Source organism: Synechocystis sp. FACHB-908 (genome assembly GCF_014698595.1).
Classification (GTDB): domain Bacteria; phylum Cyanobacteriota; class Cyanobacteriia; order Cyanobacteriales; family Microcystaceae; genus Synechocystis.
Window position 1 is genome coordinate 1 of sequence record NZ_JACJTH010000004.1, and the last position, 83,903, is coordinate 83,903.

Sequence of the window (83,903 nt, forward strand, 5' to 3'; positions counted from 1 at the left end):
TTTATATATCTTGGAAGCCTCAGTTATTTTTCCTCCAGCTTCTATATAAGCTACTACCCTTTGCCTTAAATCTAAACTGTAAGCCATTGTTTAAACCTGTTCATTTTGTACACTCCATAATTTTACATTAAATTCTCTCATCGTTAATTGAAATGACTATATCTTGAATCCGCCCCAGGATAACAAACCACAACTGCAACGGGGAAGCACTATTTTCCGCCTTGGCGATCGGGTTATGCAACTAAAAAATGATTATCATCGGGAAGTTTTTAATGGTGATCAGGGTACTATCACTGCCATTGAAAGGGAAGAACAAATATTGACTATTACTTATGATGACCGTCCCGTAGATTACGATTTTGCTGATTTAAACGAAATTGATTTGGCTTGGGCTATTAGCATTCATAAAAGCCAGGGTTCCGAATATCCAGTGGTGATTTTGCCGTTGTATATGCAACATTTTCTGCTATTAAGCCGTAATCTTTTTTACACTGGTTTAACCCGGGCCAAACGGTTAGCATTAGTAATCGGTTCCCAAAAGGCGATCGGTTATGCTGTCCGACAACAGAAAGAGCGTTATCGCTACACTAGGCTTGCCGATAGATTAGTCATTTCTCCATAATATTGGTAATTATATAACAATGCTAATCACTCAACTATAGGTCAACAGCGATTTACACTTTCTTTCTGAAGACTGTGGGACTGGTTGAGCTTTTCCAGATACGGCTAAAGAATATTGAGATGAATATTAATTACCCTCAAAACCATAAATTCCCAAACGAATAGTGAATGACCCAGATTTTGTTTTTCCACCGCATTAATCTGGTCTTTAATAGATTGTAAATTAAAGGGTTTAATTTTCCTGCCAGTGTAAAGACCTACTCCTACCGGCACATAACGGGAAGCGGTATAAATGCCGGAGTTATTAACTGCTTGCTGTACTTCAGCCGGGCTAGAACGATAAATCTGCACAACTACTTCGTCAACTATTCCTTGTTTAACCCACCTTAGCCAATCTTGGTTATATTCATTTAAAGAGAACTGATAGGGATTAGGGGAAAGACTTAGTTCAAATTCTGGATTTTTAGTCTTAATATGTTCATGCACTTTAGTGGTGAGGGCAGTTAAACTACGGCGATAATCCCCAAATTGCCTGGGCACAGCCCAATGGTCATCCAGTTGAATACCAGCAAGGGATTTTTCTTTAAGAATGTCATCAATGTGGGCAAGGATATAAGCTTCCACTTCGGGGTTGCTAGGATCTAACCAGACCATGGGAACGCCATGATTTTCAATAACTTGTTCACCGTTAGCCATGGTTAATAACCAATCTGGATTGTTTTTGGCAACAGGGTCAAATTGGGGCAACATCAACCCATATTCAAACCAAGCATAGGGTTTTAAACCCTGACGGCGGGATTCCCTAGCCATGGAACCAACGGCATTGGGAAATGGCAATTTGGGAATTAAATCTCCCCGTTGTCGTGTGGGATAAAGTTGCCCCCGCAAGCCATAAACGCTGAAATAAACTCGGTCGTAGTCTGATTTGGAAATGTGATGCAGGGTTTCATCCAGTAGGGTGCTGTAGGTTAACCCCATGGTGCCCACATCGGTAAGCCACACCCCTTTCATCTTGTCCGTTTCTTTAGCAGTCCGAGTCGGGGCACGGTGACAGGCCGCTAATAGCAAGATAATACCCACAAATAAAGCCGGCCATTTGAGCGATTTGAGTAATTTTTTCATCTAGGCGATCGCCATAACGGGATAGACTGCACGACTTGACATAGTTCCGAGAACTCCAAGGAAAACATGGGGCTTTCTCAAATGGGATACGGCCATGGGCATAACTGAATTAGCTCTTGCCGGTTGGTTGCAAAGCCACCGGTAATTTTCCTAAATCACCAGTTTTTTCTATCTCCTCAACAAAAAGGTAGAACAAACGCTTTTCCACCTGCTGTTGTTCAAGCAATAGCTCCAACTCCGAAGGTCCAGGGGTTGGCAATGGTAATGTTTCTTGCGAAGCATCGACTTTTTGAATCTGAGATGGTGGTTCATTGCCATCTTCTGAGTCATGAACGCCATTGACAATGATGATGCCCTCATTGATGGTGGTATTGTTTACTGGGCTTGAAGTTGGGGTTGCTTCTGGAAGAGCCGGTGTATCCTGGGGAATATTTGCCGGGGGGTGTGAAGATGCTTGTTCGTTAGGGGGGCTAGGACTAGCCACTGAATCAGGTACTGGCGCTGGTTTTGCTGGCACCTTCGGGGGAACCACATACTCCATAACGCCCGTGGTCATCACCTCCCGCTCATATAACCCTAACAGAGCTAAGGCTTCACTGAAATCAGTTATATCGGCCAAACTCATAGTCATCCTCCAGCAAATTATCATCATCAGCGCCGGGTTCCAGCAACTCCTGCTGTTGCTCATCGTGCATTTGGGTCAGGGTCATGCGGGCCCGTTGGAAAAAGCGATTGACTTTCTCCTTATGGCTTTCGTCGTAGGAGCGTTGGGTGTCTTTCCCCAGGGGGAATGATATGCCCATAGCTACAGAAGCGGCACTGGTGATGGCAGAAATGCCTACAAAAAATAGACTAATGCCCAATTGATCCCATTGACCCGTGGCAAACTTAGTCTGAAAACTGTTGACCCCCAAACTAACCAGTTCCAGACCATTGCGGACTTCCACTGTCGGTTCACCGCCCCCCAGTCCCCAAAAAGGACGAACTTCAACAAAAGTTTTGCCATATTGTTGGGGAGCCATCTGTTTCAGGAACATCAGATCATTACCTAAAGTTTGACGCTCCAGCTTAAAATCTTGCAGTTGCTGCCCTAACTGTTGGAGTTGGTCTTGCTGCTCCGCCTGGATGCGATTCGCCCTAACGCAGAGGGGTAATTGTTCTATGGGCACTGTCATGGGCTGGGATTGACTGCTGAAAGTGCCATATAAACGAACGTAACGAGACTGGAAAGCTTTTTCTTCCATTGCATTACGGCGGGGCATAGCTTCCAATTCCTGCCGTCCCTCTTCACACTTGGCAATATCCGGGTGCAGATTGGTCTCTGCAAACTGCAAATTTTGCTGTTTAGCCTCCACAATATTGTCCAACGCATCACCAGCCGCTACCTGGGCCAAAGCTGATTGGTTGTTGATCACCTCCATGCCTATGCCTGTGGTAACCGTTTGCAATATGTTCAGGGGAATGAGACCAAAGACCAGGGCGGCGATCGCCAATTTCCAGCGACCTTTATGACCATGGGCCACAGCGGTGGATAAAGCATTACTGGCGGCAAGAACTGGTATGGAGAGGAGTACTGCCATGCCCAGGGCTGGTAAAAAGGTGAGGGATTTAAAGGCAAAGAAGAAAACCGGCAGGTTACCCACCGTATCAATCCAGTTGCTAGTGGTCATCACCACCGCAGTGGCTTTGGCTGACTTTTTCAAATCAGGGGTGACGTGGTAATGCCCATGGAGGGAATCGGGATGAACATAGGTAAAGCCTGGCACCAGCTTCTGCAACTGCTCAATTTTGCCTCGGAAAGTCTGGGCGTGGTCCTGCTCCTGCTGCAAAATGTCAGGATTACGAGCTTTCTCCACTAAATCAGGGCGGTTCGTTTTCAGCCATTGGATCAAGTCCCGCACCTGCTGGCGATCGCCGTCAGTGATCAGAATGGCATCGGTGTTGATGGTCATATAAATGTAGAGTTAAGTTACTAATAAAGTCTCGGGGATTCAAGCGGTGCGGTGACTCCACCTGCAATGGGGACAAATATAAAATTGTCACATGGTCTATGTCAGTCCCCCCAAGTCCCAAATTAGGGGGATGTCCACATGGAAAAAAAGGGAATAATACGATTATTCGATTCAGATAACTGCAGGGAAAAGATATTCCAAAGCAAGAAAGATAATTTCCCTTTGATATTAGCTTTAAGACCGTAATTCAGTTTTTGTCATAATGTTTTCTAGCTCATCTAAATAGCGGCGATTATTCCGTCCGAAGGCAATGTCAAAATTATTCATAATTAACAGAGCCACGGCCAAATCACTTTCATAGTAGCCAGCGTAAAGCACATAAAATAGCATCCCCACCAAATGGTCAATGGTTATAGTATCTTGAATGATTTCCGCTTTACTAGGGGGAGGAGAGGTGTAAACAACGCCCAGGCCACCGGTATTTGCTGCCTTAAAAAATAGGGTAGCTAGGAAATCATCAAAATCGCTGATTTGATCACAAATAACCGTGGGAGTAGATTCATTTTTAACAAAATAATCCCTCACCTGGGCATCAAGCACTGCATAATTAAAATTATTGAAACCTTCATCTACTTCTTTAAGAATGTCCCAAATTTCTGGAGATACATCAAAAATGATACTTAATAATTTTAAATGCCAAGAGTAAAAATTCTGCTCGCTTTCTGCTAATCGCTGTAGGCATTCTTTGGCTTTGTCTGTTACCTTGATTTCCTTACCAAGGAGACTAGAAAGCTTAGATTCAATCAATGCTTTGAAATCAGTCATAGTGTCTGTTTATTTGCTTACTTACCACCTTTGCATTAAAGCAATTGAGTGGAAAACAGTTTTTCTATAGAGGAGAAAATGGATAGCTCCCCCTCCCCTTATGGATTTATTGCTTGAGCAAGCAGAGGGAAAATTGCCGAATCCATTTTTTGGGAATCAAACCATTTTGACCAGTAAGGAGATGTCTGCGTATGGAAAATGGCAAAGAAAAGCTATTTTCATATTTCAGTAGGCGATCGCCATGGTCAAAGACCGTAGTAATTCCCGGAGTGGCATCAGCAAGCTGCTTGAGGAGCTGTAAACACCGAGAAGTTTGGTGGTAATCAAGGTCAGAAAGCAATAATGCACTCCCTGGAGCCATATTGTTCATCAAAAATTGCATGTTCTGCTTAAACGCGCCTAAATTAGCTCTATAAATCTCATTCAGACAGTTTTGAATAATAATTAGTTGACTATTTTGAATATTCCATTGAGCTGGGAAAAGGGCATGGTGTTGAGCTAAATTTAAAGGATGCCCTTCATATTTGTAAGTAATATTAGGAGCTAGATCCGCCATTAGCCTCGCAGTTATTTGACACGCGGAGCGCCATTGATGAACATTAAGGTCATAGGAAATTGCTTTTAAAGAAGAGGCAAATTGTAATTTTTGACGATAGGTTGCTAAAGCGGCTGCTTCCGGCATAGGCCCAGAACCCAATAATGTGACCTGTAAATTGCGTTGGCGGAGTAAATGAGCAACGTGATGGTGCTGGCTTGCTAAGGACAAATTATGATGAGTTTGTTGAACATAGTAGGGGTAATAAGTGAGCAAGTAAGCTGCTTGAATTTGGGGCTGTCCATAGTCAACCTGAACGTTATTGGTGCGGTAGCGTTGGCGAAGTTCTTTAACGGCTGGTTGCAATCCAGATAAAAAACTAGGCATGCAACGGGAATTTTGGCCATAGGAATCCATCACTATAGGCAATAGCGCGTCGTACATATTTATTTTTAAATCAGTGGAGAATTATTGAATAAAGCGGAAGGTTAAATTAATGCGAGGCTCAACAAATTTCTTGGTTTTAGGGACTTGGTGAAGCCAATATTCTTGAGTGGTGCCCAACATCAGCAATATTGAGCCAGAAGTTAATATCAGCTCGACTTTTTCAATGGTGGGATCTGTTTTGTGTTTGAGGAGAAAGCGACGGGTGCCCCCAAAACTAACCGAAGCAATGGGATAGTTTTTTTTCAGTTCTGGTTCATCGTCAGCGTGCCAACTGACTCCATCCGTCCCGGTGCGGTAAAAATTCAATAGTACAGAATTAAAAGTTGCCTTTGCTAGGGTCTCTGCTTTGGTCTTGATTGTTTGCAATAGCGGTATCCATGGTGTTGGTTCCATGGCAATGCCAGAGTAGGTGTAACTCCGCTCCGGGTCACCATACCAAGCAGTCAAGCGGGGTAGAGGTTGGGATTTGCCAAAAAGAATAATCGAATCTTGTTGCCAACAAATTTCTTTTTCTAGTCGATCATAGTAACGAGAAGCTTCAACATCGCTGAAGATAGAGTGATAAAGTTGTAAATGGCCATCGGAGATAATGATTTCTTCGGGAGAGCCATTGGGATAAATATCAAAAAGGCTGAGTTGTTTAATCAAAATCTTTTACCCTCGTCGCCACAACTTTAAGTTATCACTGCAATAGAAAAAGCCTTTTCCAAAAGCTCCATCGGTCCGTAAATTGTCAGAGAAGCCCATATTTCCGTTATCTTAAAACCTGTAGATGAAGTTCTTCGGGGTGTCCATTGCTAAAAAAGCTCGTCATCGCAGAGGAAAACCAGGCCCAATCTTGGCTTTCACTGATATACCAGTAACCATCAAATTCGGGTTCCTGGCGGCGAAAGCTCAAGTGCAAACCTGGAAATTTCTGGGCACTAAAAATCAACTGAAACTTAGCTCCGTCACTAGGTTCAATGCCCAAGCGTGTCTTAGCTAATTGGGTTAAAACAATATTGGTGCCCGCCACAAAGGGTTCTGCCATGACTCCCAAATTAGGGGCATCAAAGGCCCAAGTGCGGCCGACCCAGTAGGGCTCAATGGTGAACAAGCTATTGTTGATGCAAGTAGTCATTTTGTCTTTTCCAATTCTATTGATTCGACAATTATTTTTATATCTCACTGTTAGAAATTAGTTTTTCCACTGACTTCTTAGCTGTGAAAAATCAATGTTTTCTAGTTGGTTATAGGGAATGCGGTGGAGTTCAGTAAATCCTTCATCTTTGCTGGGAGGGGATTGTTCTAGGGCGATGGCATAGGTCTCAATCACATCTTCGGGAACCTGTCGCAGTCTATTTTTATTCCTTTGGTAGCAAACTTCCAATGGCGTTTGTAAATACCAACCAATAATCTTCAAGTCATCCAATTTTTTTAAGCTGCCCAATAATTCCGAGCGCCAAGCTTTTTCGGCATTAGTAGCATCATAAATAATCTGTTTTCCAGCGGCGATCGCCTGGGTAATTTGAGTAGAAATCTCGTTATTGATTAAGGCCCAAACTCCCTGGGTTGCGGCATCTCCAAATAAATCCTCCCTAATTTGGTCGGTGGAAATTATCTGGCTTTGGGGTATGGCTTGATGGAGATGGGCGGCCAGGGTGGATTTGCCACTGGCTGGGCAACCGATTAGAACGTGAAAAACAGATGTCATTATTGCGGCATTGCTTTGTTATTTGTTGATAGCCCGCACTTGAATGTAGAGTTTTTCGGGATGGCCGCCAGGGAAAAAGTGCAGGGTGGCAGGGCATAACCAACCCCGATCGCCAAAGTCCAGGTCTTGATAATCATTGCCGGCGTCCACTACTTTATACCAGTAGCCTCCATATTCTGGCTCTTGCCGCTCGAAACAGGCGTGGTAACTTGGAAAGCCTTCGGCACTGAAGATTAGCTCGAATTGACTGCCTTGTTCTGTCTCCAATGCCAGTTCCCGCTTGACAATGGCGCTCAAAATGGCGTCAGCTCCGGAAACAAAGGGTTCCCCTAATAGACCCACTTCGGCCGCATCAAACGCCCAGGTGCTTCCGGTCCAATAGGGGTTAATGGTGAAAATACTATTCATGTTTGTCGGCTTCTCCGTGAAAAATTGCGAGTTCTGGTGAACGAATTATTATGGCTGGTTTCCAGCCCAGGAAGAATGGAGCTTTTTTCGTAGGGCTTGCAGGCGGGCTTTTTGTCGCCGCACTTTTTTGGGAGCCCCTGGACTCTTTTTTTGCTCCTGTTTTTGAGATTGCCAGTGTTTTAGTTGCATGGTGGATGACTTAACTCAACATCTATTTTTTAGCATGGCAGTAGAAAACCTATTTTCCCGTAGGCTAAATTATTAATTCAATTCATATTTTTGTAATACTAATTGTTATCGTAGCTAGTTTCCAATCAATTAATTTCTCCTACGAGTGGAGACTAAAAAATGATGAACTTGCTCAAATTGAGCTAACAGATATGTTTCCAATCAATTAATTTCTCCTACGAGTGGAGACTTAGTAAAACGCCCCCATGGCCACCGCTATGGGGGTTATTTCAGTTTCCAATCAATTAATTTCTCCTACGAGTGGAGACTGGACGAAGCCCAGGCGTACCGGTACGACGCCACGGAGTGTTTCCAATCAATTAATTTCTCCTACGAGTGGAGACAACTGATTTATTAATTGCTGCTGGCTGTTTTGTTGCTGTTTCCAATCAATTAATTTCTCCTGCGAGTGGAGACAACAACGGTTTAACAAAAGAATGGTATGAAGGCAATTTTCCAAAGTTGTTTCCAATCAATTAATTTCTCCTACGAGTGGAGACTGAAGACGAAGAGCCCTTGGAGCACGACTGGAACTGTTTCCAATCAATTAATTTCTCCTACGAGTGGAGACGCAATTTCTTTAGGAGTCTCAATTCTCGAGGAATCAGGTCAGTTTCCAATCAATTAATTTCTCCTACGAGTGGAGACCTCCCAGGGTTTTTCTTGGAACTGACTAGACAACTCTTGATAGTTTCCAATCAATTAATTTCTCCTACGAGTGGAGACACCTGCAACGACGGTTGATCGGATAGTGACTAGCTTGGTGTTTCCAATCAATTAATTTCTCCTACGAGTGGAGACATCAATTAATTATCGAGGTCGCTATGAGCTACATCGGTTTCCAATCAATTAATTTCTCCTACGAGTGGAGACGTTACGCGACATCGCCCAAGAGTTTGGATGCCTGATCTAGTTTCCAATCAATTAATTTCTCCTACGAGTGGAGACCTCAAGCTTTGTTGCTACAGTCTTCTGACCACCGGAGGTCTTGAATGTTTCCAATCAATTAATTTCTCCTACGAGTGGAGACTCCTTTATGGAAGAAGATGTAATTGGTGCATCTAAAACTGTTTCCAATCAATTAATTTCTCCTACGAGTGGAGACCTTCCCATGGTGAAGTCGTTGAAAAAAAAGTAGTTCAGAGTTTCCAATCAATTAATTTCTCCTACGAGTGGAGACGCTCGTGAGTCCGTAGAAGCCAATAAGCTTTTGGTTGAAAGTTTCCAATCAATTAATTTCTCCTACGAGTGGAGACTCCTGATTATTCTTTTGTTACGCTAGAAAAAGATAAGGTTTCCAATCAATTAATTTCTCCTACGAGTGGAGACCTGTTAAAAAATTACCCAGAGTTACCATACTTTAGGTTTCCAATCAATTAATTTCTCCTACGAGTGGAGACATCATGAGTTTTATGTTGAGAAAGCGAAAGAAGCGAAGCGTTTCCAATCAATTAATTTCTCCTACGAGTGGAGACCGCAATCTAAAAAGCGGACTAGAGGCTGCACAAGTAGGAGGTTTCCAATCAATTAATTTCTCCTACGAGTGGAGACGAGACTAGTGGAGTAAATGTGGAGAAGTTGTTGGATTTGTTTCCAATCAATTAATTTCTCCTACGAGTGGAGACCGTTGTTGTTCATTTACTTATAAACCTTGCAATTGTTGTTTCCAATCAATTAATTTCTCCTACGAGTGGAGACACGATATGTAATTAAACCAAGATCTTTAAGATTAGTATTGTTTCCAATCAATTAATTTCTCCTACGAGTGGAGACTAAACAAAAAAGACTTACTGAGTTATGCCAAAAAAGTTTCCAATCAATTAATTTCTCCTACGAGTGGAGACAACCAAAATGAGTTAATCTATCACGCATATTAATTTAATCAGTTTCCAATCAATTAATTTCTCCTACGAGTGGAGACAGGTATAATTCACCATCAACATGTTCATGAATCCCAGTTTCCAATCAATTAATTTCTCCTACGAGTGGAGACAATTGTCAAGGAAATGACTAACTAACAATGGAGAAAGTTTCCAATCAATTAATTTCTCCTACGAGTGGAGACAAAAAGAGGAATGGAAACTAACCAAAACTTTCTAAGTTTCCAATCAATTAATTTCTCCTACGAGTGGAGACTTTTTATCATTTAGCTGATGCTAAAAAGTATATCGATGTTTCCAATCAATTAATTTCTCCTACGAGTGGAGACGGCTTAGTTGCAGCATAACCACAACCAAGCACTAACGTTTCCAATCAATTAATTTCTCCTACGAGTGGAGACATCACCACGAAATCCACTTGGTCTTCACCAGAGTAGAGTTTCCAATCAATTAATTTCTCCTACGAGTGGAGACTGTTCTAATCCATCAACAAGAAGATAGCACTAATGAGGTTTCCAATCAATTAATTTCTCCTACGAGTGGAGACGGGATATTCTGGTATAACACTAGGCAACAACACTTGTTTCCAATCAATTAATTTCTCCTACGAGTGGAGACAAGAAAGACTACCCCGAAGGATAGCCTAATATCTTTGTTTCCAATCAATTAATTTCTCCTACGAGTGGAGACTGTCGTTAAACTATGGCGTCACTAGCCCCCGCAATCTAAGTTTCCAATCAATTAATTTCTCCTACGAGTGGAGACTAATAGTAATGACAGGCAGTGCGCTAACACTCCTGTGTTTCCAATCAATTAATTTCTCCTACGAGTGGAGACACTACTAAGCTCGACAATTGATAAAAATCACTCAGGTTTCCAATCAATTAATTTCTCCTACGAGTGGAGACTTAGCTTCCTTCAGGAACTCTGTCAGCTGTGGCGCTGTTTCCAATCAATTAATTTCTCCTACGAGTGGAGACACCATTCCTAATCTAAAGGTCAACGCCCACCTAAAGGTTTCCAATCAATTAATTTCTCCTACGAGTGGAGACTGCCCCCATTTTAAAGCCTTACGGGACAAGGCATCCAATCCTCATTTGCGAGGCTCAGCAAAAATTGACCATAATCGGAAAAGCTCAACGCAAAAATAGCGGCTGAAATCCTTATACAGTAAGCCATCGAGGCTCCCAACGAAAAACGGACATTACAGCGATTTTCCATCAGCCTCGCAATGGTACACCAATAATCAGCATAGATTTTAGACAATGACTGAGCCAGGGGGCTTAGTGAGTGGTGGTTCCCCCCAAATATCAACCTGGGTGAGGGTATGCCCAGACAAAGGATAAAAACGCAAACTATCTTCCTCTGATTGATAAATTTTGCGGAGACGTTTTTGCAATTCATTAAACTTAGACTTAGACAATGTACATTCAAATACAGAATATTGCACCCTTTGGCCATAACCTTCTAATAAATCGGCCATCTTTTTACGACGGCGATCATCAGGAATATCGTAGGCAATAACATAGAGAAACATCAATTAGCGAATTAAAAAAGGAGAATAACTATTAGAAGGAGAATAAATAAAAGCCTTATATTTTTTTACTTGATCGATTAGACAATGCCAGCGGGGAAAATCACCCTGGTCAAAGGACAAAAATTCCTCCATTCTGCCCACAAAAGCCCCCAGCCATTTTCTTCTACCGGAGCTATTGAGAAAACAACCACCATTTTGGAAGACAAAATCCTCCCCTACATCGATCAAACGACGATTTATCATATACAAAACCAAAGAATCCACTATAGGGACTCGAAACTCCTCAATTAGATCCGAAGCCAAGGCCGCATGACGTTCTGAACCTTGATGTAAACAAGCTTGATAGGGGTCTAACCCCTGCAATTCAATCAAAGTTAGTAAATGATTCCAAAGCACCTGATAGCCAAAACTAAGCATGGCATTAACCGGATTACCAGGGGGACGACGGGAACGACCAAAAAAGATAAAGTTAGAATTTTCGATGCAATCCGCCCAAGCTTGAAAATAAAGATTAGCCGCAGTGCCTTCATAGCCCAACAGTTGTTCTAACTTGTCAGCTTTCACTGTTAACTCCACAAAGTGCTTTAGCCCATCGATCGCCAACTGAAGAGAAGGGGTGGGGTGCTTGCGGTGTTGGCGTTGGAGAAAAACTCGAGCATTTTTTATTTTCGCCGCCACAATGGTACGGGCGGTAATTAACCGTTGTTGCCAGCCAAGCTCCTGCTGATATCGGCTCAGATGACGATAACCCCGTTCAATGGCAATAATCCGGCCGTAGCAAAAACCCATGCGGGAAAGATACAGAATAGGAATATTGCGACTCAGGCAAGCGTGGATCGCCTGGGTAGTGACCTGGGCCTTGCCAAAAATCAATACCTGTTCCAAAAAAGGCAGTTGCACCTCCGCCAAAATCCGATCCTGACGCTTCACCAACAGAAACTCCTTTCTTAGGGAAACATAACAGTCAGATTGGGAAACATAGAGAGTTTTCACCAGCGGTCCGGCCTTTGGGTAGGTTGATGGGAAGTTTGAGGAGTAATACCGACATTTGGATTAGCATTAGTGGGTAGACCATGGGGATTAGTCCCCTGGAGCAACCACCGCACCACAACATCACCAAAAACACTGAGCATGAAAGTCGAACAGGCCACCAACAGGGTATTGATAATCACCGCCGCCAAACCCAAAGGGGCAATAAGCAAAATCACCAAAGTGATCAGACCATTGGCAATGGCCAAGACAAGATTGCGGGCAAAGAGAAGTCGGGAAGGGGAATACATGCTACGGGCCACAGTGAGGAAAGTTGCCGAAATTTTAACTCCCCCAACCACAAAAATAGTATGAAGTTTTTTAAACACAAATATTAAGAAAAGCTAAAATTTGTTCTTTTCCTTGGGAAGTCCGCTAGGCTAACGGAATCAAAGTTGCTTAATGGCTTTGAACTGAAATCTGCAATTCCGAGACCAAAAGGAAATCCGCCTGTGTCTGAAGTTTACTGGCAAGCAAAAATTTGGGGGCTACTCCACGACCCCGCCCTCAAAGCTTTACATAACAACTCTGGCAGAGGAGGAGAGGGAGCTTGGCAGTCCTTGGGCTGTATGCAAAACTGGGTGTCACCCAAATCCAGCACAGAAAAAAAAGACGGTGAACTGAGCAATAGTTGGCTTGACCATATTGGTTTATCCGATCTAATCGCTTCCGCCAGCGATCGGGGAGCCATTCACTATATTGGTACGCCCATAGACTATGACGGCAAAGGGCTCGAACTTTCCCATCTCCTATCCGGGGCTAAGTTGCCATTAAAACTAGCAAATCATAGCGAAATTATTGGCCAAGGTAATCGCCGTACTTATTTAGAGCAAAAAGAATTAGAACTGATCCAGCAAATGCCAGCGGAATTTCTCCATGGTACAGACAAAGCCCAGGAATGCTTTTGGTGGTTATGGCGATGTTTGCCCGAAGCAGTGGCCGAACAATTTGGCCCAGAGAGCTTGTTAATGCCAGCGGAAACCCGTTTGCCCGATGCTTCCATTTGGAGCCATGGCAGTATGACAGCCGCCTTAGCCGGAGCATTGGCGGGCTATGACACCAACATTGAAGATATTGCCAAAGGAGCAAGAAATACACCCAAATCCCAAGCTTATCTGGCCGTATTCACCTTTAGCCCCATTCAAGAACTAATTAAAGCCAGCCGTAAAATCAAAGACTTTTGGGCTGGGTCTTGGATATTGCACTACCTGTCCGCCAAAGTTTGTTGGGAATTGGCCCAGCAGTATGGCCCCGATTGTTTCCTGTACCCCAGCCTGTACGGTCAACCCTTGATCGACCATTGGCTACTAGAAAAATATGGTGAGCAAGGCTTTAGTCAGTGGGTACCCCAGCCAGGCGATCGCCAACTGTTAACAGCGGGATTTCCCAACGTAATTATGTTGGTACTGCCCAAAGAAAAAGTTAGCGCCGCCATGCAATCGGCCAAAAATCATCTACTAAACGCTTGGCGAAATATTGCCCATTTAGTCTTTGCAGAATTGCAACAACGACATTGGCAAAAACAGTTAAACCCAACTGATCCCACCTGGAAACATTGGCTGGATGCCCAGTGGCAGACCTATTGGAGCGCCATGGCGATCGGGGCGGAGGGAAAAACCCTAAAAAGTGTGGGCATTCCCACCCAAACACCGGAAAGTAAAGCCCAACGAGACCAATGGGTTAGGGAACAAAATGAAGCATTTTCCGCTAGTTTATTTGCCCAGGAAGAATTGGACTTTATCGAAAAATCCACGGATTTGTTTATCCAGCAACGGAACCGCAACTATGCCGGTAGCTTGAATGTGGGTTCCTGGTGGGCAGATATCTTTGGCCAAACCAGATTTACCCTTAGTGCGGTTAAAAATGCTCGCAACTGGAAAATTCCCACCGCCTTTGGCCCCCGGTCCACCATTTCCGGCCTTGGGCCAGTGGTCCATCCCCAAGCCCCTAGTCACCAACGGGATTGGGTCACAGAGGGAGATACACAAAAATATTGGCAACGACAGGCAGGGTTATTTGATGGCAGTGAACAGTTAAATGCCACGGAAACAGTGAAGCGGGGTTTGGAAAAAGTATTGCCTGCATTACTGGGACGGGGGGCCAAGGAATTAAAAACCTATTACCCAGATCTTACGGTGGGCATAGCGGGATATTTAAAAACCCAACCGGATGGTCTACCGATTTTTGAGCAGGCCTGCTCCGCCATCTCCCAAAAAATCCTTGGCGATCGCCATAAAGTGGCCGATTCTGTCACCCAAGATTGGGGAATTCCCTGGGTCGAAGAAAACATGGAGAAAAAATATCATCCCCGGCTACTAAATTCGGGTTGGTTGGTGGAAGAATTGGAAGATCTCGACCAAACAGAGTTGCCTAGTTATCGCCAAGCATTGCAAACAGAAATCGAAAAATTTTATCCCCAGAATAATCCCACTAGTTGGTACGTTTTAGCTGCTGGGGATGGGGATGGCATGAGCGAATGGCTCAAGGGCACCAAAATGAGAACCTACGGCGATTATTTTCCCCAGGTTTTAACTGTGCCGGAAGACCTACAGCCAACTTTTCAACCCTTTAGCGAACAGCCTAAACGGATGGGCCCTGCTACCCATAACGCCCTGAGTCGAGCCCTGCTGGATTTCTCCAACCAATTGGTGCCCTACCTCACCGAACAAAGATATGCAGGCAGATTAATTTATAGCGGCGGAGACGATGTACTGGCCTACACCAACCTGTGGGAATGGGATCAATGGTTGTGGGACATTCGCCAAGCCTTTCGTGGCGATCGCGATGAACACAGGGAATTTGACAGCACGGGGCATTATTGGCACTCAAAAACTGCCCACAAAAACTTGCCCCAACGGCCCTTGTTTACCATGGGGGATGGGGCCACCATTAGCTTTGGCATTACCATTGCCCACCACTCTGTCCCCCTGGCGATCGCCTTGGAGCATCTTTGGGAAGCGGAAGAGGAAGCCAAAGAACATGAGTATGGAGAAGGAGAAGATAAAAAATCCAAGGATGCAGTACAAGTACGGGTTATTTACGGCAACGGTAATGTTTTGACCGCCACCAGCAAATTTGAAGTATTTAAGACATGGAAGGATTTACTAGATATTGAAACCATTGATGCTTCCACCTACGAAACCGCCGCTACGGTTTTAGAACAGCATCCCATTCCGGTGCGGGAAGCAATTATGCCCTGGGTAAATGTTTTGGTAGAGCGGCGTGATGCCCTCGACAAGGATCAACAATCGACTTTGAGGTCTCGTTTAGCTTGTTTTTTAATTCAACTTTGGCAGACTACTAGCCAGAAGAATTGGGAAAAGGAAGCAAAAAATTGGCTCAAAGTCGCCGCATTTATGAAGCGGAACCGTTACATTAAATTTCCCAATTAACTAGGCACATCTTTGGAGGTAATAAAAATGCAGTTGCTAACCCGTAAATTCGCTGTGGATCGATATTACCAAAAAGTATTTCTCCCCAAGTATTTCCGGAATTGAAGCTAGATTTAGATCGTATTTTTACTTAATTTTTAGTCAATTTCTGCCTCGATACTTTTAACCAACTTTAAGTCAAATGTATTGGTATAGCCTCACTCCCCTCGATATTCTCCTACTCCGGGATGCCAAACCCTTCACCCCTGGCGATCGGGCCTGGGCTGGCAGTATTTTTCCCCCCAATGGTCATACCTTAGCGGGAGCAGTCCGGAGTTTGTTGCCCCAAAATCAAACCATCAGCCTAATAGGGCCATTGTTATATCACAAGGAAACCCTTTATTTTCCTCGGCCGTTGGGCTTTGTCGGCAAAACCCCCCTGTTACCTTTGCCTTGGCACGATGCCACCAGTCCCTTACGAAGTCAGATGTTGTGGGATAAAACCCAGCCGGCCCCCTTAGCACCCCTGGAAACTGTTTCCCAAACGGATATAAAACGGGACGAAAAACAGGCCCGTACCTGGTTGCCCTTGGATGTGATGATGGGTTACTTGCAAACTGGGGCCATTAAACCGGAGGATTGGGCCCGACCGGAGGACGAAGATAGTCAACCCTGGACCATGGAAAGTCGCCCCCACAATTCCATTGAAGCTGGCACCCGTCAGGTTAAGGAAAGTGATGGTTACTTTGTGGAAAATGGCATTCGCTTAAAGGAAAATTGGTCGTTGGCGATCGCCGTTGACCCGACAACCCATCAACAATTACAGAGTTTGCCCCAACCTCTTTCCATGCGACTGGGGGGAGAAGGCCATCGAGTTACTCTGGTCCATCGGCCAGCCCTAGACCAACAATGGCAACGTCTGCAAACATTATCCGACCAGAACTATCAACAACGGCAAAAGGCGATCGCCTATTTGATGACTCCAGGCATTTTTGAGCGGGGCCGGGATGGGGTTTCCACCTGTCGTCCCTATCCTTGGGAGTGGAAACTAACCCACAATCAAGGTTCCTTTATCTCCATGGCGACGGATCGGGCTGTGGCCATTAGCCCCCGCATTCGGGATCGTCAGCGCAATCCAGGTCATAGTATCCCTGCCCCCCAGGTGTTTGCCGCCCCACCAGGCACTGTTTATTACCTGAACCAACCCCAGGGTTTATTTGCCGACCAAGATAATGCTCCCAAACATTTACAACAAACCAGAAAATTAGGTTATTCCCATTTGCTTTGGGTTAACTTGCAGGAGGTTAATAGGTGAATTACCAAAGCTTATTAAGTCGTTTATTTGGCGATGGAAGTGGCAATATTAGGACTGTGGGGATTAACAGCCAATCGTCTCTCACTGGGAATAATAATCAAATCCATATCTTCCATGGGAATAGCTCCTAGTAAAACTTGATCCCCCATTACTAAAGCTCCGGCAAAACCGATACGGTTCTCAAATTTGATTTTAATAGGTCCTACATAGGGAATTAATCGACGGCTACCATCGGCTAAAGTAACTTCTTTTTGATCAACAATTTCTAGCTGCAATTGGATTTGAATATGGTCTGGAATACATAAATGTACTGTTTCTGAATCGGCTAACGCTTCCACAGTTAAAGCTTGCAAATGATTTTGACTAGGATTGCTTAATTGAATCTTACTAACAGCTAAATCCATTGCTAACTGTCCTAAACTGTCATTAGATTTTCATCATAACGCTCTTCACCGAGCAACTAATAGATTGACTGTTCTCTTATTATCAATTTCCATGAACATTCAACATCTATATCTCCTCTCTCCCCTCCACACCGGCGGCACCACCCAGGAAGGTAATTTATTGGGCATTGCCCGGGAGTCCCACACTAATTTTCCCTACATTCCTTCTAGTACTATTCGGGGGCGTTTACGGGCCGCTGTGGATGACAATAAACGGGATGCTTTATTTGGCAATGATCTAAACAGTGACAATGGGAATTTAACCCAGGGCAGTGTTTGGGTTGGGGATGGTTCCCTGCTTTGGCTTCCTGTGCCTTCCCTTAGTCATGGGGTGATCTGGATTAGTTGTCCCCTATTGCTCAATCGCTATGCCAGGGTTGCTAATGTTGCTGCTCAACCGGCGATCGTCCCTTATTTGTGCAATTTTTATCAAGCTAACGAAAAGGTTTATTTAAAGGATGCTATTTTTGACCATTCTGAGTTAAACCAATGGTCCCAGGCGGAAGTAAAAAAATTCATTCCTAATCAATCCAATATGACCATTGAAAGAGCATTAGTGTTGCCAGATCAGCATTGTGCAACGGTAATCCAAATGGGACTTTGGCGACAGGTCAAGATCAAGCTAGATCAACATAAAACTGTTGATGGTGGCTTTCGCTACGAAGAAGCAATTCCCCCTGATACATTGATGTATTTCCCCTGGGGTATTACCGCCCAAGCTAAGGGCAATCAGGAGGCGGGCGAACAGTTTCAAGACTTATTAACTGTCAATGAAATTATGCAAATTGGGGGACAAGAAAGCTTGGGAAGGGGTTTTGTTGAGTGTTTCTAAGATTGCTTCGGATTGTCGTTCATTATTAGGAGAAAATTATGCCAAACTTTGACCCCCGTACCATTAATAAACAAGCTTTTCAATCTCTCCAGGCTCTCCGTCATCAAGCAGGTCAAGATAACGCCCTTTTAAAAGAGCAGAAAAATCAGGCAATGGAACTTTATACCTATCTTTCTACCTGGGGCTTAATGCGGCTTAAAGCAGAAGAAGTTGCCCTAAGTCAGACAGGCAAAAAACAGGTTGTCCAACGCTTTTTTAATGATTTAGGAACCCTATCTGGCCGTAATAATTTGGCTGATTCCCAAGGGTTAAATACCTTAGTTGCCCTTTCCGCCAATGAGTATTTAGGACTGACAGGCTTAGGCATTGAACTGGCCAATGAATTTGGCTTTTGGGCCAATGCGGTTTATCACGACATCACCGGTGCACAGTAATTAATATTTTGTAATTCTTCAAAACTTTTAGTTTTAAATCATCATGCCTAATCCAATGGAAAAACCAAGACCCCAAAAACCGCAGCCGCCCTTATCACCAAATCCGGGAGGAAAAGACAAAAATTCCCCTAAAAAGAAAGTCATTACAACACCTGTAAGTGGTGGGGGTAAAAAAGCTGGTGGTGGTAGTGGAGGTAATCAACCCCCTTCTCCTTGGCTTAATCCTCAAACATCCCCTAACCCAGCTAAAATAGCCTCCTTTGTGGAATATCTGCGCTGGATGCGTCCTGCTGACCATCAATATAAGGATGCGACCAAGGTGCAAATTCTCCAAAAAGCAATGGAGAATGCCAAAAATTATGATGCCCGTCTAAGTGTTTGCAATCAGCGAACAAAGGCGATCGCCAAAGAAACCTTTGAAGTAACTTGTCCATGGCGCATTCGAGTGGGGGGACACAGGGGGCCAGAAAGCATTTTGCTACCAGCGTTTGATGCGTTGGGAATGCCCTATATCCCTTCGGCAACTTTACGGGGAGTGGCCCGAACCCAGGCGATCCGTGAGGTGATGCAAAACACAGGCAAAAACTGGAAAGATGCAGAAAAAGATTCCTTGATTGTTAAACACTTTGGGGCTTTGGATGCGGATAAAGCAGACCAAGCGGGCAAAGTTGTCTTTTTGGATGCCTATCCTACCTCTGGCAAGTGTTTGGCCGTGGATATGGCGAACAATATCTGGAGTTGGGAAGGAAATCATCTTGATTATTCTCCTAATCCCAATCCGTTCCTCTCACTGAAAGAGCCAACATTTTTAATTGGACTACGCCTAATTTCTAACTGTTCTGACCAGCAAGTTTTAACCCAGGTTAAAAAATGGCTCATTAATGGCTTAGCTAATGGAGCTGGTTCCCAAATAAATACCGGCTACGGACAGTTGTTGGAAAATCCAAAAAAACTACTAAGTAAACCATTTTTAGAGGTAGAGTTTGCTTTAGAAGGTCAGCTAATTCACGGTTATCAAAAACCTGGGGAATGGAGCTGGAATAATAACAAAAATGAATGGCAAATGCGAGGCAGTAACCAAGCAGAAGTGCGACCAACAGCGTTTAAATCTATGTTGCGTTATTGGTTCCGTGTTTTTGCACTGGGAGTTATGCCTCCTAAAAATACAAAAGTTTTAGAGGCAAAAATTTTTGGAAGTTTGGATCCTCAATCTATGGGAATTATCAAAGTTACTGTTCTTGAAAAAGAGCCCGAAAATGAAAACGAACAGAGTGGAACTTTGCGTCTATTTTTTACTTCTGAAGTTGACGAAAACCAAAAAGATAACCTTCAGAATCTTTTCAGTAACTTAATATGGCTCATGTTTTATTTAGGAGGAATTGGTCAAGGGGCAAGACGCCCTTGTTATTACCGCAAGGGAAATCCTAAAATTCGTGGTTCATCTTTCTTTGTGCAAAATCCTAGTGAATTTAGTAGTATTCCCGGGAATATTGATGAATTTAGATTGAGGATATTGGGAAAAATTACCCAATTAATTGATCTTTTAAGCTTACTCAAAACAACATTCAATTTTACTGAAAGAAGTAATAATTTCAATCATTCTAGCCATCAATGGACAGAATGTGCTGATCTCAATATGCGCATTTTTGTTGTTCCTAATGCAAATCAGGACAATGCTAAGTCTTACGCTCTCAGCAAGTTAAATCAAAAATTTCATCAGTTAGATGATCAAATTAAATCTTTGAAGAAAGAGAAAAACTTTCCTGAACTAAAACGAGTTTATTCCGAACTAAAAAGTTTATGTGGAGGTGTACAAAAAGATAAAATCTTGGTTAATGGACAGCAGAAAGAGAGAAAAGTTTTACCCTCTCCAATATGGGTTCGTAGCTTGGGTCCTTTCGATGTAGTTACCATCTTTGGAGCAACAGCTTCCCCCCGTTCAGATTATTTACGTTCTCTCCAGGGGGCAATTCAGATTTTTCCTTTGAGCTAAACTAATGAAAAATATTTTTATTGTTCTTACAAGAATTGATGTATTCTGCTGGGTCGATAAAGGCTCATGGTTATTGGTGTAACTCTCGACTAGAATGGCAGTGGAAAACGCTTTTTCTTATCTACCACCAATGCCTCGTCCATGGGGGACTGGATTATACTTCCCCCGGGCGTTCCAAAGTTTCTTTATAAACCCCCTCAAAAGTTTGGCCTTTCATTAGTTCACATTTAACTAATTCTGTCTCTAATTCTTCAATTAATTCGATACACTTATGTAATTGTTGATAGTGCTGAATTTCCATATCTCGTCCGTGTTTATCTGCCACATTAATGCCCTGTAGCTGTACATATAAATCTTCTTTGATTTCAACAAGGGATGCCATAATTATTCGCTCCTAATAGTAAAAAAACGGAAGTGACTGGAAATCCTATGGTAAATAAGGGGGAGTGGGACGACGTAGGTTGCTCAAAGTCCAGACTGGGCGATCACATTTGATTGCTTGGAGCCGACGTAGCTGGTCAGCGTTGTAGTTTAATTCCTGGGAGATTTTAGTAATTTCTTCCTTGAGCTGGCGATTTTCGACAAGTAAACGCTGATTAACTTGTAGTTGTTCATTTTTAAACTGCTCTAACTCCTGGTTAAACATGCGTTGAAACTCAGCCCGTAAATCGGTTTTTAGGCTAACTAATTCCCGCTGTTGTTGGGCAATGGTTTCGTCTAAAAGCCCTAAATCCGTCGCTACCTTTTGCAGTAAATCCTGTCCTCCTAATTGATCTGCCAATTTGGCGATCGCCGTTAGTAGGGGTTCTAGTTTGAGCTGCTGTTGTTCTAAATCTGTTAATTGGGAGCTAACTTGCCCACTTTGGGTAGTCAAATCTGCAATTAATCCATTTATCTCCTGTTTTTGCTGTTCAAGGCTAGCTAATGTCAAATTCAACTGATCCTTAACCTCCGATCGCCATTGGGCAATTTGTTCTTTGCCTGCTTCAAAACTGGGTAGATAACGATCAATTATCGCCGTTGTCACTTGGTCAATGTGGCTATCTAATCCTGCTAACTGGGAAGCAATTTCTTCTAACTGGGCTAATTGGGCCAACAAAGCGTCCGCTCCCCCAAGTTGGGTTAGGGTTTGCCCCAGGCGATCGCCGTCGGTGCGTAACTGTTCCGTTTGCTGTTGCAATTGCTGGGCCATGGCTTGGGCTTCGCCAATTTGTCCAGTGATGGAGCGTAACTGTTCCAAGCGGTCAAAGTCTTGGCGCAGTTGATCAGGCCCGCCCATTTTTGTGATCACTTCTGTGACTTTTTCTGCTGTGACAATACTGTCTGTTAACTGTCCACTTCTTTGATCAATTTCTAAGAGCGAGCCTTGTAAATCTTCTACATCTTGATGGATAGTATGGAATTGCTCCTTGCATTGCTCTGCTGTTTGATTAATCTCAGCTTTGGCTTGGGTAATAATATTAGGGTCCCAAGCTTGCTGTAGTCCCTGGTGAATTAAATCGGTTAATTGTTGCAGAGCAGTAATGGTATCTTGATCAGAAACAAAATTTTGACTTGTCATTGTTTTACCAGATTAAAATTAATGATTGAGACAGAATTGAAAAGCAAACTTTAACCAACTTTTAGTTGTTCTTCTGTCCAGTTTTTCAGCAGGGGAATAAGTTTATCTGATGTCTTAAACCAGGAAGCATTATCAAACTTATTAGTGGAGGTTTCTAGTCCATAAAACCTTGCCAGTCGATCGGCTTCCAACGGCAGATGGCGGTGCTGTAAATCCTGCTGAATACCAGCCATAACTTCTTGGTAAGTGCCGGGGTCAGATTGCTTTCGGGACTGGGCTATTTCTGCCGCCTGCCAAGATTGGCCAAGACAACGGTAAATTAATGTTTGCAGTCGGGGTACTTCCTCTACTTCCGGTTGCTCAAAATACGCTTTCAAGGGAGCTTGCAATTCTGCATTGTTAAATAAAAGGTTGACAATATCCGCCTCAATTGCCATTGTTTCTTGACTGCTAATGTCATAGCTTTTCAGCACATAATACAAGTCATAGTAAAGTATTGGATCGCTTTGTAACGCACCTTCCAGGATAATTTCTCTGAGTCCTTGTCGCCCTGTGGCTGACGTGTCCAAACTGCTGGTTAATTCCGTAATCCAGCCGAGGGCATCGGTAACCTCTTTTGGATTTTGGTAATTTAGTCGCTCAACAGCATTAACGGTTTTCTCACCTTTAGTAATGGTTAAGTTCTCAAAAATTTCTTCTCCCATCTGCGCTAACTGTGCCTCAGTGGTAACAATGAGCAAACGGGAACGGGCTCGGGTAAGTTGGGTGTACCATTTGGTATAAGCCTCCATCCGACCGCCATTTTGGGGTAAATCGAATAAGCAAAAGGCAATACAGGAGTCAAATTCCCGCCCTTTAGCTTGGGAAACCGGCATAAATTCCAGAAATTTCACCCGGTCTGGGCTGACATGGTAATGGTCACTGCAAAACAGTCTGGCCCGGGCCGCTAAACGCCATTGCAGAGAGTGTTTTTCCTGCCATTCACTAATTTGTTGGGAAATGGTAGCCACCAGGGGATCTAAAAAGGTTTCCGCTGTGGTCAAATCAGGCTAAACCAGGAGCTTAACCGCATCCCCAGGTTTTTCAAAACAGAATTTAGGATCCGTTGGTTTTGGCAGCCATTTGGCATCCGCTGGCTTGGATGCATCTGCCCTTGCTTGAAAACGGTTAGCTAGGGTCAGGATAGACTCAGTGGTGCGGTAGTTATCCCATTGCAGCTCCCTGGTTTTATTAAGCTGGAGTCCTCCCCAGGTAAAGTCAACCGGGGCAATGCGTTGGTTAATGTCCCCCAACAGCCAGAGGTTTACTGGATGTTTTGCTTCCGTTTGCCAATGGTGACAAAGGTGCTTGATAATCTCGATTTCCTCCACCAAGTAGTCCTGGGCTTCATCAATGATGATGCTGGTGCCCCAACTTGGAGTAGGGGGAGCCGGCGGATTTTGCTGAAAATATTGCAAAACTTGCAGGGTATAGTCCCGGCGGCAGAGTTCTTCCTGTGTCCATGCCCCTTGCCACCATTGGGGTCGAATATCTCTCAATTCTTCAATTCTAGGTTTGTTGTCCCAAAAAACATCATCCTCCCGGCAATTTTTGTTGATAACGTAAAGCTGGTAAAGCAAAACGTCTCGGTAAGTAATGGGATCTCGGCCGCTGGTTTGCCAATGTCTATGTTGTTGAGCTATCTCTTGCAAGACTTGCAATTCTTTCGCTGGGGAAGCCACTTGAAATGGCAATTGGGGAAAAGCTTTTGCTAGCCATTGGTGAAACGTGCCAATGAATAAATTTTCCCCGGCGGGTTCCTGAAGACTTTGACGAATACAGCGGTATTTGGTTACCTGCTGGTCGATTAATGCTTCTGGCAAAAGGAAGACAACATTTTGCCCTACATAAGCCAATTCACAGGCTTTTTCAGCAGCATTTAGGGTTTTGCCTGTGCCCGGGGCTGATTGGTCAATGGTGGAATGGTAAGGAACGCGATGGTAGTCGGGATGGTTATTGCCATCATTGCGGTGGTAATTATCGGTTTTTACAGCTTCATTGGTATCTCTGATTTGTTGATCACTGGGCTGAGCTGAATAGAGATAACCTTCGTTAATGTACCAATCCCATTCCCAACCTGTTTCTCCATTCCATCCGTAACAGGGATCCCTGGGTAGATCATCAAATTCCCGTTTATAGGTGTCATCATCCCGCAGGACAGCGGCAATAACTTTATAGTGGCTGGGACTGTGGTCATCAAAAAATAGGCGTAGGTACCCTCCCCCTTCCAGTCTCCTTTTACGATATTCAGTACATTGACTATGGCGTAGGATATGGTTCCCGGCATTCATCCCCAGCGACAATTGCTCAAAAATATCTGGGATAACCCGATTATTCATCGCCGATCGCAGTTTGCGTAGTTGTTGGATGGCATGGCGGGTAATGTGAATGCTGACCATGGGGGCAAATCTCCAGAGGGGGATAGGAACAAATTTTTCTCAAGAGCCAACTACCATTGAACCCTACCATGGAAAACCCTTTTTCTATCTTAAAATTTAGTACGATGTACCGATCTATTTTTCAGAACTAGTCAGGTCGATTAAACGGTGGGCGATCGCCTGGATCATTAACTTATCCCTTAGATTGGCTTTACCCCGGCTGAGACCATAGACTACCCCGGTAATGGGTTGATCTTTGGTAGAAAGATTGACCTCATCGGAGGCATTACCCAAACGACTTTCAACGATCGCCAAGGGTGGTAAACCCAGGTCCTGGCAAAAGTTTAACCATTGCTCCCGTTCTGCCACAGTTTTGTAGAGAATAATGGCGTGGCTGGCTTCGGCCATAATTAAACGGTTTTCTGGGGACGGTAGACCACCAGTATCAATGAGGTTAATGGCTTCATTGGCAGACCGCACCCAATCCGCCGCCGTTTCGGCAAAAGTAGCATTCCAATCCCGCTTATTTTGGGCCCGGAGATTTTCCGCTAGGGCAGGATTATTGACCTGGGTTTGATGCAACCAAGCTCCTTCTCCGTCGGGACAGGCCCGGATCACGTAGGGATAGGGAGCGCCGATCTGGGAGCAGATGGCCTGGCGAATGCCTTCAATTAAGCAAGATTTCCCTGTTTGCGGAAAGCCACACACTGCTACTTTCAGCAGTGCACTGCCGCCAATGGGCACTTCAATCAAACTGCCTAATGGGTAGTCTGCATTACGGCTGATGGCCACAATGTAAACCCGATGCCCCGGCCGACAAACCTTGGGATCCAGGATGGCGATCGCCCCGTAGAGGGGAGTTAATCGTTGGGCCAATACATAGGCAATGGCCACCGACTGGGGCCCATCAACCTTTAACAGTTCGCCCCCAGTTAATTGTCCCTGGCGGATTAATTGATCAATTTGGCTGGCCGCATCCCGCACCAGGCGATCGCCACTGGCGGATTGTTCTCGGTTAAAGCCCACGTAGAGGGTATTTTCCCTCAGGTGCAAATGATAACTAACCATGGGAAGCTAAATCTTTGCTTAGAACCTGTTTATAAAGTCTGATTCTGCCCCCTAAATCCCCCAATACTGGGGGACTTTGACTTAGTTTCCCCCAAAACTTGGGGGGCCAGGGGGGCTTTTCAAACACGCTCTTAGCAAAGGGAATAATCACTATACTCAACAATAGAAAACCAGTTTTTCATGACCTTATAAAGTAGGGTTGGTTCAGCAACAACAATAATTTGCCCCATGGAATCTACGTTTGAATATTCTCCCACAGTCCCTCTACTTTCCCATCTGCTCCAGGGCAAGAGCTTGAAAAATCCCATCAATTTGGGCAAGGCGATACGGCTTTGGGTACTTCTGCGTTGCATCTATGGCCATGAATCTGACCCCATTTACTGCCATCTCAACGAGAGTTTTACCTACCCTGAGTGGCGTGACGCATTCTTCTTAGAACAAAAATTGTTTCATCAAAATTTTAATAGGGATAGTTTAGAACATAGTAATAACCAGTGTCCCTGCCATAAATCTATCCATCAATGGTTATTTGCCGACTATTTAGCAACGGATCAACAACAGTGGTATGAAGATTTTCGGGGAACTTGTTATCTGGCAGAAGATGCTGATATTCAAGGTTTTCTTGATACCTTAAGCTGGGAAAGAAGTAAATCTAATGATGGTAAAAATCGTTTATTTGCCTGTGTTCCTAGGACTATAAATAATAACCTTAAGGAGTTGGTCAAACTGGGTTATTTAGAAAAAATAGGTGATAAATTCCACAAGCTAGAGGAAATTGATTTTAGTTCTCTGGCCCAAAGTAAGCCGGTGGATGCTAACTTTAATTTTCCTAATTTGTCCTATATCCGCCACGAAGATCTCAGTGAAATACCGGATTTATTCCGGGCCACTATGGGCCAGAAACAGCGGTTTTTTATGCACGTTGATTATGTGGTAGCCAAAAGAGATCTAGATAATGATTGGCCCTACCGTTTTCAGCAACTGTGGCAGGAAAATGAGTTTCCCATCCTTAGGCTAGAGTATGACAGCGTAAGTTTACACCGCCTTGTTAAACGCATTACCTATCCGGTCTGCATCTATTATTACCAACGGGCTTTATATCTTTGTGCCTATGGCCAAGATCCCAAAGATAGAAATAAGTTGGATTGGTATAACTATCGCCTTGACCGTATTAAAGCCATGGCCAATTTAGATTGGTCTGATCCAGAAATTCCCTTGCCTTTACAGGAACAATACCAACAACAAAATTTGTTTACTGCTGATTACATTGATACCCAGTTAAGCCGAGGCTTTGGTTTTGATTTTTATAAACCCCTCAAAACCATGGTGCTCCGCTTTAATCAGGATTTTTCTGAGCGGTATATTGACGAAAGTTTCCGCCATGAAACCTTCAAAAAGTTTGACACTGTTCAGCAGTTATCCACTTGGTTAGGGCAACAACAGCTCCAGCCTACTGAAAAGGAACAGTTACAACGGGCAATTAAGCAATGGCAAGCCCAAGGGAAGCAAGAACCAACCCATAGTTATTTCCGCATGGACTATCGCGACCAGGACAATAACGTCATCATGCGTCTGCGAGCTTGGGGACCCAATGTGGAGGTGTTATTTCCCCTGGATTTACGGCAACGGATGGCGTCGGATGTGCAGGCCATGGCAGCCCTTTACTCCCATTAGCAAAATTAGTATTAATGAATTTTATGAATTTATCCCATCCTACTCCCCTCACTCCACGCTTTGGCGATGCTCTAGTATTAGCTAACCAGTTACATGCTCAACAATTTCGCAAGGGTTCCCCAGTGCCCTACATTAGCCATTTGCTGGGGGTAACGGCTTTAGTGCTGGAAATGGGCGGCAATGAAGATGAGGCGATCGCCGCTTTGCTCCATGATGCGGTGGAGGACCAAGGGGGAGAAGCCACTCTCAATGTAATTCGGGAAAAGTTTGGGGAAACCGTAGCTCAATTAGTGTTGGGGTGTTCCGATAGCTCCACAGTGCCGAAACCGCCCTGGGAAGAGAGAAAACAACAGCATTTACAAAAAATGTCTCGCATTTCCCTCGCTGTGCTGAAAATTTCTTTGGCGGATACTCTCCATAATGCCCGCACTATTGAGATCGACCTACACCGCTATGGGAATGATATTTGGCAAAAGTTCAGTCGGAGCAAATCTGGCATTATTTGGTACTATCAGTCTCTTTGGCAAATTTATCAAGACCGCAATCCTAACCCTTGGTCCAATGAGTTGATTGATATTATCAATGGTTGGGCTTACGGCAAGTAGTAAAAAAATTGAACAACGAAATGCTTAATATTTCTGGACGTGGAATGACTCTTGTTCAGGTTTATGACACTGTCAGCAATTGAGATACTTTTGCTGATCGTTTCAGTCCCCTAACGGGGAAAAGAGGGTGTTGAACGAGCCATGGGGTCACTATTGACCACCTCAGGCGCGTTTCAGTCCCCTGACGGGGAAAAGAGGGTGTTGAACCTTGGAAGAAGTTTCCCCTTATGGTAGCGAGCCTAATTATTATGGGGTTTCAGTCCCCTGACGGGGAAAAGAGGGTGTTGAACATCTCAGAACAGCAAAAACGGCAAAACTGGCAACGTTTCAGTCCCCTGACGGGGAAAAGAGGGTGTTGAACGGGTCCTGTTGTTCATGGCATAGTCCGTTGAGGGTGCTTTATTATGTTTCAGTCCCCTGACGGGGAAAAGAGGGTGTTGAACCAGAGGTAACTAAGGCCTTTGAAGACGAAGAGCCCTTGGAGTTTCAGTCCCCTGACGGGGAAAAGAGGGTGTTGAACTGGTCTCCCAGGCTCGGGTAAGTCAACCTACGCCAAGCAATGTTTCAGTCCCCTGACGGGGAAAAGAGGGTGTTGAACCCCTAGAAACCGCCAATGTCTTAGAAACTCCAAAGATAGAGTCTCGTTTCAGTCCCCTGACGGGGAAAAGAGGGTGTTGAACTGGACCGCAATTCGGCGGCGGCGCACTCTGGAGCGGTTTCAGTCCCCTGACGGGGAAAAGAGGGTGTTGAACACAGGTGGCGATTAGACAGGAGAACTTTTTAGGGTTCTCCCGTTTCAGTCCCCTGACGGGGAAAAGAGGGTGTTGAACGGTTATAGGAGAAATAGAAGAGGTCTCCTCCGCTAAAGTTTCAGTCCCCTGACGGGGAAAAGAGGGTGTTGAACAAAAGATGCACTACAAGATTTGCGCAAGATAACTCGTGATAACGTTTCAGTCCCCTGACGGGGAAAAGAGGGTGTTGAACGAAGTTGAAAGACTTCTTCCGGAAGCACAAACAATGGGCGGTTTCAGTCCCCTGACGGGGAAAAGAGGGTGTTGAACCCCAGGCTATCCGCCTAGAAGATGGCAATCTGTTCATGTTTCAGTCCCCTGACGGGGAAAAGAGGGTGTTGAACACAGTGTTTCATACTCTTTCTCAGAGGCGAGGAGGAGTTTCAGTCCCCTGACGGGGAAAAGAGGGTGTTGAACTTAAGGCTGAGCTTGTGCAGGAGCAAGAGGTAAAAGTTTCAGTCCCCTGACGGGGAAAAGAGGGTGTTGAACCTATATGTCAAAGCGCAGGAGGGTTAGCCACAAAGGCTAGGTTTCAGTCCCCTGACGGGGAAAAGAGGGTGTTGAACCAGCGCCAAAATTCACTTGGCTGGCACGCCAAATATCGCCGTTTCAGTCCCCTGACGGGGAAAAGAGGGTGTTGAACCATCCCTTGCTCCGGGAAGGTTGTTGTGGCCATGTTGTTTCAGTCCCCTGACGGGGAAAAGAGGGTGTTGAACCAGCGCCAAAATTCACTTGGCTGGCACGCCAAATATCGCCGTTTCAGTCCCCTGACGGGGAAAAGAGGGTGTTGAACCATCCCTTGCTCCGGGAAGGTTGTTGTGGCCATGTTGTTTCAGTCCCCTGACGGGGAAAAGAGGGTGTTGAACATAAGAGCCCCGGTCTAACCGGGAGGTACCCTCTAGGTGGTTTCAGTCCCCTGACGGGGAAAAGAGGGTGTTGAACAGCTTGTACAGCCATCTCCTTAGGCGCAGCTGCACCGTTTCAGTCCCCTGACGGGGAAAAGAGGGTGTTGAACTGTGCATCGAGCAAGGCCGTTGCCTAGCTTACGAGGTTTCAGTCCCCTGACGGGGAAAAGAGGGTGTTGAACAGCTAAGGAGTGGTGGGATAAACGTATACCAGAATCGTTTCAGTCCCCTGACGGGGAAAAGAGGGTGTTGAACCGCGAGGTGTAGGATCACCCCTCCAGGGCGCAGGAGGCGGTTTCAGTCCCCTGACGGGGAAAAGAGGGTGTTGAACCTCTAAGGAGTGGCGGTTACGCCGATACGTAACCGTTTCAGTCCCCTGACGGGGAAAAGAGGGTGTTGAACTTCTTATTTTTGTCCACTCAATCGCATTATTCTGCTTCTTGTTTCAGTCCCCTGACGGGGAAAAGAGGGTGTTGAACAGATTAGGCAATGTCTAGCTAGGGTAACGCTCCCTATAGTGTTTCAGTCCCCTGACGGGGAAAAGAGGGTGTTGAACTGTTGTACCGAGACGAATACTACAACCCCGACACCAGGTTTCAGTCCCCTGACGGGGAAAAGAGGGTGTTGAACATTAAGGATGTGATCCGATCCATAGAAGATTCCGCTCGTGTTTCAGTCCCCTGACGGGGAAAAGAGGGTGTTGAACAGCCTTGATGGCGTTGCGGCGTTTGATAAGAGAGCGCAGTTTCAGTCCCCTGACGGGGAAAAGAGGGTGTTGAACTCAATTGCAGTATCATCCCTCGGCAAGAGGGGAAATAGAAGTCTAGTTTCAGTCCCCTGACGGGGAAAAGAGGGTGTTGAACCAATATCTAGATCGCCGCTAGTGATTAACCGCCCTGTTTCAGTCCCCTGACGGGGAAAAGAGGGTGTTGAACTGTGCCTGTTTCTAGCTTTGGTGGTCAATCCTACCAAGCGGGTTTCAGTCCCCTGACGGGGAAAAGAGGGTGTTGAACTTAGAATTGAAAAAAGCTTGGGTTATTAGAATAGAGCGTTTCAGTCCCCTGACGGGGAAAAGAGGGTGTTGAACTGCAAGATCTCTATCCTTTATTAGGGATGGGTATATTTAAGTTTCAGTCCCCTGACGGGGAAAAGAGGGTGTTGAACGGGGTGCGTCTACAGCTGCCCTCGTGGCAGCGGGGGTTTCAGTCCCCTGACGGGGAAAAGAGGGTGTTGAACTGAGTTGGTAGCTCCGGTCAAAGGTAACTATAACTTTTCGCTAGTTTCAGTCCCCTGACGGGGAAAAGAGGGTGTTGAACTCAACTCACCTGGACGGCGATCGCCGAAAAGTTTGAGAAACTGTTTCAGTCCCCTGACGGGGAAAAGAGGGTGTTGAACACGGCCGATTCAAATCCTCTAATCCGAAAATGTGGCGGGGGTTTCAGTCCCCTGACGGGGAAAAGAGGGTGTTGAACGAGCACCACCTCGATGCCCACCACTCGGGCTGCCCGTTGTTTCAGTCCCCTGACGGGGAAAAGAGGGTGTTGAACGTTGAGGAATTAACCTCTTCCTATGCGCAGATGCACGAGTTTCAGTCCCCTGACGGGGAAAAGAGGGTGTTGAACTCAGGATGGCTTGCCGTGCCTGTGCTAGTTGACTTTGGCTCGTTTCAGTCCCCTGACGGGGAAAAGAGGGTGTTGAACTGCAGGCCATCGGCAGGTGGCAACTCCAGTCCGCCCAGGTTTCAGTCCCCTGACGGGGAAAAGAGGGTGTTGAACTGTCCGGCACCAGCGTGTCCAGCGACATCTCGACCCGCGGTTTCAGTCCCCTGACGGGGAAAAGAGGGTGTTGAACTGTGCAGCTTATTCATGATGTGAGGATTCGTGAAGAGGTGTGACGTTTCAGTCCCCTGACGGGGAAAAGAGGGTGTTGAACCTTTCAAACAGAAGTGGCGAAAATAGCCTTAATAGGTTTCAGTCCCCTGACGGGGAAAAGAGGGTGTTGAACGTGGGGCCTCGGACAGGAGGACAACTCGCGCCCGGCCCAGTTTCAGTCCCCTGACGGGGAAAAGAGGGTGTTGAACTTGTCGAGCTTAGTAGTGTGGTTTCTTTGCCGGATAACGGTTTCAGTCCCCTGACGGGGAAAAGAGGGTGTTGAACGTGGGGCCTCGGACAGGAGGACAACTCGCGCCCGGCCCAGTTTCAGTCCCCTGACGGGGAAAAGAGGGTGTTGAACTTGTCGAGCTTAGTAGTGTGGTTTCTTTGCCGGATAACGGTTTCAGTCCCCTGACGGGGAAAAGAGGGTGTTGAACCCGCTCATCACCTTTAGGGCTGGCATCCCGTTATCAGTTTCAGTCCCCTGACGGGGAAAAGAGGGTGTTGAACTGCCTAAAACACTCATCGAGAACTACAAATACCAAGGTTTCAGTCCCCTGACGGGGAAAAGAGGGTGTTGAACTTATGAGTCCAACAGCCATTAGGAGGCATTATGCAACTCACAGTTTCAGTCCCCTGACGGGGAAAAGAGGGTGTTGAACTCCCACCACGGGGGCGGGGACTCCAACCCCCCAAGCCCCGGTTTCAGTCCCCTGACGGGGAAAAGAGGGTGTTGAACCGGGAGTTATTGACGACCCCGATTGGTTCTACTACAGTTTCAGTCCCCTGACGGGGAAAAGAGGGTGTTGAACCCTATCACACTGAAAAACAGTCTGTATGCGGTTTTCGAGGTGCCAATCCGCCAAACAAGAGGTAGACGTTTAACGATTTGTTACGTACTGAAAACATAACAATAAAAAGCCTTATTTTTGGCTATAAAGGTCATAGTAATACCTAAATTTGCTGAAAGCAAGCATTAATCCATAAAACTTTACATAAGCTCCGTCAGACAAAGTCAGGCTCACTGCTACAACGTCCGCTGAAAATCGTCAAGTGCTTAACAAAACTTGATCTGATTTGGGAAGCAATTACAGAAGCAAATATTGTCTATGGTAGTGTCCACGAGTTTTATTTTTTACTTCGAGCAAACGCTGACACGACAAGGGTTTGAGACTTATGGCCAGTGTCAACGAGTTGTTGTAATAGCCCTAATTTTGTCGGGATAGACACATTTTGAACCCATAGAAAGGGTAAACTAACATAAATAAACCCAGTCGCGGGTTGGGTGTGTCAGCACCGTTCCCCCACTGGGAGTAACCTATAGCGAGGTCACAATGAGCATTTTACGATACGAAGAAAACGGTATTGAGTTTTTCACTGTGCAGGCCACAGGGGAATCAGGCATGAGCCAATCGGGGTTAGCTCGGTTGTGCGGAGTTGACGAAAAAAGCATCCGAGTAGTACTCAAATCAGTTCGGAGCAGTTCCTGCTCAAATTTCCTGAAACCCTTGCAAAATATAGAGCTAACAGTTCGGAACAGTTATCACGAGTTTAAAAATGTGACCATCCTGCGGGATACAGTTTGCGCCCATATTTTGGAGTGGTATGCCTTTGAATCCCAACGGCCTAATGAAACTGCTCGGCAAGCCTTTCGCAAATTTGCCTCCATGGGAATTCGCACCTGGATTCAGGGCATCACCGGTTGGGAACAAGGCACAGAAGCCCTAACACTGGAACCTGAGGCAAAAAAAACAACCGCAGATCTCGGCAAAATCAAAACAGAGCTAGAGCAACTAGAACATTCCCTGCTGGTGGCCCTCAAACATCGCCACGCCATCCACAACATAGTGGAGCAACCCACCGTGGTGGATCTGACCCTCCAGCAAATTATTCACACCGCCGTCCATGTGCAAGCCAAAACCTTGAACGAAGCCCTAAAGCAATTGGCCCTGTTGCGCCATTGGTTCACGGAATGGGATTTTAGTGCCTTAATGGATGCAAACCAAATCAGCCAACATAATCAGTTTTGGGAAGAAGTGGGTACCCTACGGGCTGAAAACGAAGCCCTGACCCGTCGTTTAGCAATTTTGCAAGCCCAACGGTCTAATTTGCCCTACACTTCCCCAGAACAGGCCAAAATGAACCTGGAAGAGCGGATAGAATGGCTCACCCAAGCCCTATTAACCCACCAAAAACGACCCGACGGCGATCGGGCTAAAAAGATTTGTCGGTTACAGGCCACCATCCTCGCCCGCTATGAAGCTGGGGAATCCCTCAAGGCGATCGCCCAGGAGCTGGAATTGGATTATGAAACAGCCAGGACCTATGTGAAAAGGACTCGAGCTAATTTGCGGCTCCAAGTAGTAATGTCCTGAGCTAGGTTGGGCATCACGCTAAAATCGGTGTGTGCCAGGAAAACCCAGGTCATTTTGGGACATCTACAACTATGCCAACCATAGAAACAGACCTGAAAGAGATCCTAACCAAGATTGATGATCATCTCGGCAAAATTGATGATCGTCTGGGCCGATTGGAGACAGGGCAGGCCAGAATGGAGGAAAAACTGGGTAATTTGGATAGTCGTGTAGAGAAACTAGAGGACAGTCAGAGCAAGCAAATTTGGACATTGATCGGTATCATCGGCACAACCGTTATCGGTGTTATGATTCGCTATGTTTTAACTGCCCTCCCCAATCCGTGACCAACACAACCAAAAATCCCTCAACGGCGATCGCCATTAACATTAAGACGTGGGGAGCCACCCAAAAAGTTTAGCCGCCCCGGCAATGAGGGCAACGATTAAAGCAGTCAGAATTCCCCTGTTGAGAAATTCCTGGTTTTCCAGCCGTTTGCCAATGCCAGAGACTTTTTCATCAAGGGTTTTGATTTGTCCTGTTAACTTTTCATCAACAGCCTTAATTTGCCCCGTTAACCTTTCATCAAGGGCATTGATTTGTCCAGTTAACTTTTCATCAAGGGCACTGATTTGCCCTTTTATTTCTGCTTGGGAAACCTTGAGTTCATTAAGATCCTTTTGGATACTGACTAAAATATCCTCTAGCTTAATTTCAACGGTGGGGTTAGGCATGGGCTGATATCCTGGCTATCAAGCAGTTCCTATCTGCTTTGAAGATAACCGATTTGGGAAGAAGTCTGCTCTGTTTTTTGACTATTTGCTTAAAAGGCTTTAGAGAATCAGAAAATCTGGTGGCTCATACAGGTCAGGGCTACCGAAAATTTTAGCTTGGCTGCGGCTTTGTCTCTGGAGTGGATAGGCCCGTAAACTATCCTCCTTTAAATTTAACTCCTTCAGCCATCGGCGATGTAGTAAATCCGTCAATACCTTTTCTGGTAATGGACATTCAAACACCGAATATTGGACCCGTTGACAACGTTGTTCGAGTAACTTTGCCAATTTACGGCGGCGTTTGTCGTCCCGCACATCGTAACAAACTAACCAAAAATCCATGGCTTTTCCCTAGGACAACGTGAACGGTTCATAGTCCAAACTTGATTCCAAACAACATCGTCCCAAACAGCGGGCCTGCTCCAAAATAATTTGCTGGAGTTTTAGTCGACGGGATTGGGGACTGTAAAGAAAGCTGGTTTGTAGAATACTCTCCAACTCCGTCAGAAATAGCTTTTTTGCCGTTATACCCAGCCATATTCCTAGCCCATCATAGGATGGTTCAAAATCTAGAGGGTCCAATATACCAGAGCGGAGCAAACGCACAATGGCTTGATCCACTACTACTGGGCGAAACTCCTCCATTAAATCTAGGGCCAGATTAGGGCGATAGGGCTGGGTGGCATGGAAAAATCCGAGGTAGGGATCTAAACCTGCCTGGACGATGGCAGAAAATACCCGAGCCAGTAGCACTCCATAGCCCCAACTGAGTAACGCATTCACGGGATCTTTGGGGGGACGACGATTCCGCCCCGTAAAAGACCAGCCTTCCGGTAGGCAAAATTGAAAAACCTGATAGTAATGTTTAGCACAAATGCCCTCAATGCCCATTAATTGATCTCGGGAAGAATTACCAAGACCGGAGCGCAATGATAAACGATAGGCCCCAATCAGGTCGATCGCCTCCGCCAGGGCATTATTTTTTTTCCCCGTGTCTCGGTGACGACGTTGGAGGATGGCCCGTTGATTGGTCACCTTACCTAAAATTAACCGTTGGGCTAAGGCTGTGCCAAACGTGGAGTCCAGCACCCGATATTGGGCAATGCGGGTGAGGGGATTGGTGGCAAACTGCCCCTGTAAACGGCCCCGAAATTGACCATCCCGCCGCAAAAAAATGGTTTCAATGCCCTGATCCATCAAAACGGCGATCGCCACATCGGTTAACTGCACGCCGGGAAAGAGCACTAGCAAGTCGATCTCCGCTAAGCGGGTAATGACCTGCCGGGATTTTTGTTTGATCTGTAGTTGCTGATTGTGATAACTGACCTTGGTTCCGGGTTCTGTCAGGTAAATACTAGTCATTAAACATTTTTGCTAAAGTTCTATTTAGAAATAAAAGTTAATAAATATTTTTCTATTACCTTGTAATATAAAGAGAAAAAAGAAGTTTAACAACTATAGTATTTTGTCAAAGCGGTTTTAAACTACTAATTATGGAAAACCCTAATCAATACCAAAACTATGCCCAGCAAATGGATAAAGAAAAATCAGAGCGACTAGTTCGTAAAACTTTGTATATTTCTCGTCGAGCCATTTGGGTGAACATTCTTTTGTCCATTTTGATCTCTTACGTTGCAGGTTATATTCACACCCGCCGCTGGAAAGCTTTGGGGATTGTTGTTGTGGGGACTTTCGTATTTGGTTTCTTGACTGCCTCAGAAAATGAAAGCCTTGAAGAAGCGGTGGAAAGAGGGATAACTCTTTCTCCTTTATTTGGTTTGATTGGGACTATTGATAACAGCTTGGCCATTCGTCGGGCCCGCCAAACAGTAGCCAATGGTAATGTTGACGCCCCGGGGAACCAATGAAAATCATTATTACTGCCAAGGGTGCATTGCTCCGTAATCTGGCCACAGCTTTAGTCAATGGTGCGATTACCCTGACTATTTTGCTGATTGCGCCTTTGGGTTTACTAGCAGTGATCACCAACACTGTTCTGATCATGATCTCCACTTTTGTGGTTAACAGCTTTGGCGATCGGGTAGTGCAGTGGGTCCTTAAACCCGAAACCATGGGGGCACAAATTGGTTATGGAGAGCAAACTAACGTTAATAAAGAAAACCTATTACCGGGGCAAGGATTGCCTCAATCACGGGATCAAGGACCTCGTAATTATTGAACATTGGCTAAGGCCCGCTTAGCTCGTTTGCTGTAGGTGCGGGCTGTCTCATAAGGTAACTGTAAATCCAGGGCGATTTCTTGCAATGATTCCCCCTGTTCTCGGCGGACAAAAATAGTGGCTAGCGTATGGCAAATTTCCTGGGCTCTCTGCCCTCCTGTCCGTTGACGCTGGGCTAGGAGGAGAGAGGCGCATTGATCTATCCGTTGCGTTAACACCTGAGTCTGTAAATCTTCTTGGAGGCACGCAAAAGTTTTTAGGTCCGGGGTAGCCCAGCCCGCCATTGTTTGCCCCAAACCAAAGGTGGTTTTATGCCCAGTGCCACAGTAGGGTCCATATCGACAGAGGGCATGGAACAAGCGGCCATAATCATCCCCATCATTACGGGCCTGGGGCGTAAGGACTAGGGACACTGCTCCCACAAATCCCACCACTGAGCCTTGTTTTCCCGCTGTGGTCTTCACCGACTCCAACCAATGGCGATCGATCACCACATTTTGGGGCACCCAATAGTCCAAAAATGGCTCCGGCTCGAACGCCAAACCAGAAAAATCATTCCAACGCCGTAGATAACTTTGCAGAACATTGCGGGGCTCTGGTAACGGATAGTGATTGCCTTGGCGACGGAAACTGGTAGGGCTAGTGAAAGTAAACTCTTGCCGTCGGGGTAAAGCACCCTGGGGCCATAACTGTTGATAGTTATGGGGGGCTAGGTAACAATCAACGGCTTCTACCCATAATGTTTGGCGAGCTAGGACAATTTTGTTTGGCAAACGGGCTAGCCAAGGTTGTAAAGCTTCGATTAAAGCCCCTGATAGTAAATTTAATTGCCAATGGTAGGTCTTATTTATTTGCCAGTGCCAATGACCTTCTTGCCAGAGGGTAGGCCCTATCAGGCGGGAAATGGTGAAGGGCTTTTCCCCTTGACCATCATGGAGCCAGGCAGAAACATCGGGATCAATGGCCTGCACTTGATGCAAAAACCAAGCATGGAGTCCTTTAACGTAATGACTTTCCAGGCGACAGGGGCGGTCGAAGCGCAGTTGCCAGCGTAATCCCACCATTTCGGCCCCAGCTAAGGATTTTAGATCCACCACGTATCCCCACCCCTGTTGATTAAACGATAGTTAACAAATATTTACCTTAAATTTGCCCAAGAATTGATCCCCTTTCGGAAATCTGGACTACCTTGAGGACAATCGACTAATAATTTTTACGTAAATGTAAACTTAAGAAAACATTTATGAACTTTTACCAAGATAGTTACATTGCTTGGCTCTAGGATGTTAATAGTAGATGTACCAAGCAAAAATACATAAGTAAAAGATAATTATTTTTTGATGTTTGATCGACCATGGTGGGGATAAGTTAAAAGTACTGCAACACTTCGTCCTATCCGACCCTTTCGTTAAGTCAAATTTTTATGTTTCTAGTTCTAATTGAGACTTCCGGTAATCAGCATTTTATTTTCTCGACTAATAAACTAAGGGAAAATATTGGTGCATCAGAGTTGACCTATCTTGCTACAACGGAAATATTGTTCCAGGGGGTGGATAGGGTTTTCCAGACTAACTACTATGACCAATGGTCTGACACAAACTCCCTAAATTTTTTGGCAGATAGTAAGCTTAATCCCGCCATTGATGATCCTAAAAATAACGCTGACATTGAAATTTTATTGGCTACCTCTGGAAAGGCGATCGCCCTGGTGAAAGAAGAGGGCAAGGCTAAACAATTAATTAAAGAAGTTACCAAGCAGGCCCTAATCAATGCCCCGGGTTTAGAAATTGGTGGTATTTATGTGAATTGTAATTGGCAAGATAAATTAGGGGTTGCCAAAGCAGTTAAAGAAGCCCATAAACAGTTCGAAGTAAATAGGGCTAAACGGGCTGGGGCTAATGGTCGCTTTTTGCGGTTACCGATCGCCGCTGGGTGCAGTGTAAGTGAATTGCCTGCCTCTGATTTTGACTATAATGCCGATGGTGACAAGATTCCTGTTTCTACAGTCAGTAAAGTTAAACGGGAGACTGCGAAATCTGCCAAAAAACGTTTGCGGAGCGTTGATGGTCGGCTAGTTAACGACCTAGCACAATTAGAAAAGTCCTTTGACGAATTAGATTGGTTAGCAGTGGTCCATGCCGATGGTAATGGTTTGGGGCAAATTTTACTAAGTCTTGAGAAATATATTGGTGAGCAAACAAACCGCAATTATATTGATAAATATCGTAGACTTTCTTTAGCCCTGGATAACTGCACCATCAACGCTTTTAAAATGGCGATCGCTGTCTTCAAAGAAGATTCCAAAAAAATTGATTTACCCATTGTCCCATTGATTTTAGGTGGAGATGACCTAACGGTAATTTGTCGGGGGGACTACGCCCTAGAATTCACCAGGGAATTTCTTGAAGCATTTGAAGGGCAGACAGAAACACATGATGATATCAAAGTAATAGCCCAAAAAGCCTTTGGCGTTGATCGCCTTTCTGCCTGCGCTGGGATCAGTATTATTAAGCCCCATTTTCCCTTCTCTGTTGCCTATACTTTGGCGGAAAGATTAATTAAATCAGCTAAGGAGGTCAAACAAAAAGTTACTGTGACAAATAGTTCGCCAATAACTCCTTTTCCCTGCTCTGCCATTGATTTTCATATTCTCTATGACAGTAGCGGCATTGATTTTGACCGTATTCGTGAAAAATTACGGCCGGAAGATAATACCGAGCTTTACAACCGTCCCTATGTGGTGACAGCAGCGGAGAACCTCAGCCAAGCCCAGGGTTATGAATGGTCCCAGGCCCACAGTTTGCAAACACTAGCGGATCGGGTTAGTTATTTACGTTCCGAAGATGGGGAAGGAAAATCTGCATTACCCAGCAGTCAAAGCCATGCCCTACGAACGGCATTGTACCTAGAGAAAAATGAAGCAGACGCTCAATATAGCTTAATTAGCCAACGCTACAAAATTCTCAAAAACTTTGCGGAGGACGGAGAGAATAAATCACTATTTCATCTCGAAAATGGCAAGTACGTCACCAGATTTTTAGATGCACTGGATGCCAAAGATTTTTTTGCTAACGCTAACCATAAAAACCAAGGAGAATAACTATGCGAGGAATTGAGATAACCATAACCATGCAGAGTGATTGGCACGTTGGCACTGGCATGGGTCGGGGGGAACTGGACAGTGTTGTACAACGGGATGGAGATAATCTGCCCTATATTCCCGGCAAAACCTTAACAGGTATTCTGCGGGATAGCTGTGAACAGGTTGCCCTAGGTTTAGATAATGGTCAAACCCGAGGGCTTTGGCATGGGTGGATTAATTTTATTTTTGGCGATCAACCTGCCCTAGCTCAAGGAGCTATTGAGCCAGAACCTAGACCTGCCCTAATCGCCATTGGTTCTGCACACCTTGACCCTAAGTTAAAAGCGGCTTTTCAGGGCAAAAAACAATTGCAAGAGGCGATCGCCTTTATGAAGCCAGGGGTGGCTATCGATGCAATCACGGGCACAGCTAAGAAAGATTTTTTACGCTTTGAAGAAGTAGTTCGTTTGGGAGCGAAATTAACTGCGGAAGTTGAGTTAAATTTACCCGATAATTTGAGCGAAACCAATAAAAAAGTTATTGCTGGTATTTTAGCCAGTGGAGCAAAGTTAACCGAGAGATTAGGCGGTAAACGTCGCCGGGGCAATGGGCGCTGTGAATTAAAATTTAGTGGTTATTCTGATCAACAAATTCAATGGTTGAAAGACAATTATCAATCTGTTGATCAACCACCTAAGTATCAACAAAATAAATTACAATCTGCCGGAGATAATCCAGAACAGCAACCCCCTTGGCATATTATTCCCTTAACCATTAAAACCCTTTCTCCTGTTGTTTTACCAGCTCGTACAGTCGGTAACGTTGTCGAATGTTTAGACTATATTCCCGGGCGTTATCTACTGGGCTATATTCACAAAACCCTAGGGGAATATTTCGACGTTAGTCAGGCAATCGCCGCTGGGGATTTAATTATTACCAATGCCACGATAAAAATTGATGGTAAAGCAGGACGAGCTACCCCATTTTGTTTGTTTGGGGAAAAACTAGATGGAGGATTAGGTAAAGGTAAAGGAGTTTATAACCGTTTCCAAGAATCGGAACCTGATGGCATTCAATTAAAGGGAGAACGGGGCGGCTATGTTGGCCAATTTGAACAGGAGCAAAGGAATCTGCCAAATACGGGGAAAATTAATTCAGAGTTATTTACCCATAACACCATTCAAGATGATGTCCAGCGGCCCACCAGTGATGTGGGGGGAGTTTATAGCTATGAAGCTATTATAGCCGGACAAACATTCGTCGCTGAGTTACGTTTACCAGATAGCTTAGTCAAGCAAATTACAAGCAAAAATAAAAATTGGCAAGCTCAACTAAAAGCTACAATTCGCATTGGTCAGTCTAAAAAAGATCAGTATGGCAAAATCGAAGTTACGTCGGGAAACTCTGCTGATTTGCCTAAGCCTACGGGCAACAATAAAACTCTTTCTATTTGGTTCTTATCCGATATCCTTCTCCGAGGCGATCGCCTAAATTTTAATGCTACTCCGGATGATCTCAAAAAATACTTAGAAAATGCTCTGGATATCAAGCTCAAAGAACGATCAGACAATGATTTAATTTGCATTGCTCTCCGTTCCCAGCGGACAGAATCCTGGCAAGTACGGTGGGGTTTACCCCGGCCATCTCTAGTGGGTTGGCAAGCTGGTAGTTGTCTGATTTATGACATTGAATCTGGCACTGTTAATGCCGAAAAATTGCAAGAATTAATGATCACCGGCATTGGCGATCGGTGTACAGAGGGTTACGGTCAAATCGGTTTTAACGATCCATTACTTTCGGCTTCCCTAGGAAAGTTGACAGCTAAGCCTAAAGCTTCTAACAATCAGTCCCAAAACAGCCAATCCAACCCATTACCCACTAATCATCCTACCCAAGATTATGCTCGATTAATTGAAAAAGCGGCTTGGCGGGAAGCAATTCAAAATAAAGCCTTAGCCTTGGCATCTAGCCGAGCGAAACGGGAAGAAATTTTAGGCATTAAAATTATGGGAAAAGATAGTCAACCCACCATGACTCAATTAGGAGGATTTCGCTCCGTATTAAAACGGCTACACTCAAGAAATAATCGAGATATTGTCACAGGTTATTTAACAGCTCTAGAGCAGGTTTCTAATCGAAAAGAAAAATGGAGTAATACCAGCCAAGGATTAACTAAAATTCGTAATTTAGTCACCCAGGAAAATCTCATTTGGAATCATCTTGATATTGATTTTTCGCCGTTAACTATTACCCAAAATGGTGTTAATCAGCTAAAGTCTGAACTTTGGGCGGAAGCAGTGCGAACCCTTGTTGACGCTATCATTCGGGGTCATAAACGGGACTTAGAAAAAGCTCAAGAAAACGAATCTAATCAACAGTCACAGGGAGCAGCTTAACACCATGGCTAGAAAAGTTACTACACGCTGGAAAATTACAGGCACATTAATTGCAGAAACCCCTTTACACATTGGTGGTGTGGGTGGCGACGCTGATACGGATTTAGCCCTGGCGGTTAATGGTGCGGGTGAATATTATGTGCCAGGGACAAGTTTAGCCGGTGCTCTGCGGGGTTGGATGACCCAGTTATTGAATAATGATGAGTCCCAAATTAAAGATCTTTGGGGTGATCATTTAGATGCAAAACGGGGAGCTAGCTTTGTTATTGTTGACGATGCGGTTATCCATATACCCAATAATGCTGATGTTGAAATTAGGGAGGGTGTTGGCATCGATCGCCATTTTGGAACCGCCGCCAATGGGTTTAAATATAGCCGAGCAGTTATTCCCAAGGGTTCTAAATTTAAATTGCCATTAACTTTTGACAGTCAAGATGATGGGCTACCGAATGCGTTGATTCAATTGTTGTGTGCCTTAGAAGCAGGGGATATTCGCCTTGGGGCCGCAAAAACCCGGGGTTTAGGTCGCATTAAACTAGATGATTTAAAGTTAAAATCCTTTGCTTTAGATAAACCAGAAGGTATTTTTTCTGCTTTATTAGACCAAGGTAAAAAATTAGATTGGAATCAATTAAAAGCAAACGTTACCTACCAGTCTCCTCCCTATCTAGGTATTAGTATTACCTGGAATCCCAAAGATCCCGTCATGGTGAAAGCTGAAGGGGATGGACTGGCGATCGATATTTTGCCCCTCGTTAGTCAAGTGGGAAGTGATGTTCGATTTGTCATTCCCGGCAGTTCCATTAAGGGGATTTTACGAACCCAGGCTGAACGTATTATTCGTACTATTTGCCAGTCTAATGGTTCTGAGAAAAACTTCCTAGAACAATTACGAATCAATCTGGTTAATGAATTATTTGGGTCTGCTTCTTTGAGCCAAAAACAAAATGGCAAGGATATAGATCTGGGTAAAATCGGAGCCTTGGCAGTGAATGATTGTTTTTCTAGTTTATCCATGACCCCAGATCAATGGAAAGCGGTAGAGAATGCCACGGAGATGACGGGGAATTTACAGCCTGCTCTTAAACAAGCTACGGGTTATCCCAATAATATTAGCCAAGCTTACAAAGTACTTCAACCGGCCATGCACGTCGCTGTAGATCGGTGGACAGGGGGAGCTGCCGAAGGAATGCTTTACAGCGTGCTCGAACCCATTGGGGTCACCTGGGAACCGATCCAAGTTCACTTGGACATTGCCCGTCTCAAAAATTATTACCACGGTAAGGAAGAAAAACTTAAACCGGCGATCGCCCTATTGCTTCTTGTATTGCGGGATTTAGCTAACAAAAAAATTCCCGTAGGCTATGGCACTAACCGCGGTATGGGAACGATTACTGTCAGTCAAATCACCCTCAATGGCAAAGCCCTCCCCACTGAACTTGAACCTTTAAACAAAACAATGACTTGTCCTAATCTCACCGATCTAGATGAGGCATTTCGTCAGGACTTAAGCACTGCTTGGAAAGAGTGGATTGCCGATCCCATTGATCTATGCCAGCAGGAGGCCGCCTAATGAAGAACCTTTACCACTACCACCAATATGAAATTACCCTCGAATCCGCCGTCGATTCTTGCAAAAACCATCTCCAAGCGGCGATCGGGCTGTTGTATTCTCCCCAAAAGTGTGAACTAGTCAAACTGGATAACTCAGGCAAGTTAGTTGATTCTTACAATCGTCTTAAGTTCAATAACCTAGGCGTATTTGAAGCCCGCTTCTTTAATCTCAATTGTGAACTGCGATGGGTCAATGAATCTAATGGTAATGGCACTGCCGTCTTGCTTTCAGAATCGGATATTACCTTAACTGGTTTTGAGAAAGGTTTACAGGAATTTATTACGGCGATCGACCAACAGTATTTACTCTGGGGTGAACCCGCTAAACATCCCCCTAATGCTGATGGCTGGCAACGACTAGCGGAAGCAAGGATCGGGAAACTCGATATTCCCCTCGATAACCCGTTAAAACCCAAAGATCGAGTTTTTCTCACCAGCGAAGAGTACATTGCTGAAGTAGATGATTTTGGTAATTGTGCCGTTATTGACGAACGTTTAATTAAATTGGAGGTTAAGTAAAATGACAGTCGGAACATTGGGCGTTGTTGGCAGTGCTAAAAACCTCAAATTACAACTTAGTTTTATCAACACAAGGCAACAGTATGTTCAAATAACACTTTTTGAGCGAAATTCTTTTAAGGTTGCTGAGGAAGAATTTTCTACTGAACTTGTGGAAATCATTAAAACAGCACTACCAACTCTCAAAAATAAAAAAGTTGAATTTGAGGAAGATGGCGATCAAATTAAACAAATCCGAGAAAAAGGTCAAGCTTGGGTTGGTGCCGCAGAACAGATTGCACCTTATGTTCTTCCTTCTGGAAATATTACTGAAACACCCAGAAATGTTAACGCTAGCAACTTTCATAACCCCTACAACTTTGTCCCAGCCCTACCCCGCGATGGCATAACCGGAGATTTAGGCGACTGTGCTCCTGCTGGTCATAGCTATTACCATGGCGATAAATACAGCGGCAGAATTGCCGTCAAACTAACAACCGTTACCCCTCTATTGATTCCTGACGCTTCAAAAGAAGAGATAAATAACAACCATAAAACCTATCCGGTTCGTATCGGCAAAGATGGCAAGCCCTATCTACCTCCCACTTCCATTAAGGGAATGTTGCGCTCTGCCTATGAAGCGGTCACTAATTCCCGCTTAGCCGTGTTTGAAGATCATGACTCTCGCTTGGCCTATCGAATGCCTGCCACCATGGGATTGCAAATGGTTCCTGCCCGCATTGAAGGTGATAATATTGTTCTTTACCCAGGAACCTCAAGGATAGGCAATAATGGCCGACCAGCTAACAATGATCCTATGTATGCGGCATGGCTTCCTTACTATCAAAATCGTATTGCTTATGATGGTAGTCGTGATTATCAGATGGCTGAGCATGGTGATCATGTCAGATTTTGGGCTGAGCGATATACCAGAGGAAACTTCTGCTATTGGCGTGTCAGACAAATTGCACGACACAATCAAAATTTAGGTAATCGGCCTGAACGAGGACGTAATTACGGTCAACATCATTCAACAGGAGTCATTGAACAATTTGAAGGATTTGTTTACAAAACCAATAAAAATATTGGGAATAAACATGACGAACGAGTATTTATTATTGATCGAGAAAGTATCGAAATACCTCTATCTCGAGATTTACGGCGAAAATGGCGAGAATTAATTACAAGCTATCAGGAAATACACAAAAAGGAAGTTGATAGAGGTGATACTGGCCCTTCCGCTGTAAATGGGGCTGTTTGGTCACGGCAAATTATTGCAGATGAATCAGAGCGGAATTTATCGGATGGGACTCTTTGTTATGCTCATGTTAAGAAAGAAGATGGACAGTACAAAATTCTCAATCTTTATCCTGTAATGATCACACGGGGATTATATGAAATTGCGCCGGTTGACTTATTAGATGAAACCCTAAAGCCTGCGACGGATAAAAAGCAACTATCCCCAGCAGACCGCGTATTTGGCTGGGTCAATCAACGGGGCAATGGTTGCTACAAAGGACAATTACGAATTCATAGCGTAACTTGCCAACATGATGATGCCATTGATGATTTTGGTAATCAAAATTTCTCTGTTCCCCTTGCTATTTTGGGACAACCTAAACCAGAACAGGCTCGTTTTTATTGTGCCGATGATCGAAAAGGAATTCCTTTAGAAGATGGCTATGATCGTGACGACGGCTATAGTGATTCAGAACAAGGCTTGCGAGGACGCAAAGTCTATCCTCACCACAAGGGGTTACCAAATGGCTACTGGAGTAATCCAACGGAAGACCGAAGTCAACAAGCTATCCAAGGTCATTACCAAGAATATCGTCGTCCTAAAAAGGATGGTCTTGAACAAAGAGATGATCAAAATCGTTCTGTAAAAGGTTGGGTAAAACCACTGACCGAGTTTACTTTTGAAATTGACGTTACTAATCTTTCGGAAGTTGAGTTAGGTGCTCTATTGTGGTTGTTAACCTTACCTGATTTGCATTTCCACCGTCTAGGAGGAGGTAAACCGTTAGGTTTTGGTAGTGTTCGTTTAGATATTGACCCTGACAAGACAGACCTAAGAAATGGGGCAGGATGGCGTGATTATTACGGCTCTTTACTAGAAACAAGTCAACCAGATTTTACAACTCTAATTAGTCAGTGGATTAATGCTTTTCAAACGGCTGTTAAAGAGGAGTATGGTAGCAGTAGTTTTGATCAGGTTACTTTCATCAAAGCTTCTGGTCAGAGTCTCCAAGGATTTCATGATAATGCATCTATCCATTATCCTCGTTCTACTCCTGAGCCCAAGCCAGATGGAGAAGCTTTTAAGTGGTTTGTTGCCAATGAAAAAGGTCGACGATTAGCCTTGCCAGCGCTGGAAAAATCCCAGAGTTTTCCAATCAAACCTAGTTAATAAAAATTATGCCTAACGTTATTGTTTCCCCTTGTGGCACCAGCCTACTCACCAATCAAATTGATGACTCCTTACGGAAGTTAATCAATCGTAATTCCAATTTAAAGGAAGCTGAAATTTCATCTGAAGATAAAGCGCAAATTGATCGCCATTATCAACAACGGAGCCAAGAACTTAACGAAGAAGATATTGAAGGGGCTAAAAAACTAAGTGCTGAACTCAATGGCATCTTAACTTATAGTAAAGGTCAAATATCAACTTCAGATCATTACTATCTTATTGCCACGGATACCTATGTCGGAGGTTTAACAGCAACGCTGGTTACAGATTGGATTCAATCCCATCAGGGCAATGCTTTTTTAACAATAATTAGAGATCTCTCTACAAAAGAGATTGAAACTTTTCGGTTAGCCATGTCCGAAATTGTGCGTTGGTGTGATTATGAATTAAACAATCAATATCCCCAACCAGCTTGGAAGAGAATTTTTAATCTTACTGGAGGATTTAAAAGCGTTAATGGCTTCCTGCAGGCCTTAGCAATGTTTTATGCTGATGAAAGTATTTACATTTTTGAATCAGATGGTCAGTTATTAACTATTCCTAAGCTACCGATTAAGTTATCACCTGAAGATGACCTTGCTAATAATTTAGATATTTTTAGACGATTGGCTATTTTAGGACATGAAATTCCTGCTAATGAATGTCAAAATATTTCTGGAGCACTATTAGAACAAGTTGATGGTCGAGCTTCTTTATCTGAATGGGGGCAGCTAGTTTGGCAGCAGTTCTCTGGCGGACATTATCAGAATCAACTTCTGCCACCTTTGACTTCAAAATTAAAATATTCTGAAGAATTCGTGATCGATATTCAGAGCTTGCCAAGAGACCGATTAGCTATTATCAATGCACGCCTAGATGATTTGACAAGATGTCTGGAGTCTAATGGTGAATATAATCCTCGCTCCTTAAGATTTCATTCTCTTGAGGGTCGTCTATTTCGAGGGCGACTAAGTCCTGAGCCCACCCACGAATGTTACGCTTGGTCAGATAAAGATGCAAAGCGGATTTATGGTCATTTTGAAGATAATGTGTTCATTATTGATAAATTGGGGCTGCATTTATAAATTGAGATCGTAGATTTAAAAATAGGAAAGACTACGACCCTAGTTTACTATTTCTAACTGCTAAAAATTACAGAATTACTGCTTGAGTAATGAATTGGCTATCTCTTCCAGTTGTGGAAAAATTTTGTTTGCCTTCTCCTGTAGCTTTTTGGCAGATTTGGGATCTTTTCTCATACCACAGTGGGCAAGGTCGTTGCGAATTTCAGTTAAGTCATTCCAGAGTTGACTAAGAAATTGATATTGGGATAAGGCTTGGAACTGCTCATCAAAGCTGGATGGCCCCACTGGCTCTCTTTTTTTTTGAACTGCGCCACCGTTATTGAGAGCGAAATTGATCTGCTTACGGTGGTCTAGAATTTGCTTTGCTCCCAAACGAAAAGCTACCACCGAGATCAGCCACTCACTGGCCAAGGTCATAGCCTGCACTGCTTGGCCCCGTTGCAAATACCAGTTAATCAACTGAAACTGCAGCCAGAGATTGCGTTGTAAATTTTCCGGTTCCCACGACTCCGGCAAGGCAAATTGCCCATACTCCGCTAGCAGTTGATCCTTAATCAAATTGAAAGGTTTAGCCCGTTGGTCGAAACTGTCACTGGCCCGGTTGATAATTTCCTCCAATTGCACCGTTAGCTCCAGGGTTTCCATCGGCCTTGCCAAGGCGATTGCCTGGGAAATTTCAGCAATGACTTTCCCGGCTTGGTCCAGACGACTACCGGGATTACGCACTTCCGGATTATCCCTTCTTTCTGCACCGGGAATAGCGGTCTGGAGCAACTGCGCCAAAGGCAACCCATCTCCTAAATTAACAAAGCGATCCGTCGCCGCTAGCCAATCTAAAAGACTCAGCATCGGTAAAAGATCATAGGTAGGACTTGATTCTCCCTGGGAGTTGGGGTCAAAAGCACCGTATAAAACCCCCTCCACCTGCACTTGCCGGACTGTCCGCAAATAGGAAATAGCCAGCAGGGCCACCACTGGTAAAAAACGATAACCATGGGTAAAGTCAAAGATAACTCGATCGCCATGGTCTAAGCAGTCAGTAATACAGTCAAAAATATCCCATAAATCTTCTGGGGCACTCCCTTCCGGAATGTCCTCAATGGGCCTTATTGTTACTTTATCGGCAAGACAATCTTGCAACCCCTGCCAATTGGTGACCTCAGCTCCTCTGGGCGCAACAGTGGCAACCGTCTTGGTTAAAAGCACATAAATTTCTGTCGGCCGATAAAAATCCACCAACGCTTCTTGAAAGAACCTAGTTTTACAAGTAATTTCAGGATTAGTAGGATGGACGTAGGTGGTTGTTTGATAGTTATTAAAACCGAGAAAAGAGATGATTTTCATGTCATAAATAAATTCAATTAGTGAAGTTCTTCAGTAAACTAAAGATTTAATTATCGCACATTAATTAGATCATAAAAATGGCTATAAATACAACATAATTAAGAGCAAGATTTAATCGGGTCAAGCTTTTCTCGTCCTTGGTATTCCTCCTAGGAATTTTGGCTAAGGATCTTGGGGTCTCCAATCCCATTTTCTATCATTAAATTCCTACCTCTTCTCTTTTTAAGTTTTTAATTTCAGAATTGATTTCTAGTTGTAATATGGTGTCTACCTAGGTTGTAGAAGTTTATGTTCGCTTAATGGTAACTTGGCTATTGATTAGTAAGAACATGGCGTGTATTACCAAGCGACGACCCGTTGAAATGCCTCTTGGTAATACTGCAAAGTTTCCTTATCAGCACAAATAAAAGCCACAGAGCCGATCGCCATGTTGGAGAGGAGAAAATTACTAACGGTTTCTAGCGCAATGCGGGCCGCTATTTCCGGGGGAAAACCCATGGCCCCACAGGCGATCGCCGGAAAAGCCAGACTACGAATGCTCTGGGAAACCGCTAATTGCAAACAGTTTTGGTAACAACTAACCAGTAATTCTTCTTCCCCTTGGTTTCCTCCTTTCCACTTAGGCGCAACGGTGTGAATAACCCAATTAGCCCGGAGATTAAAACCAGGCGTGAGTTTGGCTCCTCCCACCGTACATCCCTGTAAATCCTGGCAAGCCTGCAACAATTCTGGCCCTGCTGCTTGATGAATGGCTCTGGATAAAGCACCACTATTGGATAAATTACGATCCGTAGAATTAACAATGGCTTCCGCTTTTTCCTTGGTAATATCCCCCAACCGAGGCCCCTTTTGGAAGGCATAGCGCAAATCGGAATGACCAGCAGAACGTTGATAATTGCGCCGATAATTCTGAGCGCTGGCCATCTTTCGGTAGGACTTATACTCTCGCTGATTTAACTTTTGTTCCAGATCCTCCAATGCCGCCGCTTCCGGGGCAGACATGGGCAAATTAGCACCGACAATTTCTGCCCTGGCTTCCTGCAATACCTGACCGGCTCCCCCGTAGTCTCCCCGATCCACCCGTTCCATGGCTTCTTTTTTGGCCCGGGCGGACATCATCAAAGCCACCTGCTGTTGCACTTCTTGGTTGGACGGTAGGGCTTCAAATTCTACTTTGGTCAATACGGGCAGTTGGAGATTCACCATCAAGGTCTGTTTCTGCCTTTCCCCATCCAACCAACTCAACGTTACCGTACCAAGGATTTGTTCCTCTTTGATGGCTGGGACTTTTAGCCGTACCACCACATCAATGGAGTCACCGTAAATTAAATTAGGTAGTTGGTAACGTCCTTGATTGTCTAACTCAAAATCATTCAACAAATCCAACACCTGCACGCCAGCCTGGGAAGTGGCAGTCAAAGTAACTCCATTGCCATAGGTAGCGGCCAGACCTTGCAATTCCCGCTCAAAAATAGTCGGTAATTGTTCCGCATCGGCAACGTAGTAATAATTACCGTCCCCACTACGGGCCATGGCTTCTAACAAATCTTCGTTGTAGTCATCCCCTAAACCAAGGGTCGTAGTACTAGCTCCCCGTTGGGCTAAACCATGGACATCGGTGGCAATGATATCGGGGTTAGTTTCCCCTCGATTGGCTAAGCCATCGGACAATAAAATGATGCGATTTAATTCAGCACTCAAATTTTGACTAACTTGAATGCCTCCCTGTAGCCAACCGCCATGTAAATCGGTACAGCCCCCAGGATTTATACCCTGCACTAAGCGTTTGAACTGGGCTTTATCCTTAACTAAAGTACTAGGGATTAGGGTTTGTACCTGGTCATCAAAAATGGTTACACTCAGGTGATCGCCGGGGGACAGTTGGTCAATGGCATAGCACACTGCTTGGCGGGCATAGGTAATTTTGTTATGGCCTTCCATAGAACCAGAACGATCAATCACAAACCCTAAGTTTAAACTTGGTCGGGGCTGATCCATTGCCGGTGGAGAAGGGGGAGTAATCCGAATAATTAAATCTAGAGTGACTGCCCGTTCGGAACAAACTGCATTTTTGAGGGGAATAAAACTAACTTGGGGCGTATTCATTGATTAAACCTTTTTTTCTTGATTGATGAAAGACTTTGTAAAATTCTTTGCCAAAGATTCTCTTGCTCTTGGTGGGTACTGGGTAACAAAAAATCGTTGCGGACATGGACTTCTAAACCTGGCAAAATCACTAACCTTGTCCAAACAGAAGGGGTTGGTAATGCGGTTTTTTCTAAATTAGAATCATCAGCTTTTCCAACTTTCCTGGACTGGGATGGAGCCGGGGCAGATTTAGCTGACCTTTGTTGAATTTCTTGGAGAAAATTAAGGGCTGGATTAGCAGGAGTTAGGGTTAGTACCACCCCGCCCTGGAGTAAGGCTTCTAGTTCTTGATTGGTTTTTGATTTGGCCAAATTGTCGATGGCACTAGCTCCGTAACCCTCCACCAATAAACGCCGCACCAATAGGGCTTGTAAAAGATGGCGGTAGAGGTAACGGGCTTCTCGACCCTCCTTAAGAGGTTCATCCAACAATCCCATGCCGGTGTAATGCCTTACCAACCGGGAAGTCATCTCCTCCCGCACCCTGGTATGGGACTTTTCCTCCGGTAAAAATTGGGGCAATAATCCGTTGACTATTTCCACAAATTCGTCGAGGGACCAAGGTTTCGGGGCTTGGCTGAATTGTTGCAATGTGCTCATGGAACTATCCTAAGCACACAATCCAAAAATGTCAATGACAACTTTAATTGTCATTATTAGATTAAGAAAGAAAACTTCAACCTCAACTGCCCCGGTATCACATTCCCCCGTTGCCTGCGGTGAAAATAAAGATGACAGGGGGAGCAAAGAGCCTTTAAATTACTAGGGGAGTTATTACCTGGATCATAATCACAGTGGTGAACTGCCATCCTGAGCCGATACCGATCGCCGGTTGATAAACCCTTCCCTTCCCCTGGTTTGAGGCATTGCACCCCACACCGTTCACAAGCCCAATTGACAGATTGCTTTTTCTGTAGAGCCAACTGAGCCCACTCGGAGGGATAACGGTCATCTTTCATCGTGAATCCGTAGTAATTGTTGAAGTCAAAGTCTTGATAAGGGGACTTAACGCCTGTCCACCAACTAGATGCTATACAGTCTATTTGTTGTGAGAAATTTACCAGCAGTTACCCAGCATTTAAGCCTCCATCCTGATGAAGTACAAGAATTAATAACTTAAGGAAATTTTCATCCTCTTTTACGACATTTAGAGCTGCGCTACGATGCCTTCTGTAGTCATAGTCAGTGAAAATTGTTCAACTCTTTTATTAATAAGATTATTGTAGCTATTACCTGCGAGATACCACTCATCTAAGATATTCCGCGCCTGTTCTAGTCTAAGGCTTAATAGAAAATCCAATTGCTCTTGACTGAATCTTTTTCCTCGAACGTTGAGGGTACGTTTTAAACTTAACCTGAGCATATTTCTTGCTTCTTCAGCACTCTCTGTAATCCGGTTTGACTGGTTTCCTGTGTAAGGAAACCTCAGGGAACGCGCAATGAAATAATTCAAGCCTGGACTAACATATCGTAGGTTACGAGGATCATTATTTTGTTGATTTCCGTCCAGGTGATGGATTTCTACCTCTCCTTTACGTGCGTAGTAACCTCTACCATAAAGCTCATAGCCCGTGGCCAAGAATTTACTAACTTGATGTTGATAAACACTATCCTGACTTATATTGGTTTCGTGAAACTCGAAAAATCCACTATTTTCAAGCAGTTTAAATAATTCTGACCTCTTCCCACGAGTTAGGAAGAGATAGCCATCTTTATTGATTTTCCAAGAAGTAAAATCAAGGTATCCGAATGATTTTACCTTAGCAACACTTTCACGCAAAGCTTGCATTGAACCATGTCTAGTTCTTTTTCTTCTGTTGGTAGCTTGGGTTTTAAACACAGGTGGCAGAGTCCTTGTCATTTCAGTGGCCTCAGTAAAAATAAGTTAAACAAATTCTTCAGCTCGCTTTTGTATACCTCTTAGAAATCAGAAATAAGTTGTGAAGGTTCTCCCCCAGGGGGCGCACTCTCCTCCAGCGGGGCTGACGATTGCGGGCTCTTTGAGTCGACTTCCTCTTTCTCTAGACGAGGCTGAAGCAATCTTTATCTAGTTGATGTTGCCTAGGACGTTTGTAGTGCCCCGCGCGCCTTTACCTCTGGTAATTTATATTTTGGCTGCAGTGCTCTACTTAGGTCTGATAGGTTTTTAGCGATCAACTCCCAGGGGTCAATCTAATACTCAGTATAGCTACCATTTTCAATAGTTTACCCTAATTGTTCCACTTATTCCTTTGGTAGGGTGGCGATTTTTATTGATGGTTAGAAAATGAGGTTGTCTCTGATCTAAGTCTTAATCCGGCATTTCTTACCCCTAAGCATGCCCTTAAGCTTAGAAACTCTAGGGAAGTGATGGTGCTTATATTGAATAATTCTAGAGGTATATACGTCCAGGAAGAATCCTTTCTATTAACAGCACTCCGGCTAAAAAGTGGGAAGGAAATAAATGGAAGCACTGTTTTGTTGATCAATGCCTGGGGAGAGTTCCGCCCGCCTTTTAAGCTCCCAGTCTGTGTTACCCCTGCAGAGCTGGTGCAGCCGTTGGAAGAGGAACTGGAGGGGGCGCTAGTCATTAGGCGGGCGGCTTCCCTTTGTCCAGAAGCCCCTGGTCTGGAGGGAGCCGTAATCCCTCGAGTACAGCAGAGGGTGCCTCTCCTCTACAGCACAGTCGATACGGTTTTGTTTCCCTCCCGTACCTCCATGGCTTCGACTCCTCACCCACAGTGAAGCTTTATTAATTGGGCAGGGGGCAACCAAGGATGTTGCGAAAACAGTCCCGCACTTTATCAAGGAGCACATTAAGCGATGCTGGAAGGACCACTAACAGTAACCCTCGCTTACGTAGTAGTGGTTACTTTTCCATTGATGCCCATCGACCGCAAGAAGATAGCTAAAAGCTGCCACCGGGGTCTGGAAGGCACCATCTCTCCTCTGACATCCGGGAACTGAAACAACGGACAAGGAGGGCAAAAATTAAGGGTTATGGTTTGACACGAAAGGCGGAGCTGTAACAACAATTGCTCACCTTCCCCCGCTAGCACTACCCTAAACCCTGCCAAGAAGGTTGATGGTGCCAAAGCCCCGGCTTACTCCCTGCCGCTACTCCCCGAGATTTAGTTGCTGATGGGGTGAAGGTTCGTGGGCTCTAGTTACCCCTTTACCTGCCATCAAAAACATAGCTGGAGAAAATTAGCTGGCATTTTTAAAGACCCGATGCAGTGGAGCCCCTTTTTTCACAGGACTCATAGGTCAATAAATCCGGTGGGGGGAGCAGATTCTGGACACGGGTCCCTAAGTCCTTTCCCTTTGCCCCATCAAGGTAAGGCTTATCACAACCCCCTCTCCGCAGTAGATAGCAAAAACAGAGAGGAGAGAGAGACATACATTAATTGGTACAATGCAATGCCGCACCAAAATTTCGACTACTCTGAGCTATCCCCCAATGTCACCCTTAAACTTAAGGTCATTGTTGTCATGATTAAGGACCTTGACCTTAACGAAGACTTCCAATTAATTGGAGAGCTACTTGCTGAGGTCTTTCTAAACTATTTGCCCGCAGCTAAACAAAAATCTTGGGTTGAATCGGAACTACAAGGTTTAATGACTTTTACGGAGGCTATGGCATATTATCTAACTGAGATTCTGGGTGAAGAGGAGCTGATCAGTATAGAAAGGCTCTGACCGCCTATGCCGACCTTTAACCCATAGGAAAAGGAAGTGAACTGCCCCAAACAACGCGGCAGTTAACCGAGGAGTCCATGTTCAGGGGCTGAGGAGACCTGCCCCTCCCTTAGCTGGAAGTTCAGACCAGTACCACTTCCCACCGGACTTGTGAGCCCTCCACGGTAAGTCGTCGGGATAACGATTCTCCTGGGCATATTCCTGCAGAGTCCTTTTACTTTTCCATATCCCTGCCCGTTTCAGAAGCTCCGCTAACTCGGTAGTGGTTAATTTTTCCTCCTTTGGCGAAGCCGTGGACTGCCCCGCCCCATCTGGTAACTGATGCCTATCTAAACGCACCTGCAGGGACTTTATCTCAGCCATTAAACGCTCCTCCAACGCTGCTACCGTCTCATCAAGCTCAGCACGGGTAGTTAACCCCTCAGGCAGTGCGGGGGGATCCACATAATCGCCCTGCACTACCCGGGCAATGAAATGTTGCAGCTCACCGCTAGCAGAATTACCCCTATCCTTAGCCCACTGCTTAAAAGAATCCCACTGAGAGGCTTGGATGCGAAAGGTAGCAAGGGTGAAGTCAGAATTAGCCATTGGTGCAGAACCGCGAATGTGACCGAAGCAAGGGAAAGTAAGCCCCCTCTTCAAATGTATATACACAGGCAATCAATTTTATATAACCAAGGAGGAGAATAGCTATGTTGGAAGAAACGATCGCCGTAACCCTTGCCTACCTAGCAGTGGTCATCCTACTGATGGCTCCTGCCCAACGAACACATTCAAGCAAAGCTCCCCAGGGAGGCAGAGGAGCGCAGAGCCTCTGTTTAAAGCAATTGACCATCAGAGAACTCAAGCAAAGGGCGAGGAGGGCAAAAATTAGGGGCTATGGTTCGATGCGTAAAGTAGAGCTCCTCCAGCATCTACTAGCCTCCCCGGAGTAGGAGCACTGCTCCCGACCTGTTTTCCAGTAGCTCCCCCCTCTAAGAAGAACAACGATCACTGTGGCCCTGCTACTGCCCGAGCAAAACTACACTAGGTCCAAGGGAGCCCCTACCCAGCAGAGGATAGAGGACCACTGCTTCTCTGCCCAACAGCAAAAACCATAGCTGCTAAAAAGTTGGTGCAAGTTTTAAAGACCCTATTGACTAGGGTACCCCCGATAGTCTCAGTCCTAGGTGAATAAATCCGGGCAGACAATCCATTGTAGACGCGGGTCCCTAAGTCTTCCTCCTTACTTAAGCAAGGGAGGTGGAGACAGCCCTGTCCCCTCGGTGATTAACCAAAACAGAGAAGAGAAAATGACCAGTATGGTTGATATGGGTATGACCATTTCTGCCCTTGAAGCCCATACTCCCTCCATTAAGAATCCCGGAGAAGTAACGTTTGAGGACGAATCTTCACTGAATGCCCTGGGCGGCACCTCCCTTCAGCTCCCCATTGTGGATGAGCACTTCATCTTCCTTAGTTAGTGGGAGGGACGCTATCACCAACTCAGTGAGGCTCTTACTATCGGCAGATACGCCACCACTATCTTCTCCCCGGACATTCTCAAGGAACTGCAAGCTAAAAGAAACCACAGCTTGACCCTTTGTTTTACCATCCCCTGCTGGGTTAATCCTGAGACCTGGCATCTCGACAATACCGTTGCCAAGACCCGGAACGACACCATTATCCTCTGCCTTTTCCATAAGGGAGCTCTGGTGTTCGGAGGGGGCAACCATCTATCTATCTCGACCAACCCCCCCCAGCATTTTGAGCTCCTCCAGGACCTCGAGTCCCTGGCGGCGGGTATCTCAACGGTACTTCGGCTGCTAGTGCACAGGGTCCTTGAACCGGACGATGGATTACTCGTTCATCAGCCTTTTCTTTACTGTGCTGGCTTTGCCCGTGACCTGGTAACGGAACTGAGAGGGAAGCAAAAAACCACCCCCATCTCCCTAGGAGCCAACCATGGCTACCGCCACTAAGAAACTGCCATCTAGCTAGCGCCATTGCTTCAATCCTCGGCAGGGTAGGAGCCTATTACTCTTTCCCCCGCTGACCCTATTCAATATCAACCACCAAGCTCCCTATGCTTATTACCCTCGAGCCTACTTTCTACCTCCGTAATCACCCCCTCTACTATTCCCCCTATGACACATTAATGATCACTAGTATTGAATCCCCGATTAAGTTGAGTATCCCGGATGAGGACTTCACTATTCGAGAGGTGGGGTTCCTCCATGCTTATCGCTTGAACCTAAGTTTTCCCCCCGACCTGCTGCTGACATACGCTGATATGCTCAGCGATAGTGTTAGCAACGTTGCGGACTACTTTTTAGGAGAGGGTCAGAGCTCATGCTTCCCCGAAAATGTTGTGTCCTCCGCCCAACAGATTATTTACATTGAGGATTTTTACGTTGAGCCCCAATATCGCGGTCGCAATATTGGTCTCAAGTCCTTGGCACTGTTCTTGCAGATGTTGGGACAGGGGGCGATCGTCGCAGGTTGCCCTTTTCCTGCCGGGGAAGAGGATTCCCCAGGGGCCCGTCGCCGACAAAGACTGCTCATTGACTATTGGTCTAAGCTTGGCTTGCTCTGCCACTGCCAGAAGCGTAATATCCTCTGGAATGATAATTGGCAGCTACCCAAATGGTTAGAGGAGTGTCTCTGGCATGAAATATAGTCCTTAGTTCTGCTTCTTGCCCGGGGACACCAATCCACAGTGCTCCGTCGCTCCCACTTTTCTCTCGACTGTCGAGGTGGTGGTGGGTTCGGCAGCTATTGCTATGAGCTGGGAGTGTAACTAGGTCCTTTGACGGCAAACGACTGACCCCGCCACCACTGCAAGCAGGCTCGGGTATTGAGCCCTCCCGCCACTATCAATCCACTTCCCTGGGATAACCCACTCTCTCTTTGCCCCTAGGGGGTTAATGGCTGCTCTTTGTCAACTAGATCTAAGTAACTAAAATTACCACCGTTTCCATGTTTGTACTACACTAGAATAAGCTTCGCAGAAGCTTAAGAGGAACTAGTTCCTTTGCTAAGGTGATGAGGGCTCTCTTCCCTCGCATCGAGATTGAGCCTTGAGGGGGTGAGCAGAGGAATATACTCCACAGGGTAATCTCATCATGCTGGCACTATTCCCCCATACCCTGTGAAATGCTAATGCTCCCTTTCAGAGCAGAGGGCGATGTTTCCCTATCCCTACTTTGCAGTCGGGGGGAAGGGGAGCAGACAATGAGATTATCGGGGTCCCTCTGATTCTTGCTGTTCCCCATGGGCTTTTCTCAATAACCTTAGTCCGGCTTCTTTCGGGGTGCCGTCCCCATTGACGTAGGAGTAGAGGGTGGCGGTGCTGATATTGAGCTTCTGGGCTACTGCCTTGGCACAGGCTTCTGGGTTCTTCATCGCTTCCATTAACATCTGGAGCATTACCCTATCCATCTTCCTTGGTCTACCTCCCATCCTTCCCCTCGCCCTCGCTGCCTGTAGTCCTGCTCTGGTCCGTTCTGAGATTAACTCTGCCTCGTATTCCGCTAGGGCGGCGAACACGGCGAAGAATAGTCTTCCATTGGCGGTGCTGGTATCGATTTCTGCCCCTGCTCCCGCTAGCACCTTAAAGCCAACTTCCCTTTGCCGTAGCCCTTCGACGATCATCACGAGGTCTTTGAGGTTTCGCCCCAGCCGGTCTAGTTTCCACACTACTAAGGTGTTACCTGGTTGCAGTGCTTTGAGCCCTGCTTCTAATCCTGGACGCTGAGAGTTTCTACCGGAACCGCAATCTTGATAAATCCGGTCTTCCTTTACTCCGGCTGCTAGTAGGGCGTCTTTCTGCAAATCTAGGTGCTGGCTTCCGTCTGTTTTGGAAACCCTCATATAACCAATGAGCATAGTGATGAGCCTAAAAAGCTATAACGGGGGGGTCCAACTTGCTTTGAATAGTAGACCACTTTTCTTACACGCTTAGGGGGGTGAAACCATCGCCGGGGGCACTGCTTAAAAACCAGTCGTTTTCTTTGCTCTTACTCCAAGCTCATCCACTGTTTATCCTAAAGTAAGGATTCCTTTCTTTCTGTCTTTCCTCCTGGGGCTGTTATGCTTGCTAAGTTGACATCTAAGAATCAGCTCACTTTACCTAAGTCGGTTACCCAACAGATTGGTGCGGCGGAATACTTTGAGGTCACGGTGCAGAGTGGGCAGATTATTCTTACCCCGGTTAGGATCCAACGGGCTGATGCGGTCAGAGCTAAGTTGGCTCTTCTGGACATAATAGAGGAAGACATTAACAATGCCGTGGATTGGGCGCGTCAGTCATGAAGACAGCTCCACGGGTTGTTAGACGGCGGGAGTAACAGGAGGGTGCTAACATGACAAACCGAATGATAGAGACTTCACCGCTAGTCTATGCAAGAGCCGCTGGGCTCCTGTACCTCATTATCATTGTGCTCGGTCTGTTCGCTGAAATATTCGTGCGTTCATCAATCATTACTCCTGGTGATGCCACTGCCACCGCCGGGAGTATCTTGGGAGCAGAGGGACTCTTCCGTGCCGGGTTTTTAGCCGACTCGATCATGTTACTGAGCGATGTGGCGCTTGCCGTGTTGCTGTTCACCCTCCTGAAGCCGGTCAATAAGACCCTCGCGCTTGTCGCGTTGTTTTTTCGGCTGACGCAGACGGCGGTGATCGCCGTCAATCTACTTAACTACTACGCGGCGGTACTTCTGCTGAAGGGACCAGGCTACGCAACGATCTTCGGAGTAGCCCAGCTCAACTCGCTATCGTTGCTGTTTCTCGACCTGCATAGTTATGGGTATGACTTGGGACTGATTCTGTTTGGGGTTCATTGCCTGATTCTCGGCTACCTGATTGCCAAGTCACTATACCTGCCGAAGGCCATTGGGTATCTTGTGATGGCAGCTGGAGTCACCTATTTAATTGGTAGCTACACTCGATTTCTGTTCCCCGACTTTGTTGGAGCTGTGTCGCCGATTTACGTGGTGCCCATAGTGTCTGAACTCTCTCTGTGTCTGTGGTTGCTCATTAAAGGCGTCGACCTAGAACGCTGGAGGGAAGTTACAGGGAGTGCCGGCGTTGTGTAGTCCGCAGACCCCTCGTCTAACGCTCCGGTTGTAGCTCTGGGGGGTCCCACAGGTAATTACGTGATAAATGGCAGGCTGGGGACTGTATCCTTTTGATATCAAAGGTAACGGTTAAAGAACTAATGCAGGTGCTTACCTACCTCAAGTTCAGGCTCAATGCAGCTGAACAAGAGGAATTGTTGGCTGACTATCTACCTTTTTGCGAAACAGTGGAGATACCCAACCCTCCACCGCCAACTCCCCTATGTAGAGATCCCTTTGATGTGCCCTTTTTGGTCTTGGCATTGGTTGGGCAGGCTGATTACTTAATTACAGGGGACAAAGACCTACTGGAACTGGAGGAGCCTTTTCCCTGTCCGATTGTTGCGTTAGAGCAGTTTTTGTTTAAATGAATGGGTCTGGGTGGCTGCTAAACTCTCTTGCGCTGTTGAGGGCAACTTCCGTAAAGAAGCTGGACTAGTTTTAAGAAGTGCAGGGAGAGTAAAGACAATAAGTGCGGACCCTCTACCCCTAACCAAAGGCTTCCCGCAACCCGGAGAATCAGGCGTAGTCGGAAGTGATGATGTGGCTGTACAGACCCAGGGGGGTGTCGACGGCGATTACTGGGGTTTGTTAGAGTCATAGTGGGGATGTCAGAGTAATAGATAAGCTGGCTTCCATAGGGTCTTTTTTTGAGTGCTTTCCCTCTTCTTCACTCGGCACTACCATTGTCGATTTTCACTCCCACTCTTCTACTGTTGGGGTACTATGCCGACCACTCCCCAGTTTTCCTCTCTGCTGGTCTGCCCTGTAACATCCTCTTCTCTGATGCTGTTTTGGAGACAATGGCTCTAGTTCCCTCAGCGGCTCTGACTCGGTGACTTTTAGAGGCATCCTAGGGTAGCTCCCCACTTACTACCGCAGCTGGGGTTGGCGGGGAATACCGGGGGCTAACGGGGAGGTGAGGGGCTGTAATTGAATGCAAAACTAAAGCTCCCCTGGGCTAATGCAGGGGCGCAGGGCAGGACTAATTCTGGGCTGGGTCTACTTTCCATCCTGCTCACCCCGTTGTTGCTGGCGGGAACCCTTTGTTTAGTGGAGGGCTCTGGAGGACTAGCTTTTCTTGTTCCTTTTTCTCCAGCCCTGCCATTGAGGTAAAGCGAATTCTTCAGCTCGCTTTTGTATACCTCTTAGAAATCAGAAATAAGTTGTGAAGGTTCTCCCCCAGGGGGCGCACTCTCCTCCAGCGGGGCTGACGATTGCGGGCTCTTTGAGTCGACTTCCTCTTTCTCTAGACGAGGCAGAAGCAATCTTTATCTAGTTGATGTTGCCTAGGACGGTTGTGGCAAAGACGCCATTTTAAGTTTTTGGTACTCATAAGCACTTTTTCTCCGCCAGCAATTTAATGCAGACTGTCATATGGTATCAGGCTTTAGTAAAGAACCATAATCCCCGCCATCGAATTCTGGCAACAGGTCCCGAAGTTTTATCACCTGGAAAACGATCTCCAAGGGATAGGAGACAGCTTCTACCAACGGTAGTTTGCCAACTACTGGTCAGGTGGGTATAAAGCGGCGATCTCCCTAACTTTTGCCTGCTCTATTTGGTCAGTAATTTGGTCAGTAAGAGCCTCTTCGCTTAAATTTATTGTCCAATTACGAGCCATGGTACTGATACCCCTGCTTAAAAATAGCTCTTGCTGTTTCGGCCACTAATCGGGGGATTTTGATTATGGGACCCCTTACTCCCAAAAAAAGCAAAAACTTAGAGGGTATGATAGCAAAGATGAGTCGGCTTTCGATGGAAGTATTGATGGGCCAGTGTGCTCTTTCCAAGTCGAGTATTTATCGTTATCTCAATAGCTAATAGCTCCACGTGGGTGAGGCCATTAAGCATTAAGTAGCTACGATGGTTCAGACGGTTTTTATCTTTTCGGAGGAACTTGGTGAAGATAGTCGTATTTAACGGCAAGGGAGGAGTTGGGAAAAGTACCATCGCCGCCAATTTAGCCGTCATTTCTGCCAGTCCCCTGCTTGATGCAGATCCCCAGGCAACTTGTTGTTACTGGGCCGATCGCCGTGGGTCTAATAGTCCCGAAGTTGTGGATGTGTCTTTGGGTCGGGTGGCAATTCGGTTGAAAGCGCTAGAAAGAGCGATTGTTGATTTACCCGGTGCCTCTGTGCCCGGAGTACATGACGCATTGTCTGTTGCTGATGTGGTTTTGGTGCCAGTGGTGTATGACCAAGCAACGCTAGATGCTTTGCCAGCCACTTTGGAGTTAGCGCGCAATGCCCATCGTCCTACAACAATGTTACTTAATCGACTCCATCCCCGTGCCCATGCAGACGGAATTGTAACTTCCTTAGCTCCGTTAAATGTCCCCATTTGCTTGACCCCAGTGCGAGAACGAGCCAGTCATCGAGATTGGTGGTCCCAGGGGTTAGTGGCTGCTGATTTTCCCGACACCGACGCTGGGGGCGATATTCTGCAAATATGGCAGTGGTTGCAAACACAGAATTATGCCTAAAAAACTATCAGTTCCTGAAATTCGGGTTACGTCGTCAGAACAGCAGGGTCTGTTTGCTCAAGCGGCCGACCCTATCACTCCATTGAAAGAAATTGATATGAACGGCGCCACCCTAATGGAGCTGGAGGATATTGTTAAAGCTGCTCACCAGTCTTTCCAGTCCCATTTAGGGGATGCACTGCAAGCTGGCTTAATTGCCGGCAAAGCGTTGTTAACGGCGAAACAACAGTTTACTTACAATCGCCAAACTGGGGGTTTTCGAGGTTGGCTAGAACGAATTGAGGTAAGCAAATCCACCGCCTATCGATATATTGAACTTGCCACAAACGAGCCAATTGTGTCCCAGGCTGGGACACTTTCGGAAGCGATGGAACGATTAGCCCAACATCGGGCAGAACAGCGGGCCCTGAAGGCAGGGGAAGAACAAGTAGAGGTCAAAAAACGTCGGGTGACTCTCAAGTTGAGTAATGAGCGTGATCAGAAGCTGGAAAGCATTGCCAAAAGTCGGGGGGGGGATGTGTCAGCTTTGATAAAGGAAATTGTTGAGCAATGGTTAGCCAATGAGCAGGATAGCTAAATTCCTCAGCCTTTCTAGAAAGAACAATTCCCATGGGCACTGCCACTAGATATACGGTCAGCATTGCCAGGTCTGGGCTCCGTCTGCGGGAGTCTCGTATTATTGCCGACTTACTCCTACAGAAAATTAGTGATGGGGATTGGCAGAGGAAAATTCTGGAGGAAAACGTTCTTCAAATTGGCAATGTTGAATCGATAAAAAGGATTGCTCACCTACTACGTTCCCGTATAGAGCCCCTAGGGGAGTCATTATGGTTACTGATTCGGGATGGCGACGCCTCCCATTGACCATCTCGAACATCAGTTTGGGGATCATTAAGGGACTGACGAAGAAACATCCATCGCTTAGGGTCTCATCCAATAATTAGCTGGAGAACCGCCAAGACCTGATCCACAAAACTAGGGGGAAGGACTTCTCCCGTATCCCGCCACCAACGCAAACTTAAATCCACAGTGCGGATTTGCTCAGCAATAACCGATCCTTGTACCCGATAACCATCAGGAAGGACAACCAACGTCTGAATTTCTGGCTTAATGGTATTCGTAATTGGGGAAACAATGATCAAGCCATTGCGGGCCTTATTAAAGGCAGTATGGCTCAAAACCAGACATGGCCGCGCCTCTCCCATTTGTTCTCGCCCCTGGGTGGGATTGAGGTTTAAGCGAATTACCGCCCCCCGTTCAGGATATTGCGGGACGGTTGAGGTCATAACCATTCCTGGCCGGTCGCCTCACTCTCCACAAAATCGGACACATCACCGGGATAGGTAAAATCGGCAGGAATAGATGTCAAAAGTGCCTCCAATGACCCAGGGGAAGACCGTTTACGAATCATCAGCCCCTGCTCCGTTTCCACCAAATCCACCACCGTTGATTCATCAAACCCCCAACTGATGGCCAAGGGGTGCGGAATGCGTAACCCGATGCTATTTCCCCACTTTTTGAGCCGGACTTCCATTAGCCCCTCCTGAGTTATACAAAATATAATTACTCAATTCTAATCCCAAGCCCCCTCAGATTAATGCCCGCTTCAAATACATTAAGCAATTTGTATCTTTTGGGATACAATAGGGGGATGATTGAAATCCGGCAAACAGAAACCTATGCCCGTTGGTTTAAGTCTTTGCGGGATTGCCAGGCAAAAGCCCGAATTGATATTCGTATTCGCCGTCTATCCTTGGTTAATGCTGGGGACGTTAAGTCGGTAGGGGGTGGGGTTTCAGAACTTCGGATTAACTACGGCCCCGGCTATCGCATCTATTTCACCCAGCAGGGAGAACAGTTAATTATTTTGTTGGCTGGCGGCGACAAGCAGACCCAATCCAATGACATCACCATTGCCCGTGATTTAGCCAAAGAACTATAAGGTCAATTCAATGGAAACCCTTAAAACTATCCCTTGGGATGCCGCCGATCACCTAGAAAGCCGTGAAGACATGGCCGCTTATCTCGAAGCCGCCCTTGAAGAAGGAGACCCTGCTCTAATCCTCGTAGCGCTGGGAGACATAGCCCGTTCCAAAGGGATGACACTGATTGCAAAGGAAACAGGATTGGGACGGGAAAGCCTCTATAAAGCCCTATCTGCCAATGGAAATCCTGAATTTGTAACGGTTTTGAAAGTCATGGAAGCCCTAGGACTACGCCTCCAAGCCACGACACTCTAAGGGAAGGTAATGTTACCTCGGACAGTTGTAGTGCCCTAATAGCCTTGACAAAGCCACGCTTCCTTCGCTGGCAATGGGAAGAGGCAACCGTGACCACATCAGCAATCCGGTTGACTAAAAAAATAGTCCGCATAATAATCAGGGGTCGATTTTGCCATTCTTTTCCTCCATCACTGCGGTGGTTACTCCACTGACCAAGCCGGCGGAGACATCTAATCCATAGAGGGTCTCCCTTTAGCCTCTTCATCGACTGTCCTATCGATTTTGCTTATAGCTCATATCCAAAACCCAGTAAGGTTTCTTGCCCATTACATTCCATATCTTGTGGATCAAGCAATTTCTAGGGTGCCCATTGTTTAACTCAGGTTTAACATAACTCTTTTAAAGAAGAGGTGTGACAGGGGACGCGGCTAGAATCCCGTTCAAACCAGCGTTCCATAATGATTTTGGCTGGGTCGTCGGGGGGAGAGTCTACGAGGGCATAAATGCGCTGACGTCCCCCATTGATCCGGTATTGTTTCCCTGTCATTTTCAAGCCCATTAATCCCAGCAATCGTTGGGCAACGGCGATGGGGGTGTCCCGTTCGGGATTGATGGATTGATTGAGAATAGCCTTAATGTCATCACGGAACTGACAGATATGCTCAAACCAGTCCCGTAAGCTTTCCGAGGTATGGGCGGAACCGTCGAGGAATTGCCCGATATTGATAATTTCCAGGGTTTTTACCTTGGCGCTGTAGCAGGTGCTGTTAATGTCGGGGGTGAAAGCCTCCCCGGTTTGTTTGGTGAGCTTTTTAACTCGATGGGTATCCCGCTCAGCTAAAAATTCCCGCCCTAGGGTTAAGTAGTAGCGCAACTGCAATTGACCATATAGTCCTTTGTCATCCTGGCTGACCAGTTCCGGGGTGATGTCGTCGGTGAGATACCGTTTGGAGATGGCTGTTTTTTGTTCTGACAATCGTTCTGGCTCACTTTTGGCCCGGGCCCTGCTGATGCGCTCAAATTCTAGATCATCGAGCAGGGGGGCGGCGGCGACCTTTTCGCAGTGTTGCTGATAATTGGCTTCTGTGTAGGCTTTCATAAATTCTCCAACGCTTTTGGCATCGTCGGGGGCATCGGTGGAGAGAATGCTATACCCTTCGGCTTCCAAGCGGCTAAGGATAACATCTCGATATTTTTTAAAGCCATGGTTGTGGAGGGCGCTGTACCTGGCCCAGGTGACCATGTGGCGGGAGCAATGGCCATCTAGGTTGGCGATGGTATCCGCTTGTCCCAAGAGGAGGGAGTTAGCTTTAAAGAGCTTTTGCTGGGAGCTGACCAATATTTTTGGAATGGTGGAGCCGTTGCCAATGCTTTGATTGGAATATTTTTTAATCCAGAGATGACGGGGGAGATCTTCCCGCACCCGGGCCAAGGATTGACAGACAGCTTCAGCGGTTTGACTGCCGGGGGCAAAACAGAAGACGCGGTGGAAATGCCCTTTAACATCAATGCTTACCCCTGTTTCTAGAGTTGGGGAGGCAATAACAATGTCATAGAGGGGAATGATGGCGTTGAGGTTGCCCATTACTCCATAGGCGGGGTGTCCCGGTTCCGCCACTGATTCCGCATCAATGCGTAAAATGTTCAGCTCTGGGAAGGCTCCCGATAGGGTTGTTTCCAGGTTAATAGTGCCCCATTTGCTGCTGACTTTTTGGGCTCCTGTATGAATTATGAGCCGTTCTCCGTTTTGGATACATTCCAAGGCATCGGAAAATAAAGCTTCTGGGGCGTCATAAAGGAAAGCTTTACGGGCACTGGCGGGGTGATATTCGTTCACCAAGACCCAGGGAGCGCACTGGACTGTTAATAGCCCATGGAGGTAATCAAGGCTGATGCGGGTTAGGTCAGCATCACTGAGGACGATTTGCCCGGCTCCATTAAGCAATTGGCTGAGGGTTTCCAGGATGGCGGGGCGATTGCGTTGGCAGGTGACGGAATTGAGTAAGTGCCAGATGACCTGCTCCGCTTCGTCCAAAATGACCAGGGCGTCAGGGTAGCGGCTGGAGTCGAAGGCGGGCTTGGCTTGGGGATGCAGGGAATCAACACACAAGACATAACCATGGAAGGATTCGGCTCCAAATTCCAATTCCGACCGGTAAGGTAATCCAAACCGCTGGGCCAATTCTTTGGCTAATTGTTCCCGGTGGGTGAGGACAATGACGGGCAGTCCTTTGGCGATCGCCTGCTGTACTTGTTGGGCTAAAGCCTCGGTTTTTCCTGTTCCCTTGGCGGCTTTTATGCCTACTAATCGGCTGGTGACATTGGCCAAAATATCCTGGTCTAGGTAGCGGCAATTTACTATCTGGGAGATGAGGGGGGTTAGGTCGGTAAATTCGCTTAGTTTGTGAGCTTCGAGGCTCTGGCGGGCAGAATAAATGCGGTCTAGGCTGGTTTCTCCGTTGCCAACGATGACATCGTCAATACCCTTGGCTAATCCAGCCCAGGTCATGACAGTGACTTTGCATCCCTGGAGCTCCATCAGACACCCTGTGTTGGCGATCGCCTTTCTGACGTTGTGCTTGGTGGTGGGTTTGTTGTCGTTGTCAAAACAGAAGACAAATTCTCGACCCTGTTGGCAAAATGTCTCAAGCTGGGGGATTAGCTGTTTATGGACTAATTCAATTCCCTCGCTATCTTTGGAGCGGTAACCGGAATAAATCCCCGGCAAGCCTAGGGCGGCATAGCCATAACTAAGCAAGGATGCGGTCTTTTTGGCTCCTTCGGTGATGATGATGGGTACGGCGGGGTTATTTTTTACCCATTGCCAGAATGATTGGGCTATCTCTTGGTTAGGGATATGCTCAAGGTCGGGGCACTCTAATCCAGCTTTCTGGGCAATTTGTCGCCATTGATGACGGGTGATTTTTAAGCAAAATGCTTCTGTTGAGGTCTTGGGGGGGTGTTCATATTTAATTAGCTTCCCTTCTTGGGAGAGTCGAGGCTGATCTGGTTTAAAACAGCCCCATTGGGAATCTTCTAGAGTTATGGCATCTAATCCAGAGCAATACCAGCCTCCCTGTTCAAGGTGACGGTATTGGGTCAGTATTCCTTGACTTAATCGTCCATCGTTACGCCGGGGTAGTTTCTCCGAATACAGTAACCATCCGTAGGCGTTATCTAGGCTCTTCAGGTTAGCTTCGATTATCTCAGGGGCGATGCCGCTATTCACCCATTCTTGCCAGTGCTGGGGTCTAACTTTCATTACTCCACCCCCCCTGCATCATTGAGCTGACGTGTTGTATATGTCCCTAAACAGAAGGGTTTTTGCTTCCAAATTTCAGGCAGGGAGGGAGTTCCGTTGATGTTGCCGACACTAAATTTGCCTGTACCCCTTGAATATCGACGGATTAACGATAAGATAGATATCAAGCGGCACCCCCTGCAAATTTTGCTAGTTGCGGCTTGCCGTTTGAGAAATTCAATTTAAAAGCACCGATCGCCCTTGGTTGGTGAGCCTTTAAGACCTTAGGAACCCCTTCTGTGCCGTCCAAAGCGTGAGGGGTTTCTTTGGTTTTAGGTGTTTGTGCGGCGATCAGGGCGATGGAGTGCCCTGTTTCCATGAAATCTCTCCAATAATTTAGATTGTCAGGTTTGTTAGTCTTGTGTCGCCCATGGAATGAATAAAAACTTCTCGAAGTTGGTTTCTATCTACCTTGGCGATTTGGATAGTCTTCAAGAACATTAACACGAGAAAATGTGAAGTTTCTATAAAAATCTTCCCAAATAGATTTCTCTGATAAGGCAGTAATAGTTACAAAGCCTGTTCAGGAAAGGGTTTCCGCTCCTTTGGTTTGCGCTCAAAAACCTCAATATTCCCCTGGTCGAGCATAGAACCTTGCTCAATTTCCCCCCAACTTACCGGCGATCGCCAGCCAAAAAAAGCAATCGGAACTTCCGGAAACTCATTGTGGTGATTCTGCCCACAGACCACTTCTGTTGAAGGGGAATCGAAATCTAATGCCCTATCGCCTAAGCGGGGACGACCCGCTACGGGTAAAAGAAGTGACCCAGATTGGATTGGGCGCACTTATTACATTCGTCGTGAAACAGACCTAGATGTGGAGGAAGAACTTCATCGCCTTAAGCGGGATAATCAAGCCGCCGATAAATCTGAATTGGTGGATTTTCTCCTGTCTGAATGGGTGAAAAGTCAAAAAGGCGAACAGGCGACATTTCACCTTGGCGAAAATGTGGGTCAATGGGAATAAGATTGCAATTTCCTAAAATATTTTGTCCTATAATTGTATTGTTTTTCATGCTTCTCGGTAGTGTTCTTCTGGGTCGGAAAATTTACGCATGGATGAATCTCGCCTAGCAGTTCCATCCTTTTTACTCCCCGCTGACCATTGTTGATGGGATGTTTGGACATAGGTGGCGACAATCGCACTGGGCACAATATAAAAGTCGGGGCGATCGCCGAGGGGCAAAGGGAATTGGAGGCCATGCTCTAAAATTGGACTTATTGCATAGGAATATGAGATGACGAGTGCATTACAGGCGATCGCCAATTTACTGCCTCAATTGTCCGGGGGAGAGCGGGCACAGTTATTGCAGTGGGTGGCCCAGGATTTAGGTGATTTGGCTCCCGGTGTCGAAGTCCACCCCCTAGTCTGTGGTGGTGAGCCTTGCATTGTTCGCACTCGGATTCCTGTTTGGGTATTGGAGCAGGCCAGGCGGCAGGGCTTGAATGATGGGGAAATTTTGCGCTGTTATCCTAGTCTCCGGGCCGAAGATTTGGTTAATGCCTGGGCCTATGTCCGTCGTCATCGATCAGAAGTTGAGGGGCAAATCAACGAGAATGAAGCCCTATGAGTCGATTGTACGGTGACGAAAATTTTCCTATGCCTGTGGTGCAGGCTTTACGTGAACTAGGGCATGATGTACTGACTTGTTTGGATGCGGGGCAAGCCGATAAAGCTATTCCCGACGAGGATGTATTGGCTTTTGCTGTCGCTGAACAAAGGGCAGTGTTGACAATTAATCGTAAGGATTTTATTCGGCTTCATCTACAAAATGAATGCCATTGCGGTATCATTGTTTGTACTTTTAATGCAGATTTCTTAGCACAAGCAAAACAAATTGATGCGGCTTTGGAGCAGATAAGTGAACCCAGCAATCAGCTTATACGAATTAACCGCTTACAGGGATAGTAGTTAAATTGAAAAACTGTCATCGAAATTCAAGGAACAGTTTCTTGGGATTTGTTTGCTTCAAACTCTAAAAAATTTCTCCCCAAAGATTTAATTGTCTCCCCTGTAAACAACTCATCCTGTAGTTTTAAATAATTCCCTTGATTGTAGGGAATTTTGGAATAAGTTTGCCGAAATTCTGGGGAAATTCTCCTTAAAGCCTCTCCTAAGACCGCAATATTTCGCATCACTGCGTCTTGAGTTTTAATATCAGTAAAGAAATTTTCTTCTGTCATATTTGTAGTGAAAGTTACAATGCGACGAGCAAAAATTAGAGCATCCAAAATTGAGGCCAGATCACGATTCATAAATTACCTGAGCACTATTGATAATTGATAAAACTAAATTATTCATCATATACCTCCTAGAAGATCGGTCTATTTTTTAAGATAGGGTCGGCGATCCCCTTTGCCCAGTCTCCCCAAACCGTTTGCCGGTAACTTATCCCGTTCCCCTGCATAAAATAGAATATTCACCGTTGACCATGAACTAATATTGCCGGAGAGAGAACCGTCCTATGTTGCAAGGCTACCGTCGCCACGCTGCCAATCGCCAAAAGTTAGGCATTCCCCCCCTGCCCCTCAACGCCCAGCAGACTACCGAACTATGTGAACTGCTAAAAATCCCCCCGAAGCGGAAAAAGAAGAATTGATGATGTTATTGCGGGATTGGGTTCCCCCTGGGGTGGATGAGGCGGCCTATGTCAAAGCAGGATTCCTCAAGGCGATCGCAGGCGTTCCGGGCTGGTCTTCCGATTGGGCTTCCGTTTGCAGTGCAGACAATGTTTCCTTGGCCATGGCGGTTAACCTCGGGTAGGCATCCTTGACTTTTAACTCTATGTCAAATATCGACAAAGATTACGGTGGAACAAATATTGCTTTATTTGCATAGCATCCACTGCTCTCTACCAATTTGCACCATTCATTTCTCCAAAAAGTCCATAAGGTTCACAGATTATGTACGGTAAATTGCCGTATATTTTGGTAGCATGGTCTCATTCCCCATTGCCAGTTTTGTCCCATGACCCAGATCACCAAGTCCAAAGCCCTGGCTAGGCTGGAAGCCCGGATTAGTCCAGAAACAAAAGCGTTGATGCAAAAGGCGGCGGCCCTGGAGGGCAGATCATTAACTGATTTTGTCGTCGCCAGTGCCCAAGCGGCCGCATTGAAGGTGATTGAACAGCATCAAACTCTCCAATTAACCATTGCCGACAGTCAAGCTTTTGTTGATGCGCTACTACGGCCATCGGAGCCAAATAGTAAGTTAAAAAAAGCCGCCTTGCGTCACCAACAAATAATAGAGATTGATGGTGTTAAAAATTGAACTTCTTGATAGTCGTATCCATCAGCGCTCAGACTTTTACTGTGGAGAAGCATCTCTGGATACCTATATCCAAAAACAAGCTTCCCAAGACCTAAAAAGAAAAATTGCAACAATATTTGTCCTAGTTGATAATCTAGATAAAAAAGTGTTGGGCTACTACACTCTTTCAGCTTATACTGTCAACATTGCTTACTTAGAAACCGACTTTGCTAAAGGATTGCCCCGTTATCCCATGCTACCTGCAACCCTGTTAGGACGTTTAGCTGTTGACCAAAACTACAAAGGCCAGGGACTAGGTGAACTATTATTAATTGATGCCTTAAAAAGAGCTTGGGAAACCTCTCAATTAATTGCTTCCCTTGCCGTCATAGTGGAAGCCCTCAATGACCAGGCTTCTAATTTTTACATCAAATATGGCTTTGTGCCTTTTAATCAACAGCCAAGTAAACTCTATTTAGCAATGAAATCGGTGGAAAGACTCTTTTAGAATGATTTTTTTAGATTAATGTTTACTTTAAAGTAGCAAATATTTTAAGATGAACTACCAAATAAGCGCAAAATTGCATAGTAAATAATTATTTTTTGTGCATCTAGTTCTGGGCATAATTGGTTAAACCGAACCCATAGTAAGCTTTCTAGCTCTACTGCCTCGTTCCCTGGACATCTTTCTTTATACCGTAGCGGCATTACGTAAGGACAATTTTCCATGACCCCAGTTCAGCTAAAAAACTACCTGGAACAACTAGTTGGCAACCAAATTAAAACCAGCACCATGATTTGGGGGCCCCCTGGTATTGGTAAGTCCAGCATTGTGGCACAAATTGCTGAAGAAGGAAAACTGAGGTTCATTGACCTGCGGCTGAGTCAACTAGCACCGACGGATCTACGGGGTTTGCCCGTTGCCATTCCCACTAGCAAAACTAAGCCCCAGACAGGGACTTCTGCTTGGTATCCACCGGAATTTTTACCTAAAGATGGAGCTGGTATTCTCTTCCTCGATGAATTAAATATGGCCCCACCAGCTATGCAAGGGGTAGCCCAACAGTTAATTTTAGATCGTCGGGTGGGTAGCTATGAAGTACCAACGGATTGGTTTATCTGGGCGGCGGGCAATCGAAAGGAAGACCGGGCTTCCGTGTTTGAAATGCCGGCACCTTTAGCAAATCGTTTTTTACACCTGGACGTACAACCGGATTTTGAAAGCTTTAAGCAGTATGCCCTAGAGCAAAAATACCACGAACAGGTTATTGCTTTTCTTTCCTTCCGTCCAGGATTAATTCATAAGTTGGATCTCCAACGACCTGCTTGGCCATCTCCCCGTTCCTGGGCCATAGCCAATGGACTCCACCAAGTCAACTTAGATGTGTCCCCAGCGGTGGGAGAAGGATGCGCCGCTGAATTCAGTGCCTTTGTGCAACTCTATAAAGACCTACCGGATTTGGAAGCTATTTTTCGGGGACAGGGACAGAATATTGGTTTTCCCACCGAACCGTCCAGTGGTTACGCCTCCACCATTGGGCTGGCAGTGCGGGCGAAAGATGCCACCGCAGGGGTTAATGCTTTTCATTGGTTAACGGATAAAGCGGATAGTGAGTGGGTACAGTTATTTGTTACCGATATGGCCGGGCAATTGCGGCGGGCCGGTCACTTGGGAGCATTGTCCATCATGGCGAAAAAAGAACCAAAACTTAAACAGTTCATGCAGGGTTATCAGGAGTTGCTAGCGATATGAGCGATGATTGCCAAGCTCTGCTCAGTGCTACCCGATTGCGGCTACGGATGCAGTCTCCCTTTTTTGCTACCCTCGCTCTGTTTGCCCGTTATTACGTCACTGAAGCAATACCTACCGCTGGTACAGAGGGTAAAAATATCTATTTCAATCCCCATTATCTTGCCCAGCTTACCCCCGCCGAAAGGGACGGGCTATTTCTCCATGAGTTGTTGCACGGAGCATTGTTACACCAAAGCCGTCGGGCCAGTCGTCTGCCGGAGTTGTGGAATATAGCGGCGGATATTGTGGTTAATGGCATGATTGTGGCGGAGGGAAAATTTGTTATTCCCAAGGGGGGTTTACGGGAACCGGAATTAGAAAAATATAGTGTGGAGGAGGTCTATGAGTTACTGATTAAACGGGAAAGTCCCCCGGCTTTACCGATAGCGGATCTGTTGCAGGAAATTCCCAATCTAACTACCCAAAGTGATAGTAATAATAATGACAATGACCTAAATAGTAATGACAGTGAGCCTAATGGTGGGCAATCTTCAGCGAATTCCAGCAAAATCCATAGCCATTCACAGGATGATCAAGAAATCCACCGTAATCGTTTAGAAAGTCCTCGCCACCAGGAGGAGCAGTTGGCTGTCCATTGGCGGAATGCGATCCAACAGGCTACCGTTGTGGCCCGTAGTCAGTTCCAGGGCAATTTACCGGAAGGCTTAGAACGACACTTGGGGGAAATTGGCCAGCCTCAGTTGGATTGGCGCACCTATCTCTGGCGATTTTTAGTCCATACTCCCAATGATTTTCAGGGGTACGATCGCCGTTTTATCCATCAAGGTCTGTATCTGGAAGCTTTGGTGGGGGAAAGTGTTGAAGTTTTTTGTTGCATTGACACCAGTGGTTCGGTGGGGGACGAGGAGATGGGAATTTTCTTGAGTGAGCTGAGGGGTATTTTCGGTTCCTATCCCCAAATAAAATGTTGGCTCTGGTATGCTGATGCGGACTGCTATGGCCCCTATGAGCTAGATAATTTAAACGCAGTACCCAAACCCCAGGGGGGCGGTGGCACGGATTTTCGTCCCTTTTTTACGGCGGTGGATGAAAAGTGGAGCAGGGAAAAACAGGCAGTTATCTGTTACCTCACCGATGGTTATGGCAGTTTTCCCGACCAGGCCCCACCATTGGATACCCTCTGGGTAGTATCACCAGGGGGTAAGAATAGTGACGGTTTTCCCTTTGGGGAGGTGGTACGGTTAAGATCCTAATTGGCAACTATTTGGACAAAGCTATGGAAAAAGTTGTTCTTAAAACCACAAAACAAAGTCAAGGTAATGATTTTTCTTATTGGCAAACACAATCCTATGGGAAGCGACTGGAAGCCCTAGAACAAATCCGTCGAGAGTACCATCAATATAAATACAATGCTGAACCAAGACTTCAAAGAATTTATAGAATTGTTAAACAAAAATCAGGTTAAATATCTTGTCATTGGTGGCTATGCCGTAGCTATCCATGGACATCCTCGCTATACCAAAGATATTGATATCTGGGTAGAAATAGGTGAAAACTACTTATGGCATTGGCACGGTTTGGATTTAATAGTTTGGGGATAAATGCAGAGGATTTTCAAGCTCCCGACCAACAAGAGATAAAGCAATTAAAAGAAATCCAGATTTTTAGCTAATAATTAAACAACAGTAAAGATAATGTGAAATATAGCCAAAGTAGGAATTTAAATGATTATTTCATAGTTTGAAATCTTTAGGATTCGCGTTTTACTCCATGATGTTAACTGCCAAAGTATTAAAGCAGACATTCGCTTTTTGTGTAATCTCAAGTAGAAAACAAGTAATTCGATGGAGTCTGTCAAAGTATGAGTGAACATCGGAATCGAGTGGCGGATTTCTGGGATGGGTACATTTCAGCTTGGCTTGATGGAGATAACATGTTTGATGCTTGGCTTGAGAAGCAATGACCTTCCATAACCAGAGACCTCACTTCATGGCAAGAATCCTATAAAGGCAAGGGTAAAGGGGCACTAGACCTAACCTGCTTCCCCGACCCTTTTACCGGGGATCTTCGTGGCATAAATGGCGAACCCTCATTGGTGGTACTCGGGCTAAATCCTGGTGTTGGCTATCCTGAGCTTCAGTCCCGGGATGGTGTCTGGGCCAATCGTATACGGCAGACATCTTTCAGCAAATGCTTTGATCGTAGTCCCCCTGGCGATCAAGCTTGGCTCAAGCTCCATGTGAAAGAAAGTCCCTATTGGCGCAGTCTAATGAGTTTTGGTCAACGTTGCTGTGGCAACAATTTTGAGTTCAGCCAAATTCTCAATTTTGAACTTTATCCGTGGCATTCCTCTGCCCTAACATCAGCACTTAATTGTCCACCTTCTATAATTGACCTCTATGTTTTCCAGCCCCTTGCGGAAGTTCAAACTCGACACATCTTTGCGTTTGGGAAGCCGTGGGACAAAGTTTTTCAGGGTCTTGGTTTGACAGAAGTTCGACGCTATGGAGACGGTTTTCAGCCGTTGCCTGGAGTATCAACACCGGGTTGGACAGTGGTCATATTCCGTTCTGCCCTAATGACGGTACCAATTATTGTTAGTTGGCAACAGGGTTATGCTGGGCCACCAGGCAAACCACGTCTTCAAGCTCTACGGGCGATCATTGAGAATGAAGGTTAACGTAACATTGTTTTTGATGAAGTTATAGTTAACAAAGCTCAAATAGTAATTGTTGTTTCTAGCGCTTTTTTGATATACAAATAAAAACCAGAGATTTTCTTAAAATCTTCACCAAAAACAGCTTTGTTGATTTTACTGTTTCTTGTATTCTCAACAATATGCCAAGGTAAATCTTGCTCGTATTGCTTCAATATCTGCAAGTAATCAAAAACGCCTATTCTTTTCGTGTCTGCATTAAGCTGAAAATCGTACATCCCTAATTTGATAAAAATCCATGAAGCTTGACTATAAGATGTATCGCCAATAGTCACCTCGTCGGTTTTGTTATACCACTGACTCAATGCTTTATTGAAGTCTGATTTTGAATAAAATGTGGTACCTTTCTCAAAAAAAGTTGGGGAATTCATTTTAAGCACTAACAAAAAAATGTTAACAATTTAAATATTTGGTGGGAGACCTATCACCTTTTTTAAAATAATGAGATATATTACCATTGATGTAATCTTGCATTTCTGTAGCTACTTTTCCTTCAAAGAACCAGCGCTGACGACCTACATCGGTCACTTTACCGGAAAAATCCCAGCGGTCAATGCGATAAACTTGTAGGACAACCCCTTTGAAGGCAGCAAAGCCGTACTCTGCTTTTTCTCTCCTATGGCCAAGAATCCAGTCACTCCGGGTTATATCATAAATTTCTTGTTGGCTAAGATTGGTAGAGTAAGTTTTATTAAGACGAAAAATAATAGCAGGCTCAGTAATAGTAATAGCCTGAGTAATTTCTGGTTTATGTTTAGGAGAAAAATAGTGTTTGTAGCTCATAAAGTTAAACTTAAAGGTTATATTCATTTACTTTTTACAAAATTTGACTACATCAAACTTAACCTCCAAACTTTTTTCAGGGTCTTGATGTAAAAGTTTTGATTTTGTTCAACTATTGCTGGTGTCCAAGTCGAATAGCTTAAAATTCTGGTTGTAATGGGGAATGTTACGCTTCCTTTCTTTTGAAAATACTCTTTTTTCTTGATTTCAAAGCTTAAATTACTGCCGGATGAGTTTTTCTTTTGAGAGAGCAAAGCCAGATTGCCTAAACGATTGACCCAAATTGCATGATTTTCTTCATTCCATCCTAAGCTTTTCCATTCCAGGGTTAGGCTTTGGGGAAGAACGTGTTCTATTGTAAGGGTTTTACTTTTTAAGCTTTCACTCTGGCCACTTTCAGCTAAAGCAGAATCTAAGCGGAGTAAAATGTACTTTCTTCGAGTTTTATCCTTGTAAATATCTCCCTCAAGAACTTTTTTAATTAGTTCATCTTGCTTTTCTATATCGAGAGCTTTCTCAAGGGTGTCAATTGCTTCCCCCGCACTTTCTAGTGTCGCAAGAATAACTGGTCTGTAAGCACGGGCTCGGGCATTAATATCAAATCTCAAAAACATTATTGCAGCCGCATACCTTTCTAGTTCCACCAGAAATTTTAAAAGTTTAGTTGATTCATTTCTGTATCTGATCATGAAGGATATTAAGGGAGCTTTCCAATCATCATTATCAATTAGGTTAAGCCAACCAAGATAATTGTTAATTGAATCTTGTATTTCCAGATCTTCACATTCAAAGTTTTGATTATTAATAATTTCTAAAACTTTTGAGGAAGGAAGTAATAGCTCATCAACGAACTTAAAGACATGGTCTTTTGGATATTTTTCTTCATATTTTGGCAAAACTCTTTTTCTATATTCAGTCAAGATGCTCTTGCTAGGTCTTTCCTGATACTCAATCCTAAAAATATATGCAAAAAGAGACTCAAATTGACTTCGCCCTAAATCTCCCTCCATACTATCCCAAATTTCTGTATATTCTTTGCGTTTTTTCCCATCATCCATTTTGGAAATAATTTCTGCCTTAAGAATATCATTATGAGTTAAGTTTAATCCACGACTATTGATGGTTGAAAATATACGGTATGCCTTTTCAAAATCATTGGTGCTTACAACCACCAAATGACAGCATTTTAATATATTTCCTAGTAATTTAGTAAGCCACTGATCTTTATCCTGATCACTAATTTCTTTAAGTTTATTTTTTAATTGTTTGTCAAAGAAAATTGCATTATCTCTCATCTTGATTTGGCTGTCAGAATCAAATCCTGAATCCTGTTTGATTAAGTTTTCTATTCCACCAGGAGTATATATATTGTCAGCAAAGAACTGATTATCTTGTTTTCTAGTGGTAAGCCCTGGTCTTTTTTGACCATCGAAGTCTTCTTCAAAAAATAAATTTTCAATTTTTGAGTATGCTGTACTTGAAGGAGAAAGATGGTGACGGATAACGGCAAACAGGATTGTTAAGGTTGTGAGTCTTTGTTGTCCATCAACAACTTCTGCCTCTGGTTTGTTTTCTGATTTCACTAGAACCATGCTACCTAAAAAGTATTCTGGTTCCTCTTCTTCCTTTTGATCTAATGCATTAATCAAATCATTCCAAAATTCTTCTGCTTGATCATTCGTCCATGCATAGGGGCGCTGATATTCTGGAATCTTGAATTGATAGTCTTTAGGGGAAAAAACATTTCTTAGTGGATGTTCTAGGGCATAAATTGTCATAATTTCTCTTGCCTAAATTTAAGCTAAATGATTAAGTGGATGATATAGCTAAGCACCACCGAGGATTTTGGCTATAATCCAGATGAGGGCAAAGATTAGTCCGAAGATAAGCCAGAACATGAATTTGAATAGTTCTGCCATAATTTTAATCCTCTGGGATGATGTTTTGTCGTTGCTCCAGATTAGCCTGGGCTTTTTGTCGTACGAGACGATTCCCATCCAGCAATAGTTTTTGCAGAGTGGCATCGGGGGTTTTGGGGTGTTCTGCTATGGCACACCGTTCTAGCCAATCCCGACTGCGGTAGTTTTTGGCAAGGGCACCGGTGGGACAATGGGGAGAACGGAAGGCAATGAGACGAGGGTAGGTGGGAATAGAACTCTTGGTGAACTGTTCCAAGAAGGAATCCACGATTAAATCTGCGGGTGGGCAATTCAGATTCGATGCCACGCCCCTGCGTACATCTGAATTATTATCTAATGCAAGTTGGGTCAGTACCTCCACCGGGCAATTCGGATTCGATGCCACGCCCCTGCGTACATCTGAATTATTATCTAATGCAAGTTGGGTCAGTACCTCCACCGGGCAATTCGGATTCGATGCCACGCCCCTGCGTACATCTGAATTATTATCTAATGCAAGTTGGGTCAGTACCTCCACCGGGCAATTCAGATTCAATGCTATGCCCCTGCGCACATATGAATCATCTAATGCAAGTTGGGTCAGTACCTCCACTGGACAATTCGGATTCAATGTTACGTCTATGCGTACATCTGAATTATTATCTAGTGCAAGTTGGGTCAGTAGCTTCAACCTTAGCTCCACTGGACAATTCGGATTCAATGTTATGCCTATGCGTACATCTGAATTATTATCTAGTGCAAGTTGGGTCAGTACATCCACCGGGCAATTCAGATTCAATGTTATGCCTATGCGTACATCTGAATTATTATCTAGTGCAAGTTGGGTCAGTACATCCACCGGGCAATTTGGATTCGATGCCACGTCCCTGCGTACCCTGTAATCATCATCTAGTGCAAGTTGGGTCAGTACCTCTACCGGGCAATTCAGATTCGATGCCACGTCCCTGCGCACATATGAATTATTATCTAGTGCAAATTGGGTCAGTACATCCACCGGACAATTTGGATTCTCCGCTACACAAATGCGTACCCAGCAACCATCATCTAGTGCAAGTTGGGTCAGTAGCTTCAGCCTTAGCTCCACCGGACAATTTGGATTCTTCGCTACACAAATGCGTACATCTAAATCATCATCTAGTGCGAGTTGAGCCAGTACATCCACCGGACAATTCGGATGCGATGCTATGCGCCTGCGTATCCAGTAATTCAAACAAACTAAATCCTTTAACTCCGGCCAGAAATACCTAAAAAAATCCGTTACCCGTTCATTTTCTTTCTCCGGTACTCGCCGCTTTAACCCCTGCTCTTCCCAGCTTGGTTCGACCTCTACTCCACTATTAACATGGAGCTTGGCCGCTATAACCACATCCCAATCCCCATGCTCGGTCAACCCCTGGACCACCTCCGCCGGCACATTCGGGTTAATCAACAACGACTGCAACGTATTTTCATCACCATTGGTAGCCGCCCAGCGCAGAAAACTAACCGGAGCCACTTCCCGCTTCAGCAAACTATTGAGGGAAGACTTGGGAAACTCCGACAACAGATTGGGATTTTCGATCAATAAAATATCGAACACCGGATTGTCCAACAACTGCTCCGGGAACAGGGAACCCAGTTTTAGTAACACCTCCGTCGGCGTATTGGGATTACTGACCAGAGCTTTAAGCAGGGGCTTGTCGCTGGTGTGGCTCAGCTCCTCCAACAAATCCGGTGGGGCCATATAATTAGCCGCTACTAGCTTGGCCAGTTTGGGGTCTTGGGCCAGTTCCCTTAGACGGTCTAGACTGGTGGACTCAGATTGGGCTTCGGCCTTGGGAGTAAGCTTTTTAAGTTTAGGCATAGGAATATAACAATAAACCTAATCTAATTGTGCCAGTGACTGCTGTTTTAGAGTCAAAAAATATAAGCAGTAATTTCGTTTGATAAAAAGCAAAATATATGGCAGTGGTCTCCTAACAAGGGAGGTTTCTGTAACTACGTGAGTGGAGTGTCCCATCAATAGTGATGGCAGTGAGAAGCAAATCCTATTACCAGGGCTGTAAGGTGGCCCCGAAAAAGTGGACAGGGGAGAAAGCTCTAAACTAAAAACTGCAACCGGGGAAAACAATCATGGCTGATTCTCAAATAGCTGTTTTTAGCGCTACTGGTGGGGTTCAGTTTAGACTTGGAGATGATGTTAACTGGCGCTGGTGGGCTGGCGGCGTGTTTCAGTCCCGATCGCCGGGATTAGTAGAAGGAAAGAATCCTTGCGAGTATAAGTCATACAGACGGAGTTTCAGTCCCGATCGCCGGGATTAGTAGAAGGAAAGATGAAGAAATATTGGCAGTGTGGGAGGGACTAGTTTCAGTCCCGATCGCCGGGATTAGTAGAAGGAAAGCTACGGCTAGGTATGCACCATCACTGGAAAAATCGTTTCAGTCCCGATCGCCGGGATTAGTAGAAGGAAAGATTGCCGACCGTTCAGGACAATATGCTGGGAGCGATGGTTTCAGTCCCGATCGCCGGGATTAGTAGAAGGAAAGCTGTTGGCGAAACAGGAAAAATCTACGTAACAGAAGAGTTTCAGTCCCGATCGCCGGGATTAGTAGAAGGAAAGAAGTATTAAAGGAGTTGGGCGGTGGCTAGTAACAGTGTTTCAGTCCCGATCGCCGGGATTAGTAGAAGGAAAGAATCGAGTGATTTTTGAAGAATCATTAATGGAAGTTTCAGTCCCGATCGCCGGGATTAGTAGAAGGAAAGGTTAACTATTCCTTCTAGCCATGCTTAACATTGCCCGTTTCAGTCCCGATCGCCGGGATTAGTAGAAGGAAAGTTTGCCGGGAATACCATCAATTTCCCCCTGGTAGTGTTTCAGTCCCGATCGCCGGGATTAGTAGAAGGAAAGTTTGCCGGGAATACCATCAATTTCCCCCTGGTAGTGTTTCAGTCCCGATCGCCGGGATTAGTAGAAGGAAAGCCGAAAAGGGACACCACCTATCCCCGAAAAGGGAGTTTCAGTCCCGATCGCCGGGATTAGTAGAAGGAAAGACCACTCGACGATCAGATCTTCATCAATCAACCGAAGTTTCAGTCCCGATCGCCGGGATTAGTAGAAGGAAAGTCGGAGCCAGGCCCACCAAAAGCCGCTTGGTAGGATTGTTTCAGTCCCGATCGCCGGGATTAGTAGAAGGAAAGCCGACTTTTGGATCGATTAGAATCCGACGATGGCTAAAGTTTCAGTCCCGATCGCCGGGATTAGTAGAAGGAAAGTAGTTTTTGTCGTTAGCTTTCGTTCCAACTTTGGTTTCAGTCCCGATCGCCGGGATTAGTAGAAGGAAAGGGACCAGACTGCGTAGCGGCGTTTGAACCTTACTTGTTTCAGTCCCGATCGCCGGGATTAGTAGAAGGAAAGCCGCTTAACCTCAATGGACAGGGCAGGATGGCCCAACAAATGTTTCAGTCCCGATCGCCGGGATTAGTAGAAGGAAAGCTAGCCTGGTATTTTGCAGTTAAAAGTCCCAATCTTTGTTTCAGTCCCGATCGCCGGGATTAGTAGAAGGAAAGCCGCTTAACCTCAATGGACAGGGCAGGATGGCCCAACAAATGTTTCAGTCCCGATCGCCGGGATTAGTAGAAGGAAAGCTAGCCTGGTATTTTGCAGTTAAAAGTCCCAATCTTTGTTTCAGTCCCGATCGCCGGGATTAGTAGAAGGAAAGCCGCTTAACCTCAATGGACAGGGCAGGATGGCCCAACAAATGTTTCAGTCCCGATCGCCGGGATTAGTAGAAGGAAAGCTAGCCTGGTATTTTGCAGTTAAAAGTCCCAATCTTTGTTTCAGTCCCGATCGCCGGGATTAGTAGAAGGAAAGTTATCGGATTCTCCTTTGGTGGTGGAATCTCTGCATCGTTTCAGTCCCGATCGCCGGGATTAGTAGAAGGAAAGGAGGATATCCTTAAGGGCTTCCGTGCCAGCTTTGGTTTCAGTCCCGATCGCCGGGATTAGTAGAAGGAAAGCCCGTAGGCGTCATTACCCAGGAGGGAAACCCGAGTTTCAGTCCCGATCGCCGGGATTAGTAGAAGGAAAGTTTCATTCCCAAAGCCTTATGACCAGCTTAGCCAGTTGGTTTCAGTCCCGATCGCCGGGATTAGTAGAAGGAAAGCCAGGCTTTCCCTACCTGTCCGATGGCGTGACATACAGTTTCAGTCCCGATCGCCGGGATTAGTAGAAGGAAAGTAAACCAAGTAGAAACGAGGCAGAATCATTATGGAGTTTCAGTCCCGATCGCCGGGATTAGTAGAAGGAAAGAGAGCAAAGTTAGCATCGAAGGAAGCACGATAATCGTTTCAGTCCCGATCGCCGGGATTAGTAGAAGGAAAGGATCAGTTTCGGTTGCCTTATGCCAAAGATCTAATGTTTCAGTCCCGATCGCCGGGATTAGTAGAAGGAAAGATTGGGGGATCTGGCAGGGATCTGGCCCCCTCACGTTTCAGTCCCGATCGCCGGGATTAGTAGAAGGAAAGTTGAATCCAAATGGCAACGCCGGAAGCTGATTGTTTCAGTCCCGATCGCCGGGATTAGTAGAAGGAAAGTCGGGGGCGTAGGTTTCTTCCACCACATCTGGAATGTTTCAGTCCCGATCGCCGGGATTAGTAGAAGGAAAGATAGCGATGCCCGATTCTCTCCAGCTTCTTCAGCAGTTTCAGTCCCGATCGCCGGGATTAGTAGAAGGAAAGTAGACATTGTTGAAGAACTTGGACTGATGGAAGAAGTTTCAGTCCCGATCGCCGGGATTAGTAGAAGGAAAGAACGGGCTGGGTCTGGAACCGGAATTCGTGTCTATTGTTTCAGTCCCGATCGCCGGGATTAGTAGAAGGAAAGTCAAGTCTTCTTGAATCGACAACAATTTAACCTCGTTTCAGTCCCGATCGCCGGGATTAGTAGAAGGAAAGCTTGTTTTGTTGCGCTTTCTCTAGCAACTTGCTATGTTTCAGTCCCGATCGCCGGGATTAGTAGAAGGAAAGAGCCAGCGGCTTTTCCACCAGGAAAATTAGGGCAAGGTTTCAGTCCCGATCGCCGGGATTAGTAGAAGGAAAGCCAAGCTGTTATTGACTTAATCGAGTCTGTCCGCAAGTTTCAGTCCCGATCGCCGGGATTAGTAGAAGGAAAGCACCTCCATGCTTGCTATGTTGCCTGGGATGGCAAGTTTCAGTCCCGATCGCCGGGATTAGTAGAAGGAAAG

Annotated in this window: 80 protein-coding genes, 2 pseudogenes and 3 CRISPR repeat arrays; of the genes and pseudogenes, 40 read left to right on the forward strand and 42 right to left on the reverse strand. The window is 45.5% G+C overall.

Translation table 11 applies throughout. The features are described from left to right. Nucleotides 1–87 (reverse strand): IS630 transposase-related protein (locus H6G46_RS00170; protein WP_242021163.1); only part of this gene is annotated, 87 nt, incomplete at its 3' end. A 76-nt stretch (nucleotides 88–163) separates the two neighbouring features. On the opposite strand from H6G46_RS00170, the gene H6G46_RS00175 reads away from it, so the two are divergent. Beyond that, the gene (locus H6G46_RS00175; RefSeq protein ID WP_158299058.1) at nucleotides 164–622 is read left to right on the forward strand and encodes an ATP-binding domain-containing protein; all 459 of its coding nucleotides are present in this window, start codon (nucleotides 164–166) and stop codon (nucleotides 620–622) included. Between the two features lie 104 nt (nucleotides 623–726). Here the strand turns inward: H6G46_RS00175 and H6G46_RS00180 are convergent, their stop codons facing one another. The 13 genes from H6G46_RS00180 to csx18 (H6G46_RS00240) all read right to left on the reverse strand — a co-directional run bounded on the left by H6G46_RS00180 (nucleotide 727) and on the right by csx18 (H6G46_RS00240) (nucleotide 12,606). Beyond that, nucleotides 727–1,743, reverse strand: coding sequence for a family 10 glycosylhydrolase (locus H6G46_RS00180; protein ID WP_011153770.1), 1,017 nt, complete (start codon nucleotides 1,741–1,743; stop codon nucleotides 727–729). Between the two features lie 109 nt (nucleotides 1,744–1,852). Beyond that, nucleotides 1,853–2,368 (reverse strand): hypothetical protein, encoded by a 516-nt coding sequence (locus tag H6G46_RS00185; protein ID WP_223211240.1) that lies wholly within the window; start codon nucleotides 2,366–2,368, stop codon nucleotides 1,853–1,855. Then, nucleotides 2,346–3,695, reverse strand: a complete 1,350-nt coding sequence (locus H6G46_RS00190; protein WP_011153768.1) for a hypothetical protein — start codon at nucleotides 3,693–3,695, stop codon at nucleotides 2,346–2,348. The genes H6G46_RS00185 and H6G46_RS00190 overlap by 23 nt, the downstream gene beginning before the upstream one ends. A 234-nt stretch (nucleotides 3,696–3,929) precedes the next feature. Next, the gene (locus H6G46_RS00195) at nucleotides 3,930–4,520 is read right to left on the reverse strand and encodes a hypothetical protein (RefSeq protein ID WP_011153767.1); all 591 of its coding nucleotides are present in this window, start codon (nucleotides 4,518–4,520) and stop codon (nucleotides 3,930–3,932) included. Between the two features lie 106 nt (nucleotides 4,521–4,626). Continuing rightward, complete coding sequence (locus tag H6G46_RS00200) at nucleotides 4,627–5,499, reverse strand: hypothetical protein (protein WP_011153766.1); 873 nt, start codon at nucleotides 5,497–5,499, stop codon at nucleotides 4,627–4,629. Nucleotides 5,500–5,523: 24 nt separating this feature from the next. Next, nucleotides 5,524–6,150, reverse strand: coding sequence for an alpha-ketoglutarate-dependent dioxygenase AlkB (locus H6G46_RS00205; protein ID WP_011153765.1), 627 nt, complete (start codon nucleotides 6,148–6,150; stop codon nucleotides 5,524–5,526). 106 nt (nucleotides 6,151–6,256) lie between these two features. Beyond that, a complete protein-coding gene (locus H6G46_RS00210; RefSeq protein WP_199303585.1) occupies nucleotides 6,257–6,622 on the reverse strand; it encodes a hypothetical protein in 366 nt (121 codons plus the stop codon). A gap of 57 nt (nucleotides 6,623–6,679) precedes the next feature. Next, nucleotides 6,680–7,195, reverse strand: a complete 516-nt coding sequence (locus tag H6G46_RS00215; protein WP_011153763.1) for an AAA family ATPase — start codon at nucleotides 7,193–7,195, stop codon at nucleotides 6,680–6,682. Nucleotides 7,196–7,213: 18 nt separating this feature from the next. After that, nucleotides 7,214–7,603: a DUF6717 family protein gene (locus tag H6G46_RS00220; RefSeq protein ID WP_011153762.1), complete on the reverse strand. Its 390-nt coding sequence runs from the start codon at nucleotides 7,601–7,603 to the stop codon at nucleotides 7,214–7,216. A gap of 48 nt (nucleotides 7,604–7,651) precedes the next feature. Next, entirely contained in the window at nucleotides 7,652–7,792 is a 141-nt protein-coding gene (locus H6G46_RS00225; RefSeq protein ID WP_158299055.1) for a hypothetical protein, read from the reverse strand. Nucleotides 7,793–7,909: 117 nt separating this feature from the next. Continuing rightward, nucleotides 7,910–10,763: a CRISPR direct-repeat array (repeat unit 36 nt; unit sequence GTTTCCAATCAATTAATTTCTCCTACGAGTGGAGAC). A gap of 206 nt (nucleotides 10,764–10,969) precedes the next feature. Next, a complete protein-coding gene (gene cas2, locus H6G46_RS00230) occupies nucleotides 10,970–11,248 on the reverse strand; it encodes a CRISPR-associated endonuclease Cas2 (protein ID WP_011153761.1) in 279 nt (92 codons plus the stop codon). A 3-nt stretch (nucleotides 11,249–11,251) separates the two neighbouring features. Next, the gene (gene cas1, locus H6G46_RS00235; protein WP_011153760.1) at nucleotides 11,252–12,241 is read right to left on the reverse strand and encodes a CRISPR-associated endonuclease Cas1; all 990 of its coding nucleotides are present in this window, start codon (nucleotides 12,239–12,241) and stop codon (nucleotides 11,252–11,254) included. Then, complete coding sequence (csx18, locus tag H6G46_RS00240) at nucleotides 12,238–12,606, reverse strand: CRISPR-associated protein Csx18 (RefSeq protein ID WP_011153759.1); 369 nt, start codon at nucleotides 12,604–12,606, stop codon at nucleotides 12,238–12,240. The genes cas1 (H6G46_RS00235) and csx18 (H6G46_RS00240) overlap by 4 nt, the downstream gene beginning before the upstream one ends. Before the next feature lie 123 nt (nucleotides 12,607–12,729). On the opposite strand from csx18 (H6G46_RS00240), the gene cas10 reads away from it, so the two are divergent. Both cas10 and H6G46_RS00250 read left to right on the forward strand, forming a co-directional pair. Then, nucleotides 12,730–15,669, forward strand: a complete 2,940-nt coding sequence (cas10, locus tag H6G46_RS00245; protein ID WP_011153758.1) for a type III-B CRISPR-associated protein Cas10/Cmr2 — start codon at nucleotides 12,730–12,732, stop codon at nucleotides 15,667–15,669. Between the two features lie 181 nt (nucleotides 15,670–15,850). Beyond that, nucleotides 15,851–16,963, forward strand: a complete 1,113-nt coding sequence (locus tag H6G46_RS00250) for a type III-B CRISPR module-associated protein Cmr3 (protein WP_011153757.1) — start codon at nucleotides 15,851–15,853, stop codon at nucleotides 16,961–16,963. Between the two features lie 23 nt (nucleotides 16,964–16,986). Here the strand turns inward: H6G46_RS00250 and H6G46_RS00255 are convergent, their stop codons facing one another. Continuing rightward, entirely contained in the window at nucleotides 16,987–17,367 is a 381-nt protein-coding gene (locus H6G46_RS00255) for a peptidase (RefSeq protein WP_011153756.1), read from the reverse strand. Between the two features lie 91 nt (nucleotides 17,368–17,458). Between H6G46_RS00255 and cmr4 the strand changes: the two genes are divergently transcribed. Genes cmr4 through H6G46_RS00270 form a run of 3 tightly spaced genes read left to right on the forward strand, consistent with a single transcriptional unit; the run spans nucleotide 17,459 to nucleotide 20,665 of the window. After that, nucleotides 17,459–18,238, forward strand: a complete 780-nt coding sequence (gene cmr4, locus H6G46_RS00260; RefSeq protein WP_041428283.1) for a type III-B CRISPR module RAMP protein Cmr4 — start codon at nucleotides 17,459–17,461, stop codon at nucleotides 18,236–18,238. Between the two features lie 38 nt (nucleotides 18,239–18,276). Next, nucleotides 18,277–18,672, forward strand: coding sequence for a hypothetical protein (locus tag H6G46_RS00265; RefSeq protein WP_011153754.1), 396 nt, complete (start codon nucleotides 18,277–18,279; stop codon nucleotides 18,670–18,672). A gap of 43 nt (nucleotides 18,673–18,715) precedes the next feature. Continuing rightward, nucleotides 18,716–20,665: an RAMP superfamily CRISPR-associated protein gene (locus tag H6G46_RS00270; protein WP_242018641.1), complete on the forward strand. Its 1,950-nt coding sequence runs from the start codon at nucleotides 18,716–18,718 to the stop codon at nucleotides 20,663–20,665. A 154-nt stretch (nucleotides 20,666–20,819) separates the two neighbouring features. Here the strand turns inward: H6G46_RS00270 and H6G46_RS00275 are convergent, their stop codons facing one another. The 5 genes from H6G46_RS00275 to H6G46_RS00295 all read right to left on the reverse strand — a co-directional run bounded on the left by H6G46_RS00275 (nucleotide 20,820) and on the right by H6G46_RS00295 (nucleotide 25,711). Next, the gene (locus H6G46_RS00275) at nucleotides 20,820–21,047 is read right to left on the reverse strand and encodes a hypothetical protein (protein WP_011153752.1); all 228 of its coding nucleotides are present in this window, start codon (nucleotides 21,045–21,047) and stop codon (nucleotides 20,820–20,822) included. 45 nt (nucleotides 21,048–21,092) lie between these two features. Beyond that, nucleotides 21,093–22,226 (reverse strand): hypothetical protein, encoded by a 1,134-nt coding sequence (locus H6G46_RS00280; protein WP_011153751.1) that lies wholly within the window; start codon nucleotides 22,224–22,226, stop codon nucleotides 21,093–21,095. A 50-nt stretch (nucleotides 22,227–22,276) separates the two neighbouring features. Next, complete coding sequence (locus H6G46_RS00285; RefSeq protein ID WP_223211239.1) at nucleotides 22,277–23,269, reverse strand: hypothetical protein; 993 nt, start codon at nucleotides 23,267–23,269, stop codon at nucleotides 22,277–22,279. Nucleotides 23,270–23,275: 6 nt separating this feature from the next. Then, nucleotides 23,276–24,664 (reverse strand): hypothetical protein, encoded by a 1,389-nt coding sequence (locus H6G46_RS00290; protein ID WP_011153749.1) that lies wholly within the window; start codon nucleotides 24,662–24,664, stop codon nucleotides 23,276–23,278. Nucleotides 24,665–24,778: 114 nt separating this feature from the next. Beyond that, entirely contained in the window at nucleotides 24,779–25,711 is a 933-nt protein-coding gene (locus H6G46_RS00295; RefSeq protein WP_011153748.1) for a hypothetical protein, read from the reverse strand. A 228-nt stretch (nucleotides 25,712–25,939) separates the two neighbouring features. Between H6G46_RS00295 and H6G46_RS18345 the strand changes: the two genes are divergently transcribed. From H6G46_RS18345 to H6G46_RS00315, 4 genes are all read left to right on the forward strand, one after another. Then, the gene (locus H6G46_RS18345; RefSeq protein WP_011153747.1) at nucleotides 25,940–27,385 is read left to right on the forward strand and encodes a TIGR03985 family CRISPR-associated protein; all 1,446 of its coding nucleotides are present in this window, start codon (nucleotides 25,940–25,942) and stop codon (nucleotides 27,383–27,385) included. Nucleotides 27,386–27,408: 23 nt separating this feature from the next. Further along, nucleotides 27,409–27,990, forward strand: a complete 582-nt coding sequence (locus tag H6G46_RS00305) for an HD domain-containing protein (RefSeq protein ID WP_011153746.1) — start codon at nucleotides 27,409–27,411, stop codon at nucleotides 27,988–27,990. Between the two features lie 99 nt (nucleotides 27,991–28,089). Next, nucleotides 28,090–32,369: a CRISPR direct-repeat array (repeat unit 37 nt; unit sequence GTTTCAGTCCCCTGACGGGGAAAAGAGGGTGTTGAAC). Nucleotides 32,370–32,891: 522 nt separating this feature from the next. Beyond that, nucleotides 32,892–33,932, forward strand: a complete 1,041-nt coding sequence (locus H6G46_RS00310) for a hypothetical protein (RefSeq protein WP_011153744.1) — start codon at nucleotides 32,892–32,894, stop codon at nucleotides 33,930–33,932. A 71-nt stretch (nucleotides 33,933–34,003) separates the two neighbouring features. Beyond that, on the forward strand, nucleotides 34,004–34,258 hold the full coding sequence (locus H6G46_RS00315; RefSeq protein WP_041428281.1) for a hemolysin XhlA family protein: 255 nt from the start codon (nucleotides 34,004–34,006) through the stop codon (nucleotides 34,256–34,258). A 42-nt stretch (nucleotides 34,259–34,300) separates the two neighbouring features. Here the strand turns inward: H6G46_RS00315 and H6G46_RS00320 are convergent, their stop codons facing one another. The 3 genes from H6G46_RS00320 to cas1 (H6G46_RS00330) all read right to left on the reverse strand — a co-directional run bounded on the left by H6G46_RS00320 (nucleotide 34,301) and on the right by cas1 (H6G46_RS00330) (nucleotide 36,046). Continuing rightward, nucleotides 34,301–34,645 carry a hypothetical protein gene (locus H6G46_RS00320; protein WP_011153742.1) on the reverse strand — a complete coding sequence of 115 codons (345 nt, stop codon included), beginning with the start codon at nucleotides 34,643–34,645 and terminating at the stop codon, nucleotides 34,301–34,303. Between the two features lie 99 nt (nucleotides 34,646–34,744). Next, a complete protein-coding gene (gene cas2 / locus H6G46_RS00325) occupies nucleotides 34,745–35,026 on the reverse strand; it encodes a CRISPR-associated endonuclease Cas2 (RefSeq protein ID WP_011153741.1) in 282 nt (93 codons plus the stop codon). 9 nt (nucleotides 35,027–35,035) lie between these two features. Further along, complete coding sequence (gene cas1 / locus H6G46_RS00330; protein ID WP_011153740.1) at nucleotides 35,036–36,046, reverse strand: CRISPR-associated endonuclease Cas1; 1,011 nt, start codon at nucleotides 36,044–36,046, stop codon at nucleotides 35,036–35,038. A 131-nt stretch (nucleotides 36,047–36,177) separates the two neighbouring features. Here cas1 (H6G46_RS00330) and H6G46_RS00335 point away from each other — a divergent pair, with 131 nt between their 5' ends. Together H6G46_RS00335 and csx18 (H6G46_RS00340) are read left to right on the forward strand one after the other, a co-directional pair. Next, complete coding sequence (locus H6G46_RS00335; protein WP_011153739.1) at nucleotides 36,178–36,552, forward strand: hypothetical protein; 375 nt, start codon at nucleotides 36,178–36,180, stop codon at nucleotides 36,550–36,552. Continuing rightward, nucleotides 36,549–36,863 carry a CRISPR-associated protein Csx18 gene (gene csx18, locus H6G46_RS00340; protein WP_011153738.1) on the forward strand — a complete coding sequence of 105 codons (315 nt, stop codon included), beginning with the start codon at nucleotides 36,549–36,551 and terminating at the stop codon, nucleotides 36,861–36,863. The genes H6G46_RS00335 and csx18 (H6G46_RS00340) overlap by 4 nt, the downstream gene beginning before the upstream one ends. Here csx18 (H6G46_RS00340) and cas6 read toward each other — a convergent pair. Next, nucleotides 36,857–37,957 (reverse strand): CRISPR-associated endoribonuclease Cas6, encoded by a 1,101-nt coding sequence (gene cas6, locus H6G46_RS00345; protein WP_234376115.1) that lies wholly within the window; start codon nucleotides 37,955–37,957, stop codon nucleotides 36,857–36,859. The two genes, csx18 (H6G46_RS00340) and cas6, sit on opposite strands and share 7 nt — an antisense overlap. A 329-nt stretch (nucleotides 37,958–38,286) precedes the next feature. Between cas6 and H6G46_RS00350 the strand changes: the two genes are divergently transcribed. From H6G46_RS00350 to H6G46_RS00375, 6 genes are read left to right on the forward strand one after another with little or no spacing between them, the layout of a single operon-like run. Next, complete coding sequence (locus H6G46_RS00350; RefSeq protein ID WP_011153736.1) at nucleotides 38,287–39,963, forward strand: hypothetical protein; 1,677 nt, start codon at nucleotides 38,287–38,289, stop codon at nucleotides 39,961–39,963. A gap of 2 nt (nucleotides 39,964–39,965) precedes the next feature. Continuing rightward, nucleotides 39,966–42,341 carry an RAMP superfamily CRISPR-associated protein gene (locus H6G46_RS00355; RefSeq protein ID WP_011153735.1) on the forward strand — a complete coding sequence of 792 codons (2,376 nt, stop codon included), beginning with the start codon at nucleotides 39,966–39,968 and terminating at the stop codon, nucleotides 42,339–42,341. Between the two features lie 4 nt (nucleotides 42,342–42,345). Next, nucleotides 42,346–43,914, forward strand: coding sequence for an RAMP superfamily CRISPR-associated protein (locus tag H6G46_RS00360; protein ID WP_011153734.1), 1,569 nt, complete (start codon nucleotides 42,346–42,348; stop codon nucleotides 43,912–43,914). Continuing rightward, nucleotides 43,914–44,474, forward strand: a complete 561-nt coding sequence (csx19, locus tag H6G46_RS00365; RefSeq protein WP_041428280.1) for a CRISPR-associated protein Csx19 — start codon at nucleotides 43,914–43,916, stop codon at nucleotides 44,472–44,474. Before H6G46_RS00360 ends, csx19 begins: the two co-directional genes overlap by 1 nt. A gap of 1 nt (nucleotide 44,475) precedes the next feature. After that, a complete protein-coding gene (locus H6G46_RS00370) occupies nucleotides 44,476–46,863 on the forward strand; it encodes a TIGR03986 family CRISPR-associated RAMP protein (protein WP_011153732.1) in 2,388 nt (795 codons plus the stop codon). A gap of 8 nt (nucleotides 46,864–46,871) precedes the next feature. After that, nucleotides 46,872–47,987: a hypothetical protein gene (locus H6G46_RS00375; protein WP_011153731.1), complete on the forward strand. Its 1,116-nt coding sequence runs from the start codon at nucleotides 46,872–46,874 to the stop codon at nucleotides 47,985–47,987. 75 nt (nucleotides 47,988–48,062) lie between these two features. On the opposite strand, the gene csx2 is transcribed toward H6G46_RS00375, so the two are convergent. The 5 genes from csx2 to H6G46_RS00400 form a co-directional block, all read right to left on the reverse strand. Beyond that, on the reverse strand, nucleotides 48,063–49,331 hold the full coding sequence (csx2, locus tag H6G46_RS00380; protein WP_011153730.1) for a TIGR02221 family CRISPR-associated protein: 1,269 nt from the start codon (nucleotides 49,329–49,331) through the stop codon (nucleotides 48,063–48,065). A 339-nt stretch (nucleotides 49,332–49,670) separates the two neighbouring features. Continuing rightward, nucleotides 49,671–51,437 carry a macro domain-containing protein gene (locus tag H6G46_RS00385; protein WP_011153729.1) on the reverse strand — a complete coding sequence of 589 codons (1,767 nt, stop codon included), beginning with the start codon at nucleotides 51,435–51,437 and terminating at the stop codon, nucleotides 49,671–49,673. Further along, nucleotides 51,434–52,078, reverse strand: a complete 645-nt coding sequence (locus H6G46_RS00390) for a MerR family transcriptional regulator (protein ID WP_011153728.1) — start codon at nucleotides 52,076–52,078, stop codon at nucleotides 51,434–51,436. Before H6G46_RS00390 ends, H6G46_RS00385 begins: the two co-directional genes overlap by 4 nt. Before the next feature lie 56 nt (nucleotides 52,079–52,134). Beyond that, the gene (locus H6G46_RS00395) at nucleotides 52,135–52,437 is read right to left on the reverse strand and encodes an HNH endonuclease (RefSeq protein ID WP_011153727.1); all 303 of its coding nucleotides are present in this window, start codon (nucleotides 52,435–52,437) and stop codon (nucleotides 52,135–52,137) included. Nucleotides 52,438–52,625: 188 nt separating this feature from the next. Beyond that, nucleotides 52,626–53,318, reverse strand: a complete 693-nt coding sequence (locus H6G46_RS00400) for an HNH endonuclease (RefSeq protein WP_223211244.1) — start codon at nucleotides 53,316–53,318, stop codon at nucleotides 52,626–52,628. A 1,463-nt stretch (nucleotides 53,319–54,781) separates the two neighbouring features. Here H6G46_RS00400 and H6G46_RS00405 point away from each other — a divergent pair. Next, the gene (locus H6G46_RS00405) at nucleotides 54,782–55,156 is read left to right on the forward strand and encodes a hypothetical protein (RefSeq protein ID WP_223211243.1); all 375 of its coding nucleotides are present in this window, start codon (nucleotides 54,782–54,784) and stop codon (nucleotides 55,154–55,156) included. Nucleotides 55,157–55,237: 81 nt separating this feature from the next. Here H6G46_RS00405 and H6G46_RS00410 read toward each other — a convergent pair whose 3' ends face one another. Then, complete coding sequence (locus H6G46_RS00410) at nucleotides 55,238–55,744, reverse strand: helix-turn-helix domain-containing protein (RefSeq protein WP_223211242.1); 507 nt, start codon at nucleotides 55,742–55,744, stop codon at nucleotides 55,238–55,240. A gap of 104 nt (nucleotides 55,745–55,848) precedes the next feature. Here H6G46_RS00410 and H6G46_RS00415 point away from each other — a divergent pair, with 104 nt between their 5' ends. The 3 genes from H6G46_RS00415 to H6G46_RS00425 all read left to right on the forward strand — a co-directional run bounded on the left by H6G46_RS00415 (nucleotide 55,849) and on the right by H6G46_RS00425 (nucleotide 57,815). Then, nucleotides 55,849–56,091, forward strand: coding sequence for a Rho termination factor N-terminal domain-containing protein (locus H6G46_RS00415; protein WP_011153722.1), 243 nt, complete (start codon nucleotides 55,849–55,851; stop codon nucleotides 56,089–56,091). A gap of 357 nt (nucleotides 56,092–56,448) precedes the next feature. Beyond that, nucleotides 56,449–56,619: a hypothetical protein gene (locus H6G46_RS00420; RefSeq protein ID WP_158299054.1), complete on the forward strand. Its 171-nt coding sequence runs from the start codon at nucleotides 56,449–56,451 to the stop codon at nucleotides 56,617–56,619. 602 nt (nucleotides 56,620–57,221) lie between these two features. After that, nucleotides 57,222–57,815, forward strand: a complete 594-nt coding sequence (locus H6G46_RS00425) for a hypothetical protein (protein ID WP_011153719.1) — start codon at nucleotides 57,222–57,224, stop codon at nucleotides 57,813–57,815. A gap of 560 nt (nucleotides 57,816–58,375) precedes the next feature. Here H6G46_RS00425 and H6G46_RS00430 read toward each other — a convergent pair. Further along, on the reverse strand, nucleotides 58,376–59,023 hold the full coding sequence (locus tag H6G46_RS00430; protein WP_011153718.1) for a recombinase family protein: 648 nt from the start codon (nucleotides 59,021–59,023) through the stop codon (nucleotides 58,376–58,378). Nucleotides 59,024–59,227: 204 nt separating this feature from the next. Between H6G46_RS00430 and H6G46_RS00435 the strand changes: the two genes are divergently transcribed. From H6G46_RS00435 to H6G46_RS00460, 6 genes and pseudogenes are all read left to right on the forward strand, one after another. Beyond that, the gene (locus H6G46_RS00435; protein WP_011153717.1) at nucleotides 59,228–59,449 is read left to right on the forward strand and encodes an AbrB/MazE/SpoVT family DNA-binding domain-containing protein; all 222 of its coding nucleotides are present in this window, start codon (nucleotides 59,228–59,230) and stop codon (nucleotides 59,447–59,449) included. Between the two features lie 50 nt (nucleotides 59,450–59,499). Further along, nucleotides 59,500–60,231, forward strand: coding sequence for a DUF4386 domain-containing protein (locus tag H6G46_RS00440; protein WP_011153716.1), 732 nt, complete (start codon nucleotides 59,500–59,502; stop codon nucleotides 60,229–60,231). A gap of 74 nt (nucleotides 60,232–60,305) precedes the next feature. Next, a pseudogene (locus tag H6G46_RS00445) lies at nucleotides 60,306–60,623 on the forward strand (putative toxin-antitoxin system toxin component, PIN family); the annotation flags it as partial. A 1,532-nt stretch (nucleotides 60,624–62,155) separates the two neighbouring features. Continuing rightward, complete coding sequence (locus H6G46_RS00450) at nucleotides 62,156–62,737, forward strand: hypothetical protein (protein WP_011153713.1); 582 nt, start codon at nucleotides 62,156–62,158, stop codon at nucleotides 62,735–62,737. Continuing rightward, nucleotides 62,730–63,314, forward strand: a complete 585-nt coding sequence (locus H6G46_RS00455; RefSeq protein ID WP_011153712.1) for a hypothetical protein — start codon at nucleotides 62,730–62,732, stop codon at nucleotides 63,312–63,314. The genes H6G46_RS00450 and H6G46_RS00455 overlap by 8 nt, the downstream gene beginning before the upstream one ends. A 32-nt stretch (nucleotides 63,315–63,346) precedes the next feature. After that, nucleotides 63,347–63,601 (forward strand): BrxA family protein, encoded by a 255-nt coding sequence (locus tag H6G46_RS00460; protein WP_011153711.1) that lies wholly within the window; start codon nucleotides 63,347–63,349, stop codon nucleotides 63,599–63,601. Nucleotides 63,602–63,666: 65 nt separating this feature from the next. Here the strand turns inward: H6G46_RS00460 and H6G46_RS00465 are convergent, their stop codons facing one another. Together H6G46_RS00465 and H6G46_RS00470 are read right to left on the reverse strand one after the other, a co-directional pair. Beyond that, nucleotides 63,667–64,023: a type II toxin-antitoxin system PemK/MazF family toxin gene (locus H6G46_RS00465; protein ID WP_041428278.1), complete on the reverse strand. Its 357-nt coding sequence runs from the start codon at nucleotides 64,021–64,023 to the stop codon at nucleotides 63,667–63,669. Then, nucleotides 64,020–64,271, reverse strand: a complete 252-nt coding sequence (locus H6G46_RS00470) for an AbrB/MazE/SpoVT family DNA-binding domain-containing protein (protein WP_011153709.1) — start codon at nucleotides 64,269–64,271, stop codon at nucleotides 64,020–64,022. Before H6G46_RS00470 ends, H6G46_RS00465 begins: the two co-directional genes overlap by 4 nt. Nucleotides 64,272–64,388: 117 nt before the next feature. On the opposite strand from H6G46_RS00470, the gene H6G46_RS00475 reads away from it, so the two are divergent. Continuing rightward, nucleotides 64,389–64,679, forward strand: coding sequence for a type II toxin-antitoxin system RelE/ParE family toxin (locus H6G46_RS00475; RefSeq protein WP_011153708.1), 291 nt, complete (start codon nucleotides 64,389–64,391; stop codon nucleotides 64,677–64,679). A 10-nt stretch (nucleotides 64,680–64,689) separates the two neighbouring features. After that, nucleotides 64,690–64,977 carry an addiction module antidote protein gene (locus tag H6G46_RS00480; protein WP_011153707.1) on the forward strand — a complete coding sequence of 96 codons (288 nt, stop codon included), beginning with the start codon at nucleotides 64,690–64,692 and terminating at the stop codon, nucleotides 64,975–64,977. 367 nt (nucleotides 64,978–65,344) lie between these two features. Here the strand turns inward: H6G46_RS00480 and H6G46_RS00485 are convergent, their stop codons facing one another. The 3 genes from H6G46_RS00485 to H6G46_RS00495 form a co-directional block, all read right to left on the reverse strand. Then, nucleotides 65,345–68,221, reverse strand: a complete 2,877-nt coding sequence (locus H6G46_RS00485) for a plasmid replication protein, CyRepA1 family (protein ID WP_011153706.1) — start codon at nucleotides 68,219–68,221, stop codon at nucleotides 65,345–65,347. A gap of 163 nt (nucleotides 68,222–68,384) precedes the next feature. Beyond that, a complete protein-coding gene (locus H6G46_RS00490; protein ID WP_011153705.1) occupies nucleotides 68,385–68,579 on the reverse strand; it encodes a hypothetical protein in 195 nt (64 codons plus the stop codon). Nucleotides 68,580–68,770: 191 nt separating this feature from the next. Next, a complete protein-coding gene (locus H6G46_RS00495; RefSeq protein ID WP_011153704.1) occupies nucleotides 68,771–69,046 on the reverse strand; it encodes a hypothetical protein in 276 nt (91 codons plus the stop codon). Between the two features lie 31 nt (nucleotides 69,047–69,077). On the opposite strand from H6G46_RS00495, the gene H6G46_RS00500 reads away from it, so the two are divergent. Further along, a complete protein-coding gene (locus tag H6G46_RS00500; RefSeq protein ID WP_158299053.1) occupies nucleotides 69,078–69,227 on the forward strand; it encodes a hypothetical protein in 150 nt (49 codons plus the stop codon). A 45-nt stretch (nucleotides 69,228–69,272) separates the two neighbouring features. On the opposite strand, the gene H6G46_RS00505 is transcribed toward H6G46_RS00500, so the two are convergent. Then, complete coding sequence (locus tag H6G46_RS00505) at nucleotides 69,273–69,446, reverse strand: hypothetical protein (RefSeq protein ID WP_158299052.1); 174 nt, start codon at nucleotides 69,444–69,446, stop codon at nucleotides 69,273–69,275. 52 nt (nucleotides 69,447–69,498) lie between these two features. Between H6G46_RS00505 and H6G46_RS00510 the strand changes: the two genes are divergently transcribed. Then, nucleotides 69,499–69,831, forward strand: a complete 333-nt coding sequence (locus H6G46_RS00510; protein WP_011153703.1) for a DUF433 domain-containing protein — start codon at nucleotides 69,499–69,501, stop codon at nucleotides 69,829–69,831. Further along, nucleotides 69,828–70,169 (forward strand): DUF5615 family PIN-like protein, encoded by a 342-nt coding sequence (locus H6G46_RS00515; protein ID WP_011153702.1) that lies wholly within the window; start codon nucleotides 69,828–69,830, stop codon nucleotides 70,167–70,169. Before H6G46_RS00510 ends, H6G46_RS00515 begins: the two co-directional genes overlap by 4 nt. 29 nt (nucleotides 70,170–70,198) lie before the next feature. On the opposite strand, the gene H6G46_RS00520 is transcribed toward H6G46_RS00515, so the two are convergent. After that, nucleotides 70,199–70,516, reverse strand: a complete 318-nt coding sequence (locus tag H6G46_RS00520; protein WP_011153701.1) for a HepT-like ribonuclease domain-containing protein — start codon at nucleotides 70,514–70,516, stop codon at nucleotides 70,199–70,201. A gap of 209 nt (nucleotides 70,517–70,725) precedes the next feature. Between H6G46_RS00520 and H6G46_RS00525 the strand changes: the two are divergent. The 7 genes and pseudogenes from H6G46_RS00525 to H6G46_RS00555 all read left to right on the forward strand — a co-directional run. Then, nucleotides 70,726–70,940 (forward strand): annotated as a pseudogene (locus H6G46_RS00525) (hypothetical protein); the annotation flags it as partial. Between the two features lie 288 nt (nucleotides 70,941–71,228). Beyond that, nucleotides 71,229–71,531 carry a DUF1778 domain-containing protein gene (locus tag H6G46_RS00530; RefSeq protein WP_011153700.1) on the forward strand — a complete coding sequence of 101 codons (303 nt, stop codon included), beginning with the start codon at nucleotides 71,229–71,231 and terminating at the stop codon, nucleotides 71,529–71,531. Continuing rightward, entirely contained in the window at nucleotides 71,515–72,018 is a 504-nt protein-coding gene (locus H6G46_RS00535) for a GNAT family N-acetyltransferase (protein WP_011153699.1), read from the forward strand. The genes H6G46_RS00530 and H6G46_RS00535 overlap by 17 nt, the downstream gene beginning before the upstream one ends. A gap of 219 nt (nucleotides 72,019–72,237) precedes the next feature. Next, a complete protein-coding gene (locus H6G46_RS00540) occupies nucleotides 72,238–73,263 on the forward strand; it encodes a MoxR family ATPase (protein ID WP_011153698.1) in 1,026 nt (341 codons plus the stop codon). Continuing rightward, on the forward strand, nucleotides 73,260–74,516 hold the full coding sequence (locus tag H6G46_RS00545; protein ID WP_011153697.1) for a VWA-like domain-containing protein: 1,257 nt from the start codon (nucleotides 73,260–73,262) through the stop codon (nucleotides 74,514–74,516). The genes H6G46_RS00540 and H6G46_RS00545 overlap by 4 nt, the downstream gene beginning before the upstream one ends. Nucleotides 74,517–74,672: 156 nt before the next feature. Continuing rightward, complete coding sequence (locus tag H6G46_RS18310; RefSeq protein ID WP_051045132.1) at nucleotides 74,673–74,864, forward strand: hypothetical protein; 192 nt, start codon at nucleotides 74,673–74,675, stop codon at nucleotides 74,862–74,864. Nucleotides 74,865–75,358: 494 nt separating this feature from the next. Further along, nucleotides 75,359–75,943 carry a hypothetical protein gene (locus H6G46_RS00555; RefSeq protein ID WP_011153696.1) on the forward strand — a complete coding sequence of 195 codons (585 nt, stop codon included), beginning with the start codon at nucleotides 75,359–75,361 and terminating at the stop codon, nucleotides 75,941–75,943. Nucleotides 75,944–75,981: 38 nt separating this feature from the next. Here the strand turns inward: H6G46_RS00555 and H6G46_RS00560 are convergent, their stop codons facing one another. From H6G46_RS00560 to H6G46_RS00575, 4 genes are all read right to left on the reverse strand, one after another. Continuing rightward, nucleotides 75,982–76,350 (reverse strand): hypothetical protein, encoded by a 369-nt coding sequence (locus tag H6G46_RS00560; protein ID WP_199303580.1) that lies wholly within the window; start codon nucleotides 76,348–76,350, stop codon nucleotides 75,982–75,984. A gap of 22 nt (nucleotides 76,351–76,372) precedes the next feature. Further along, a complete protein-coding gene (locus H6G46_RS00565; protein ID WP_223211241.1) occupies nucleotides 76,373–76,762 on the reverse strand; it encodes a hypothetical protein in 390 nt (129 codons plus the stop codon). Nucleotides 76,763–76,809: 47 nt separating this feature from the next. Further along, on the reverse strand, nucleotides 76,810–78,540 hold the full coding sequence (locus tag H6G46_RS00570) for a DUF262 domain-containing protein (protein WP_011153693.1): 1,731 nt from the start codon (nucleotides 78,538–78,540) through the stop codon (nucleotides 76,810–76,812). A 145-nt stretch (nucleotides 78,541–78,685) separates the two neighbouring features. After that, the gene (locus tag H6G46_RS00575; protein WP_190595410.1) at nucleotides 78,686–80,524 is read right to left on the reverse strand and encodes a hypothetical protein; all 1,839 of its coding nucleotides are present in this window, start codon (nucleotides 80,522–80,524) and stop codon (nucleotides 78,686–78,688) included. 364 nt (nucleotides 80,525–80,888) lie between these two features. Further along, a CRISPR array of direct repeats spans nucleotides 80,889–83,902; the repeat unit is 36 nt; unit sequence GTTTCAGTCCCGATCGCCGGGATTAGTAGAAGGAAA. Nucleotide 83,903 lies beyond the last annotated feature (1 nt).

Coding starts and splice junctions, on each gene's coding strand:
- H6G46_RS00565 (WP_223211241.1), bottom strand. CDS start 76,762: ATGAGCTACAAACACTATTTTTCTCCTAAACATAAACCAGAAATTACT.
- H6G46_RS00360 (WP_011153734.1), top strand. CDS start 42,346: ATGGCTAGAAAAGTTACTACACGCTGGAAAATTACAGGCACATTAATT.
- H6G46_RS00375 (WP_011153731.1), top strand. CDS start 46,872: ATGCCTAACGTTATTGTTTCCCCTTGTGGCACCAGCCTACTCACCAAT.
- H6G46_RS00410 (WP_223211242.1), bottom strand. CDS start 55,744: ATGGCTAATTCTGACTTCACCCTTGCTACCTTTCGCATCCAAGCCTCT.
- H6G46_RS18310 (WP_051045132.1), top strand. CDS start 74,673: ATGCTGAACCAAGACTTCAAAGAATTTATAGAATTGTTAAACAAAAAT.
- H6G46_RS00460 (WP_011153711.1), top strand. CDS start 63,347: ATGGGCACTGCCACTAGATATACGGTCAGCATTGCCAGGTCTGGGCTC.
- H6G46_RS00515 (WP_011153702.1), top strand. CDS start 69,828: ATGAGTCGATTGTACGGTGACGAAAATTTTCCTATGCCTGTGGTGCAG.
- H6G46_RS00180 (WP_011153770.1), bottom strand. CDS start 1,743: ATGAAAAAATTACTCAAATCGCTCAAATGGCCGGCTTTATTTGTGGGT.
- H6G46_RS00265 (WP_011153754.1), top strand. CDS start 18,277: ATGCCAAACTTTGACCCCCGTACCATTAATAAACAAGCTTTTCAATCT.
- H6G46_RS00465 (WP_041428278.1), bottom strand. CDS start 64,023: ATGACCTCAACCGTCCCGCAATATCCTGAACGGGGGGCGGTAATTCGC.
- H6G46_RS00420 (WP_158299054.1), top strand. CDS start 56,449: ATGACCAGTATGGTTGATATGGGTATGACCATTTCTGCCCTTGAAGCC.
- H6G46_RS00370 (WP_011153732.1), top strand. CDS start 44,476: ATGACAGTCGGAACATTGGGCGTTGTTGGCAGTGCTAAAAACCTCAAA.
- H6G46_RS00220 (WP_011153762.1), bottom strand. CDS start 7,603: ATGAATAGTATTTTCACCATTAACCCCTATTGGACCGGAAGCACCTGG.
- H6G46_RS00435 (WP_011153717.1), top strand. CDS start 59,228: ATGCTTGCTAAGTTGACATCTAAGAATCAGCTCACTTTACCTAAGTCG.
- cas2 (WP_011153741.1), bottom strand. CDS start 35,026: ATGGATTTTTGGTTAGTTTGTTACGATGTGCGGGACGACAAACGCCGC.
- H6G46_RS00510 (WP_011153703.1), top strand. CDS start 69,499: ATGACGAGTGCATTACAGGCGATCGCCAATTTACTGCCTCAATTGTCC.
- H6G46_RS00560 (WP_199303580.1), bottom strand. CDS start 76,350: ATGAATTCCCCAACTTTTTTTGAGAAAGGTACCACATTTTATTCAAAA.
- csx2 (WP_011153730.1), bottom strand. CDS start 49,331: ATGAAAATCATCTCTTTTCTCGGTTTTAATAACTATCAAACAACCACC.
- H6G46_RS00350 (WP_011153736.1), top strand. CDS start 38,287: ATGTTTCTAGTTCTAATTGAGACTTCCGGTAATCAGCATTTTATTTTC.
- H6G46_RS00575 (WP_190595410.1), bottom strand. CDS start 80,524: ATGCCTAAACTTAAAAAGCTTACTCCCAAGGCCGAAGCCCAATCTGAG.
- H6G46_RS00295 (WP_011153748.1), bottom strand. CDS start 25,711: ATGGTTAGTTATCATTTGCACCTGAGGGAAAATACCCTCTACGTGGGC.
- H6G46_RS00480 (WP_011153707.1), top strand. CDS start 64,690: ATGGAAACCCTTAAAACTATCCCTTGGGATGCCGCCGATCACCTAGAA.
- H6G46_RS00385 (WP_011153729.1), bottom strand. CDS start 51,437: ATGAATACGCCCCAAGTTAGTTTTATTCCCCTCAAAAATGCAGTTTGT.
- H6G46_RS00545 (WP_011153697.1), top strand. CDS start 73,260: ATGAGCGATGATTGCCAAGCTCTGCTCAGTGCTACCCGATTGCGGCTA.
- H6G46_RS00570 (WP_011153693.1), bottom strand. CDS start 78,540: ATGACAATTTATGCCCTAGAACATCCACTAAGAAATGTTTTTTCCCCT.
- H6G46_RS00310 (WP_011153744.1), top strand. CDS start 32,892: ATGAGCATTTTACGATACGAAGAAAACGGTATTGAGTTTTTCACTGTG.
- H6G46_RS00255 (WP_011153756.1), bottom strand. CDS start 17,367: ATGGATTTAGCTGTTAGTAAGATTCAATTAAGCAATCCTAGTCAAAAT.
- H6G46_RS00440 (WP_011153716.1), top strand. CDS start 59,500: ATGACAAACCGAATGATAGAGACTTCACCGCTAGTCTATGCAAGAGCC.
- csx19 (WP_041428280.1), top strand. CDS start 43,914: ATGAAGAACCTTTACCACTACCACCAATATGAAATTACCCTCGAATCC.
- H6G46_RS00490 (WP_011153705.1), bottom strand. CDS start 68,579: ATGGAAACAGGGCACTCCATCGCCCTGATCGCCGCACAAACACCTAAA.
- cas1 (WP_011153740.1), bottom strand. CDS start 36,046: ATGACTAGTATTTACCTGACAGAACCCGGAACCAAGGTCAGTTATCAC.
- H6G46_RS00195 (WP_011153767.1), bottom strand. CDS start 4,520: ATGACTGATTTCAAAGCATTGATTGAATCTAAGCTTTCTAGTCTCCTT.
- H6G46_RS00535 (WP_011153699.1), top strand. CDS start 71,515: ATGGTGTTAAAAATTGAACTTCTTGATAGTCGTATCCATCAGCGCTCA.
- H6G46_RS00475 (WP_011153708.1), top strand. CDS start 64,389: ATGATTGAAATCCGGCAAACAGAAACCTATGCCCGTTGGTTTAAGTCT.
- H6G46_RS00470 (WP_011153709.1), bottom strand. CDS start 64,271: ATGGAAGTCCGGCTCAAAAAGTGGGGAAATAGCATCGGGTTACGCATT.
- H6G46_RS00250 (WP_011153757.1), top strand. CDS start 15,851: ATGTATTGGTATAGCCTCACTCCCCTCGATATTCTCCTACTCCGGGAT.
- H6G46_RS00270 (WP_242018641.1), top strand. CDS start 18,716: ATGCCTAATCCAATGGAAAAACCAAGACCCCAAAAACCGCAGCCGCCC.
- H6G46_RS00395 (WP_011153727.1), bottom strand. CDS start 52,437: ATGAAAGATGACCGTTATCCCTCCGAGTGGGCTCAGTTGGCTCTACAG.
- H6G46_RS00305 (WP_011153746.1), top strand. CDS start 27,409: ATGAATTTATCCCATCCTACTCCCCTCACTCCACGCTTTGGCGATGCT.
- H6G46_RS00520 (WP_011153701.1), bottom strand. CDS start 70,516: ATGAATCGTGATCTGGCCTCAATTTTGGATGCTCTAATTTTTGCTCGT.
- H6G46_RS00315 (WP_041428281.1), top strand. CDS start 34,004: ATGCCAACCATAGAAACAGACCTGAAAGAGATCCTAACCAAGATTGAT.
- H6G46_RS00280 (WP_011153751.1), bottom strand. CDS start 22,226: ATGACAAGTCAAAATTTTGTTTCTGATCAAGATACCATTACTGCTCTG.
- H6G46_RS00215 (WP_011153763.1), bottom strand. CDS start 7,195: ATGACATCTGTTTTTCACGTTCTAATCGGTTGCCCAGCCAGTGGCAAA.
- H6G46_RS00190 (WP_011153768.1), bottom strand. CDS start 3,695: ATGACCATCAACACCGATGCCATTCTGATCACTGACGGCGATCGCCAG.
- H6G46_RS00530 (WP_011153700.1), top strand. CDS start 71,229: ATGACCCAGATCACCAAGTCCAAAGCCCTGGCTAGGCTGGAAGCCCGG.
- H6G46_RS00540 (WP_011153698.1), top strand. CDS start 72,238: ATGACCCCAGTTCAGCTAAAAAACTACCTGGAACAACTAGTTGGCAAC.
- H6G46_RS18345 (WP_011153747.1), top strand. CDS start 25,940: ATGGAATCTACGTTTGAATATTCTCCCACAGTCCCTCTACTTTCCCAT.
- cas2 (WP_011153761.1), bottom strand. CDS start 11,248: ATGTTTCTCTATGTTATTGCCTACGATATTCCTGATGATCGCCGTCGT.
- H6G46_RS00335 (WP_011153739.1), top strand. CDS start 36,178: ATGGAAAACCCTAATCAATACCAAAACTATGCCCAGCAAATGGATAAA.
- H6G46_RS00275 (WP_011153752.1), bottom strand. CDS start 21,047: ATGGCATCCCTTGTTGAAATCAAAGAAGATTTATATGTACAGCTACAG.
- H6G46_RS00430 (WP_011153718.1), bottom strand. CDS start 59,023: ATGCTCATTGGTTATATGAGGGTTTCCAAAACAGACGGAAGCCAGCAC.
- H6G46_RS00200 (WP_011153766.1), bottom strand. CDS start 5,499: ATGTACGACGCGCTATTGCCTATAGTGATGGATTCCTATGGCCAAAAT.
- csx18 (WP_011153738.1), top strand. CDS start 36,549: ATGAAAATCATTATTACTGCCAAGGGTGCATTGCTCCGTAATCTGGCC.
- H6G46_RS00290 (WP_011153749.1), bottom strand. CDS start 24,664: ATGGTCAGCATTCACATTACCCGCCATGCCATCCAACAACTACGCAAA.
- H6G46_RS00210 (WP_199303585.1), bottom strand. CDS start 6,622: ATGACTACTTGCATCAACAATAGCTTGTTCACCATTGAGCCCTACTGG.
- H6G46_RS00485 (WP_011153706.1), bottom strand. CDS start 68,221: ATGAAAGTTAGACCCCAGCACTGGCAAGAATGGGTGAATAGCGGCATC.
- H6G46_RS00390 (WP_011153728.1), bottom strand. CDS start 52,078: ATGAGCACATTGCAACAATTCAGCCAAGCCCCGAAACCTTGGTCCCTC.
- H6G46_RS00320 (WP_011153742.1), bottom strand. CDS start 34,645: ATGCCTAACCCCACCGTTGAAATTAAGCTAGAGGATATTTTAGTCAGT.
- H6G46_RS00185 (WP_223211240.1), bottom strand. CDS start 2,368: ATGAGTTTGGCCGATATAACTGATTTCAGTGAAGCCTTAGCTCTGTTA.
- H6G46_RS00225 (WP_158299055.1), bottom strand. CDS start 7,792: ATGCAACTAAAACACTGGCAATCTCAAAAACAGGAGCAAAAAAAGAGT.
- H6G46_RS00455 (WP_011153712.1), top strand. CDS start 62,730: ATGCCTAAAAAACTATCAGTTCCTGAAATTCGGGTTACGTCGTCAGAA.
- H6G46_RS00425 (WP_011153719.1), top strand. CDS start 57,222: ATGCTTATTACCCTCGAGCCTACTTTCTACCTCCGTAATCACCCCCTC.
- H6G46_RS00355 (WP_011153735.1), top strand. CDS start 39,966: ATGCGAGGAATTGAGATAACCATAACCATGCAGAGTGATTGGCACGTT.
- cmr4 (WP_041428283.1), top strand. CDS start 17,459: ATGAACATTCAACATCTATATCTCCTCTCTCCCCTCCACACCGGCGGC.
- H6G46_RS00415 (WP_011153722.1), top strand. CDS start 55,849: ATGTTGGAAGAAACGATCGCCGTAACCCTTGCCTACCTAGCAGTGGTC.